Below are 104,428 nucleotides of genomic sequence, written 5' to 3' on the forward strand. Positions count from 1 at the left end.
GGGCTGTTGAAGCGCATCAATACCGGATTAAATGCCCGATACCCCTGGCCCAGTAAATAATGCCCGGTCACGGTGTCTGGCCGCTCACCATTAAATCCCAGTGTACTGAGTAAGCTGTGTTGAACAGGGTGGTAGCCATAGGGTGAATAGGCTTGAGCCTGGCGGCCCTGAGGGCTCACGCTATGCAGCACGCATTTTTGCAGATCGGTGGCGAGTAAAACACTGCTGGATGAAGGGCCTTGGTGCTGGGCCAGGGGTTGAGCGTTGTATTCAAAAAAATACCGCGTGTTAACACCTTCGATTTCGTTGGCGATACGCTTGGCGCAGTAAAAGCGCCGTAGTGAACCGACGTCAGTCAGACGGTCTAGCGGGTCGTAACGGTAGTGGTTCATTGATATGGGCCTATCAAGCTTTTGCCAACTCAGATGCCCAGTATCGAAGTGATAGCACGCTTTTCCTAGCTAGCAGAACAACTAGGTAGCGACCTGGTGCGCGGCGCATTTGCCTATGCCGAGGTCGTACAGGGGGCGATGACGGTTGTGGCACGTTCTAAGCTGCAGGCTGCATGTAAAAGCAGATCGGCTTGTCACTTGCCGCTGCTTCTCTCTAACAATAAGAAGGGTGAACACGATGGCTGACAATCGCGGTGTGGTGTACCTGGGCAATGGCCAGGTTGAAGTGCAAAGCATTCCTTTCCCCAAGATGCAAAACCCGCAGGGCAAGCCGATCCACCACGGCGTGATTCTGCGTGTGGTGTCGACCAATATTTGCGGCTCTGACCAGCACATGGTACGTGGCCGTACCACCGCGCAAACCGGGCTGGTGCTGGGCCATGAGATCACCGGCGAGGTGATCGAAGCCGGGCGCGATGTGGAGCATTTAAAAGTCGGCGACCTGGTATCGGTGCCTTTCAACGTGGCATGCGGGCGTTGCCGCAGTTGCAAAGAGCAAAACACCGGCGTGTGTCTGACTGTCAACCCGGCCCGTCCCGGCGGTGCGTATGGCTATGTGGACATGGGCGATTGGATCGGCGGTCAGGCTGAATATGTATTGGTCCCGTATGCCGATTTCAACCTGCTCAGACTGCCAAACCGCGACGCGGCGATGGAGAAAATTCGCGACCTGACCTGTCTTTCCGACATTCTGCCAACTGGCTATCACGGCGCTGTGACCGCAGGCGTAGGCCCAGGTAGCACCGTGTACATCGCCGGTGCAGGCCCGGTAGGCTTGGCCGCTGCCGCTTCGGCACGCTTGTTGGGCGCGGCAGTGGTGATTGTCGGTGACGTGAACCCAATTCGTTTGGCCCATGCCAAGGCGCAGGGCTTTGAAATTGCCGATTTGTCCAAAGACACCCCGCTGCACGAACAAATTGCAGACTTGCTGGGCGAGCCCGAAGTGGACTGCGCAGTGGATGCAGTGGGCTTCGAAGCGCGTGGTCACGGGCATGACGGTGTCAAACACGAAGCGCCGGCCACCGTGCTCAACTCATTGATGGGTGTGGTTCGGGTAGCGGGCAAAATCGGTATTCCGGGCCTGTACGTCACCGAAGACCCGGGTGCTGTTGATGCGGCGGCCAAAAAGGGCAGCCTGAGCATTCGCTTTGGCTTGGGCTGGGCCAAGTCCCATACCTTCCACACCGGGCAAACGCCTGTGATGAAATACAACCGCCAACTGATGCAGGCGATCATGTGGGACCGCATTAAAATTGCCGACATCGTGGGCGTTGAGGTGATTAGTCTGGATGACGCACCACGCGGGTATGGCGAGTTTGATGCCGGTGTGCCGAAGAAGTTTGTGATTGATCCGCATAAGTTGTTTAGTGCCTAAAGAGAAGGGGCTATTAATAAAGGCAGACTTTTTAGTTTGCCTTTATTGGCTTGGCGAGCACGCGGTTTCGGGGGATATATCTTTATTGATTTCGAATTCCAGCCAGTGTTCGTTGCATGTCTTGAGGGCGGTTTGTCATTTGTGGAGGTGGATTGGTGAAGAAATCATTGACTCTTATGGTGTCACTCCCATAGGCAGGGGGGGCAATCGGTAAGGGGGTCCATTTAGGGTACAAAATTCTCGGAGGTTCAGCTTCTAGGGCGACTTTGTAGGTTGGAGTAACTTGTGAATATAACGGTGGATAATCCCAAAAACGCATTGAGCCTCTCGGCGGTACAAATGCTGGCTTGGGCCCGCGAGAATAGGGCGGAGGCGTTTGGCTCATAGAAGATGAGGGCTTTGAAAACACAAAGTCATCGGTTGATTTGACGAGCGCCTTGGAATTGAAATCCATAATTGCCAGTGTTTTAGCCATATTCCAGCGCGGCCTGTTGTTAGCCTCTGGGACGACGGGCGGTTGAGGCCGTGAACGGCGTGGCACCCGCCCCATAAATGCATTCATAAACGATTTGCGCAGGTTAAAGTGCCCGGTCGGATCAATTTTATTCAACGGATTATTATCACAATACGCATACGCATTAATCCCCCCTTCCCCAAACGGACTCCAACTGTCCGGGCTATTAAAGCGCATCAATACTGGATTAAACGCTCGATACCCCTGGCCCAATAAATAATGCCCGGTGATGGGTTCTGGCCGTTCGCCGTTAAAACCCACAGCGTTGAGTAACGCGTCGATGGGGTGAAAACCAAAGGGCGAGTAAGCCTGCGCGTTCTGATTTCCCAGTGGACTAATGCCATTGAGCACGGACGTTTGTTGATCGGTCGCTAACAAGGCAGTACCGGGTTCAGTGCCGTGTTGCTGAACTGCCAGCGGTTGTGAGTCGGCCTCAAAAAATCGGCTTTTACGTGCACCTTCAATTTCGGTAGCGATGCGGGTGGTGTTGTAAAAACGCTGAACAGTGTTGGCGTTGGAAAGGCGGTCCAGCGGGTCGTATTGATAGGTGCTGGCGAATGTTTTGCTCATGCTGAGTTCCCATAAAGAGGGCGGCGGAGGTTTAGCATCCGCCTGCACTCATGGGCTGTATAGCTAGCAGAACTGCTAGGTAATGGCCGTTTAAACCTGCAAGCGCTGGCCCAGTACGTCGAGCAGGTCACAGCCGTCGCGCAGCAAAATGGCGCAAGGCTGGGTGATGTGTTTGAGGTCTACGCCGTCGGCGGCGCTCAGGTCCAGGCGGTTGAGGCTTTCGAACAGTTGGGTCACGGCCAAAATACGCGCCGCCGCATTGGCATGCAGCACGTCGGGCGGGCTTTGGCGGTCAATCAGCAAGCTGGGAATCAGGCAATCAATGGCAGTAAGCGGGATGTATTGGTTCATGGTGTGCGCTCTGGTGTGTTGGATAGAGCTACCACGCATTCGTCGCCAAACGAATAGGTGGCAGCTGCACGCAGGTTGGCGAACCGGAAACACACCACCCGGCAGACCCAAAGGTCTCCCGCGCACAGCTGCCATAACACAGCCTTGCGGGTGCAAAAATACCTGCAATAAACAGGAGTTTTCGCATGGTGGTTTACAGGTCGCCAAACCCGGTCGTCATATGAACGACCGGCGGACTATAAGCCGCTTACGCCAGCCCACGCAAACCGAAAACCCTGTAGGAGCGAGCTTGCCTCGCGATCTTTTGATCTTTAAAAGACCGCGAGGCACCTCAATTACAACGCCGCCAACGGCCCTTGATACAACACCGGCCCAGTCGGCTGCCCGCTCGGTGAGCCGCCCTCAGGCTCCAGGCTTACAGCCAGCACCACATTGCTTGCCAGCAATTGCTGCTGGCTCGCGTTGAGCTGGATCTTGCAGTCGCCTGTCGCAGGCAGCAGACCCAGCGACACGGGGTTGCCGCCTGCCGGGATCGCCCACAATTGCAGGCTGCGGCCACTGTCCACGGCCGCCAGTTGCAGCGGTTTCACGTTCAGGTAGTCGGCGTGCGCTTCAATGCGCAGGGTGGGTTGCGCGGTGCCGCTGAGCAAGGTGGCTGTGTAGGTGATGCTGTCTCGGGTCGTCAGCACGCCCACGGCCACGGCGATTACCACGGTGCACGCGGCTGCCGTGACGCGCAGCCAGTTCCAGAAGGGCGGCTTGACCGGGACGTGGAGTTTTTGCGGCTCAATGCGCGCCACGATGCCCCGCCACACATGATCAGGCACAGGGTCTTGGCCAAGCGTATCGGTCAGCCGCACGAGGGTGGTCTGCCAAGCGGCGAGTTCTTCGCGCAGGCCCGCGTCATCGAGTAGCAGTTGTTCAAAGCGTTTGCGTGCGCCAGATGGCATTAAACCGATGGCGTAATCGGCCGCCAGTGCCCGGCGCAGGCTAGGGGTTTGGTAGTTCATGATTCAAGGCACCTGCGCAGACGTTCCATGCCCCGGCGAATCCAGGACTTTACCGAACCCAGCGGTGCGGCCAATTGCTCGGCCAATTCGCTGGCGCTGTGGCCATGAAAATAGGCCGAGGTAATGGTTTGGCGCTGCTTGCCCTCCAGTTGTTCAAGGCACTGGTTGAGCGCTTTGGCCTTACGGGCAGTGTCCAGTTGTTCGTCAGCGCCAAGGCCTTCATCGGCCAGGGCTTCTTGCTGTAAATCGCTTAACGGCAACTCGCGCTGCTTGCGCAGTTGGTCGATGGCTTGATGGCGGGTGATGGTGACCATCCAGGTCAACGGTGCGGACAAGCGAGGTTCGTAGCGCGCGGCGTTGTGCCAGATACGCACGAAACTTTCTTGTACGACTTCTTCGGCCAGATCCCGGCGACCCATGCAGTGCAAGGCCACGCTGTACAGACGGGGAGCGACGCTACGGTACAACGTTTCAAAAGCTCGGCGGTTACCCAAGGAGCACTGGACCAACAGTTTTTTGAGGTACTCAGCGTCGGAGATTAAAATACCCGTTCTCCCATTTATCAAAGTGGTGGCACAGTGCCATCCGCTTAATGAGCTTAGTCCAAAATTTAGGGTTATTCCAATCATTACGAGGTTAATCCACTCATTTTGATGGCTTTTTTTCTGACCGGCCCGTTAGTTTTTTGCGGGTTACGCGAGCGATCCGTCAGGTCTGTTCGTGTTTGATATACGCGGGGGGTTATAAAGCGGATGCAGCGCAGATCAACTTTTTTCCATTAAGCTTGCGCACCGTTTGATCCACCGCTGGCTGTTGGGAACATCCGCCGAGGATTTGGGTCTTATTGACAGTTTTGCTGCTCCGTTGCGGACAGCTTTTTGGTTTAAGAGGTTGATGCGATGAAAACGTTGAACGTGGTAGCACTGGCAGCACTGATGAGCGTGGCAGCGAGCCCGGTTTTTGCAGGTTTTGACTTGGGCGCGGCCACGCAAATACTGAGTCAAGTACAAGGCGGCAACAGCGCCAGCTCTGACAAGACCCTGCAGGCAGTCGATTTGCTGACTAAAGCCAAGGCACTGGGTGTTACGCCGGAACAAGCCGCAGGGGGTGCAGGCGCAATGCTGAGCCTGGCTAAAAACCAACTGACCTCTACTGATTACACCGCCCTGACCCAGCAAGTGCCGGGTATTAACAAGGTGACGGGCGCTGGTGCATTGACTCAACTGAACCAATTGAGCGCAAAGAACCCACAGATTCAGGCCCTTGTGGGTCAGATCAACCCGGTTAGCCCAGACGCCAAAGTGGCGGTGAGCAATGTGACCAACGCCTCGCAACTGAATTCCGCGTTCGAAGCCCTGGGCATGAAGAGCAGCATGGTTCAGCAGTTTGCTCCGCTCATTACCCAGTACCTGGGCCAACAAGGCGTTGCCAGCCCAATGTTGACCACCCTAGGCAGCCTCTGGGGTATTTAAGAATTAACCGCGCTTAGCGCGTCATGTGCTGTAGCGCTGGTCTTTCTTGGTCCAGAGCGGGTTGATCCAGCTCTGGACATGCTCGCTCCAACAGGGGTGTGACCACTGGATTCTTTTAAGGAAATGACCTCTATGAAGTCTGTTCTAGCCCTGCTGTCCCTGTTGGCGCTGCCGGTGATGGCCGCCGAACCGACTTTGTACGGGCGTTATGAGTACATCAAGTTGCCGGAAATCGGCGAGACGCTCAAAGCCAAAATGGACACCGGTGCTTTGACCGCATCGCTGTCGGCCAAAAATATTCAGACCTTCACCCGTGACGGTGAAGAGTGGGTACGTTTCCAGCTCGCTACCCCAGACGCGAGCAGCAAAGTGTATGAACACAAAGTGTCGCGCATCAGCAAAATCAAAAACCGCGCCGATGAAGACGACGACAAAGATGGCGCCGACGTGGCCAAACGCCCGGTGGTGGATTTAGAGATGTGCCTGGGGGGTGTTAAACGCACCGTAGAGGTCAACCTCACCGACCGCAGCAGCTTTAACTACCCATTGTTGATCGGCGCCAAGGCGCTGCGTGAGTTTGGTGCGGCGGTGAACCCGGCGCGTCGGTATACGGCGGACAAAACGGGGTGTTGAGTGAGCGTGAACTAAACGTTAATCACGCGTGCGGATCCTTCCGAGTGTTGAGGCAGGCCGCTCGGGGACAGGTGGGGCAAGCATAGTGGCACCTGGCTGGTTAGAGGCCTGTAGTGCGAAATTGCCCAGCCGTAAGCTTTCCCCCGGCGGCAGTGGTGAGTGGAGGATGCGTGGTGAAGGGTTCAGTTTCCATAGGCCCTCGATTTCTATAACGGGACCTCCTAAGTGTCTGCTGGCTTGAGCCCTAGTTACAAATGAAATTCTATCGCTATTATTTGGGTTTACCAGAACGGCATGAAATTGATCTAGCTCGTTGGCTGGGGGGCTCGCCACTCTTGAGCTTGAACCGGCTCTAGCGCTAGCCGCAGGTAGTTGCGCAATGTCATCGCCAGTACTTAGTACTGAGGGTTGAACGTAAGTGTTGCTCGTTCCAGACCTTTGCAATGAAGAGATACTCCCCAGATCCAGTGCTTCAGGATTACGACGAAACAACTTTTTTAAGCTCCCGAATACATGCCCTGTTGGATCTAAACGATTCACCGGCTCTCCCCCGCAATACGCATACGCATTAATCCCACCCTCACCAAATGGGCTCCAACTGTCGGGGCTATTAAAACGCATCAATACTGGATTGAACGCCCTGTAGCCGTTGCCCAGCAAGTAATGCCCGGTGGTTTTATCATCACGTTCACCATTAAAACCTATCACGCGCTGTTCATCGCTTGGGCTGTAGCCGGCTGCGGTATAGGCGATGGCGTTGTGTTGTTCGCCATTGAGCGTGGCAAGTGTTGAACATTTGTCGTCGTGGGCAATCAGCATGGTGCCGACAGTGCCTGCGGTGTCCGTGTGTTGGGCTAGCACGACGCCTTCAGTTTCAAAGACGCGATAGACCGTATCGCCTTTAATCTCAGTCGCCACACGGTCGTTGTTGTAAAACAATTGTGTCTGCTGATCCCCTGAACGCCCACTGTTCACATGGCGGTTCAGTGGGTCATAGGTGTAGTGGTTCAGCAGTCGTTGCTTTTTCGAAGTCATGGCATTAACCCTTCAATTGCTTCATCTATGAAGGGTTAGAGATAACGGGATATAGCCCTGGGCGGTACTGTTAGAACTGCTAGTTTTTACTACCGTTGATCGGTGATTGTTGGCTGTTGTATTTAAAGATCAAAAGACCGCGAGGCGAGCTCGCTTCTACGGGGTTCAGGTGCGCCGCAGGCTGTCAGCGTTTAAGCAGCCCGCGCACGCTGATCAACGCCGGGATGCCTAGGCCGATCCAGCTCAGTGCGTCCCAGGCGCCGTCGCCCAGTAGCGCGCCGAACAAGCCCGCACCCGTGACGAGCGCAATCGCCAGCGGCACAGAGAAGACCTTCCAGAAACTCGATTGACGCGGTTTCATCGCACGCTCTCCTTCGCGGCCTTGCGCCGCACCCACCACAAGTACAGGCCGCTGCCGAGCACGATGATGGTCAGCAGGTCGAGTGCCGCCCAGAGTATTTTCATGGGCATGCCGCCGTAGTCACCAAAGTGCAGCGGCTGCGACATGCCCATGGCGTCCATGTACCAAGGGCGTGAGCCCACAGCGGTGACGAGCAGGGTGCTGGCGTCGATCAAGACCGGTGTTAGCAGGTGCGAGGTGAGGTGAGTGCTGCCATTCATGAACACGGCGTAGTGGTGTTCGCTGGAAAAACGCGTGCCGGGGAAGGCGATAAAGTCTGGGCGCATGCCGGGCGCCGCCGTGGCGGCGATGTCCAGTAGGCGGCTGGCGGGGGCGAGTTGGGTCAGTGGTGGCGCAGCGCGGTAGGGTTCGACCATGGCGCTGAGAGTGTCGTTGCGCCAGGCGTCGATGATCAGGTCGGCGCAAGCGCTGATAACCCCGGTGACGCCGACCACCAACGCCCAGGTGAGCGTGACCACGCCGAGCAAGTTGTGCAGGTCGAGCCAGCGCAGGCGTGTGGATTTATCGGTGCGTACGGTGGCGAAATCATGACGGCGCATGAAGGGCAGGTACAGCACGGTGCCGGAGACGATCGCTAGCACAAACAGGGTGCCCATAAAGGCCAGCAGCAGTTTGCCGGGCAGCCCGGCGAACATGTCCACGTGCAGGCGCAGCATGACCATCATGATGCCGCCGTTGGCCGAGGGCACTTCTAGGGCCTCGCCGGTGCGGGCGTCGAGCATAAAGGTGTGGGATGAGTTGGGTTCGGTGCCTGCGGTGGCGGCCATGATGGCGAGAACTGCGTGGGGCTCGTCTTCTTCCCAGCCGAAATACTGCATGACCTCGCCCGGCCGGTGTGCTTGGGCGGCGTGCACCAATTGCTGCAAATCGAGCGGCGGCGTGCCTTCGGGCAGTGCTTTGACCTGCGGCGCATTGCCGATCAAATGGTCGATTTCATGGCTAAAAATCAACGGCAAGCCGGTGAGCGCCAACATCAGCAAAAAGGCGCTGCAAATCAGGCTGGTCCACGTGTGGATAAAGGACCAGCGGCGAATGGTTTTGCTTTTCATGACGGTCCTGAATGTAAAAACACCCCGTAGGAGCGAGCTTGCTCGCGATCTTTTGATCTTAAAAAGATCGCGAGCAAGGGGGGCTTAGCGGGTTACCACTTGTAGTCGACGCTGGCCATGATGTTGCGGCGGTCGCCGTAGTAGCAGTAGAAACCGTCGCAGGTCGACAGGTACTGCTTGTCGAACACGTTGTTGGCATTAATCGAAACGGTGGTGCCTTTGAGGGTTTGGCTCACTTTGCCCAAGTCGTAATGCACGGCCGCGTCATAGACGGTGTAGGCGTCGGTATGGCCGTAAGCTGCGTCTGCCACGTAACGCATGCTGCCAATGGCGATGTTGTCGGTTTCGCCAATGTAGCGGGCGCCGAAACCAATGCCGAAGCCTTCCAATACGCCTGTGTGCCAGGTGTAGTCAGCCCAGATCGAGGCTTGGTGTTCAGGGGTCAACGGCAGCGGACGGTTTTTGTCCTGTGGGTCCGAGACTTTGGTCATTTTGGTGTTGGCGTAGGTGTAGGCGGCTGTCAGCTTGAGGTTGTCATTGACGTTGCCCACGGCTTCCAGTTCCAAGCCCCGCACGTTGGCTTCGCCCAGTGGGCGGCTCACACCCAGCGTGTCACTCAGTACGATGTTTTTGCGGGTCAGGTCATACACCGCCGCGGTGAACAGCATGCTGCTGCCCGGTGGCTGGTATTTAAGGCCCACTTCGTACTGCTTGCCGGTGCCCGGCTTGAACGCCTTGCCGCCAAAACCACCCGGTTCGGCTTGGAACGATTCGGCGTACGACACGTAAGGCGTGAAGCCCGAGTCGAAGACGTAACTTAACGCAGCATTGCCAGTGAAGGCGCTGTCGTCGCGCTTATCGCGGGCATCGTTTTGGTTGTAGAAGGTGGTGTCGGTGTGCAGCCAGTCTTGGCGCCCGCCTAGGGTCAAGCGCCAGTTATCCAGCGCCATCTGGTCTTGCAGGTACAGGCCGGTGTCGCGGGTTTTCTGGTTGTAGTCGTTGTAGGCGGTGTAGTTGATGTGGCTGAAGTCTTGCCCGTAGATCGGGGTGATGATGTTGCTCACAGGGGCAACACCGTATTGCCATTTGTAATGTGTGTCGACGCGCTGGTGATCGAGGCCAATCAACACCGTGTGCTTGACGGCGCCGGTGTTGAAGTCAGCTTGCAGGTTGTTGTCGACGGCAAACTGGCTGATGTCTTCGTCCACGATGTTGGCACCGCGCTCCACGGTGCCGTCATCGGCCACCGAACCGAAGTAGCCGCCTGCGGTAATGCTTTGAAAGGACAACTCACTTTTGGTGTATCGCAGGTTTTGGCGGAACTGCCAGACGTCGTTCAGCCGATGTTCAAAGGCATAGCCGAGTGCGTAGTAGGTTTTGTCGTAGAACTCCCAGCTCGGGTCACCCAGGTTCTTGTGGGGTTTCACTTTGCCTGCCGGGGTTGACACCAAGGTGCCCTGAATTGGCAAAAACTGGCTGGTGGTGCCGGTGTCATCGCGGTTGAACTGGCTGAGGAAGGTCAGCGTGGTGTCCGGGTCGATGTTCCACGTCAGGCTTGGGGCGATGTTGTAGCGCTTGTCATCGGTGTGGTCGATGGTGGTGTTGCTGTCACGCACCACGCCACTAATGCGATACAGAAACGTGCCTTCGTCATCTATCGGGCCGGTGCTGTCGAAGCTGATTTGTTTGCGTTGGTAGCTGCCGATTTGCAGTTGCACTTCGTGGCTGGCGGTGTCTTCTGGACGGCGGCTGACCATGTCCAACAAGCCGCCTGCCGGGGTTTGTCCGTACACCGATGAGGCCGGGCCGCGCAGTAAGGCGACACGTTCTAGGTCCCAGGTTTCCAGCTTGGGCATGGCGTAGGCGCCCTTAGGCAGCGGCAGGCCGTCGAGGAACTGGGTCGGTTCAAAGCCGCGCACTTTTAGCCATTCAGCACGGCTGTCGCTGCCATAGCTGCTGGCGGTGACGCCCGGCATGTAACGCACGGCATCGTCGAGGTTTTGCACGGCGCGGTCTTGCATCTGGCTGCGGGTGGCGACCGAGATCGATCGCGGGGCTTCGGCCAGCGCGGTGTCAGTTTTAGTGCCCGCGGCAGAGCGTTGGGCGAGGTAGCCATTGACCGGGCCCCAGGCACTTTCGTAAGTGTCCTGGCCGGAAATGGTGGTGGCTTCAAGGGCCACGACGCCCTGCGGGATGGCGATCAGGGTGTAACTAGCGCCGCTGCCGGGCACCAGTTGCAAACCTGTGCCGCGCAAGGCTTCGTGCAACGCCGCGCCGGGTTCGAACGAGCCTTTGACCGCGTTGGAGGTTTTGCCTGCGACCAGCGCCGGATCAATCGCCAGCGTCACTCCGGCCTGGCTGGCGATGTGGTTCAGTGTGGCCGCCAACGGTCCGGCGGGCAGATTGTAGCTGCGCGCGCTCGAACTGTGCTCGGCAGCCATCAGCGAGGTGCTGGCCAGCGGGGCACTGAGGGCGATGGCGACGGCTAACAGGCTAGGGCGCAAAAACGTGTGTAGGGTGCGGGACATTCGGCGGATTCCTGAATGGAAATGTTTCTCAATGCTTATGTGCCGAACGAACATTCAAAAGTGATAGGGCTAATTGAAAATAATTTAGATTTGCCGTTTACGGCTTGGCGCTGACGGTGATCCACCACGGGGTGAGTTGCTCAATTTTCACCGGCAGGGTCGGTTGCAGAGCATTAAGTGCCAACTGCACGTTATTGAGCGGGAAGCTGCCCGTGATGCGCAGGTCGGCCACTTGTGGGTCGACGCCCAGGTGGCCACGCTGGTAGCGATTAAGTTCGTGCACCATGTCGGCCAGTCGCACGTTGTCGAGCACCAGCATGCCGCGGGTCCAAGCATCGGCCCCCGCGTTGACGGCAACCGATTGCCCCAGCCGGTCGCGGTGCATGAGCACTTGCTGGCCTTCGCTGTAGAGGGTTTCGTCGTTGCTGTCTTCGGGGCGCGCAGCCACGCGTGATTGCAGCACGCTGAGGCGGGTGCCGTCGTCTTCGCGCTTGACCAGGAAGCGTGTGCCCAAGGCGCGCAGGCTGCCATCGCGGGTTTGCACGATAAACGGCCGAGGGTCGCCATGGCCGGTCTGCACCATGATCTCGCCTTCTTGCAGGATGATCCGCCGAGTGTCGGCGTCAAACTTCACGTCCACGGCGCTGTGGGTGTTGAGGTTGATCACGGTGCCATCGGCCAGTTGCAGTTCGCGCTGCTCGCCGGTGGCGGTGCGTTGGTCGGCCATCCAATAATCAATCGGCAAATAACTTTTGCCCGCGAACAAGGTCAGCCCGCAGACCAGCACGATGCTCGCTAACCCGCTGCCCAGCTTGCGTACCCGTTGATGCAAGCCGTTGCGGGCGTTCAGCAGGGCATTGCGAGCCGGGAGGCTGGCATTGCTGAAGCGGTGGTCAAGCATGCCCAATTGTCGCCAGGCGCGGGCGTGCTCTTCGTTAGCCTCGTACCACTTTGTGAACTCGGCTTGTTCGACCAGGCTGCCATGGCCGCAGTCCAAGCACAGTTGCCAGGCGATGGCGGCGTCGAGTACGCGGGCGGACACCGGTTTGGAACTGATCGCGTTCATGTTGGCTCGCCATACAGCGCGATGTAGCACTGGCGAATGCCTTGCGCCAGGTACTGACGCACGCGGGGCACCGACACGCCCAGGCGCTCGGCGATTTCGGCGTGGGTTAGGCCATCGAGGCGGCTATACAGAAAGGCCGCGCGCGATTTGCTCGACAGCTTGCCCAGCAGGCGGTCGATGGCTTTGAGGTCTTCGAGAATCAGGTGCTGCTCTTCGGGCGAAGGTTGCTCGGCTTCGGGAATCAGCATCAGTTCGTTGAGGTACGCCTGCTCCAGCGCGGCGCGGCGAAAGTAGTCAAAGAGCAGGCCTTTGGCGATGGCCGCGAGAAAGGCCCGGGGTTCACGCGGGGCGGTCAGTTCAGGGCGGCCCAGCAGGCGCACGAAGGTGTCTTGGCTCAAGTCTTCGGCGCGTTGCGGGCAGGCCACGTTGCGCCGCAACCACGCCAGCAGCCAACCGCGATGGTCGCGGTAGAGCGATCCAACCAGTTCACTGTTAGGGGTTTGGACTGACGACACGAGCAGCACCGAAGGCAAGTTTTAACTAACGATAATTATTCGCGATTGTGTCAGAGGGGGACGAGCGGCGCAATTGACGCTCATCGGATGGGTTTTGGTCGGTTGGACAGCCCTCACCCCAACCCTCTCCCTGTATGGAGAGGGTTAGGGTGAGGGCGCTCTTAAAAGCTGTGCACCTGTTTGCGCCGTTGCCACTGGTTAAGCCGCTGTTGCAGGGCGTGGGGGCTGTCGATGCCTTGTGCGCGCAGGCGGCTAAAGAGGATCAGCGCCAGCTCAGCGGTGGCCAACGCGTCGGCGCTGGCGTTGTGACGGTCTTCGACCTGCAGGTTGAAGTGCTTGATCCAGTAATCCAGTCCTGCTTCTCGCACATTGACCTGTGGGCACAACATCGGCGCTAACGCCGCCACGTCCATGAACGGATGCTGCAAGCGATAACCCAGGCTGTCTTTGAGTGCGCGGCCCAGCATGTGCTGGTCAAACGGGGCATGGAACGCCAGCAACGGGCTGTCGCCGACAAACGCCATAAAGTCGAGCAGGGCATCCACCGGGTCACAGCCGGCGGCGATCGCACTCGGCCCTAGGCCATGCAGCAATACGCTGGGGCTGAGCGGGTTGTCGGTGCGCAATAAGGTGCGTTCGAACGCTTGGCCCAGATCAATCGCGCCGTCTTCGATAACCATCGCGCCAATCGACAACACTTGGTCACGATTAAGGTCAAGACCGCTGGTTTCCAGGTCGACCACCACCCAGCGTTGGGCACGCAGGGTGTGTTCGTTCAATCCCGCAGGCGCGGTTAATTGCGCTAAACGTTGTTGTTGAGCGGGGTTCAAGCTTGGTTTTTTGCGTGGCAGTAGCCAGGAAAACAGGCTCATAGCTGATACCGCAGGGCCAGACTGCTTTGCAGGCGTTGGGCCTGGCGCAGGGCTTCACGCAGGATGCGTCGGTCCAACTGGTTCAAGTTGTCGGGGTCGACACGGTTGGAATACGGGCGGTTTTGCCGGGTCTGCAATTGGTGCTGTTGCATGCGGGTTTGCTGAATAAAGTGATACGCCTCTTCGTAGGCCGCGCCGTCCAGCGGCTCGATCACGCCGAGGGGGATGAGCTGGCGCAGGCGCTCCAGGGTGTTGATGGCTTCAACGCCATGGGCCAGCGCCAGCAGGCGGGCGCCGTCAACGAACGGGGTGAGGCCTTGCACCTTGAGGTCGAGGGTGGCTTTGTCACCGCCCTTGCGCTCCAGCACAAACTCGCGAAAGCGCCCCACGGGCGGGCGATGGCGCAAGGCGTTGTCGGCCATCATGCGCTGGAACAAGCGGTTGTCGGCCACTTGCTGAAGGATCCCGCGGCGCAGTTGCTGACAACCCTGCTCATCGCCCCACACCACCCGTAGGTCGAAGTAGATGCTCGAACCCAGCAGGTTTTCGGGAGTGGCCTCGCGGATAAACGCTGCAAAGCGTCTGGCCCATTCGGCGTGTGAAAGGCACAGGTCGGGGTTGCCCGCCATGATGTTGCCTTTGCACAGGGTGAAGCCGCAGGCCGCTAGGTGGGTGTTGATGTGCTGCGCAATGGGCAGCAGGCGCTGACGAATCTCGGCGGCCTGCGTGGCGTCTTTGGCTTCAAACAAAATGCCGTTGTCTTGATCGGTGTGCAGGGTTTGCTCGCGGCGCCCTTCGCTGCCAAAGCACAGCCAAGTGAAAGGCACGCCAGGGTCGCCTCGTTCGGCCAGCACCAATTCGATGACGCGGCACACGGTGTGGTCGTTGAGCAAGGTGATGATGTGCGTGATCTGCGTCGACGAGGCGCCGTGGGCCAGCATGCGCTCCACCAGTTGGCCGATCTCGCCGCGCAGGTTGATCAGGGTATCCAGGCGCGGCGCGTGGCGAATGGTGCGGGCTAGGTGAACCAGGTCGACCCGTTGCAGGGAAAACAGGTCACGCTCGGACACCACGCCGCACAGGCGCTGTTCTTTGACCAAGCACACGTGGGCGATGTGCCGCTCAGTCATGGCAATGGCGGCATCAAAGGCGCTGTGATCGGGGGACAGGTAAAACGGCTCCGAGGTCATGTGCGCGTCGATGGCTTGGTCAAAATCGTGTATGCCATCGGCTACCACGTGACGCAGGTCGCGCAGGGTGAAAATCCCCAGTGGCGCTTTGTCTTCGTTCACGATCACGATGCTGCCCACTTGTTGCTCGTGCATCAGGCGCACGGCCTCGCGCAGGGCGGTGTGCGGACTGCACGTAACTGGGTGGCGCATGGCCAGTTCGCCAAGGCGGGTGTTGAGCGAGTATTGCGTGCCCAGGGTTTCAACGGCTTTTTGCTGCACTTGCTGATTGACCTTGTCGAGCAGGCTGCTGACCCCGCGCAGGGCGAAGTCGCGGAACTCCTCGGATAGGGCGAACAGTTTGATAAACGCAGCTTTGTTCAGTTGCAGGCAGAAGGTGTCTTCTGCGGCCCGATGCTCGGTGCGGGTGGCGCGTTCACCGAGCAAGGCGGCCAGTGGGAAGCATTCGCCCGCAGTGATTTCAAATGTGGTTTCGGCAACGTCTCGTCCTAGGTGCGTGCGCTCGCCCACCACGCGGCCTTGCTTAACGATATAGAAGTGTTCGACCGGCCCGTCGGCAGGCCGAATGATGCTCTCACCAGGGCCATAGAAGCGCAGTTGGCACTGCTCCACCAGGAACGCTAGGTGAGCGTTTTCCATTTGGTTAAAGGGCGGAAATCGCTGCAAGAACTGCATGGTGCCGTGAATGTTCTGCAACACCGCAGTTTTTCCTGCCTGGAGAAACGCATCCGATTTACTCATTACCGTTACCGCATTGTTGGCCGTTGTTGTTATGACGGGACGAGGCCCCTGCTGACCCTCATGCTCGGTTGTCTGCACGCAGGTGCCCATTGGACGTAAGTCTATGGACGGTGGTTTGAGTAGATGTAATTGCGACGACGTGCAGGTTTTTTGCGTGTTTCATGTGGCGCTTACTTGGAAACCGTCTTATCTGAGTGCACATTGAGCACATCAGAAGATAACTGATTGGACCGCTGGGTTATTTAGCCCGTGGCAGTTTTCGAGAACCGTATGACTGATCACGATATTTTGAGCGCCGCCGAACGTGAGGCCCTGAACGAGGTGATGCAAGCACCCGCGCAGGCCGAGCAATGGGTATTGATCGTAGACGACGATCCGACGACGCGTGATTTGCTGGCGGAGTTTCTGACGCTGCATGAGATCGAGTGTCTGAAGGCGAGCAATGAAAAGCAGGCACTGGAGTTGCTGGATTCTGAGCGGCCGATTGGCCTGATGCTGACTGACCTGCGCATGGAGCCCCACGATGGCTTGCACCTGATTCGCAAGGTGCGCGAATCAGATCGCGCTGAGCTTCCAATCATCATCATGTCGGGGGATGCGGGGGTGCGGGACGCAATTGAAGCGATGCACTTGAACGTGCTGGACTTTTTGCTCAAGCCCATTGATCCGCCAAAGCTGCTGGACCTGATCAAGCGGACACTCAACGTGTAGGAGCCAACTGTCTCGCGATCTTTTAGAAGATCAAAAGATCGCGAGGCAAGCTCGCTCCTACAGGGGTTACGAGGTTTTACAAACCGTTTTTAGCCTTGAACTCACGACGACGACGGTGCAGCACCGGCTCGGTGTAGCCGTTTGGCTGTTGAGTGCCTTCGATCACCAGTTCGACTGCCGCCTGGAAGGCGATGTTGCTGTCGAAGTTCGGTGCCAGTGGGCTGTACAGCGCGTCGTTGGCGTTCTGGCGATCAACCACCGGGGCCATGCGCTTGAGGCTTTCAAGCACCTGGGCCTCGCTGACGATGCCGTGACGAAGCCAGTTGGCGATGTGCTGGCTTGAAATACGCAGCGTCGCACGGTCTTCCATCAGGCCTATGTCGTTAATGTCTGGCACCTTCGAGCAACCCACGCCCTGATCAATCCAGCGCACCACGTAACCCAGGATGCCTTGCGAGTTGTTGTCCAGTTCGTTCTGGATCTGCTCAGGCGTCCACTGCGGGTTCACGGCCAGCGGGATGGTCAGGATGTCGTCGACCAATGCCGGGGCGCGCTTGGCCAGTTCGGCCTGACGCGCGAACACGTCCACCTTGTGGTAATGCAGCGCGTGCAAGGCAGCGGCGGTCGGCGATGGCACCCAGGCGGTGTTAGCCCCGGCCATCGGGTGAGCGATTTTCTGTTCCAGCATCGCCGCCATTAGGTCAGGCATGGCCCACATGCCTTTACCGATTTGCGCTCGACCTTGCAGGCCCGTGCTCAAGCCGACATCGACGTTGTTGTTCTCATACGCCGAAATCCACTTCTCGGCTTTCATGTCGGCCTTGCGCACCATCGGCCCGGCTTCCATCGAGGTGTGGATCTCGTCGCCCGTGCGGTCCAAGAAGCCGGTGTTGATGAACACCACGCGCTCGCTGGCGGCTTTGATGCACGCCTTGAGGTTGATGGTGGTGCGGCGCTCTTCGTCCATGATCCCGACTTTAAGCGTATTGCGCGGCAGATTGAGCACGTCTTCGATGCGCCCGAACAGTTCGTTAGTGAACGCCGCTTCTTCTGGGCCGTGCATCTTCGGCTTAACGATATAGACCGAGCCGGTGCGGCTGTTTTTGCGTGAGGCCTGGCCATTAAGGCTGTGGATCGCTGCCAGGCTGGTCAACAGACCGTCGAGAATGCCTTCTGGCACTTCGTTGCCGTCTTTGTCGAGGATCGCGTCGATGGTCATCAGGTGACCCACGTTGCGCACGAACAACAGCGAACGGCCATGCAGACTGACCGTGCCGCCGTTGGGCGCGGTGTACTCGCGGTCCGGGTTCATGGTGCGGGTGAAGGTGGTGCCACCTTTGGAGACTTGCTCGCTCAGGTCGCCCTTCATCAGGCCGAGCCAGTTGCGGTAGATGACCACTTTGTCGTCTGCATCGACAGCGGCGACGGAGTCTTCGCAGTCCATGATGGTGGTCAGCGCGGCTTCCATCAGTACGTCTTTGACGCCCGCCGCATCGGTTTGGCCGACAGGGCTTGTAGCGTCGATCTGGATCTCGAAGTGCAGGCCATTGTGCTTGAGCAACACAGCGGTCGGCGCTGAGGCAGAGCCGTGATAGCCGATCAGTTGCGCGGCGTCGCGCAGGCCGGTGTTGGCGCCGCCCTTGAGCGTGACCTGCAAGGCGCCGTCAACGATCGCGTAGGCGGTGGAGTCAACGTGCGAGCCGCTGGCCAGCGGTGCGGCTTCGTCGAGGAAGGCGCGGGCGAAGGCGATGACTTTGTCGCCACGGACTTTGTTGTAGCCTTTGCCCTTTTCGGCGCCATCGGCTTCGCTGATGGCATCGGTGCCGTACAACGCGTCGTACAGCGAGCCCCAGCGGGCGTTCGACGCGTTGAGGGCAAAGCGCGCATTCATCACCGGCACCACCAACTGTGGGCCAGCCATGCGAGCGATTTCGTCATCGACGTTTTGCGTCGTTGCCTGGAAATCAGCCGCTTCTGGCAGCAGATACCCAATGTCTTGTAGGAAGGCTTTGTAAGCCACGGCGTCATGGGCCTTGCCGGCCTGAGCCTGGTGCCAGGCGTCGATCCGCGCCTGCAAATCATCGCGTTTGGCGAGCAGTGCTTTGTTCTTGGGTGCCAGGTCATTGATGACCTTGTCGGCACCGGCCCAGAACTGGTCGGCGTTGAGGCCGGTACCGGGTATGGCTTCGTTGTTGACGAAGTCGAACAGGACTTTGGCGACCTGCAGGCCACCGACGTGAACGTGTTCAGTCATTGCTTGCCTCACTCATTTTTATTTAAAGCCTGGAGCGCTTCTCAAAACACCGCCTGAGCGGGTTTGTACGGGGGTAAAGCAGACGCCTTGACCGACCTTGTTGCTAAATATGTAGTGGTCGCCGAGGCATACTACATGATCATTTGCCGATGTGAAAATTAGACTAACTACGTCGTTCTGCGACTTTTCTTAAGCTGTCGGTCACGTAGAAGAATCAGATGTTCTCAAGAAATGCACAGGTTGTTCCAGATAATTCTATAAACGGTACACAATTTGTTTTTTAAGGCACTGCCTATACTCAACCGACCTCCCCTAATCCAATAAGAAAAGAGAGCCTGCCATGAACCATCTCGTGATTACGGTGTTTGCCCCGGACAAGGCCGGGCAGGTAGAGCGCATTGCCCAGTGCATCGCCGAGCATGGCGGTAATTGGCTGGAAAGCCGGATGTCGCGCATGGCTGGGCAATTTGCCGGCATTTTGCGCGTTGGGGTGCCTGCCGAGGCCCATGATGGGCTGGTCGAGGCGCTGCACAGGTTGGCGCCAGAAGGGATTCGGGTATTAATTGCCGAAAGCGGCATTGAGCAGTCTTGCACCTGGAAGCCCATTTCCATGGACCTGGTGGGCAATGACCGCCCAGGCATTGTGCGCGACATCACTCGCGTGCTGACGGAGCAGGGCGTCAACTTGGAAAGGCTGGTGACCGAGGTGCGGCCCGCGCCCATGAGCAACGAGCCGCTGTTTCATGCCGAAGCGATTCTGGCGGTGCCGCTGACGTTGTCACTGCAGGTGTTGCAAGAACGTTTGGAGACGTTGGCCGATGAACTGCTGGTTGAGCTCAAATTACGCACAGACGAATAGGTCTGTGCGTTTTTTGATCAGGCGTTTCGGCGCAGGCTCAGCCACGCGTCGAGGCTGAACACCACCAGACCAGCCCAGATGAACATGAAGGCGAGCAGGGTGCTTTCGGACAAGTGCTCGCCAAACACATACACCGCCAGGATTAACACCAGCGTCGGCGCCAGGTACTGCATAAAGCCGATGGTGGTGTAAGGCAAATGCCGGGTAGCGGCGTTGAAGCACACGAGAGGAATCAACGTTGCCGGGCCTGCGGCGACCAACAGCCACGCTTCGGATGTTGTCCAGAATTGGGCGTGGGCGCTGTTGGCTTCTGGGTGCATCAGCAGCCAGCCGATGGCGATCGGCACCAAGATCCAGGTTTCGACCACCAGCCCCGGCAGCGCCTTGACCGGTGCTTGTTTGCGGATCAGCCCGTAAAAGCCGAAGGTCAACGCGAGCACCAGCGATACCCACGGCAGGCTGCCGACTTGCCACACTTGCTGGGCAACACCCACCACGGCCAGGCCTACGGCAATCCATTGCAAGCGACGCAAACGTTCGCCTAGCAGCAACATGCCGAGCAGTACGTTTACCAATGGGTTGATGTAATAACCTAGGCTGGCCTCGAGCATACGGTCGTTGTTGACCGCCCACACATACGTCAGCCAGTTAACCGCGATCAGCAGACCGCTGCCAGCGAGTACAGCGAGGCGTTTAGGGTTGTCACGCAGTTCCTGCCACCAGCCGGGGTGCTTCCAGACGAGCAACAAAAGAGAGCCAAACAGCGCCGACCAGAGCACCCGGCTGACGATGATTTCGGCGGCTGGCACGCTGGCCAGCAGTTTGAAGTAGAGCGGGAAGAGTCCCCAGATGACATAGGCGCTGAGGCCTAAGATGTACCCCCGGCGCGGGTTGGCGGCTTGCATGCAGGATCCTTGGTTAGTTCAATAACAGAGACAGCGACTACTAAAACAACTTAAGCGGTTCTTCATTGAGCGCCGAGAGTTGTTCGCGCAAGGCCAGTACCTGATCTCCCCAATAGCGTTCGCTGCCAAACCACGGAAAGCTGTGCGGGAAGGCCGGGTCGTCCCAACGGCGGGCCAACCAGGCGCTGTAGTGCATAAGGCGCAAGGCACGCAGCGGTTCGATAAGGGCCAGTTCACGCGGGTTGAAGTCGTGGAACTCGCTGTAGCCGTCCATTAATTCAGACAGTTGGCCTAGGCATTCCTGGCGATCACCGGCCAGCATCATCCACAGGTCTTGCACGGCTGGGCCCATGCGGCAGTCGTCGAGGTCGACGATATGGAACACGTCGTCGCGGCACATCATGTTGCCGGGGTGGCAGTCGCCGTGCATGCGGATGTTGGTGTGCGGGGTGGCGGCGTACACATCTTCGACCCGCTTGAGCAGATCCCGGGCCACAGACTCGTAGGCTGGCAACAGGCTGCGCGGAATGAAGTTGCCTTCGAGCAACGTGGTCAGCGAGTCATGGCCGAAGTTTTTCACGCCTAGGGCTTCGCGGTGTTCAAACGGCTTGGTGGCGCCAACCGCATGCAGACGGCCCAGCAGTTGGCCTAGGCGATACAGTTGGTCGAGGTTGCCCGGTTCGGGCGCACGGCCGCCACGGCGTGGAAACAGGGTAAAGCGAAAGCCTTGGTGTTCGAACAGGCTTTGGCCGTTGTGAATCATCGGCGCGACCACCGGCACTTCGCACTCGGCCAGTTCGAAGGTGAAGCGGTGTTCTTCGAGAATGGCTTCGTTGGTCCAGCGCTGCGGGCGATAGAACTTGGCGATCAGCGGTTCCGAGTCTTCGATGCCGACTTGGTACACGCGGTTTTCGTAACTGTTGAGCGCGAGCACGCGGGCGTCGCTGAGGAAACCAATGCTTTCGACGGCGTCGAGCACTAGATCAGGGGTAAGTGTTGCAAACGGATGAGACATGCTGACTCCTGCGCGCAGCAGGCTGCCGCGTCCGGCCATGCATCTTAGCGTAGACCGGTTACAAGCTGGCACAAAACCTGTAGCCGCTGCCGCATGCAGCGGATACAAGGGTCCGGGTTACGCGCCGACAATACCGCCGTCGTCGCGGCTGATGGCCATGACGGATGAGCGAGGCTTGCCGTTTGGGGTGTGCTCAGGGAAGGTCGAGCCGCCGTTTTCACCAGGGTGCTGAATACCGACAAACAGGGTTTTCTGGTCGGGTGAGAAGCTGATGCCCGTCACTTCGCAGCCAATCGGGCCGACCATAAAACGGCGGATTTCACCGCTGTCCGGGTCGGCGCAGAGCATTTGGTTGTTGCCCATGCCCGCGAAGTCACCACTGTTGCTGTAGTCACCGTCGGTCAGGATCCACAGACGCCCAGCGTCGTCAAAGCCCAAGCCGTCCGGGCTGTTGAACATGTTTTGCGGGGTGATGTTGGCCGAGCCGCCTTTGGGCTGCTTAGCGTGGACCACCGGGTTGCCGGCGACCACGAACAGGTCCCAGTCGAAGCTGTTCGCGCCGTGGTCGTCGTTGTGGGTTTTCCAGCGCAGGATCTGCCCGTACACGTTCTTCTCACGTGGGTTGGGGCCTCCCACAGGCTGCCCGTCTTCGCCGCGTTTGGCGTTGTTGGTGAGGGTGCAATACACCTGGCCGTCTTTAGGGCTGACGACGATCCATTCCGGGCGGTCCATGCGCGTGGCGTTGACCACGCTGGCGGCCAAGCGAGCGTGAATCAACACGTCGGCTTGGCTGGCAAAACCCTTGCTGGCGTCGATGCCGTTTTGCCCGTGGCTGAGTTCGATCCACTGACCCTGGCCTTTGGGGCGATCGGGGTGGTTGTCACCCGCGTCGAAACGCGCCACGTACAGCGTGCCGTGATCCAGAAGGTCGCGATTGGCCTTGGTGTTTTGATGATCGATGGTGTCGCGGCTGATGAACTTGTAGATGAACTCGCCGCGTTCGTCGTCGCCCATGTACACCACTGCGCGGCCATCACGGGTTTGCGCCAAGGCGGCGTTTTCGTGCTTAAAGCGGCCCAGCGCGGTGCGTTTGACCGGCACTGACTGCGGGTCGAAGGGGTCGATTTCGACCACCCAGCCGTGACGGTTGAGTTCGTTGGGGTTGAGCGCCAAATCGAAGCGCGGGTCGTGCAGGTGCCAGTTGATGTCTTTGCTGGTGGCGACGGCGCCATAGCGTTTTTGCGCGGGGTCGAAGGTTTGCTTGGGATCAGAGCTGCCAAAGCAATCAGTGAAGTTCTCTTCACAGGTCAGGTAAGTGCCCCACGGCGTTTTGCCATTGGCGCAGTTTTGGAACGTGCCCAGCACCCGGTTGCCATTAATGTCAGCTTGGGTGCGCAACAAGGCGTGGCCTTCAGCGGGGCCGCTGAGGCGGATCGGGGTGTTGCCATGGATGCGCCGGTTGAAGGGCGAGTCCTGAACAAACTGCCAGCCATTGCCTTTGCGTTGTACTTCAATCACCGACACACCTTCGCTGGCCTGGGCTTTGCGCACGTCTTCGGCAGACGTGGGCTGGCCGCCATGCGGGAAAAGGTAACGGTAGTTGGTGTATTCGTTGTTGATCGCCAGCAGGGCGCGGTTTGGGTCGCCGGGGAACGCGAACAGGCTCATGCCGTCGTTGTTGTCGCCGAACTGCACCTCCTGGGCTTCGGCGCTGCCATTGCCGCTCGGGTCGAAAGCCGGGCCGTTGACGTGCAAGGGTTGGCCCCAACTGATGAGGACCGAGGCGCGATAGCCGGGCGGTAGGCTGAGGGTGTCGCTGGTGGCGGCGTTGATGCTCTCAAAGCCGAGCAAGGTGCTTGAGGCGGTGCTGACACCGGCGGCCAATGCGCTGCGGCTGAGCAGGTTGCCACCCAAAAACATAGCCGCCCCGCATAGAGCGCCTGCGCCGATAAAACGCCGTCGACTGAGGCCGATCATCTGTTCAAGGTCGGTGAGTTGTTGTTCTTCTAACAGGTTCATATCGCGCAGGCTCTCGAAGGTTTTTGCAGCAACCTTAAGCCGCGGGTATGACAGCGATGTTTCACAAAGCTGGCCAATCACCTTGTGGGAGCGGGCTTGCTCGCGATGGCATCGGCGCGTTTCAACGGGTAGACCGGGGCGTCTGCATTGCGAGCAAGCCCGCTCCCACAGGGTGGAGGTCCACCGTTAAAGCGGTGTGCCTAGCAACACCAGGGTCGGCGAGAACTGCACATTGACCGCGCTGCCGACCTTCAATTGCAGTGTTTCGAGTTGTTGCGGTTCGGTCAGGGCGCACAAGGTTTGGCCACTGGGCAGGCTGACGCGCACTTCGCTGGGGCCATCTTCGGCGTGGAGGATCTGTTCGATTTGCCCGTGCAGTTGATTGTGTTCAGGCGCGGCGGGTTGGTGTGGGGCGGTCAGTTGCAGCCAGCCCGCTTTAATCAGCGCCACCACCGGGGTACCGAGGCTCAATTCCAGACGCTGGGTACTGTCGTGGGTGATTTGTGCGTTCAGTGTCAGCCCGCCGGGCAACTCCAACTGAATCAGATCATTGTGGCCATGGTGCTGGATGGCGATCACGCTGCCGTGCAACTGGTTGCGAGCGCTGGTCCTGAGCATCAAGCGGCCTAACAGATCGAGGTCGCTGCTGTCTTCGGCAGCGTCCAGCACTTGGCTCTGTAGCACCTGCAAGCGCTGATACAGGCGCAGTACCCGCTCGCCAGCAACAGACAAGCGCGCCCCGCCGCCGCCTTTGCCACCGACACTGCGTTCAACCAGCGGGGTTTGTGCCAGGTTGTTCAGCTCATCAATCGCGTCCCACGCAGCTTTGTAGCTGATGCCCGCGCTTTTGGCGGCGCGGGTGATCGAACCTTGCTCAGCGATGTGTTGCAACAGTGCAATACGCTGTGGGCGGCGGGCGATGTGTTGTGTGAGCAAAGTGGGTAGCGGCATGGCGGCGTGTTTCGCAAAGCGGGCAGAGCCTCGCAAAGTGCCTGCGCAGCGAGGTGCCGTCAAGGTGGCCCGTCGGGCTTGGGCGTCCGCGCCAGGCAATACACATCCACCCGGCGCGCCCCGGCCTTGAGCAGTAGGCGGGCCAGACTTTGCGCAGTGGCACCCGTGGTGAGCACATCGTCCACCAGCGCTAGGTGCAACCCCCGCACCTCAACCCCCGGCGCAAGGCTGAAGGCTTGCAGCAAGTTGCGTTTGCGGGTCTTGGCGTCGAGTGCCTGTTGCGCGGTGGTGTCTTGGGGGCGCAGCAGCCAGTGTTCACGGCAAGGGATGTTCAGGTGTGCGCTGAGCCAGTCTGCGAGCATGCTCGACTGGTTGTAGCCCCGTTGGCGCAGGCGCTTAACAGACAGAGGCACGGGCAGTAAAACGTCGGGCGGGTCGTTGCCTGCTTCGAAGTGATTGCGCAGCGATTGGCCGAGAAGTTCGGCTAACAGTCGGCCATAGGGCCACTTGCTGTTGTGCTTGAACCGAATGATCAAACTGTCGATTGGAAAGCCATACACCCACGGTGCATGCACCGACTCGAAGGCTGGGGGGTGCTTGAGGCAAAAGCCGCAGGTGAGCCCCGGCATTGGCAAGGGCAATGCGCAGCGCTGGCAACTGTCCCCCAACCAGGGCAGCTCAAGTTCACACGCGGTGCACAGCGCGAGGTGGGTATCGGTGCGTTCATCACACAATAAACAGGTCTGGTTATTAAATAACCAGTTGTCAACCAGTGATCTTAAGTGTGGTTGACAACTCATGTTGCATCCTTAAACATGCCGAGCATCCGTGCCGTGCCTGAGGCGATGACCTCAGGTTCTAGTCAAAGCATAAACAAGAGAAACGCCGATGAGCGCCAGCACCCTTGCCAACTTGCGACATGATTGGTCTTTAGCCGAAGTTCGGGCGTTGTTTGTCCAGCCGTTCAATGACCTGTTATTTCAAGCGCAGACCGTTCACCGCGCGCATTTCGACGCGAATCGGGTTCAGGTTTCGACGCTGCTTTCGATCAAAACCGGGGCGTGCCCGGAAGATTGCAAATATTGTCCGCAGTCGGGCCACTACAACACTGGCCTGAAAAAAGAAAAGTTGATGCAGGTACAGGCGGTGCTCGAAGAAGCCGCACGGGCCAAGTCCATCGGCGCGACGCGTTTCTGCATGGGCGCGGCCTGGAAGCACCCGTCTGCCAAAGACATGTCCTACGTGCTGGAGATGGTCAAAGGCGTAAAAGCCTTGGGCCTGGAAACCTGCATGACGCTGGGCAAGCTCGATCAGGAGCAAACGGCGGCGCTGGCGCACGCCGGGCTGGATTACTACAACCACAACCTCGACACCTCGCCGGAGTTTTACACCAGCATCATCACCACCCGTACCTACAGCGAGCGCCTGCAAACCCTGAGCTACGTGCGTGATGCAGGGATGAAGATCTGCTCCGGCGGGATTCTGGGCATGGGCGAGTCGCTGGACGACCGCGCCAATCTGTTGATTCAGTTGGCCAACCTGCCAGAACACCCGGAGTCGGTGCCGATCAACATGTTGGTGAAAGTGGCGGGTACGCCGATGGCCAATGCCGAAGACATCGACCCGTTCGACTTCATCCGCATGCTGGCGGTGGCGCGAATCTTGATGCCGCAGAGCCATGTACGGTTGTCGGCCGGTCGTGAGGCGATGAACGAGCAGATGCAGGCGCTGGCGTTCTTTGCCGGGGCCAACTCGATTTTCTACGGCGACAAATTGCTGACCACCGCCAATCCGCAGGCCGACAAAGACATGCAACTGTTTGCGCGCTTGGGCATCTTGCCTGAAGCCCGTGAAGAGCACGCCGACGAGGTGCACCAGGCGGCGATTGAACAAGCGCTGGTCGAGCAAAAGTCCAGCGAACAGTTCTATAACGCTGCGGTGTAACCCTCTTAACTGTAGGAGCGAGCTTGCCTCGCGATCTTTTAAACGATCAAAAGATCGCGAGACAAGCTCGCTCCAACAACGTCTTCTGCGTTTTCCGAGGCCAGCATGTCTTTTGATTTAAGCGCCCGTCTGGCCGCGCGTCGTGCCGACAATCTCTACCGTCAACGGCCATTGCTTGAGAGCCCGCAAGGGCCGCTGGTGGTAGTCGATGGCCAACCGTTATTGGCGTTTTGCAATAACGACTACCTCGGTTTGGCTAATCATCCGCAGGTCATTGAAGCCTGGCAGGCCGGTGCGTCTCGCTGGGGCGTGGGCGGTGGGGCGTCGCATTTGGTCATCGGCCACAGCGGTCCGCATCACGCGTTGGAAGAAGCCTTGGCAGCCTTCACCGGGCGCCCACGCGCGCTGTTGTTCAGCAATGGCTACATGGCCAATCTGGGCGCTGTCACCGCGCTGGTCGGGCAGGGCGATACGGTGCTCGAAGACCGTCTCAATCACGCGTCTTTGCTGGATGCCGGTTTGCTCAGCGGTGCGCGTTTTAATCGCTATCTGCATAACGACGCAGCAAGCCTGGCCAAGCGCTTGGAGAAAGCCTGCGGCAATACGCTGGTGGTCACCGATGGTGTGTTCAGCATGGACGGCGATGTGGCCGATTTGCCAGCCCTGGCCCGTGAAACCAAAGCTCGTGGCGCGTGGTTGATGGTCGATGATGCCCACGGCTTTGGCCCGCTGGGCGCCAATGGCGGCGGAATAGCCGAGCACTTTGGTTTAAGCGCGGACGATGTGCCGGTGCTGGTGGGCACCTTGGGCAAAGCGTTCGGCACCAGCGGCGCGTTTGTGGCAGGCAGTGAAGACTTGATTGAAAGCCTGATCCAATTCGCCCGGCCTTACATTTACACCACCAGCCAGCCGCCGGCGTTGGCGTGCGCCACGTTGAAGAGCCTTGAGCTGTTGCGCAGCGAGCAGTGGCGTCGCGAGCACCTCACGACCTTGATTCGCCAGTTCCGAAAAGGTGCCGAGCAGATCGGCTTGCAGTTGATGGACAGCTTTACGCCGATTCAGCCGATTCTGATTGGCGACAGCGGCCGGGCGGTGCGCCTGTCTGCGATGTTGCGCGAGCGTGGTGTCTTGGTGACTGCGATTCGCCCGCCGACCGTGCCTGCCGGGAGTGCGCGTTTACGCGTGACTTTGTCGGCAGCCCACACAGAGGCGCAGGTGCAGCTATTGTTAAGCGTACTCGATGACTGTTGGCGCAAGCTGGAGCCCGACCATGCGTGATCGTCTGATTTTGCTGCCCGGCTGGGGCTTGGGTATTTCTGCGCTGGAACCCTTGGCCGCTGCGCTACGCGGATTGGACGAGCATTTGCGGGTCGAAATAGAACCGCTGCCGGTGCTGGAGTCTGCCCTGTTGCAGGATTGGCTGGATGAGTTGGACTCCAACTTGCCGGACAACGTGTGGCTGGGCGGCTGGTCGCTCGGCGGTATGCTCGCCAGTGAGTTAGCGGCACGGCGCGGTGAGCGTTGTTGCGGGCTGGTCACGCTGGCCAGCAACCCGAGTTTTGTTAGCCGTGACGATTGGCCGACGGCCATGCCAAGCGCGACCTTCGATGCCTTTATCACCGGCTTTGCCGAAGCCCCGAACAGTACCTTCAAACGTTTTTGCCTGCTGTGCAGCCAAGGCGCGGTTGACCCGCGACCCATGGCGCAGTTGCTGCTGGGCGGGGCACCGCGCGCGCAGCCGTCCACCTTGCTGGCGGGTCTTGAGCTGCTTGGGCAAATGGACGTTCGCCCTGCGTTGCAAGCGTTTAATGGGCCGCAACTGCATCTGTTTGCGGGCACGGATGGCTTGGTGCCAGCGCAAGCGGCCAATGCATTGCTGGCACTGCTGCCCGATGTCGAAGTGGGTCTGATTGAACAGGCCTGTCATGCATTTCTACTGGAAGCGCCCCACGAATTGGCGGCCGCGATTCAGGCTTTTTTACACGAGCTGGGCGATGACTGATTTAAGTGTGGCAACCCTGACAGGCCATCTGCCAGACAAGCGTCAGGTGGCGGTTTCGTTTTCGCGGGCGGCGGCCAGTTACGACAGCGTGGCCGAGCTGCAACGTGCAGTGGGGCATGAGTTGATCACCCGCTTGCCAGTCGATAGGCCGCCGCAACGCTGGCTGGACCTGGGCTGCGGCACCGGGTATTTCAGCCGGGTGCTGCGCCAGCAATTTGCCCACAGTGAAGGGCTGGCACTGGACATTGCCCATGGCATGTTGACGTTTTCCCGGCCCCTCGGCGGTGCGTCGCATTTTATTGCCGGTGATGCCGAAAGCCTGCCCTTGCAGTCCAGCAGCTGTGATTTGATCTTTTCCAGCCTGGCGTTGCAGTGGTGCGCCGATTTCGACCGTGTGCTCAGTGAGGCCCATCGTGTGCTTAAACCCGGCGGTGTGCTGGCGTTTGCCAGTTTGTGCGTCGGTACATTGAGCGAGTTACGCGACAGTTGGCGGGCGGTGGATGGGCAAGTCCACGTGAACCGCTTTCGCGAATTCGATCAGTATCAGCACCTGTGCGCTGATAGCGATTTACGCGTGCTCGACTTGCAGACTCAGCCACATGTGCTGCACTACGCGCAGGTTCGCCAACTGACCCATGAACTTAAAGCCTTGGGCGCGCATAATTTAAACCCGGGTCGCCCTGAAGGGTTGACTGGCCGGGCGCGGCTTCATGGATTGGTTAGCGCCTACGAACAATTTCGTCAGCCTCAGGGCCTTCCGGCGACGTATCAGGTGGTCTACGGCATTTTGGAGAAAGCGCGATGAGCCCTGCGTACTTCATCACAGGAACCGACACCGATGTGGGTAAAACCACGATCGCAGCGGGTTTGTTATATGCCGCACGTGAAGCCGGATTAAGTACCGCGGCGGGCAAGCCCGTGGCGTCCGGCTGTGAAATGACGTCCAAAGGCCTGCGCAATGCTGACGCGCTGGCGCTGATGGCCGAGAGCTCTGTGGCGCTGACTTACGATGAGGTCAACCCATTTGCCTTCGAGCCGCCCATCGCTCCGCACATTGCGGCGCGTGAAGCCGGTACGGTGGTGAACGTGCTCTCTTTACTAGGGCCGATGCGTCACATTCTGGCCAAAAAAGCAGATTTCACTTTGATCGAAGGTGCCGGTGGTTGGCGCGTGCCGCTGTCGGGCCAGGACAGCTTGTCGGACTTGGCCCAGACGCTGGACTTGCCAGTGATTTTGGTGGTCGGCGTGCGTCTGGGCTGCATCAGCCATGCCTTGCTGACGGCCGAGGCGATTGCCCGCGACGGCCTGCAATTGGCCGGTTGGGTGGCCAACATTATTGGGCCGAAAAACTCGCGCCTTGAAGAGAACCTCGCCACCTTGGCTGAGCGTCTCCCAGCACCTTGTCTGGGGCGTGTGCCCAAGCTCAAATCGGCGTCGGCCCAAGCCGTGGCCGAGCATTTGCAGTTGGACTTGCTCGACTAAATGTAGGAGTGAGCACGCTCGCTCCTACACGTCTATTTCAAAATCCCAATGATGTGATCGATCCGTACCTAGACGAACGGAGGCTTCGCGCTGCTTGACAACAAATGGGCGTAAACGTATGTTTCAAACAACTGTTTGACCGCCTATAACAAATCCATGCGGTTGTTCATCCCCCGGATTCATCAGCAGAGGTTTATCGCTATGCCTGACTACAAGGCCCCCTTGCGTGATATTCGCTTCGTTCGTGACGAACTGCTCGGTTACGAAGCGCACTATCAGAGCCTGCCGGCTTGCCAGGACGCTACTCCAGATATGGTTGACGCCATTCTCGAGGAAGGCGCCAAGTTTTGTGAGCAGGTGCTGGCACCGCTGAACCGTGTGGGTGACATCGAAGGCTGCACATGGAGCGAGTCCGGGGTTAAAACCCCTACCGGTTTCAAAGAAGCCTACAAACAATTCGTTGAAGGCGGTTGGCCAAGCCTGGCCCATGACGTAGACCATGGCGGTCAAGGCCTGCCTGAGTCGCTGGGCCTGGCGGTGAGTGAAATGGTCGGCGCGGCTAACTGGTCGTGGGGTATGTACCCTGGCCTGTCGCACGGCGCGATGAACACCATCTCCGAGCATGGCACCCCCGAACAGCAAAACACTTACCTGTCCAAGTTGGTGACTGGCGAATGGACTGGCACCATGTGCTTGACCGAATCGCACTGCGGTACTGACCTGGGCCTGCTGCGCACCAAGGCTGAACCTCAGGCTGATGGCTCGTACAAAATCTCCGGTACAAAGATCTTCATCTCGGCCGGTGAACACGACATGGCCGATAACATCGTCCACATCGTTCTAGCCCGCCTGCCGGATGCACCAGCTGGCACCAAAGGCATTTCGCTGTTCATCGTCCCTAAGTTCAACGCGAACGCCGATGGCACACTCGGTGAGCGCAACGCGGTGTCGTGTGGCTCCCTTGAACACAAAATGGGCATCCACGGTAACGCTACCTGCGTAATGAACTTCGACGGCGCCACGGGTTACTTGATCGGCCCGCCGAACAAAGGCCTGAACTGCATGTTCACCTTTATGAACACCGCGCGTCTGGGTACCGCTTTGCAAGGTCTGTCGCACGCTGAAATTGCCTTCCAAGGTGGCTTGAAATATGCGCGTGACCGTTTGCAAATGCGTTCGTTGACCGGCCCTAAAGCCCCTGAAAAGGCGGCAGATCCGATCATCGTTCACCCAGACGTACGTCGCATGCTGTTGACCACCAAGGCGTTCGCTGAAGGCAACCGCGCCATGGTTTATTTCACTGCCAAGCAAGTCGACATCGTGAAATACGGCGTTGACGAAGAAGAGAAAAAGAAAGCTGACGCACTGCTGGCGTTCATGACGCCGATTGCTAAAGCCTTCATGACCGAAGTGGGTTTTGAAGCCGCCAACCACGGCGTTCAAATCTACGGCGGCCACGGTTTTATCGCTGAATGGGGCATGGAGCAGAACGTTCGCGACAGCCGCATTTCGATGCTGTACGAAGGCACCACCGGCATTCAGGCTCTCGACCTGCTGGGCCGTAAAGTGTTGATGACCCAAGGCGAGGCCCTCAAAGGCTTCACCAAAATCGTCCACAAGTTCTGCCAGAACAACGAAGGCAACGAAGCGGTTCAAGAGTTCGTCGCGCCGTTGGCTGCACTGAACAAAGAATGGGGCGAGCTGACCATGAAGGTCGGTATGGCTGCCATGAAAGACCGTGAAGAAGTGGGTGCGGCCTCGGTCGACTACCTGATGTATTCCGGTTATGCGTGTCTGGCGTACTTCTGGGCTGACATGGCGCGTTTGGCGGCTGAAAAACTGGCCGAGGGCACCTCTGAAGAAGCCTTCTACAAAGCCAAGCTGCAAACAGCGCGGTTCTACTTCCAGCGCATCTTGCCGCGTACTCGCACGCACGTTGCGACCATGTTGTCGGGCGCTGCTAACCTGATGGACATGAAAGAAGAAGACTTCGACCTGGGCTACTAAGCCTTGGTGAGTCACCCTTAAAAAGCCGCTTTTCCTTCGGGAGAGCGGCTTTTTGGGTTTATCCCTTTCAATTGAAGGTTGTGACCGTATTTTGTTTTATGGTCACTGCTTGACCCTATGTATCGCTATCGTCGTTCAGCTAGACTGGGTCCCACATTAATCGTCGTTTACAGATTACGAGGTTTGCCATGGCTGATTACAAAGCGCCCCTGCGTGATATGCGCTTCGTCCTCAATGAAGTGTTCGAGGTTGCTTCTCTTTGGGCGCAACTGCCTGCATTGGCAGAGTCTGTTGATGCTGAAACGGTTGAAGCGATTCTCGAAGAAGCTGGCAAAGTGACTGCCAAAAGCATCGCGCCATTGAGCCGCAGCGCTGACGAAGAAGGCTGCCACTGGCAGGACACCGTGGTCACGACGCCAGCCGGTTTTGTCGATGCTTATAGAACCTACGCTGAAGGCGGTTGGGTCGGCGTGGGCGGCAACCCTGAGTTCGGCGGCATGGGCATGCCTAAGGCAGTGTCGGCCCAAGTCGAAGAAATGATCAACTCCTCAAGCTTGGCATTCGGTCTGTACCCGATGCTGACCTCGGGTGCCTGCGTATCGATCAATGCCCACGCCAGCGAATCGTTGAAAGCGACTTACCTGCCCAATATGTACTCGGGCGAGTGGGCCGGTTCTATGTGCCTGACCGAGCCACATGCGGGTACTGATTTGGGGATTATCCGCACCAAGGCTGAGCCGCAAGCTGACGGCTCTTATAAAGTCAGCGGGACCAAGATTTTCATCACCGGCGGTGAACACGACCTGACCGAAAACATCATCCATCTGGTGCTCGCCAAGCTGCCGGATGCACCGGCCGGACCCAAAGGCATTTCGCTGTTCCTGGTGCCCAAGTTCATGGTCAATGCCGATGGCAGCCTGGGCGCCCGCAACCCGGTGACCTGCGGTTCGATCGAACACAAAATGGGCATTCAGGCTTCGGCCACCTGCGTGATGAACTTCGACGAGGCCGTTGGTTATCTGGTGGGCGAGCCGAACCGTGGCCTCGCCGCCATGTTCACCATGATGAATTACGAGCGTCTGGGGGTCGGTATTCAGGGGCTGGCATCGGGCGAACGTTCGTACCAGAACGCAGTGGAATATGCGCGTGACCGCTTGCAAGGGCGTTCGGCAACGGGCGCACAGGCCACAGAAAAAGTCGCTGACCCGATCATCGTGCACGCGGACGTGCGCCGCATGCTGCTCACCATGAAAGCCTCCAACGAAGGCGGCCGGGCCTTTTCGACTTACGTGGCCAATCAGTTGGACATCGCCAAGTTCAGTGAAGACCCGACCGCACGTGCACGGGCCGATGGCTTGGTGGCATTACTGACGCCGGTGGCCAAGGCCTTTTTGACCGACTTGGGTCTGGAAACCACTGTTCATGGCCAGCAAGTATTGGGTGGTCACGGCTACATTCGCGAGTGGGGCCAGGAGCAATTGGTGCGTGATGTTCGCATCACGCAGATCTACGAAGGCACCAACGGCATTCAGGCGCTGGACCTGATGGGGCGCAAGATCGTAGGTAATCGCGGGGCGGATTACCGAGTGTTCGCTGACGAAATTCGCCAATTCATCGCCTCTGCCTCTGACGACCTTAATGAGTTCACGCAACCATTGGCAGCGGCGCTGGACAATCTTGACCAGTTGACAGCTTGGGTCTTGGAGCGTGCGCAGCAGAACCCCAACGAAATCGGGGCGGCGTCGGTCGAGTACCTGCACGTGTTTGGTTACACGACGTATGCCTACATGTGGGCACTGATGGCCCGCACGGCGTTGGGCAAAGTGGCTGATGATGCGTTCTATGTCAGCAAATTGGGCACTGCACGCTTCTACTTCGCGCGTTTATTGCCGCGTATTCATTCGTTGAGTGCGTCGGTAAAGGCGGGTAGCGAGTCGTTGTATTTGCTGGATGAAGCACACTTTTAAAGTGTTTAGTGCGATGTAAGCATTTGCTTACATCGCGTGCTGGCAATCGCCCATATCGCCAGATTGGATCCAGCGGTAATCTACTTTCAATGGACGTTGAGCAGGAAGCTCAAAGCAACAACACGGACACGTAGGATTCTGCCAGGACGGCGGAGTGAAAAGGATGTCAGGGAAACAGTCTGCAAAACCCCGCTTAGGCGGGGTTTTCTTTTTTCTGCGTCTGAAATTCCTGTAGCCGCTGATCCTTGCCCCGCAAACTCCGTAGCAACTGCCGAGCCTGCGAGGCTGCGTCCGATTGCGAAGCGATCGTAAATGCTATGAGCAAGGTTTAACTGCCCCATCGCAGTGTATGACTCTACGACGGCTAGGCCGCCGGACGTAGCCTCGCTGGCTCGTCAACTGCTACTCAATTGGCTGCCTACAACGGCGCCTCTGCCTGATTCATCACATCCTCCAGCAACGTTCGCAACAGCCCCATTGTGGCTTGCTGGCGTTGCACGTCGCGGCACACCAACCCCACCTTCAACGGCACCCGAGGCTCAGTCAGCGGTTTCCAGAGCAATGCCTGATGGTCATGCGCGTGACGTGAGCGCCCCGGTAGCACAGTCGCCAGCCGGGTATGCAGCAGGCTGTCGAGTATGGCTGCCATGGTGTTCAACTCGGCCTGTACCTGTGGGCGGCGGCCTAAGTTGGCGAGTTGTGCTTGCCAGATCTGACGGACCTGAAACTCTTCCCCCAGCAGCAACATCGGCAATTCGGCGGCCTGGGTCAGCGAGACTTTCTTGAATTCGCGCAAAGGATGATCCGCCGGGATCACCAGTTGCAGTTCATCTTCGTACAGCGGCGTGCCGTGCAGCCCCGGCTGACGCGGCGGCAGGTAGCTGATGCCGATGTCGAGCGATCCATTGAGCAGGCGGCGTTCGATTTCCAGCCCTGTGAGTTCATAAATCTGTACCACAAGGTGCGGTTGCGCCTGACGCACGCGTTCAAGCATTTGCGGCACCAAGCTGGTGTGTACGGTTTGCAGCACGCCAATGGCAATGGTGCGCAGCGCGTGGCCCTGGAAGTTGCGCAATGCCTCTTTGGCGCGCTGCAACCCGTCGAGCAACGGCAAGGCATGGTTGTACAAAGTGTGGGCGGCCAAGGTTGGCAGCAAGCGTCGGCTGCTGCGTTCAAACAGGGTCACATCCAGGTTGTGTTCGAGCTGGCGGATCTGTTGTGACAGCGCGGGTTGCGAGATCGACAGCCGCTCGGCAGCACGGCCGACATGGCCCTCTTCGTAGACCGCGACGAAATAACGCAGTTGTTTAAAATCCATAAGTATTACTTATCGAAAATGCTTAAAAAACGAAATGGCTCAATGGGCCGTGGGCGCCTAGTCTACGCCCGTTCTACTGGGGGTGATCGAGTAATAGCTCGAGCTAAAGCGCCTGAGTGGAGCACTAATTTGCATAGGCAAGGCTAAAAACCCGACAGAGGTTTTAGCGCCCCGATAACTGCGGGGGAGGTTGCAAATCGAATCTGCTTATGAACACAAGGTCTGCGTGCATGAACCTGTTTAACCTGCGTCGCTCACACTCAAGTCGCGATCAACTGGCGGCTGAGTCGGTGCCATCGCACACCAGCGACTCCTCGGCTCGCCATTGCCTGATGCCCAGCGTTGAACGCCCGGCGCAAGAATTTGTGCGTGGCCAGGGTTCGTGGATGTGGGACAGCAACAGCCGCGCTTACCTCGACTTCACCCAAGGTGGCGCCGTTAACAGCTTGGGCCATAGTCCGGCGGTGCTGGTTAAGGCGATGGCCGATCAAGCCCAGTCGTTGATGAACCCGGGCTCAGGTTTTTTTAATCGGCCCATGCTCAACTTGGCCGAGCGCCTGTGCCACAGCACTGGCAGCGATCAGGTGCATTTTTTGAACACCGGGGCCGAGGCCAACGAAGGCGCGATCAAGCTGGCGCGTAAGTGGGGGCAACTGCACCGTGGCGGCGCTCACCGCATTATTACCGCGAGCCGTAGCTGTCACGGCCGCAGCTTGGGTGCGATGTCAGCCTCCGGCAGCAGCACTTTTGATAATCGCTTTGAGCCGCAGCTGCCTGGCTTTATCAATGTGCCGTTCAATGACCTGCCCGCCCTTCACGCAGCGGTAGACGCACAGACCGTGGCCATCATGCTGGAGCCGGTGCAAAGCGATGCCGGTGTGATTCCTGCCACCGAGCATTACCTCAAGGGCGTCGAGCGCCTGTGCCGTGAGTTGGGCATTTTGCTGATCCTGGATGAAGTCCAGACCGGTATGGGCCGTTGCGGCACCTTGCTTGCTGAACAGAATTACGGCGTTCGTGCCGACATCATCACGTTGGGCAAAGGCTTGGGTGGCGGCGTGCCATTGGCGGCGCTGCTGGCGCGGGGCAAGGCGTGCTGCATGACGCCGGGTGAGTTGGGCGGAACCCATCACGGCAATGCGCTGATGACCGCGGCGGGTGTTGTTGTGCTCGATACGCTGCTGGAAAAAGATTTTTTGCCGCAGGTGCGCGACACGGGTCAGTACCTGCGCGAAGGCTTGGTGCGGCTGGCCAATAGTTATGCACAGGGTGAATTGCGCGGCCAAGGCTTGTTTTGGGGCCTGACGTTGTCGGATGACTCAGCTGCTGAGGTGGTTAAAGCGGCGTTGTACGAAGGGTTGCTAATCAGCGCCCCGCAACCCAACTGCTTGCGGTTTACCCCAGCGTTGTGCGTGAGCAAAGGCAGTATTGATGAGATGTTGTTGCGTCTGGCCCGGGCCTTTGCCCGCGTACGGACGGCACAATTGCACTGTCGTCGCGGGGTTGCCATCTAATCGGCCCCACAGATTTTAAAGAACCGTCTTGCGGTATAACGCATCGCCCTGTGCCATTTAGTTCGGCACGGGGCGTTTTTTTGTCTGTGGATAAAGGTCGGCTGAACCTTTTGTTGGCTCCCGGAGTCGATAAGCCGTTGGGCTCGATTGAGCCCGTAACTATTTGGGAGCTGAGCCTGTGGAACTTATTAAAATCATCTTTGCCATCCTGCTTCCTCCGCTGGGCGTATTTATGCAAGTGGGTTTAGGCGGCGCATTCTGGCTGAATATTCTGCTGACCCTGTGCGGCTACATTCCGGGGATCGTGCACGCGGTTTACATCATCGCCAAGCGTTCGAATTAACCCGCCATCTGTAGGAGCGGGCTTGTCTCGCGAGCTTTTAAAGATCAAAAGATCGCGAGGCGAGCTCGCTCCTACACGGGGTTCAGAGGTTTAGCAGCTCGCTGTAGAACAACCATTCATGCTCCAGCGCATGGGCTTGGTTGCTGGCTTTACGAAAACCGTGGCGCTCATCAGGGTAGTAATAGGCCTTGGCCGCAATGCCGTTGTCTTCAAGTGCCTTTAGCATGTCGCGGGTTTGCTGGGGCACCACCACCGCATCTTGTTCACCTTGAAAGAAGATGACCGGCACGCGGATCTGATTCGCGTGCAGTAACGGCGTGCGCGCGGCATAACGTTCGGCATCGCGCACGGGGTCACCGATCAGCCAGTCGAGGTAGTCGCCTTCGAACTTGTGCGTCGTGCGCGCCAACGCAATAGGGTCGCTCACGCCATACAGGCTGGCGCCTGCGCGGAATACATTGTGGAAGGCCAGCGCGCACAAGGTGGTGTAACCGCCCGCACTGCCGCCGCGAATGAAGGCGTTGTCGCCATCAATCAAACCTTGTGCTGCGAGGTAGCTGACGACTGCGCAGGCGTCTTCGACATCGACGTTGCCCCAGTTCAAGTGCAAGGCCTGGCGGTATTCGCGGCCATAGCCGGTGCTGCCACGGTAGTTGAGGTCGGCCACGGCAAAGCCGCGCTGCGTCCAGTACTGGATGCGCGGGTCGAGCATTGGGTAGCAGGCCGACGTCGGGCCGCCGTGTACAAACACCACCAGCGGCGGTTTGTTTGCGCCGTTCATGGCGGGGTAGAAAAAGCCATGCGCCTCGCCGTTGCCAGAGGGGTAACGCAAGGTCTGCGGGCGGCTGATGTGTTCGGCAGGCAACGGTGCCACGCCACCGGCCAGCACGCTGACCTGTTTGTCACTGCGACGGATACTGATAATCGCCGACGGGCTGATGGGTGAGGCGGCGATGCAATAGAGGTAAGCATCATCCAGTGCCAGGCAGCGAAACCGGCTGTAGTCGCCGGTGAAGTCTTCAACGCTGCCGTCAGCCGCGTGAATACCCAAGCGCCCGAAACCGGCTTCGGTCCAAGTCGCCAAGTAGCTTTGTTCGCCCAGCGGCAGCCAGGTCCGACCGCCCAGTTGCCAGGGCGCCGGGGCGTGATCGGCAGCGGCGCTTTGCGCAGGCACCAGACCTTCACCCGACTCAGCCCACGGCTGCCAGTAACCCGCTCGGTCGGTGAGGCAATACAGGCGGTTGTGTTCGTCAAAGCGTGGCTGTTGCAGCGACTCTTCACTGAGGTCTCCGGCAAGACACTGCGCGGGGTTCCACTGGCCCTCTGTTTGGCCTTCGGCAAGCATCAGGCGGGTTGACGTCCAGGGTTGATGCGGCTTGCTCCACTCGATCCAAGCTAGGCGCTGGCCATTTGGGCTGAGGGTCGGGGCGGCGTAGAAGTCGGCGCCTTCGGCCACTATCTGGCGCTGCTGTGTGGCCAGGTCAATGCTGACCAGTCGATGTTGATCGGCGTCTTGTTCGACCGCCAATATCTGGCCATCCGCACACTGCACATCGCCGTATCGGCAGGTGCCGTGGGTCAGCGCGTGCGGGGCGCTGCCATCCAGGGCATGTCGATACAGCTGTTGATCTTTCTCGTTGACGAACACCACGCCGTCATCGCTCAGGCAGAACGAGCCGCCGCCATACTCATACACCCGGCTACTGACGCTGAACTCGGCGGGCGTCAGGCAATGTGCCTGGCCATCACGCCAATGCCAGATGCGGCTGGCTCCGTCTTGCGGGCGGTATTCGTTCCAGAACAGACCTCGTGGGCCGACTCGCAATTCTGCGAAATCGATCCCGGCGGCGACGGCGAGGGCGGCGCTGAAAGGTTCAGCCTTTGGCGATGAGGCGTGAGTTTCGTTCATTTCGGAAGGCCAATTGTTCGATGGTCTGGGTGGCGTGCTCGGCTTCTTCGCGCGCCTTGAGAATCAGGTCGTGTTGCGGCGACTTACTGCACACCGGGTCCGTGTTGCTGGCGTCTCCAGTGAGCATAAAGGCCTGGCATCGACAGCCGCCGAAGTCCTTTTCTTTCTCGTCGCACGAGCGGCAAGGCTCGGGCATCCAGTCATAGCCTCGAAAACGATTGAAGCCGAACGAGTCGTACCAGATGTGCTGCATGCTGTGGTCGCGTACGTTAGGGAACTCGACCGGCATTTGTCTAGCGCCATGGCACGGCAGGGCGGTGCCGTCTGGGGTCACCGTCAGGAAGATGCTGCCCCAGCCGTTCATGCAGGCTTTCGGCCGTTCTTCGTAGTAGTCCGGGGTCACGAAAATCAGTTTGCAGGGGTGACCTTCGGCTTCAAGTTTGGCCCGGTATTCATTGGTGATGCGTTCGGCGCGCACCAGTTGCTCTTTGGTTGGCAACAGGCCGACCCGGTTGAGCTGCGCCCAGCCATAAAACTGGCAGGTCGCCAGCTCGACGAAGTCGGCCTCAAGCGCGATGCACAGTTCGATGATGCGGTCGATCTTGTCGATGTTGTGCCGATGGGTCACGAAATTCAGCACCATCGGGTAGCCGTGGGCTTTGACGGCGCGGGCCATTTCGAGCTTTTGCGCGAAGGCCTTTTTCGAGCCCGCGAGCAGGTTGTTCACTTGCTCGTCGCTGGCCTGAAAGCTGATCTGGATATGGTCCAGCCCGGCCTTTTTGAAGTCGCTGATTTTTTGCTCAGTGAGGCCGATGCCCGAGGTGATCAGGTTGGTGTAGAAACCCAGTGTGCGTGCCTCGCTAATCAGCTCGGCCAAGTCCTGGCGTACCAGCGGCTCGCCGCCTGAAAAGCCCAGTTGCGCCGCGCCCATTTCCCGCGCTTCGCGAAACACCTTGATCCACTGCTCGGTGCTTAGCTCTTTACCTTGCTGGGCAAAGTCCAGCGGGTTAGAGCAATACGGGCATTGCAGCGGGCAGCGGTAAGTCAGCTCGGCCAGCAGCCACAGCGGCAGGCCGATGTCGGGTTTTGGCGGCAGCGCCAGTGAGCGCTCAGACAAGTTCGATCCAGTGCTGTGCACGCGCGACCTCCATAAATTGCTCGATGTCTTCGCCGAGCTCGGGTACGCCAGGGAACTGCTTATCCAGTTCGCCAATGATGGCCGCGACGTCACGCTGGCTGTCGATCAGGCCGCCGATCAATGCCGCGCTGTCATTGAGTTTGATCATGCCTTCGGGGTACAGCAGCACGTGGCCTTTTTGCGCGGGCTCGTACTGGAAACGATAGCCTGGGCGCCAGGTCGGGATTTTGCTGCGATCAAAGCTCATAGGGTGATTCCTTTGTGCCAGACACGTTGGTCGGTCACGCTGTGATAAGGCGGGCGGTCCAGTTCGTAAGCCATGGTCATGGCATCGAGCATGCTCCAAAGAATGTCCAGTTTGAACTGGAGGATTTCGAGCATGCGTTGCTGGCCTGCGTAGGTGGTGTAGTGCTGCAAGGTGATCGCCAACCCGTGCTCCACATCACGGCGGGCCTGGCCCAGACGGGTGCGGAAGTATTCATAACCGGCCGGGTCGATCCACGGGTAATGCTGTGGCCAGCTGTCGAGGCGCGACTGGTGGATTTGCGGCGCGAACATCTCGGTCAATGAGCTGCTGGCGGCTTCTTCCCAACTGGCGCGACGGGCGAAGTTGACGTAGGCGTCGACCGCAAAGCGCACGCCAGGCAGGACCAGTTCTTGGGAGCGCAGTTGGTCCGGGTCCAGGCCGACTGCTTGGCCCAGACGCAGCCAGGCTTCGATACCACCGTCTTCACCGGGGGCGCCGTCGTGGTCGAGCAAGCGCTGGATCCACTCGCGTCGAACTTCACGGTCTGGGCAATTGGCCAGAATGGCGGCGTCTTTGAGTGGGATGTTCACCTGATAATAGAAGCGGTTCGCGACCCAGCCCTGAATCTGCTCGCGGGTCGCACGGCCTTCATACATCGCCACCTGATACGGGTGATAGATGTGGTAATACGCGCCTTTGGCCCGCAGCGTGGCTTCGAACTCGGCGGTGGAGAGAGGGGCTTGGGTCATGGTGCCTCCAGAAGAGTACGTTTTTGTAGTCGCTGCCGCAGGCTGCGATAAGGGGCGTAGCCCCTTCGTAACAGCAGGGCCGCTGCGCAGCCCTTCGCAGCCTGCGGCAGCGACTACAGAGTCTTGTGGGTTACAACTCGATGCTCATGCCATCAAAGGCCACTTCAACACCCCGGCGAGCCAGTTCGGCGCGCTCGGCGGAGTCTTCATCGAGGATCGGGTTGGTGTTGTTTATGTGGATCAGCACTTTGCGCTGTTCGGGCAATTGCTCTAGCACTTCGAGCATGCCGCCGGGGCCGTTTTGCGCCAGATGGCCCATTTCACGCCCAGTGCGGGTGCCAACGCCACGGCGCTGCATTTCGTCGTCGTCCCACATCGTGCCGTCCACCAGCAGGCAATCGCTGCCTGCCATGATCTCGAGTAACGGCGCGTCGACCTTGCCCAGGCCTGGGGCGTAGAACAGTTTGCCGCCGGTGCGCAGGTCTTCGACGATCAGGCCAATGTTGTCGCCTGGGTGCGGGTCGAAGCGATGCGGGGAGTAGGGCGGGGCAGCGCTGCGCAAGGGCAGCGGGCTGAAGCGCAGGTTAGGGCAGGCCGCAATCGTGAACGAGCCTTCAAGTTCGATGCGGTGCCAGTTCAGGCCGCCGTTCCAGTGCTTGAGCATGTTGAACAGCGGGAAGCCGGTGCTCAGGTCTTCGTGGACCATGTCGGTGCACCACACATCGTGCGGGCAGCCTTCGCGCAGGCTCAGCAGGCCAGTGGTGTGGTCGATCTGGCTGTCCATCAAGATGATGGCGCTGATCCCGGTGTCACGCAGGGCGCGGCCTGGTTGCATCGGGGCAAAGCTTTGGAGCTGTGCACGAATGTCGGGCGAGGTGTTGCACAGCACCCAGTTCACGCCATCGTCAGAGATCGCAATCGAGGATTGGGTGCGTGCCTTGGCGTTCAGACTGCCATCACGAAAACCCGCGCAGTTGACGCAGTTACAGTTCCACTGTGGGAAACCACCGCCAGCGGCGGAACCTAAAATCTGGACAAACATGGCGTGTTCTCTTGTAAATCTTCAAATAAAAACGCCCCGGCGAGCCGAGGCGTTGGGTTGCGCTGCTCAACTCTTGTTCACCAAGAGCCGGGGCAGATCAACGGCTTGCGAAGTACATGGTCACTTCAAAGCCAATACGCAGGTCGGTGTAAGCAGGTTTAGTCCACGACATAGGGTGTCTCCTTCAGCGGGTGGGTGGGGGTATCTCTTGATTAGTCCAACTCCCGAAAGAGTTGTTCCGATGCTTAGGGCGCTATGTTACTAAAATTGTCTGCTGATGAACGCTCAATGTAGGAGAAAGCTCATTACGAGGCTGGTAAAAATCAGCTTTCCCTGAGAAAAAACGTTTCAGTTTCTGGCTGGGTGGCGACACATAGCCAAGCGCAGTTTGGCTGAGCAATGTGCTGGGCCGCTTTGAGTGTAGTCCGTTGATCCAGCCTCATAAGCGCGCCGTAGAGGCCTTTCAAGTAGTCCGACGGGTGGCCACCTAATTTAGCGTGCCACAACAGTTCGCTGGCCTGTGACCCGCTTAGGGTCTCGGGTGAGAATTGCTGTGCCAAGGCGGCACGGGCCTGAATGAAGGATGTTTCATCCAGCGCGTTAATTTGAGTAGGCAAATCGGCGAGGAAGGTTCGGATGTGCTCGAAGATTTCGGCACATGAGGCGTGAGGCGATTGCACGCCTAACAGCAGGCCGACTTGCCCGTTGAGTTGGCGCAGACCACTGAACACCGCGTAACCCAGTTGCTGTTCAACACGCAGTTGTTGGTAGAAAGGTGTGTGCGTGAGGTGGGCGAGCAGGCGCCAGGCTGCATCGGCCTCCAGATCGCCTATGGGGGCCGGACAAAACACCAACAAAGCGTGTTCGCTGGAGTCGCACGCTTCGGTGATCCAGCGTCGTTGGGCTGGGTGTTCGAGCGTCGGCAAGCTCGCATCCGGGGTGCCGGGGGCTTTGCTCAATGCAGCGCTAATCAAAGGCTGTGTAGCCGCGGGCAGACCGACGGCCAAGCCGTCCCAACGTGCCGAGGCCCAACATTGCGCCACGTCGCTGATGACCGAGTCGGTGGCCTGCAGGCTGGCATCGGGTAGCCGTTTAAGCAATTGGCGGATTGGCATTAACGGCGTTGCAGGCGGCGGGCTGAGCGTGTCAACCGTGGGCGCACTCAGCGCTCGCAGCGCGTGTTCCAGAATGGCGGGCAGCGGCATATGAAAGCCGTGGAGTTTCAACAGCCAGTCATTGCCCCCAGCACTGAACGACAGTTCAACCCCGGCTTGGCGGGCATCGTGTTGCAGAGGGCGTAAACGCGCCTCCAACGCTGACAATAGAGTGTTCGTCGGGGTGGCCGCTAAACGCCAGCGCAGGTAAACCGTGGCCTCGCCGTCGAGCGTGGGCAGTTCTGCGCTAAAACTCATGGCCGACGATCCGTCGCGACGGCTGCGCAGGCGGTCTTGCGCAAAGGTTCGTAGGCCGCGGTGAGCGCTGGTCTGGCCGCGAATCAGTCCGGCATTGGCGGGCTCTTTTGGCGTAGCCAGAAACGGGTTGGGTGCAGGCAGTTGCCACGCGTGGCGGGCTGACGGCTGCGTGGCAGGCAGCATACGTTGCAATAGCACCTTGAGCGCGTCTACGGCTTTCTCTGACAAGTCGGGTGCGCGTTGCTCAGCGTCACGGCGGGCCAGTTGCAGTGCGCTGCCGACCTCTTGCTGACGCTGTTGCAGTAACTGGTATTCACGGCGCTGGGCAGGCCAGTCTTGTTGAGCGCTGAAAAACGCCAGCCAGTCGTAAACAGTGTCGAAGATCTGCGCCGCGTGGTGGGCGATGTTATGCGGTGCGCTGAATTCGAAGTGCAGCAGGGCCTGGTCGTTGAACTGATACAGCACCTCAGCCTTAAGCCTGCTGCACAGTTGTTGCTCGCGCAGTTGTGCGATGAGTCCGCCGGGCTTGTCGGCATTGATCCAATGACACAGGAAGTCCAGGGCCGCGTCTGACGCCTCTGGCAATTGCTCGAAGGGGAACACCAGGTTCAGGCATTGCCCGGTGAGCAGTTGGTACGCCTTTTCATTGCTTGGCATCAGCGCGGGTGGGCGAGCTTGGGCGCACGTCAGGTTTGTCGTCCATTGATCGGTGTGACGCTCGGCGAGTGCGCGAAGCGTGTCTTCGGGCATGGGCCCGACGAGGCTCAGGCTCATGTTCGACGCGTGATAGAACTGCTGGTAGAAGTCCCGTAGCGCTTGCTGAAAGGCTGGGCGCGGGATCGGCAAGCTGTAGCGATTGCCCGCATGGAAAGCCCTGAGCGGGTGTGTCGGGTTCAGTGGCTGGAGCAGACTCAGTTGGCGCTGTGCCGAAGGCTCGCGGGCCCACGCAATAAACTCTGCGTGCAGCACTTCGCGTTCGCGCAATTGGTCGTCTAGATTCATACGCGGGTGGGCGAGCATGTCGCACAGCCGCTCCACGCCACCTTCAAAGGCGGCGGGCGGCAGTTCAAAAAAGAAGTCGGTGTGGCGTTCACTGGTACGGGCGTTTATTTGGCCGCCGTGACGTTGCACGTAGGCCATCACGTTATCGTCAGCCGCAAAGCGTTCAGTGCCGAGAAACAGCAGGTGTTCCACAAAATGTGCCAGGCCGGGCCAGGCCGCCGGAACATCATGGCTGCCCGCGTGAACCCGTAAAAAAGCCGCGCAGCGCTTGAGGCGCGGCTCATGGCGCAGTGAAAGGGTAAGACCGCTATCGAGGGTCAAACGTTGGGCGAGAGGGTGATTCAGCGCAGGCATGGGCATTTCCGGAACAGAGATGCCCACATGCTAGCGGATTACGGGCAATTAGCGCTTGGTCAGTGCGTTGTAAAGCTCCGGACGGCGGTCTGCGAGGTAGACGTTTCCGGCTTTGGCATCCTGCAACTGTTGGCGGTCGAGGGTGGCGCTGATTAGGGCTTCTTCCTGTTTGGCCAATGCGACTTGCAGGCCGTTGGGCGCGGCGATGCTGCTTTGGCCACAGTACTGGATGCTGCCTTCATGCCCACAATAGTTGGCGTAGGCCACATAGCACTGGTTTTCGAAAGCCCGGCAACGCACGGTGACATCGGCGATAAAGTCGTAGGGCGTCATATTGGCGGTCGGTACGACGATCAGCTCAGCCCCGGCCAACGCTAAGCGGCGGGTGTTTTCTGGGAACTCAAGGTCGTAGCAAATCAATATCCCGAGTTTCCAGCCATTGAGTTCGAACACCGGGAACGCGTCAGGTCCGGCGCTGAACATGCCGCGATCCAATTCGCCAAACAGATGGGTTTTGCGGTAGTTGCACAGGCTTTTTCCGTGGCTGTCGATGACCTGCACGCTGTTGTAAATATGCCCGCCAGCATCGCGTTCGGGGTAGCCATAGGCAATCGCCATGCCGGTGGCTTTCGCCAGCTCGGCGATTTGCTGTGCGGCAGCGCCATCGCGGGTCTGGGCCAGCTCGGCCACGGCCTGGGCACCAATGTTGTAGCCAGTCAGAAACATCTCGGGCAGCACCAGCAAATCAACGTTTTGGGACTGCGAGGCGATGGTTTTTAAGCGTTGCAGATTGCCTGCTACGTCCAGCGGCAAAGGGTGGCATTGGTAAAGGGCGACGCGCATGGAGCTCTCCTGTTGTGCACCATCCTCGTAGGAGCGAGCGTGCTCGCGATCTTTTGATCGTTTTAAAGGTCGCGAGCAAGCGCTTATACGGGTCTATGACGTGGGGTCAATCTGGCAACGCGATCGGCCCGATCTCGTTGAATACATCGCCGGGGCCGGGGTTTTCGGCGTGGGTGCTGCCGCCGAAGTGGGTCATGATGCCCCACACCGCATTCAATGACGTTTGCACCGCGCCTTCGACCCAAGCTGGGGTCCACGATACATCATCGCCGGCAATGAAAATGCCGCGCTGCTCGCCGGGTATGTCTTGCTGCATGAAATGCGCGTACATGCGCTGGTTATAGCGATAGTGGCCCGGCAAAGCGCCTTTGAAGGCACCCAAGAAGTGCGGGTCAGCTTCCCACGACACGGTGATCGGATCGCCGATGATACGGCTGGCGATATCGACCTTTGGGTAGATCTTTTTCAGCGAGTCCAGCGCCAGTTTCACGCGCTTTTCCACCGGGTGCGGGAGCATTTTCAGCGCATCGCTCATCCACGAGTACGACAGGCAAATCACCCCCGGTTTGTCGTCGCCGTTATCGAACAGGTACGTGCCACGGGTCAGGCGGTCGGTGAGGGTCATGCTCATCAGGTCGCGGCCGGTTTCGGGGTCTTTGTCTTTCCAAAACGGGCGATCGACCATGACGAAGGTTTTCGAGGACTGCATGTACCGCGTGCGGTCCAGCGCCATCCACAGTTTTTGTGAGAAGAGTGACTCTTCGCATTCGATTTGCGTGGTCAGCAGCCAGCTTTGGCAGGTGACCAAAACCGCCTCGTGAATGCGGGTCACGCCGAGGTTATCGGTGACCGAAAAGAGCCCGTCTGCTGAGCGCGAAATGGCTTTGACCCCGGTGCGCGGTGCGCCACGGTGCAGCGAGCGCAGGCTGGTGCCCTCGGGCCAATGGGCGCAGCGCTCAGGTGCGTGACGCCAGATGCCCAGCGGCACTTGCTCAACGCCGCCGACCACCAGGTGCTGGTGGTCGTCGCAGTTGGTCATCACCACACGGAAAATTTCGAGCATGGAGTTCGGGAAGTCCGAGTCCCAGCCGCCCGTACCAAACCCGACCTGACCAAACACTTCGCGGTGCTGAAAAGACAGTTTGGCAAAGGCTTTAGACGTGGCGACAAAGTCGTAGAAGGTGCGGTCATCCCACAGCGGAATCAGTGTATTCCATAGCTCTTTAAGGCGCGGGACGTCACGGTCCCGGATAGCTTGCTGAATATCGCCAAAGCGCGAACCTTCTTCCAGCGCGTCGGCCCAAGCGTCGGCAACTTCCTGGAACAGTTCAGGCAAATCTGCCAGCTTTTGTGCGTAGAAGGTCTGGCCTTCAAGGTCGATCACTGTGCTGCCAGACGCGGGGGTCAGCGGGTTGGGAAACGGTTTGGTTTCGAGTCCCAGCTTATCGACGTAATGGTAAAACGCCGTTGAAGACACCGGAAAACGCATGCCGCCCAACTCGGCAATCACCCCTTCGCTGCCCTCAAACGCTTGCGAGCGCAGGCGTCCGCCCATCTTTGACGCTTCATACACCACCGGCTTGAGGCCCAGCTTCATCAACTCGTAGGCGGCCACCATGCCCGCCATCCCGGCGCCAACAATCGCCACTTCTGCCCCCAGCTTGTCTGCCGGAATACTGCCCAGGCCTGCGGGGTGTTCGATCCAGTCATCAAACGCAAACGGAAAATCGGGGCCGAAAATAGTGATCGGTTTTTTGCCGTCGACAGGGTGGCGATTATTCTTGTTCATGGCTGACCTTACTGGGCGACTCGCGTTACACGTGAGTATAGGAAAAGACAGCCGCCAGTTTAGAGCGCGTGGAACACGTAATTAAGACGCAAAATGTCGTCGTTATGACCTTGTTTTAGTCGATGTGACGAAGTGGATAGTCAATTTGACGTGGTGGAGTGGCGTTATGGCTTAACCACGATCCACTTTGCTGCTGAGGATGATCGACGTGGTGGTCTTCTCAACCCCCTCGACACTGCCGATCTGATCGAGTAATTGATCCAGTTGCTCAGGCGATTCACTGCGCAGCCAGGCCACGTAATCGAACTCACCGCTGACCGCGCACAACTGCTGTACTTGCGCCATATTGCTCAAGCGTCGAACCACCTCCTTACCGGAGCGTGGCTGCACGGTAATCCCGACATACGCCTGCAAACCGCCATCAATCAGGCGCTGACTCAGACGCACGCCATAACCGGTAATGACCTGGGTTTTTTCCAGCCGCGCCAGGCGCGACGTCACCGTGGTCCGGGCAATGCCCAATTCACGTGCCAGCATGGCCACACTTGCGCGGGCATTAAGCTGCAAGGCCGCGATTAATTGGCGGTCGATTTCATCCAGTGCAGGCGTGCGGGTATCGGGCAAGAGAGGCTCCCAAGGTGTGAGCGTGACGGGCGGTTATCGTACAGGGCTGAGCGGGCATTAACAGAGACATAGCATCAGGCGCTCCCTTTTAAAATCCGCGGTCATGGGGTAGGTATGGATAACTGTTCGATATTTTTAAACGATCAAAAGATCGCGAGGCACGTTCGTTTGTATAGGAGCAGAGTTGGTTTCAAACGCCAGAAACACAAAAGCCGCGCAATGCGCGGCTTTGAGTTTGGTGGGCCCAGTAGGACTCGAACCTACGACCAAGGGATTATGAGTCCCCTGCTCTAACCAACTGAGCTATAGGCCCTCAGTAGGCCGCGGATTATAACGATGGTTTCGCGCGAGTGCTATCCGAAAAATCCTAAATAGAGGTACGAAGAAATGTCTCTGCGAATTCTGTCGCACTTAATGGCACGCTGATGAGGTAGCCCTGGATTTGCTCGCAGCCCTCTGCTGCCAGAAATGTTTGTTGCGCCTGGGTTTCGACGCCCTCGGCGATGATGCTGAATTGCATGCTGCGCCCCAGTGCGATGATGGCGCGCACGATAGCGGCGTCGTGGGGGTCGTCGGGTAGGCCGCGGATGAATGACTTGTCGATTTTTAGCGTGTCCAGCGGTAGGCGCTTGAGGTAGCTGAGGGAGGAGTAGCCGGTGCCGAAGTCGTCGATGGCCAGTTGCACTCCCAGGTGTTTGAGCTGATGCAGGGCTTCGAGCGCTTCTTCGGTCTGGCTCATGATGGAGTTTTCAGTGATCTCCAGTTGTAAGCAGCCGGGTTTGAGGTCGTATGTTCTAAGCAGTTGCTGGATACGACCAAGCAATTTTGGCTGATGCAGTTGTGCCCCGGCGAGGTTGACTGAGACGGGACCAAAGGGCTCGTAGGTTTGGTTCCAGAGGTGCATCTGTTGGCACGCGTGCTCAAGTACCCAGTCACCAATGGGGATGATCATGCCGTTTTCTTCGGCCAATACAATGAAGCGGTCGGGCGAGATTTCTCCCAATGTGGGGTGGTGCCAGCGAATGAGCGCTTCGGCACCGATCAGTTGCAGGTCGTGCAGGCTGATTTTGGGTTGGTAGAACAATGACAGTTGGCCGCGCTCCAGTGCTCTGCGCAGTTCTTGTTCCAGGACCACGCGAACGCTGGCCTGGGCGCTCAGGTCGTGGGTGTAGCGTTCAACGCGGTTGCGGCCTTTGAGTTTGGAGCGGTACATCGCCGCGTCGGCATTTTTGACCAGTGTGGCTACGTCTGCGCCATCTTCCGGGTAGACGCTGATGCCGATGCTGGCGCTGATGAACAGTTCGTACTCTCCGGCGCTGAATGGGGCGTTGAAGCAGGCCAGCAGTTTGTCTGCGATCAGTTCTGCGTCGTCAGGCTGTTTGAGGCCTGGCAGCAGGATGATGAATTCATCGCCGCCAAGGCGGGCAACAGTGTCGATGTCACGCAGGTGTTTTTTAAGGCGTGCGGCAATGCCTTTGAGTAGCAGGTCGCCGACGGGGTGGCCGAGGCTGTCATTGATGTTTTTGAAGCGGTCGAGGTCCAGAAACAGGACGGCGCCCCTTTTGCCGTCGCGCTCTTGGTCAATGAGGACTTGCTGCAAACGGTTGTCGAACAGAAGCCGGTTGGGCAGGTTGGTCAGCGGGTCATGGTGGGCCTGGTGGTCTAGGCGGGCCTGGGCGCGTTTGATGCTGGAGATGTCGGCAAACACGGCGACATAGTGGGTCACGTGTTTATCGCTATTGTGTACGGCGCTGATGGTCATCCAGCAGGGGTAGTTTTCGCCTTTTTTGCGTTTGTTGCAGATTTCGCCTTGCCAGTGGCCATCTTGTGAAAGCTGGTGCCACATGGCGGTATAGAAGGCGCTGTCGTGTTGGCCGGAAGCCAGAATACGCGGCGTTTTGCCCAGTGCTTCGCTTTCGCAGTAGCCGGTGATCTCAGTGAAGGCACGATTAACTGCGGTGATTTTTTGCTCTGGGTCGGTGAAGAGGATGCCTTCGGCTGTGCTTTCAAACACGGTGGCTGTTTGCAGCAGTTTTTCCTGCATTTGATGGCGTTCGGTGATGTCGCGGGCGATGGTCAGCATGCAGTGTTCGCTGCCAATCATCAGTGGGCTGCTGGATATTTCACACAGCCGGATATGCCCGTCCTTGCGCCGTATATGGCAAGTGTAATCGCGCACAAAGCCATCTTTTTCCAGTAGCCCCACCAGCCCTTTGCGTTGCTCTGGATCGACCCACAGTTGCAGGTCCAGGGTTGAGCGATACAGGGATTCGGCGCTGTTAAAGCCGCTGAGGCGGGTGAAACCTTCGTTCACTTCGATCAGTAGGCCGTCGCTTTGTCTGGTCAGTAACAAGCCATCGGGCGAGGCGTGGAAGGCTTTGGCGAACTTTTCTTCGGAGAGTCGCAAGGCTTCTTCGGTTTTTTTGGTTTCGCTGATGTTGATCATCAGGCCGCGCAGCACGGTGTGTTGGTGCTGGCTGGTAAGGCTGACAATGTCTCGTATCCACAGGGTCTTGCCGCCATTGGCGAGGACTCGGTAGTCAACGCTGTAGTTGTGCTCGGCGCTGATTTGCGTATCGCAGTAAGCCTTGATTCTGGCCAGTTCGTCCGGGTGCACAATGCTGTCCCAAAAGCCCGGTCTTAACCAGTCGCTCATGGGGTAGCCGAGCAGGGCTTCGGCTTGTGGCGACACGTAGGTATAGGTGTAGGTGTTGTCGTTGAGCCGGGCTTCCCAAGCAATGGCTGATAGATTTTCGATCAAGCCTCTGTAGTGATATTCGCTGCTGCGCAGTGCTTGTTCGAGATCCACCCGCCGGGAGATTTCGGAGCTCAGGCGTCTATTGATGCGTATGAGCACGGCCATAATGGCGATCAGCAGCACGATGGCTGGGAGCACATAGAGCAGTAGAGTGCGCAAAAGGGGGCGGTAGTCGCTGGTGCTGCCAATCCAGCGCTCTTGTATGGCCTGGGTTTCACTGGGGGTCATGTCGGCCAGCACTTTGTCGAGCAGTGCAAGCAGCGTGGTTTCGCTTTTAGGCACCGCCATTGCCATTTGGTAGCGGTAAGGCGTTTCGCCGCTGACGTAGAGACCGTCGAGCTTGAGTTGGCGCAGGCTCCACACGCTGGAGGCCAGGTCGCCGACCATCGCATCCACCTCATCGGTGGCCAGTGCTTGAAGCGCGGAGCTGACGTTGGGTAACGCGACGATGTTCAGGTCGGGATGCTGAGCACGCAGCAGTTCATGGGGGGCGTAGTTTTCCACGACGGCAATTTTGAGGCCGTAGAGGTCATTAAGATTTTTGGGGCTAGCGCCACCCTTGTGGGCCAAGATGACAATCGGGAAATCGAGATATGGGCGTGTAAAGCCTAAGGTCTTTTGCCGCTCGGGGGTCGACATAACGCTGGGCAGCCAGTCGATTTGGCTGTCATTGGTTAATTTTAGTACGGCGCTCCAGGTATACGGTTCCTCCAATTTTACGGTGACCCCAAGACGCTCTTTGATTAGCTTTACATAATCTGCGGTCAGCCCGGTGTAGACGCCTTGCTCGTCACGGAACTCAAAAGGCGGCCACGTGGTGTCCACTCCAAGGCGCAGTTCCGGGTGGTTTTTAAGCCATTGCTGTTCTTCGTCGGTAAACGTCAGGGCTGCGACCGCTGAGTTCCAGGCAAGAAGCGATAGAGACAGAAGTACCAGCAGACGTGACATGCGCTTCTCGTTTTACGCTTGAGTAAGACGAGTGTAGCCGGGCTCTGGGGTGGAAGAGACAGTGGGGAGGTAGATTGTGATGGCTGTAAAGCAAAACCCCCGGCAGGGCCGGGGGTTTTGGGATCACTCGTCGAGGAAGGAGCGTAAATGCTCGCTTCTCGTCGGGTGGCGCAGCTTGCGCAACGCTTTGGCTTCGATCTGACGAATCCGCTCACGGGTAACGTCGAACTGCTTACCAACCTCCTCAAGGGTGTGGTCGGTATTCATGTCGATACCGAAGCGCATGCGCAGTACTTTGGCTTCGCGTGCCGTGAGGCCGCCCAGTACGTCGCGTGTCGCTTCTTTAAGGCTCTCAACGGTGGCGACATCGATTGGCGACTGCATAGTCGAGTCTTCGATGAAGTCGCCCAGGTGGGAGTCTTCGTCATCACCGATCGGGGTTTCCATGGAGATCGGCTCTTTAGCGATCTTCAATACCTTACGGATTTTGTCCTCAGGCATTTCCATGCGTTCGCCCAGCTCTTCCGGGGTCGGTTCACGGCCCATTTCCTGCAACATCTGGCGGGAAATACGGTTGAGCTTGTTAATCGTCTCGATCATGTGCACCGGAATACGGATGGTGCGGGCCTGGTCGGCGATCGAGCGAGTGATCGCCTGACGGATCCACCAGGTGGCATAAGTCGAGAATTTGTAGCCGCGGCGGTATTCAAACTTGTCTACCGCTTTCATCAAGCCGATGTTGCCTTCCTGGATCAGGTCGAGGAACTGCAAGCCACGGTTGGTGTACTTCTTGGCGATGGAGATCACCAGACGCAAGTTGGCTTCAACCATTTCTTTCTTCGCGCGGCGGGCCTTGGCCTCACCGATCGACATACGACGGTTGATGTCCTTGATCTCGGCAATCTTCAAGCCGGTTTCTGCTTCTAGAGCAGACAGCTTTTGCTGGCAACGGATGATGTCCGGTTGCAGGCGACCAATGGCTTCAGCGTATTTGCTTTTGCCTTTGGCCAGCGCGTCGCTCCAGCTTTCGTCGACTTCGTTGCCCGGGAACAGGCGCAGGAAGTCGGTACGCGGCATGCGTGCATCACGTACACACAGCTGCATGATGGCGCGCTCTTGTGCACGCAAACGCTCTAGGGCGCTGCGAACACGCTCAACCAAGCCTTCGAATTGCTTCGGGACCAGTTTGATTGGCATGAACAGTTCGGCCAGTGCAACCAGTTCGGCAATTGCTTGCTTGCTGTCACGACCGTGCTTTTTCAGTGCCTTGCGAGCGACTTCCATCTGATCGGAGACGGCACCGAAGCGCTGTGCTGCGATGATCGGATCCGGGCCACTTTCGACTTCTTCCTCGTCTTCAGTAGCGGTTTCGGCTTCGTCATCATCGCTGTCGTCGTCAGCTTTGACAGCTTTCGGGTCGACAGGCGGCGGCACTTCGGCGGCAGGTGGCGCAATGCCGTCGTCTGGGTCGATATAACCGCTCAGAACGTCGGACAGGCGACCACCTTCGGTGGTGACGCGAGTGTACTCGGAGAGAATATGGTCAACCGTGCCAGGGAAGTGCGCGATTGCGCCCATCACTTCACGGATGCCCTCTTCGATACGTTTGGCGATTTCGATTTCGCCTTCACGTGTCAGCAGTTCTACCGTACCCATTTCACGCATATACATGCGCACAGGGTCAGTAGTACGACCAATATCGGTTTCTACTGCCGCCAACGCTGCGGCTGCTTCTTCAGCAGCTGCTTCGTCGGTGTCAGCATCGGCCAACATAAGGGCGTCCGCATCCGGAGCACTCTCGTGTACGGGGATCCCCATGTCATTAATCATGCGGATGATGTCTTCCACTTGCTCCGGATCTGAAATATCTTCGGGCAGGTGGTCGTTGACCTCTGCGTAAGTCAGATATTTCTGCTCACGACCGAGGGTGATCAACTCTTTGATACGAGACTGTTGTTGCGCTTTTCCGGACATAACACCCTATCCACTGAAGGTCTTGGCGGGCAAAAAACAAGCCGAGGATTATACCTTAGCTATGACCTCACGCGCCAGTTGAGGTCGGGTTTGATGCTGGATTATTGCGACTCAAGAGGTCGCGTAACTCATTTTTCTCCTCGGTACTAAGCTCGCCTTGACGTGCTTTTCGAAGAAGTTGTTCTAGATTTCGTTCACGTTGACGCGCTGATAGGCTAGTTATGGTGTCGAAAAATTGTTGTTCAAGGTTGTCGGCATCAATTAGCCACTCCTTTTCCAGCAGTCTTTGCAACAGGCGGCCCTGTTCTGTGCCATGCCAGCGTGACAGCAGCTGTATAGAGCTTAGCTTAGGATTTTTCTGTACGGCCTCGACCAGAGCAATCAGTAGCTGATTGTTGGTCTGATCTTCTGCCGCAAAGTGCCCGGCGTCTTCCACTTTTTTTGCCAGTTGCGGGTGATGCAGCAACGTGCGCAAGGCTGTCAGCGTGGGGGGCTCAACGCCGACCGGAATCCAAGCCTGCTCCCGCTCGCCGCCTCGTTTACCTTTTTTGTCCCACGGTTTGTTTTCCCATTTTTTGCCGCCAGCGCCGGGCTTTTTCGGTGTCCATTCCTGTTGGGGGATGTACATCTCCGGTTGCTGAAAATCGCTATAGTCAGGCATTGCATCGTAATCAATGCCGGGGTCGTAAGTGGGTTGTGCTTGGGGCTTGGCAGGCGCATTTTGCGCCAGTTGGCTAACGGTTTCGCTGCTTAGGCCGGTAATTTCGGTCAGTCTCTGGCGCATCAGAATGCGCAGATTGGCACCCGGGACTTTGTCGATTAGCGGTGCCGCCAGCGTGGCCATGTGGGCCTTGCCTTCCAATGAGCGCGGGTCGGCTTCTTCGATCAGTTGCTGGAAGAAGTAATCGGCCAGCGGCTGTGCGTGCTGGTTGATGCGAGCCTTGAAAGCGTCTGTGCCTTCGGATCGCACCAATGTGTCCGGGTCTTCGCCTTCGGGCAAAAACAGGAAGCGTGCGCGACGTCCGTCCTGTAGGCAGGGAAGCGTTGCCTCAAGGGCGCGCCATGCGGCATTACGGCCAGCCTGGTCACCGTCAAAACAGAATAAAACGCTAGGCACCACGCGAAACAAGCGTTTCATGTGCTCTTCGCTGGTCGCGGTGCCCAGTGTGGCGACGGCGTTGCGCAGGCCTTGCTGGGCCAGCGCGATCACGTCCATATAACCTTCCACCACGATGATTTCGTCGAGGCTGCGGTTGAACTTGCGCGCCTCGAACAGCCCGTACAGTTCCTGGCCCTTGTGGAACACCGGCGTTTCCGGGGAGTTCAGGTACTTGGGTTTGTCGTCGCCCAGCACCCGGCCACCGAAAGCAATGATGCGGCCCCTGCTGTCGCGGATCGGGAACATGACGCGGTCGCGGAAGCGGTCGTAACGTTTGCCGGTCTCGGCGTTTTCGACCAGCAGTCCGGCGTCAATCATGGCTTTTTGCTGCAGGGTGTCGCTGCTCAGGTGTTTGTACAGGTTGTCCCAGCCTGGTGGGGCGAAGCCCAAGCCAAAGTCGCGGGCGATTTCACCGGTCAGGCCGCGGCCTTTGAGGTATTCGACGGCGGCTTTTCGCGAGGGATGGCTCTTGAGTGCTTGCCGGTAAAAGTCGGCTGCAGCTGTGAGCAGTGGGTAGAGCGGTGAGTCGGTCGGTTGCCGGGGTTTGTGCTGACGGCCGCTTTCTTCTCGGGGAATTTCCATGCCGGCGGCTTTCGCCAGCTCTTCGACGGCCTGGGGGAAATCCAGGTTGTCATGGTCCATGATGAAGCCGAGGGCGTTGCCGCCAGCGCCGCAGCCAAAGCAGTAATAAAACTGTTTGTCGGGGCTGACACTAAAAGACGGCGTTTTTTCTTTGTGGAACGGGCAGCAGGCCGTGTAGTTCTTGCCCGCTTTTTTCATTTGCACGCGCGAACTGACGACATCGACGATATCGGTACGGTTCAGAAGGTCGTCAATAAAGCTCTGGGGGATTAACCCGGCCATGGCGTTCTCGTCATCACGGTGCAGAAATTATCCCAGTTGAGGGGCTTGGTCATGATGGCGTGCACGGGCGTGCGCTGCTCGATCGTGTGACGTCTGCTCAATCATTTCTGGAGAAGTGTATCTGTCGAATCTGATCTGACTAGCGTTCTAATCAGTACGAATGTGTTCGATAGGTGTTGCGCTCTGAGTCCGGATTGACCTGAGGTGGGTCTCGGATAGCTCATAAGCCGGTACAGGAGAAGTACCTTGGGCTGATCGTCTTTGGGAGAATCAGAAATGTGTGCTCGTCGGTAGCCTTGTTAGGCTCGTCAGTAAAGACGTGCACCGCTGGCTGAAAGCCAGGTCTGACGTGGTATTGCGCTTGTCGCGGTCGCATCTGCGGCCTTGACGGTAAAGCGTGTAACTTGCTGCAACTGCCTACGGCCCGGCTTTAGGCCGGGCTTGGCAGAAGCTTGCAACGAACGTCTGTGTATTAGTACAGACGAACGGCGCGGCGCTGCTCGCGCTGAACTTTCTTCGCGTGACGCTTAACAGCTGCTGCTGCTTTGCGCTTACGCTCAGAAGTCGGCTTCTCGTAAAATTCGCGGCTGCGAACTTCAGCCAGTACACCGGCTTTTTCGCAGGAGCGCTTGAAACGACGCAGAGCTACGTCGAAGGGTTCGTTCTCTTTTACTTTGACGGCTGGCATCCAGAGCTACCTTCATTCATTACCGGGGTCAACGTCTCAAGGCAAAATCGCGTTGGAAGACGTCGGTTTTTAAGGGTTGCGGATGTTAACCCCTCATCGCTCGGAATGCAAAGCCTCTGATCGAAAACCGCTGGCCGGGGGCGGGAGTGGCGACTATTATGCGCGCCTTCGAATTTAGCCTCTACAAGGCGTAAACCCATGCTAGTACTGGGATTAGAAACCTCCTGCGACGAAACCGGCGTCGCGCTATACGACAGTGAACGCGGGCTCTTGGCCGATGCGCTGTTCAGTCAGATCGACCTGCATCGTGCCTATGGTGGTGTGGTTCCGGAGCTGGCTTCCAGGGATCACGTCAAGCGCATGCTGCCCTTGATTCGTCAGGTGTTGGCTGAAGCCGACTGCGTGCCCACAGAAATTGACGCGATTGCCTACACGGCGGGTCCTGGACTGGTTGGAGCCCTTCTGGTTGGGGCTTCTTGCGCCCAAGCGCTGGCATTTGCGTGGGGCATTCCAGCCCTTGGCGTGCACCACATGGAAGGCCATTTGTTGGCGCCGATGCTGGAAGAGCAGCCACCTGAGTTTCCGTTCGTCGCTTTGTTGGTGTCGGGTGGTCATACGCAACTGGTTCGTGTGGATGGCATCGGTGAGTACGAGTTGTTGGGCGAGTCGCTCGATGATGCGGCCGGCGAAGCCTTCGACAAGACCGCGAAGATGATGGGGCTCAATTATCCGGGCGGTCCTGAGATCGCACGATTGGCGGCTCAGGGCGTTGCAGGGCGCTTTGTGTTCCCGCGGCCAATGACTGACCGCCCAGGGCTGGAATTCAGCTTCAGCGGTCTTAAGACCTCGGCTCTGAACACCTGGCAGCGCTGTGTGGCGGCAGGTGACGATAGCGAGCAAGCACGCTGCGACATTTCGCTGGCGTTTCAACAAGCGGTCGTTGAGACGCTGACCATCAAATGCAAGCGCGCGCTCAAGCATACGGGCATGAACCGCCTGGTGATCGCAGGCGGGGTGAGTGCCAATAAGGCGCTGCGTGAGTCTCTTGAGAAAATGCTTGGCGATATGAAGGGGCAGGTGTACTACGCTCGGCCGGAATTCTGCACTGACAATGGCGCGATGATTGCGTTTGCCGGTTGCCAGCGTTTATTGGCGGGTCAGCATGAAAGCCTGGCAATCAGCGTGCAGGCGCGTTGGCCGATGGAGCAGTTGAAGCCGTTGTAAGTGGTGGGCGGACAAAACGTGGGCCTTTTTCATTCGAGCAATTCAGAAATGCCGTTCGCGCCCGGCCATCAGGTCGCGTAAATTGCTGCGGTGTCGCCAGACGATGAGCATCGTCAAGGCGCTCATGGGCAGCAGTGCGGCGGGTTCTTGCCAGGCCAACAATGGCAGGGTGAGGGGGGCGGCAACTAGCGCTGCCAGTGAGCTGGTGCGGCTGACCTGAAAGGTCAGCAGCCATGCGGCAACGGCTAGCAGTGCGGCGGGTGGGTAAAGCCCCAGTAACATGCCGGCAGCAGTGGCAACACCCTTGCCACCGCGAAAGCGAAAGTACAGCGGATACATATGCCCGACAACGGCGCAGGCGCCAATCCAAGCTTGTTCCTGGAGCGAGCAGCCAAGTTGATAGGCCAGTAATACGGGTAAAAGCCCTTTGCACAGATCGCCGAGCAAGGTCAGGATGGCGAGCTTTTTACCGGCTAGGCGCAACATGTTGGTTGCGCCAGCATTGCCTGAGCCACTCATTCGCGGGTCGGGATTTCCCGTCAGGCGGCTGAGCAAAATAGCGAAGGACATAGAACCAAGCAGGTAGGCGAGGATCGCCAGTAACCAAAACATGCTAACTATTCCGGGCAAGGACGCCCTGATTCTAACGGCGCATTGCGCCCTTGTCGTGCTGCGGAGAAGAGTGCTTGGACAGAGTGTTTATCGAAGGCTTGGAAGTCGACACCGTTATTGGTGCTTATGACTGGGAGCGCGGCATCCGTCAGTGTCTGCGACTTGATCTGAGTTTTGCGTGGGACAACCGCCCGGCTGCTGCCGGAGACGACCTGACACTGGCTTTGGACTATGCGAGCGTGTCATCACGCATTCAGGCATTTGCCGATGAAGCTCAATTCCAGCTGGTCGAAACGTTTGCTGAGCGTTTGGCGCACGTGCTGATGAGTGAATTCAATATTCCGTGGTTGCACCTCAAATTGACCAAGCCCGGCGCCGTTGCGGCGGCCACAGGGGTGGGCGTGGAGATTGAGCGCGGATGCCGCTAACAGAGGTTTATCTCGGGCTTGGCAGCAATGTCGAGCGTGAGCGGCATTTGTGTGCCGGGCTGGATGCGCTTGCGGGCTTTTTAGAGGGCATGACGTGTTCGGCCGTGTTTGAAAGTCAGCCGGTGGGCATAAAAAGCGGGCCTTTCTTCAATCTAGTGGTTGCGGCCCAAATCGATTTGCCACTGATGGAATTAAGCCGACGTTTGAAGCTGATTGAAGCGGATAGCGGGCGTTATGCACCGGATCGCAAAGGGCTGCCGTTGGATATCGACGTGTTGTTTTACGGCGATCTGGTAGGCGACTTTGAGTTCCTGACCTTGCCGCGAGCAGAAATTCTCAAGAATGCTTTTGTGCTATGGCCGTTGTCTTTGATGGCGCCAGACAAGGTGCATCCGGGCGTGGGTAAAACCCTTGCCCAGATGTGGGCTGATGCGCAAATAGACCAAGTGTTGGCGCCGGTTGCGTTTGAGTGGCGAGGCGTTCAGTTGACGCCCCCCGAGATGCTTGAGCGCTCGGTCTAAGGGCGCGTGCAGAACCCTGTAGCAGTTGACGAGCCTGCGAGGCTACGTCCGATTGCGCGGCGATCGTAAACGCCAAATGCAAGGTTTTACTGTCGCCCCGCAGTGTTAGATTTTACGACTGCTGCGTAGCCGGACGTAGCCTCGTAGGCTCGGCAACTGCTACGAAATCGGCTTGTATAGATCCTCAAGTCAGCGCCTGGCCGCGTCTTTGTAGGCTTGCAGTGCCTTGAGCCGTTCGCGCTTAAGGGCTTCGCCTAGCTCCGGGCCTTTGAAGCCTTGCGCAAGCAGTGGTTGAACCGCCACCGCTTGCGCTGCCAATGCTGCGCCTCGCAAGTAGTCGGCCTGTGGATAGGGCCGATTTTCCAGCCCCAAGCGTCCTTTGGCGTCCATCTCGCACGCGGCTACAAATTCTTCAAAACGCTGCGGTCGACGGTACACGTCAAAACGTTGCAGCAGCTCCAGTAATGTCGACGCCTTGAGTTCCAGGGCGCGATGACCGTGGGTGTGATACTCGCCCACCAGCAGCGCCAGCTCTTGGCAGTCTCTCGGTACCTTGTAACGCTCATTGACCGCTTTGATCAGGCGTAGCCCTTTGTGTTCGTGGGCAATGTGCCTTGGCCACTCGCTCTCGGGTGTCAGCCCTTTGCCCAGATCGTGTAGCAGGCAGGCCCAGCGCACGGTCAGGGGTTGGCCATGCAAAGCCGCTTGCTCAAGCACACTCAGTGTATGCAGGCCGCTGTCGATTTCAGGGTGGTGAGCGGGAGGCTGAGGCACGCCAAACAGTGCGTTCACTTCGGGCATCAGCACTTCGAGTGCATCACAACTGCGCAGCACTTCAATGAAGACCTGTGGGTTGTCTTCCATCAGTGCGCGGGAGATTTCTTTCCAGCAGCGCTCCGGGGTCAGAGCCTGCAACTCGCCAGAGGTGGACAGTTGGCGCATGAGTTCCAGGGTCTCAGGTGCGATGCTGAAACTCAGCCCGGCATAGCGTGCAGCGAATCGGGCAACACGCAGAACGCGTAAAGGATCTTCGGCGAATGCGGGCGAAACGTGGCGCAAAATGCGTGCGTCAAGGTCTTGTTTCCCGTGGTACGGGTCGGTCAAGTTACCTGAGTCGTCTTCGGCCATTGCATTGATGGTCAGGTCGCGACGAATCAGGTCTTCTTCAAGGGTGACGTCGGGGCTTGCATGGAAGATGAAGCCGCCGTATCCGTGGCCACTTTTTCGCTCGGTGCGGGCGAGTGCATATTCTTCACCCGTTTTTGGGTGAAGAAAAACCGGGAAATCCGAACCCACCGGGCGATACCCCAGGGCGAGCATCTGCTCGGCGGTAGCGCCCACCACGACCCGGTCGATGTCGGTGACGGGTATGCCCAGCAAGCGGTCGCGTACTGCGCCGCCTACTTGATAGATCTTCATAAAAAAGCCTCCGTTAGCGCGACAGAATAACCTGTGTGCCGCGCCAACGCAGGCGGGTGTTGTTACAGATGGACAACAGACAGGTCCAGGCGTCCGTAATCGTTGTCGCTATGTTCGCCTTTGGGGGGCACGTGGTGGACTTTCATCACCTGGTCGCCTTGCAGGGTTTCGAGATGAATATCAAAGCCCCAGAGCCGATGCAGGTGTTTGAGCACTTCGTCTGTCGATTCGCCCAGCGGTTTGCGGTCATGTTGTTGATGGCGCAAGGTCAGTGAGCGGTCGCCGCGTCGATCAATGCTCCAGATCTGAACGTTAGGCTCACGATTGCCTAGGTTGTATTGCGCTGCCAGTGTTTCGCGAATGGTTTGGTAGCCGTTTTCGTCATGAATGGCCGGCACCAGCAAATCATCCTTTTGATCGTCATCCATGATGCTGAACAGTTTCAGGTCGCGGATCACCTTGGGTGACAGGTATTGCAGGATAAAACTCTCATCCTTGAAGCTGCTCATGGCAAATTTGATACTGGACAACCAGTCGGTGCCCGCCAGATCCGGGAACCAGTGACGGTCTTCTTCGGTAGGGCTTTCACAGATGCGCCGGATGTCGCGGTACATCGCAAAACCCAGTGCGTAAGGGTTGATCCCGCTGTAATACGGGCTGTCAAAGCCCGGCTGGAAGACCACGCTGGTGTGCGAGGTCAGGAACTCCATCATGAAGCCTTCGGTCACTAGGCCTTCGTCGTACAGATCGTTCATCAGGGTGTAGTGCCAGAACGTGGCCCAGCCCTCGTTCATGACCTGTGTTTGGCGCTGTGGGTAAAAATATTGGGCGATCTTGCGCACAATTCGCACCACTTCGCGCTGCCACGGCTCCAGTAATGGCGCGTGTTTTTCGATGAAGTACAGGATGTTTTCCTGCGGTTCTTCAGGAAAGCGGGCGTTGTCTTTTTCGCTGTATTTGTCAGCCCCTTTGGGGATGGTGCGCCAGAGGTCGTTGATCTGTTTTTGCAGATGCTCTTCGCGGTCTTTCTGGCGCCGCCGTTCTTCTTCGGCGGAGATCGGATAAGGCCGTTTATAGCGGTCTACGCCGTAGTTCATCAGGGCATGGCAGGAGTCGAGTAGGTCTTCCACGGCGTCGATGCCGTGGCGTTCCTCGCACTGCATGATGTACTGCTTGGCGAACACTAAGTAGTCGATGATCGAGCTGGCATCGGTCCAGGTGCGAAACAGGTAGTTGCCCTTGAAGAAGCTGTTATGCCCATAGCACGCGTGTGCCACCACCAGCGCCTGCATGCAGATGGTGTTTTCTTCCATCAGATAGGCGATGCACGGGTCTGAGTTGATGACGATTTCGTAGGCCAAGCCCATCTGCCCGCGGCTGTACGATTTTTCGGTACTCAAGAAGTGTTTGCCGTAGGACCAATGGTGATAGCCCAATGGCATGCCAACGGAGGCGTAGGCGTCCATCATTTGCTCGGCGGTGATGACCTCAATCTGGTTCGGGTAGGTATCCAGCGCATAGCGTTCTGCTAGGCGACCGATTTCTCGGTCGTAGGCCTGGATCAGCTCAAAGGTCCATTCTGAGCCGGTGGAGATAGGTTGGCGTTTATGCTCTTTGGCGGTCATGTGGCTAACCTGCGCTGGAAGAGTTCACGGAAGACCGGGTAAATATCACCGGCCGAGACCAGTTGCTGTTGCGCGAAGGTGTCGGAAAAAGCCTCTCTGATCCGCTCATATTCGAACCAGAGCGCCTGATGTTCGCGTGGTGTGATCTCCACGTACGTGTAGTACTGCACAAACGGCATGATCTGGTTGATCAGAATGTCGCGGCAAATGGGAGAGTCGTCGTTCCAGTTGTCACCGTCCGAGGCCTGGGCCGCGTAGATGTTCCATTCATTGGTCGGATAACGCTCGGCCATGATTTCCTGCATCAATTTGAGCGCGCTGGAGACGATGGTGCCGCCTGTTTCCCGGGAATAGAAAAATTCCTCCTCATCCACTTCGCGAGCGCTGGTGTGATGGCGAATAAATACGACGTCAATCTTGTCGTAGTTTCGCTTGAGGAACAGGTACAGCAGGATGAAGAAGCGTTTGGCGATGTCTTTGGTGGCCTGGGTCATTGAGCCGGAAACGTCCATGAGGCAGAACATGACGGCTTTCGAGCTGGGGTTGGGCTGCTTGACCAGCAGGTTGTACTTGAGGTCGAAGGTGTCGAGAAACGGAACGCGGTGAATCCGTGCGCTGAGTTTCTCTATTTCAGCTTCGATTTCTTTGATATCGCCGAAGTTGTCGGGTTCTTCACGTTTTAGCCGTTCCAGTTCGGCTTTGGCTTCTTTGAGTTTTGCCCGGCTGCTGCCAGAGAGCGCGATACGCCGCGCATGCGCTGAACGCAGGGTGCGGATGATGTTGATGCGCGACGGGTTGCCCTCGCTGCTGATGCCAGCGCGTACGGATTTATAGGTGTCGGTGCCGGTTAGGTTGCGTTTGACCAGATTCGGCAGTTCGAGGTCTTCGAACATGAATTCGAGAAACTCTTCCTGGGTAATCTGAAACACGAACTCGTCCATGCCTTCGCCGGAGTTGCCTGCTTTGCCGGGGCCGCCACCGCCACCCGCGCCGCCTTGCGGGCGCTGGATATGTTCGCCCGTGGTGAATTCCTTGTTGCCAGGGTGAACCACGGTTTGCTTACCGCCACGGCCGTGGTGAAGCACGGGCTCGTCGATATCTCGGCCCGGAATGCTGATTTGCTCGCCATGTTCCATATCGGTAATGGAACGGTGGCCTACGGCCTCTTCGACCGCCTTTTTAATGTGGTCACGATAGCGCCGTAGGAAACGTTGGCGGTTTACCGTGCTCTTGTTCTTGCCATTGAGGCGTCGGTCGATCACATAGCTCATAAGGCCCTCCGGGCAGCTTCAAGTTGTCAGCTGCAAGCTGCAAGTCGAAGCACAGCGCGTGTGTTTTCTTCTTGCAGCTTGAGGCTTGAGGCTTACAACTGCCTCACTGCGATTTTCTGACCCGCAGATACCACTCGGAGAGCAGCCGTACTTGTTTGTCGGTGTAGCCGCGTTCGACCATGCGTGTGACGAAGTCGTTGTGCTTCTGTTGGTCCTCTTTGCTCGCTTTGGCGTTGAAGCTGATAACTGGCAGTAGGTCTTCGGTATTCGAGAACATTTTTTTCTCGATGACCACGCGCAGCTTCTCGTAGCTGAGCCAGGTCGGATTTTTACCGTTGTTGTTGGCGCGGGCGCGCAGCACAAAATTGACGATTTCGTTGCGGAAATCTTTCGGGTTGCTGATGCCAGCCGGTTTCTCGATTTTCTCCAGTTCTTCGTTGAGCGCTACGCGGTTAAGGATTTCGCCGGTTTCCGGGTCGCGGTATTCCTGATCCTGAATCCAGAAGTCTGCGTAGAGCACGTAACGGTCGAAGATGTTTTGTCCGTACTCGCTGTAAGACTCGAGGTAAGCGGTCTGGATTTCCTTGCCGATGAATTCGATGTAGCGCGGCGCCAGGTACTCCTTGAGAAAACGCAGGTAGCGTTCGCGGGTTTCGGCCTGGAACTGTTCTTGCTCGATTTGCTGCTCCAGCACGTACAGCAGGTGCACTGGGTTGGCGGCGATTTCGTGCGGGTCGAAGTTGAAGACCTTGGACAAGATTTTGAACGCGAAGCGGGTCGATAGACCGTTCATGCCTTCGTCCACGCCCGCGCTGTCGCGGTATTCCTGAATCGACTTGGCTTTAGGGTCAGTGTCTTTGAGGTTTTCGCCGTCATAGACCCGCATCTTGGAGTAGATGTTCGAGTTTTCCGGCTCTTTAAGGCGCGACAGTACAGTGAACTGAGCGAGCATTTTAAGGGTGTCTGGCGCGCAGTGCGCTTTGGCCAGAGAACTGTTGAACAACAGCTTGTCGTAGATTTTTACTTCGTCGCTGACGCGCAGGCAGTACGGGACTTTGACGATGTAGATCCGGTCGATAAACGCTTCGTTGTTCTTGTTGTTGCGGAAGGTGTGCCACTCCGATTCGTTGGAGTGCGCCAGCAGGATGCCAGTAAACGGAATGGCGCCGAGGCCTTCGGTACTGTTGTAGTTGCCCTCTTGGGTGGCAGTCAGCAGTGGATGCAGCACCTTGATCGGTGCCTTGAACATTTCGACGAATTCCATCAGGCCTTGGTTGGCCCGGCACAGTGCGCCTGAGTAGCTGTAGGCATCGGCGTCGTTCTGCGGGAATTCTTCAAGTTTTCGAATATCGACCTTGCCGACGAGGGCCGAAATGTCTTGGTTGTTTTCGTCACCGGGCTCGGTCTTGGCTACACCGATCTGATTGAGAATCGAAGGGTAGAGCTTGACCACGCGGAACTGGCTGATATCGCCACCAAATTCGGCCAGGCGCTTGGTGGCCCAAGGCGACATGATGGTGCTCAGGTAGCGTTTTGGAATACCGAAGTCTTCTTCGAGAATCGCGCCGTCTTCGGTCGCGTTAAACAGCCCCAGCGGTGATTCAAAGACCGGTGAGCCTTTGATCGCATAGAACGGCACTTTCTCGATCAACTGTTTCAGCTTTTCAGCCAGCGATGATTTACCACCCCCCACTGGGCCGAGGAGGTACAGGATTTGTTTCTTCTCTTCCAAGCCTTGGGCCGCATGACGGAAGTACGACACGATCTGGTCGATGCATTCTTCCATTCCATGGAAGTCTTCAAAGGCCGGATAGCGGCGAATCACTTTGTTGGAAAATATTCGCGACAGGCGAGAGTTGGTCGAGGTGTCCAGTAGTTCTGGTTCACCAATGGCCAACAGCAGGCGCTCTGCCGCTGAGGCATAGGCGCTTTTGTCTTGTTTGCACAGCTCAAGGTATTCCTGGAGCGTGAGTTCTTCTTGGCGTGTGGATTCAAAGCGTTGTTGGAAGTGGCTAAAAATACTCATGACGTCACCTCGCTCGATACGTGGAGCCGGCGATAGAGTGGTCAGTTCGAGTGCTGGCATGCAGCAACATTGCAGTTGCCGTGTACCCCCCAGGACACCATCAAGGTGGCTAACCCCTTGAAGTTACTACTGATGATCCATACACCGGTGTACCGGCTCTCCCCAGATTCGGATGGCCTGCGCTTAAGGATAGTTGGTAATCGGGGAGGTCAAGGCGAGATGCGTGAATTGTTATGTTTGACCGTTGGTCAGGAGGGGCGCCAGCCCAATGTTCACGCGGGCTGGCGTTGATAAAAAAATTATTCGGCGGCGTTTTTGGAGGTTTCCTGTGGGTACGTTGCACGCCACAGTTCGAAACCGCCATCGAGGCTGTAGACGTCAGAAAAACCTTGGCTCACGAGGTAGGCCGCTGCGCTTTGGCTGGAGTTGCCGTGGTAGCAAGCGACGATCAAGGGTGCGTCGAGGTCTGCGGCCCTGATGAAGTCGGAGATGGAGTGGTTGTCTAGGTGCTTTGCACCACTGATGTGCAGTTCTGCGTAGACCTGTGGGTCGCGAATGTCGACGACCACGGCACCTTTTTCGCGCAGGGCTTGGGCGTCTTGTGGGGAGATGCGTTTGAATTCGGTCATGGGTTTTCCTTTGGCCTGACAGCGGGTGCGTATTACGGCGCGCCCAAAGGCTGAGAAGAATGGGGTTGAGGGGTGAGGGCTGTGTGGCCCGAATCATCACAATCGCAGTTCAGGCGCTGGCCGGTGTCGACATTGAGCAAGGTCATGGACCCGCCCCAGACACAACCAGTGTCGAGTGCGAATACGCCAGGCTCTTGGCAGTTGCCTTCCAGTGCGGCCCAGTGTCCAAAGATGATCTTTATATCCTGGGTTTTTCGTTCTTTATAAGTGAACCACGGGGCGTAGCCGGCTGGGGCGCTGTCTACGCCCTCTTTGCTCTTGAGGTCGAGCTTGCCGTCGCGGTTGCAAAAACGCATGCGGGTGAAGTAGTTGGTGATGACCCGTAGGCGCGTGATGCCTGTGAGGTCGTTGTCCCACTTGGCAGGTTCGTTTCCGTACATGCCGTCAAGGAAGGGTTTGATCAGGTTGTCATCACGCAAGGCCTGCTCGACTTCGCTGGCGCACTTGAGTGCTTTTTTCAGTGACCATTGTGGCGGTATTCCAGCATGCACCAGTGCTGTGTTGCGTTCTATGTCGTAGTGCAGCAACGGCAGTTGGCGCAGCCAGGTGAGTAAGTCATCGCAATCGGGTGCCTGCAGAATCTCGCGCAACGTATCGCCTTTTTTCAGGCGTTCGATGTTGTAGGCGACGGCCAGCAGGTGCAGATCATGGTTGCCCAGCACGCAAATTATGGATTCGCGCATGCGGTACAGAAAACGCAGAGTTTCCAGTGATTCCGGCCCGCGATTGACCAGATCCCCCACCAACCACAGTTTGTCTTTGGCAGGGTCGAAGGCGACGCGTTCCAACAGACACTTAAGTGGCTGCAAGCAACCTTGCAGGTCGCCGACGGCATACACCGCCATCAGTGCAGGGCTCCAGGAACGGCAAGGCGGAAGGGCGCAATGATGGCTTTAAATTGATGATCATCTTGCGCGTGCATCAGGTAGCTGCCCTGCATGGTGCCGACTTTGGTGGTGATGACTGAGCCACTGCTGTAGATGTGCTGTTCGCCGGGCTCAATCAACGGCTGCTGCCCGACCACGCCAGCGCCGCGGACTTCTTCTACATGACCGTCGCCATCGGTAATCACCCAATGCCGCGACAACAGTTTGGCCGCCAGCGACCCTTTGTTGTGCACCGTAATGGTGTACGCAAAGGCGAAGCGCTGTTGGTCGGGTTGTGATTGTTCTGGCAGGTAACGCGTGACGACGCTGACGTCGACCACATAGCGAGGATCTTGCATGCGAGAGGCCTTACTTGAAAGCAGAGACACAGTTCCGGATAAAACTGATGCTTGAGTCTAGGCCAAGTAGCGGGTGACAGGCCAGACGTTGCGTCTGACCTGTCACCTGTTTTTTCTTGATGATCAGTCGGCAGATGGCGTTACGGCCGGTTGCTCGCTGAGTTTGTCGGCCAAGCGCACGAAGGCGGCGAGGTCGAGTTGTTCTGGGCGCAAGCTGCCATCGACGCCTGCGGCTTCGATTTCGGCGTTGCTGAGCAAGGCTTTGAGGGTATTGCGCAGGGTTTTGCGGCGTTGGTTGAACGCTTCGCGAACCACGCGTTCTAGCAGGCGATGGTCTTTGGCCGGATGCGGCAGTACGTCGTGCGGCACCAGGCGGACAATCGCAGAATCAACTTTTGGCGGCGGGTTGAAGGCACCAGGACCCACGTTAAACAGGTGTTCGACGCGGCAGTGGTACTGAACCATGATCGATAGGCGGCCCCAGTCACCACCGCCTGGCCCTGCGGCCATGCGCTCAACCACTTCTTTTTGCAGCATGAAGTGCATGTCGCGGATCAGGTCGGCGTTTTTCAACAGGTGAAAAATCAGCGGCGTGGAGATGTTGTACGGCAGGTTGCCGACCACCCGTAGCGTGCGCGGTGCGGCGTTGAGGCTCTTGAAGTCGAACTTCAGTGCATCACCCTGGTGCAGGGAGAAGTTGCTCATACCGGCGAACTGTTGATTCAGGATCGGGATCAGGTCTTTGTCGAGCTCCACGACATCCAGTTGGCCGCCGCTGCTCAGAATGCCTTGCGTCAGAGCGCCCTGGCCTGGGCCAATTTCCAGGAGGCGGTCGCTCGACTTGGCATTGATCGCACGCAGGATGCGGTCGATGACGCCTGCATCGTGCAGGAAGTTTTGGCCAAAACGCTTGCGCGCCTTGTGTTGGTATTGCTCGGTCATAGTCGGGTCTCGGCCATCTGATAGGCGGTTTCCAGGGCGACCTGCAGACTGCCGGTATCGATCTTGCCGCTGCCTGCCAGATCCAGGGCGGTGCCATGGTCGACAGAGGTGCGGATAATCGGCAAGCCCAGGGTGATGTTGACTGCGGCACCAAACCCTTTGTATTTCAGTACGGGCAGGCCTTGGTCGTGGTACATCGCCAGCACTGCGTCGCAGTGCTCCAGATATTTGGGGGTAAACAGAGTGTCGGCAGGCAGTGGGCCACGCAGGTCCATGCCTTCGTTACGCAGACGCTCCAGGGTTGGTTCGATGATGTCTATTTCTTCATGGCCCAAATGCCCGCCTTCGCCAGCATGGGGGTTGAGCCCGCACACTAGGATACGCGGTTGGGCGATGCCGAATTTTTGTTGCAGGTCGGCGTGCAGAATGCGCGTCACCCTGATGAGACGCTCAGGGGTGATTGCATCGGCTACCTGACGCAACGGCAAGTGCGTGGTGACCAGCGCCACGCGCAGTCCGCGGGTGGCCAGCATCATGACGACTTGTTCTGTGCGTGTCAGGTCGGCGAGAAATTCGGTATGGCCTGAAAACGGGATGCCCGCTTCGTTGATGACGCCTTTGTGCACAGGCGCGGTGATCATGCCCGCGAAGTCGCCTTCGACACAGCCAAGGGCTGCGCGCGTTAAGGTTTGCAGCACGAATGCAGCGTTGGCCTTGTTTAGCGTGCCGGCGGTGACACTCGCGTTCAGCGGGGTGTCCCACACATACAGGCTGCCTGCCGGTGCCGGTTGCTCGGGCCAGTTGCCCGGGCTCACCGATAGCAGGCTGACAGCCACGCCCAGTTGCGCGGCCCGCTCATTGAGCAGGTCGAGGCTGGTAATGGCAATCAGGGGATGTGGCTGGCGTTGCGAGGCGAGAAGCAGGCACAGGTCTGGACCTATGCCTGCCGGTTCGCCGGGTGTCAGTGCAAAACGCTGTGTTTTCACTGTGCTCCCTGATCTGCGCGCTCTGCCTGGTTGGTTGCACCAGGTAGTTTGATTTCTACATAGGCTTCATCACGGATCTGCCGCAGCCAGCTTTGCAGCTCTTCGTCGTACTTGCGGTTACGCAAGGCGTTCATAGCCTGTTGCTCGCGAGCTTGAGTGGTGCTGTCAGTGGAACGACGGCCCAGAACTTCCAGAACATGCCAGCCGTACTGAGTTTTGAACGGCTTGGACAGAACACCTTGCGCGGTATTCGCCATGGCTTCACGGAACTCAGGAACCAGCGAGTTCGGGTCAACCCAGTTCAGGTCGCCGCCGTTGAGGGCAGAGCCCGGATCTTCGGAGTAGGTTTTAGCCAGGGTGGCAAAGTCTTCGCCCGATTGGATGCGGTCGTAGATCTTGGCTGCCAGTTCCTTGGTTTGCGCCTCGGTACGGATTTCGCTTGGCTTGATCAGGATGTGACGAACATGAACTTCGTCGACCATAACCGTTTCGCCGCCGCGCTTGGCGTTCAGCTTGAGGATGATAAAGCCGCCCGGCGTGCGAACTGGAGGCGTAATGTCACCGACTGGCATTTCGCTCAGCATGCGATCGAACGGAGGAGGCAATTGAGCAGCTTTACGCCAGCCCATGTCGCCGCCCTCGAGCGCTGTGTCGCTGCCGGAACGAGCAATGGCCATCTGGCCGAAGTCCGCCCCTTGCTTGAGTTGCTTGTAAACGTCGTCAGCCTGCTTGTATGCCGCCTGAATAGCGTCAGAGTTTGCGCTTTCAGGCGTCGGGATCAGGATGTTGGCCAGGTGATACTCTTCGGACAATTGAGCTTTGCCCAAGTCTGAGGCGAGGAAGTTTTTCACTTCCTGCTCGGTGACCTGAATTCGCTCGCCTACACGACGTTGGCGTACACGGCTGATGATCATCTCGCGGCGAACCTGCTCACGCGCGTCGTCATAGGACAGGCCATCATGGGCCAGCGCCTGACGGAACTGATCAAGGGTCATGTTATTGCGCTGGGCAATAGTACCGATGGCCTGGTTCAGTTCTTCGTCAGTGATACGAATGCCCGAACGCTCGCCGATCTGCAATTGCAGGTTTTCGACGATCAAACGCTCAAGCACTTGCTGATCCAGGACGCTGGCAGGCGGAACGCCCTGACCACGCTTGGCAATGGTTTGCTGAACTTCATGGACACGCTGGTCCAGTTGGCTCTGCATGATCACGTCGTTATCGACGATGGCCACAACCTTATCAAGGGGCTGTACTGCAGCGTGCGCCGCTGCAGTACCCAGGAACAATGCGCCCAATACTAGGGGGCGCAGACACTCAGAAAGCTTTATCTTCACGTTCACGATAACCTTGGATGCCTTTGTCGAGGAAGCTCTCTACTTTGGTGCCAGTAACACCGCCGAGACCTTTCAGCACAATTTGAAGGAAGAGCCCGTGGTCGCCCTTTTCGTTTTCCGGGGCGGCTTGGGTGTATTCGTCGTTGGAAACCCAGTAACGGCTAATCAGGCGCAGCTTCCAGCAGCAGTTGTCGTACTCAAAGCCACCGAAGGCTTCCAGGGTACGGTTGCGGTTGTAGTCGTACTGCCAGCGTGAAATGGCGCTCCATTGCGGCACGATTGGCCAGATAACCGAGAAATCGTGCTGCTGGATTTTGTAGTAATCCTTGATGTAGCCCGGTTGACCTGGGGACAGGTAGTCACCGCCGCCCACCGTCCACTTACCGGTGTACTGGTCGTAGCGAACCTGGTCGTTGCGATAGCGATAGCCGAGGTTGACGACCTTGTTCGGGTTGTCTTCAGGCTGGTAATGCATCATCGCGCTGCCAGAACGGGGGCTGCGGGTTTCCGGGTCCCAGTTGTAGTCAGCGGTTGCACGCCAGTCGCGGTTGAAGCGGTAGGCGTATTCCAGTGCGTAAGGCGAAACGCTTGAAGTGGCGTCATCACGGTCGGCGTCGATGCCCGGCAGTTGAACCTTGCGGTCCTTGAAGTAGTAGGCCTGGCCAACACTGACGCGTTGACGCTCGAAGCCGTTCTCTTCGATCCAGCGGCTGGTTAAGCCCAGCGACAGTTTATTCTCATCACCTACACGGTCAGTGCCGGTGAAGCGGTTATCGCGCCACAGCGAGGAATAGCTGAAGGTACTTTCGCTGGTGTCGAAAATCGGGATGTTGTCCTGGTTGCGCTCAGGGACATACAGATAGAACGCGCGCGGCTCCAGGGTCTGGCGATAGTTGGTGCCGAACCAGTTGGTGTTACGGTCGAAGTACAGGCCGCTGTCAACGCTGGCGATAGGCACGCTACGGCTTTGCGAGTTTTTGTATTCCTCACCGGCGAGCAAGGTCTGCTTGCCGGTGCCATCCAGATCAAGGTCGTACTGGGTGTACATGTACTTGAGGGACGGCGTTAGGAAGCCATAGCTCCAGTTCATCGGCAGGTTCATGGTCGGCGCGAGGTTCAGGCGGGTGCCGTTGGCGCGCGCAATGCCTTTAACGTTGTTGTCGAGACGGGGATCGATCGAGCCATCTTCGTTGGTGTAGTTGCCGTTTTCGAGGCTGCGCTCAAACCGTACCAGTTCGGTGTTGTAGCTGAAGTTCAGACCTTCCGGGTGATACGGCAGCATGCCATTTACGGTGAGCTGCGGCAGTTGGTTGTACGGGGTGATCTGAGTAACGGTTGCCAACTGGTAGGCTTGCACGTTCAGCTTGGCGGTGTAGTCATCGCCACGGTAGCTGACAGCCGCTTGCTGGTTCAGGTAATCGCGACTTTCAACGCCAACTTGATCGCTTTGCAGATCCTGGAAATAGTACGGATCGCTGATCTTGGTGTAGTCGACTTCGGTCAGAACACGCGAATCAAGCCCACCCTTGTGTTGCCAGTTGAGCATGTAGCGAGTTTTTTCGTAGTCGGTTTGGCGCTTGCGGTCGTCGTTGTCGTCGTTGAGGTACGCCGCGCCGAATTGTCCTTCGCTGGACTCGGTCAAATAGCGGAACTCACCTTCCATCAACAAACCGCGCTTGGTCATGTAGCGCGGGTACAACGTGGCATCGTAGTTCGGTGCCAGGTTGAAGTAGTACGGGGTCACGAGCGTAAAGCCGGTGTCGGAGCTGCTGCTGAAAGACGGCGGCAGGAAACCGGACTGACGGCGATCGTCGATCGGGAAGTAGATATACGGGGTGTAAAGAATAGGGATGTCTTTAACCCGCAGCGTCACGTTGGTGGCCGTACCGAAACCGGTGGCCGGGTTCAACGTGATGTTGTTGCCTTTGAGCTGCCAAGCGTTGCTGTTCGGTTCGCACGTGGTGTACGTACCATCCTTGAGGCGGATGATCGCGTCTTCGGCACGTTTGGCGTACAGCGCACTGCCGCGAATGCGCGACTTGTGCAGTACGTATTCTGCGTTATCGACCTTGGCGGCACCGGTGTCGAGTTGAACATCGGCGTGGTCGCCGACGATCAGGGCGCCATTGTCGCGCAGGCGTACGTTGCCATTCAGTTCGCCACGGCTCTCGGCCTGGTACAGGCTGGCTTCGTCGGCTTCAACCTGCATGCTGCCTTGGCGCATGACGACGTCACCGGCCAAGGTTGCGACCTGCTCATCCTGCTGGTAGCGGGAAGCCTTGGCCCCCACAAACGTAGGCGCGTCGCTTTTGCTGGTCGTGTCGTGCATGCCCGGACGAGTGGGCTCGACGTACGAGCCTGAGCAGTACGGGCCGGTTTCGGCCAGTTGCGCAGGCGTGAGTTTGTCTCGCGGAACCCAGTCCAGATGGCTGTAGTCAGCACTGCGCGCCTTGAGGCCACGGCCTTTGGCTGCGGTTACCAGTGGCACCTGGCCAGCCTGCTCGCCTGACTCACCACCGGCCTCTGCTGTAGCGACGGTATGTGACGGACGAGGTGGCAATTGCGCATTATTGGTTTTCGGTGCGCAATCCCAGCCACCCGTAGCCGACACGGAACAGTCATACTGCTCCTCGGCAACAGCGAACGGCACGGCTAGAGGTTGCATGGCCAGCAAACTGCCGGTTACCAGCAACGGAAATTTTTTACGAAACGCGGGGGATTTCAATGCCATCTTATTAGTCCGGGCTTCCTGCGTGCCATCAGCCCGCGGTGGGGGACCGCACGCCTATCGATGGTCTGGAAAAGATTCTGGATAATAAAGCATGACCCGCTTGACGGCTAGCGCCGTCGGAGACCCTTGTAATGCCTGACCAAGATGTACGCTTGCAACACCTGAAAGTTTGGCTTGATGAGCAGTTGATTGCCTTGTTTGAGAGAGAGGGGTGGGGCTCTGTACCCCCGGCCACGTTGACTGCGGCCAGCAGTGACGCGAGTTTTCGACGCTATTTTCGTTGGGAAGGCGAGGGCCGTAGTTTTATCGTGATGGACGCTCCGCCGCCTCAGGAAAACTGCAAACCTTTCGTCGATATTGCGCAATTACTGCGTACCAGCCTGATAAATGTGCCGAAAATTTACGCTCAAGACTTGGAGCGCGGGTTTCTTTTGCTCAACGATCTGGGCAATAAAACCTTTCTGGACGTTATAAACAGCAGCAACGCCGATGAGCTGTTCAAAGACGCCATTGAAGCCTTGCTGGCCTTTCAGCAGTTGCCGATGACCGAGCCTTTGCCCAGCTATGACGTGGCATTGCTGCGCCGCGAGCTTGAGTTGTTCCCGCAGTGGTACGTGCGCCAGCACTTGGGTGTTGAGTTTGATGAGCCGCAGTTGGCGGCCTGGCAACGGGTCAGCGACCTGTTGATCGACAGTGCGCTGGCGCAGCCTCAGGTGTTGGTACACCGCGACTTTATGCCGCGCAACCTGATGCTCAGTATTCCGAACCCCGGCGTGCTGGACTTTCAAGACGCGGTGTATGGCCCAGTGACCTATGACATCACCTGCCTGTTCAAGGACGCCTTTCTTAGTTGGCCTGAAGAACGTGTCCGTACCTGGCTGCACGATTACTGGAAGCTGGCTTTGCCGTTGGGCATCCCGGTGGGCGCCAATTTTGAAGAGTTCCTGCGGGCCAGTGATTTGATGGGCGTGCAGCGTCACTTGAAAGTCATCGGCATTTTTGCCCGCATCTGCCACCGCGACGGCAAGCCTCGTTACCTGGCCGATGTGCCGCGCTTCTTCTCTTATATAGAAGCGGTATTGGCACGACGTCCTGAACTGGCGGAGTTGGGTGAGTTGTTCGCCAGCCTGCGTCTGTCTGCCGAGGCCAAGGCATGAAAGCGATGATTCTGGCGGCGGGCAAAGGCGAACGCTTGCGTCCGTTAACCCTGCACACGCCAAAACCGTTGATTCGCGCGGGGGGTGTGCCGTTGATCGAGTACCACCTGCGCGCGTTGGCTGCGGCAGGTTTTACCGAGATCGTAATCAATCACGCTTGGCTTGGTCAGCAGATCGAAGACCATCTGGGCGACGGCTCACGTTTCGGCGTGAGCATTCAGTACTCGGCTGAAGGCGAGCCCTTGGAAACCGGTGGCGGAATCTTTAAAGCATTGCCGCTGCTGGGCGATAACCCGTTTGTCGTGGTTAATGGTGACATCTGGACCGACTACGACTTTGCTGGTTTGCGCCAACCGTTGGCGGGCCTCGCGCATCTGGTGCTGGTGGACAACCCGGCGCACCACACGGGCGGTGACTTTTACCTGAGCGGCGTTCAGGTACTGGATGCTGTGCCGGGTGTCGATACGTTGACCTACAGCGGAATTGCCGTCTTGAGTCCCGCGCTGTTCAACGGCGCGCAAGCCGAGGCGTTCAAGTTGGCGCCACTGTTGCGCAACGCCATGGCCGCAGGCGCCGTGACGGGTGAGCGGTTGCAGGGGCTGTGGGTTGATGTCGGAACCCATGAACGCTTGGCTGAGGTTGAATTGTTGATTAAGGGTAAACACTAAGATGCTGTGGCCAGGGACTCTGATTGGAGCCGGGGCTGGCTATTTTATCGCCAGCATTCCGGGGGCCATGCTGGGTGCCCTATTGGGGCAAACCCTTGATCGGCGCCTGCAACTGCACAGTTGGGCGCACCTGCGAGAGCGTTTGGGGGGTCGCGCGACGCTGCGTAACGATGAGTTGTTGTTTGTGCTGCTCGGTCGGTTGGCCAAGAGTGGCGGGCGGGTCGTTGAGAAACATATCGAGCAGGCGCGTCAGGAAATGCGTCATCTCGACATGAGCGCCGCAGCACAGCAACGGGCGATTGCGGCGTTCAATCGCGGCAAGTCAGGGCGTGATTCGCTGCGGGGGTATCTGGGTCGCCTCAAAACGCAACCGCATGCGGCAGAAGGTGTGTTGCGTGCCTGTTGGCGAATGATGGTGGCGGATGGTCGAGTCGACCCAAAAGAACGCGAGTTGATCGTGTTGTGGGGGCGATGGTTGGGCTGGACGCCGCAACAGGTGCAGGCGCTCGGTGCCGATTATGAGCCGCAGAAGAAACCACTGGCGACGCGCGGGGGGACGTATCAGCAGTCTTTGACTTTGCTGGGTGTGACGGCCAGTTCAGACCCGGAGCAGATCAAACGGGCGTATCGGCGTTTGCTCAGTCGCCATCACCCGGATAAGGTTGCCGGGACCGGAGCCAGCCCGGCTCAGGTGCGTGAAGCCACGGAAAAAACCCGTGAGTTGCACCATGCGTATGCGCTAATTCGTGAGCAGCGCGGCTTCCGTTAATGGCTGGGCTTATCCACAGGCTGCGGGCTGAGCCAGCCGCGCACCCTGCGAAATAATTGTTCCTGTTCGCCTTCACGGTTCCCCGGTATGGCGAACAATCCCAATTGATTAAAGTTTGAGCGGTTCATTCGTTTGCTGGCTTGCAGCCGTTGCAAGGCAGCCTTGCGCATCAATGGTTTGTCTTTATAGAACACATCTAGCAATTCAACCGAGAGCGTGGGCGTTAGTTGGTTCAAATCAGGTTGCACTTGGGCGGGTGTCTGCGCGGACACCAAGATAAGTTTTTGCACCGGCGTCGGGTGTTTTTCGTTTAAGTAGCGTGTCGCCCAATACCCCCCCGTGCCGTGGCCGAGTAACACAATGCTGCGCATGTGCTGCTGTTGGGCGAAGGCGAGCGCGGCGTCGATTCGGGCGAAAATGCGTTCAGCATCGGCTTTGCTCATCGCTTCAAATCCTTCGTTCGATTGCACTTCTGCGTCAGGATTTTCGGTCCCGATGCTGGCCGCCTGTTCGATGGGTTTGGCTGTGGTGCTGGCGTCTTTGCTGCTACTGTTCGGCGCGGGTGCTGTGGTAGTTTTTTCTGGTTCGGCCACGCGGGCTTGGCTGGCTTCGCTGCGGATGTCCGGCAAGCTTAGGCTCAGACTGGCCCAGTGCGTGTCCGGCAGTTTGTGACGCAATGGACCGACCGCCAGTGGCCAGTCTGCGGTTTCGCCCGCGCCTGGGACGATTATTACAACGCCGCTGGGGTCGCTGCTATTGGCGGGTTTCCAGAGGGCCAGAAAGGTGTCATCCCCCGCCTGAAGTTGTTGTTGCTCATCGGTCGGGAGTTGACGCTCAAGCGCCGCTGCGTCTTCCTGACTGCGCTCAGGCAGTGGTTGGCGGGCCTCTGATTGCTGTACATCTGGCGCAGATTCGGCGGGTTTGCTCGCTGGTGCCGGGTCGGCCGCCAGCACCGGCAAAGCCGATGACAGGCACAGTGCTGCAAGCGCCAGGCGCAAAGAAGACATAAGTGGTTCCAGGCCAGAAGTAATCCCGGCAGCCTAATGGGTGTGAGTGTTCAGATGAAGCGTTTTTACTCTCTGTTGGTTATCGGCTGGTTGTGGCTGCCCTTGATGGCCCATGCAGCCTCCATCCCGGCGGCACAGCTCAGTGCCGAGCAACAGCAGTGGCTGGCGCAGCACAAAGAGCTGCGGGTTGGGCTGGTTCTACAGGCGCCCTATGCCAAATTTGATCAGCGCTTGCAGCGGTTGTCTGGGGCCAATGTGGAGCTTATGAAGTGGCTGGCTCAAAGCCTGGACATTGAGCTGACTTGGCGTAACTACCCTGACCTTGAGCAACTGGAGCGGGCGGCCCGTAATGGGGAGATCGACCTGGCGCCGGGTCTGACGCAAACCCCGGCCGGGCTGCGGTTGTGGCAATTCTCTGATCCGTACATGCGGGTACCGCAATTGGTCGTGGGGGAGCGTAATGGTGCGGGCTCGGTGGACCTTGAGCGTATCGACAGTAATACCCGGGTTGCCGTGCGTATGCCCAGCGCCACGGCCGACTTTCTTCACTCCAGTTATCCGGGGCTCAATTTGCAGGGTGTGCCCCTGGAGCGCCAGGCCCTGCAACTGTTGCTGAGCCAGCAAGCGACCTACGCGGTCATTGATGAGGCGCAACTGGCACGTCTTTCCGTAGAGCCCGAATTCGTCGGTTTGAGCGTTGTCGGGGATATTGGTTTTCCGCAACTGCTGCGGGTGGCCACTCGCCGTGACTGGCCGCAGTTGGCCGGCATTGTTGAACGCGGGCTGCATGCCATTCCGGCGCGTGACATGGAGCAGTTGCACACCCGCTGGTTGCAACCCAAATACCCCCGCGCCGGGCAGTCGCCCGGGTTTTGGCAGAACCTGTGTCTGCTGATCGGCGCCCTGTTGCTGGCGAGCATGGCCATTGTGGTGTGGCAACGTCGCCATCAGAGCGCTCTGGAGCAGGCTCTGCTCAAGGCGCGAGAAGACCTCGCGGTCGGTGCTGCCGGTGCCGAAGCCTTGCGCTTGACCCAATTTTCGATTGATCAAAGCCCAGTGGGCATTTTATGGGTCAACTGGGACAGCCACGTGCGCTATGCCAATCAGGCTGCTGAGGCCATGTTGGGATACCCAGCAGGCGCAGTGCTGGATCGGCCGTTGAGCGATTTCGAGCCGGGCCTGAGCATGGATCGATGGTTAAACGTGTGGCGCCGCGCGCGAGGCGACGAGGAGGGCGCGCAACGGATCGAAACCCACTGTGTTCGGGCTGATGGCAGCGAGTTCCCGGCAGACGTGACCTTGAGTTTTTTGCGCTTTAAACAGGCTGAATACCTGGTGGTGTACCTCAATGACATCACCGAGCGGCGCCGCGTGCAGGCCGCTCTACAAGAGAGCGACGCGCGCTTGCAAGGCATTGCGGCCAACGTTCCGGGGCTGGTTTTCCGACTAGAGCGGTCCTTGCTGACCGGCGATCTGGATTTTCCTTACATCAGTGAAGGCAGCGAGACGCTGGTGGGTTTCTCCTCGGCCACCCTGCGCCAACGTGAAGTTGGATTACGCAGTCTCGTGCACCCCGATGACAGAGCGGACTACCATCGCGTGCAAGACATTGCCTTGGAAAGTGACAGCGATTGGTCGTGGCAGGGGCGGATCTTGACCCGTGAAGGCCAGCAGCGTTGGGCCGAGATCAAGGCCATCACCCGGCGTCTTGATGATGGCACGGTGGTCTGGGACGGCATTGTCTGGGACATCAGTGAGAGCAAACGTATTGAGTTGGAACTGGACAGCTCTCGCGGGCAGTTGCGCGAATTGTCGGCGCACCTGGAAAGCGTGCGTGAAGAAGAAAAGGCGCGAATAGCGCGTGAGGTACACGACGAGTTAGGGCAGATGCTGACCGTGCTCAAACTCGAAACCTCGATGTGCGAGCTGGCGTATGCCGATCTGGATCCGGGGTTGCGCGAGCGGCTCAACAGCATGAAAAAGCTCATCGCGCAGTTGTTCCAGCTAGTGCGCGACGTGGCCACGGCCCTGCGGCCACCGATTCTGGATGCCGGTATCAGTTCGGCAATCGAATGGCAGGCCCACCGTTTTGAAGCGCGCTCCAACATCCCGTGCCTGGTGCGAGTGCCGGAAAGTTTGCCGCCGTTGAGTGCGGCCAAGGAAGTCGGGCTGTTCAGGATTTTGCAGGAAGCCCTGACCAATGTGATACGCCATGCCCACGCGCAAACCGTCGAGGTGACCTTGAGCGTGGAGGGCCGGGAACTGTGCCTGAGCATCAGCGATGATGGCCGTGGATTTGTGCCGACGACCGGGCGCGCAACCTCCTTTGGCCTGGTCGGCATGCGCGAGCGAGTCTTGATGCTCGGCGGCACGTTGGCTTTACACAGCGTACCGGGTGAGGGCACCACGTTGACGGTGCGCGTCCCATTGATCCAACGTCTTTAGTGATCTTTGAAAAAGGAAATAGCCGTGATTCGTGTACTGGTAGCTGAAGATCACACCATCGTGCGTGAGGGCATCAAGCAGTTGATTGGTCTGGCTAAAGACCTGCTGGTTGTGGGCGAGGCGAGTAATGGCGAACAACTGCTGGAAACCTTGCGCCATGTGCCGTGCGAAGTGGTGCTGCTGGATATTTCCATGCCGGGGGTTAACGGGTTGGAGGCTATTCCAAGGATTCGCGCGTTGAACAACCCGCCGGCTATTTTGGTGCTGTCAATGCACGACGAAGCGCAAATGGCGGCTCGTGCCTTGAAGTTCGGGGCGGCGGGGTATGCGACCAAAGACAGCGATCCGGCGTTGCTGCTGACCGCGATTCGTAAGGTGGCGGCGGGTGGTCGATACATCGACCCTGAGTTGGCTGACCGCATGGTGTTTGAGGTTGGATTGACCGATGAGCGGCCGCTGCACGCGTTGTTGTCCGAACGTGAGTTTTCGGTGTTTGAGCGTTTGGCTCAAGGGGCTAACGTGAACGACATTGCTCAGCAACTGGCGTTGAGCAGTAAAACCATCAGCACCCATAAAGCGCGGCTGATGCAAAAGCTCAACATCACCTCGCTGGCGGAGCTGGTGAAGTACGCGATGGAGCATAAATTACTGTAGGGCGAATCCGTAGCAGTTGCCGAAGGCTACGTCCGGCGACGCAGTCGTCGTAAAACCCGCCAACTCGGTCTTTTTGAAACCCCCGTGTTGCAGCTTTACGATCGCTTCGCAATCGGACGTAGCCTCGCAGAACTCGGCAACTGCTACGGGATTTGAGCGGGCCTCAGTTAGCAACATGTGTCTGTTTGCGACAGTTTTATGATGCGTCTTTGCGTGGATACGGGCCGTGCTTAAAGGCAGCGTTCTAATCGCGACATCGCTGTAGGGCGTCCCCTACAAAAAGCTGTCCAATCTGCTGATGTAAATCTCTCCTGCGCCCCGATTTCTGCGGGCTGGCGGCACCTTTAGTCTTGGACCACAGCAGTCCAAAACAAAAGGTGCGGTTATGAGTGAGGTCGGTGCAAGCGCTGGGGCGAGTGAGGTATTGGTTAGCTTCCGTGGCGTGCAAAAGAGCTATGACGGCGAAAACCTGATCGTCAAAGATCTCAATCTGGATATTCGCAAAGGCGAGTTCCTGACCTTGCTCGGGCCGTCCGGTTCGGGCAAAACCACCAGCCTGATGATGCTGGCCGGCTTTGAAACGCCGACTGCTGGCGAGATCTTGCTTGCCGGGCGTGCGATCAACAATGTGCCGCCGCACAAGCGCGACATCGGCATGGTGTTCCAGAATTACGCGTTGTTCCCGCACATGACGGTGGCTGAAAACCTGGGTTTTCCGTTGTCGGTGCGCGGTCTAAATCGGACCGACATCAGCCAGCGGGTCAAAAAAGTACTCGGCATGGTGCAACTCGATGCATTCGCTCAGCGTTATCCGGCGCAACTCTCGGGGGGGCAGCAGCAACGAGTGGCCTTGGCCCGCGCATTGGTGTTCGAGCCTCAACTGGTGCTGATGGACGAACCGCTGGGTGCGCTGGATAAACAACTGCGCGAGCACATGCAGATGGAGATCAAACACATACACCAGCGGCTAGGTGTGACCGTGGTGTACGTGACTCACGACCAAGGCGAAGCGCTGACGATGTCGGATCGGGTGGCGGTGTTTCATCAGGGTGAAATCCAGCAAATCGCCCCGCCGCGGACCCTCTACGAAGAACCTCGAAATACCTTTGTGGCTAACTTCATTGGCGAGAACAACCGCCTTAATGGCCGCCTGCACAGTCAGGACGGTGAGCGCTGCGTGGTTGAGCTAAGCCGTGGCGAAAAAGTTCAGGCGTTGGCAGTGAATGTCGGGCGCACGGGTGACCCGGTGACGCTGTCGATTCGGCCTGAACGTATCAGCCTCAAGGGTTCCAGCGAGTCGTGCGAGAACCGTTTCTCGGGGCGGGTCGAGGAATTTATCTACCTGGGCGACCACGTCCGGGTACGTATGGAAGTGTGCGGCAAGAGCGACTTTTTTGTGAAGCAGCCGATTGCCGAGCTGGACCCCGCCCTGGCCGTCGGAGACGTCGTGCCGCTGGGCTGGCAAGTCGAACATGTACGCGCACTTGACCCTCTCTTAGAGGCGAATTAATCGCCCTGGCTTCACCAACCCTGCACAGTGGAGAACAACAATGCATAAGACTTTCAAGTTTACGGCGCTGAGCCTTGGCCTGATGTTTGCGGGCAGTGCGCTGGCGGCACCCGAGCCGACCGCCCTGACCGTGGTGTCGTTTGGCGGTGCGAACAAGGCGGCTCAGGTCAAAGCGTTTTACGCACCTTGGGAGGCCAAGGGTGACGGCAAAATCATCGCCGGCGAATACAACGGTGAAATGGCCAAAATCAAGGCCATGGTCGACACCAAAAGTATCTCTTGGGATCTGGTAGAGGTTGAGTCGCCCGAGTTGTCGCGCGGCTGCGATGAAGACATGTTTGAACCAATCGACCCGGCGCTGTTTGGCAACGCGGAGCAGTACGTCAAAGGCGCTATTCAAAGCTGTGGCGCGGGCTTCTTTGTGTGGTCAACGGTGCTGGCTTACAACGCCGACAAACTGAAAACCGCACCGACCAGTTGGGCTGATTTCTGGGACACCAAAACCTTCCCGGGCAAGCGTGGCCTGCGTAAAGGCGCCAAGTACACCTTGGAATTTGCCTTGATGGCTGACGGCGTGGCACCGAAGGACGTGTACACCGTGCTCGCGAGCAAGGACGGTCAGAACCGCGCTTTCAAAAAGCTGGATGAGCTCAAGCCGAACATTCAGTGGTGGGAAGCAGGCGCTCAGCCGCCACAGTACCTGGCCTCTGGCGATGTGGTCATGAGCTCGGCCTACAACGGTCGGATCGCCGCGGTACAGAAAGAAAGCAACCTGAAGATTGTGTGGAACGGCGGGATTTATGACTTCGACGCGTGGGCCATCCCTAAAGGCCTGAGCAAAGAAAAAGCCGAGGTAGCCAAGAAGTTCATGGCTTTCACCTTGCAGCCGCAGCAGCAGAGTGTCTATTCGCAAAACATCGCGTACGGCCCGGCTAACAAAGAGGCGATGCCTTTACTGCCTAAAGCCGTGCAGGAGCAAATGCCAACCGCCCCGGAAAACATTGTGAACCAGGTGCAAATCGACGTCAGTTTCTGGGCTGACAACGGCGAGCAACTGGAACAACGCTTCAATGCCTGGGCTGCTAAGTAAGCAGCGTTGAAATGCGGCGCGGCTGATTCAGTCGCGCCGCCATCGTTTAAAGATTTTCGGAGTTCGCCATGGCCATCGCCGTTCCCCTGAACGAGGTCTCCAGCCCAACGTTGAAGAAGCGTCTTGCGCACGCCGAGCGGGTTAACCGCTGGAAGGCACAGGCCTTGATCGCGCCGTTGGTTATTTTCTTGTTGCTGGTGTTTCTGGTTCCGATCGCGGCCCTGCTGTACAAAAGTGTCGGCAACCCCGAGGTGGTGGATGGCTTGCCACGCACGGTGGTTGCAGTGGCGGGTTGGGACGGTAAAGGTTTGCCTGCGGAGCCGGTATATCAGGCACTCAGTGAAGACTTAGCTGAGGCTCGCAAGAATCAAGTATTGGGCGATTTGTCCAAGCGCCTGAACATGGAATTGGCTGGCTATCGCAGCCTGCTGATGAAAACCGCCAAGGGTCTGCCCTTCAAGGCGGCACCTGATTCTTACAAAGATGCGATGGAGTCGCTTGATGAACGTTGGGGCGATCCTGCGTATTGGCAGGCGATCAAGCGCAACGTTTCAAGCGTGACCCCGTTTTACCTGTTGGCGGCAGTTGATCATCGCATCGACGACTTGGGTGAAATTGCCCCCGCTACACCTGATCAATCGATTTACCTGGATATTTTTGCGCGTACGTTCTGGATGGGTTTTGTCATCACTTGCATCTGCCTAGTGCTGGCGTACCCGTTGGCGTACTTGCTGGCTAACTTGCCTGCGCGGCAGAGCAACCTGCTGATGATACTGGTGCTGCTGCCGTTCTGGACGTCAGTGCTGGTGCGGGTGGCGGCCTGGATTGTGTTGTTGCAATCGGGTGGCCTGATCAATAGCGGGCTGATGAGCCTGGGCATTATCGATAAGCCGTTGGAGTTGGTGTTCAACCGTACCGGCGTCTACATCGCGATGGTGCACATTCTGTTGCCGTTCATGATTTTGCCGATCTATAGCGTGATGAAAGGCATTTCTCCGACTTACATGCGTGCAGCGATCTCACTGGGCTGTCATCCATTTGCCAGCTTTTGGCGGGTGTACTTCCCACAGACCTATGCAGGGGTAGGGGCGGGTTGCTTGCTGGTGTTCATCATCGCCATTGGTTACTACATCACCCCGGCCTTGCTGGGCAGTCCGAACGACCAAATGGTCAGCTACTTCGTGGCGTTCTACACCAACACCAGCATCAACTGGGGCATGGCGACAGCGTTGGGCGGGTTGTTGTTGCTGGCAACCGTGGTGCTTTATCTGATCTACAACTGGCTGGTAGGCGCGACCCGCCTGCGCTTGAGCTAAGGAGCCTGCCATGCTGAGTCCTTATATGTCGCCCGTTGAGCGGGTGTGGTTTTACAGCTTGCGCATTCTGTGTGGGCTGATCCTGTTGTTTCTGATTCTGCCGGTGCTGGTGATCATCCCGTTGTCGTTCAACTCGGGCAGCTTTCTGGTGTACCCGTTACAGGGCTTTTCGCTGCATTGGTATCAGGACTTTTTCGCGTCCGCAGAATGGATGCGGGCCTTGCGAAACAGCGTGATCGTGGCACCTGCGGCAACGGTGCTGGCGATGGTGTTTGGCACGTTGGCAGCGATTGGCCTGACCCGGGGGCATTTCCCCGGCAAAGCGCTGGTGATGGCCTTGGTGATTTCGCCGATGGTCGTGCCTGTGGTCATCATCGGCGTGGCCAGCTACCTGTTCTTTGCCCCGCTGGGGTTGGGCAACAGCTTCATCTCATTGATCGTGGTGCATGCGGTGTTGGGTGTGCCGTTTGTGATCATCACCGTGTCGGCCACCTTGCAGGGGTTCAACCACAACTTGGTGCGTGCAGCAGCAAGTTTGGGTGCCTCGCCGCTGACAGCATTCCGCCGCGTGACCTTGCCACTGATTGCGCCCGGTGTGATCTCGGGGGCGCTGTTTGCCTTTGCGACGTCGTTTGACGAAGTGGTCGTGACCCTGTTTTTGGCGGGGCCAGAGCAAGCGACGTTGCCACGGCAAATGTTCAGCGGTATCCGCGAAAACCTCAGCCCGACCATTGCGGCGGCAGCGACCCTGCTAATTGCCTTCTCGGTGTTGTTGTTACTGACGCTGGAGTGGTTGCGCGGGCGCAGCGAGAAAATGCGCACAGCCCAGGCATAAGGGTTACATCCAGCAAGCGTCCCAGAGGGGGTAGTCTCCGATTCGTGTAGCCAAGCCCGCACGGATCGGGTTTTGTACGATGTAACGGGCGGTTGCCTTGAGGTCATCTTCACGGCGCAATGCCCTGTCGTGGTAGCCCTTTTGCCATAGCCGGCCGCTGAACTGACTGGCGTTGTTAACGGTCACGCTGCTGCGTGACTTGATGCGGCACATTAATTCGCCCAGTGTTTTGTTATTAAGTTCGACTAACCAATGGAAGTGGTCCGGCATCACGACCCATGCCTTTGATGTCACGATGCCTTCGTTATGGGCTTGTTTTAATTGATCGACTAAAAGCCTGCCTAACTGAAAGTCTTCAAAAACAGGACGTCGTTGATCAGTTACCGTGGTGAGCAGATACAGTCGTCCGGTTTCAGAGTAGCGGCCTTTTAATAGGCGATTGCTGGTATAGCAACGCGGCATTCCTTTGCCCTCGTTTAGGTCCGTGTTTTTTAAAACTAGCCCTTGGGCGTAGAAGTAGCCGATGACTTTGTTCGCAAGATATTGCTGGAAGGTCCTTCGGCCCTTATCGCAGCCTTCGGCAGCGACTACAGGACGCAAATCCATGTAGTCGCTGCCGAAGGCTGCGATCGGGCGCGAAGCGGCTGTAGGGTGGTTGAATATCGCCAATCATCACGGCCCGGTGTGCGCTTCTCGGCAGGCGGTATACAATGCGCGCCACCGTGTTTAGCTCATTAAAAGGTGCGTTATGCAGCCCTTCGCTATTGCCCCATCGATTCTTTCTGCCGATTTCGCCCGTCTTGGCGAGGAAGTCGACAATGTGCTCGCCGCTGGCGCTGATATCGTGCACTTCGATGTCATGGACAATCACTACGTGCCAAACCTGACCATTGGTCCGATGGTGTGCGCCGCGTTGCGCAAATACGGCATTACCGCACCCATCGATGCACATTTGATGGTCAGCCCGGTTGACCGGATTATTGGCGACTTTATTGAAGCGGGCGCGACCTACATCACATTCCACCCCGAAGCCACCCAGCACATTGACCGCTCGTTGCAGTTGATCCGCGAAGGCGGCTGCAAGGCGGGTCTGGTGTTCAACCCCGCCACGCCGCTGGATGTGCTCAAGTACGTGATGGACAAGGTCGACATGATCTTGCTGATGAGCGTCAACCCAGGCTTCGGCGGGCAGAAGTTTATCCCCGGCACGTTGAATAAACTGCGAGAAGCCCGCGCATTGATCGATGCCTCGGGTCGCGATATTCGCTTGGAAATCGATGGCGGTGTAAACGTCGGCAATATCCGTGAAATCGCCGAAGCCGGTGCCGACACGTTCGTGGCGGGCTCGGCGATTTTTAACACGCCGAACTACGAAGAAGTGATTCAGAAAATGCGCGCCGAGCTTGCGTTGGCACGTCCATGAGTGGATTTGAGCAGTTGCTTGGCGGGCGACTGCCCAAACTGGTGATGTTCGATCTGGACGGCACCTTGATCGATTCTGTTCCGGATCTAGCTGCCGCCGTGAACACCATGCTGCTCAAACTGGGTCGACCGCCCGCGGGCATTGAAAACGTAAAGATGTGGATCGGCAACGGCGCGCCCATGTTGGTGCGCCGTGCACTCGCCGGCAATATGCAGGCCACTGGTGTCGATGACGCGGAGGCTGAAGAAGCGCTGGCGATTTTCATGGAAGCCTATGATGGCGGCCATGAACACACCGCGATTTACCCCGGCGTGCGCGAAAGCCTTAAGTGGCTGCAAAAGCAGGGTGTTGAAATGGCGCTGATTACCAACAAGCCCGAGCGGTTTGTTGCGCCATTGTTGGATGAGTTGAAGATGGGGCGGTTTTTTCGCTGGATTGTGGGCGGTGACACCATGCCTCAGAAAAAGCCTGACCCGGCTGCACTTTTTTTTGTGATGAAAATGTCCGGTGTGACACCGCAACAAGCGTTATTTGTCGGCGATTCACGCAACGACGTGCTGGCGGCAAAAGCGGCTGGCGTGCGGTGTGTGGCCATGAGCTATGGCTACAATCATGGTCGGCCGATTGCTGAAGAAGCCCCGGATATGGTGATCGACAATCTGCATGAGCTGATAGCCGGTTGCTTAGATTCTGCGCCTGAGATAACGTTGGGCGCTTCAGCTCACCCCTCTCGAAGAGATTCCATCGTGGTGGTCACTCGCAAACTCTGGATGAAAGTTATCAAGGCCCTGGCCCGTTGGCGTTGGCGCGCCTGACTTGAATCTGGCCGGAGATCCGGCACGTTTGCACACCTGACCGTTTTACCCTCATGCCACGAGGCACCTCATGATCCGCGAAGAATTCCTGCGTTTGGCCGCTGCCGGCTACAACCGTATCCCGCTTGCACGTGAAACCCTTGCTGACTTCGACACGCCGTTGTCGATCTACCTGAAACTGGCCGATCAGCCCAACTCCTATTTGCTGGAGTCGGTGCAGGGGGGCGAGAAATGGGGCCGTTACTCGATCATTGGTTTGCCATGCCGCACGGTAATGCGCGTGCATGAGCATCAAGTTCGGGTGACGTGCGACGGCGTCGAAATCGAGTCTCACGAAGCTGAAGATCCGCTGGCCTTCGTCGAGGCATTCAAAGCCCGTTACAACGTACCGACCATCGCTGGCTTGCCGCGCTTCAATGGCGGGCTGGTGGGTTATTTTGGTTATGACTGCGTGCGCTACGTGGAGAAACGTTTGGGCAAGTGCCCGAACCCGGATCCGCTGGGCGTGCCGGACATCTTGCTGATGGTGTCGGACGCCGTCGTGGTGTTCGATAACTTGGCGGGCAAGATGCACGCGATTGTGCTGGTCGACCCTGCGCAGGCGGATGCATACGACGAAGGTCAGGCGCGTCTTGAGGCGTTGCTTGAGCAATTACGTCAGCCGATAGCACCCCGCCGTGGCTTGGACTTCACCCAACAGCAAGCCGCTGATCCGGTGTTCCGATCCAGCTTCACCCAGGATGACTACGAAAAAGCGGTCGACACAATCAAGGACTACATCTTGGCGGGTGACTGCATGCAGGTGGTGCCGTCGCAGCGCATGTCGATCGACTTCAAGGCTGCGCCGATTGACCTATACCGCGCCCTGCGCTGCTTCAACCCGACGCCGTATATGTACTTCTTCAACTTTGGAGACTTCCACGTGGTCGGCAGTTCGCCGGAAGTGTTGGTCCGGGTTGAGGACAACCTGATTACCGTGCGCCCGATTGCCGGTACGCGCCCTCGTGGTGCGACCGAAGAAGCTGATGTGGCGTTGGAAAAAGACCTGCTCAGTGACGACAAGGAAATCGCCGAGCACTTGATGCTGATTGACCTTGGGCGCAACGACACGGGCCGTGTATCGGAAACCGGCTCGGTCAAGCTCACGGAGAAGATGGTGATCGAGCGTTACTCCAACGTGATGCACATTGTGTCCAACGTCACTGGCCAGCTTAAAAACGGGCTGACGGCCATGGACGCGTTGCGGGCGATTTTGCCAGCGGGCACCTTGTCTGGCGCTCCGAAGATCCGCGCGATGGAAATTATCGACGAGCTGGAGCCGGTTAAACGTGGCGTATATGGCGGCGCAGTTGGGTACTTCGCTTGGAACGGCAACATGGACACGGCTATCGCGATTCGCACCGCGGTGATCAAGGACGGTGAGCTGCACGTGCAAGCGGGCGGCGGCATTGTTGCCGACTCGGTACCGGCCCTGGAATGGGAAGAGACGCTGAATAAACGCCGCGCGATGTTTCGTGCTGTAGCGCTCGCTGAACAAACCCCCGCGTCCGACGCCTGAGGAGCTTTGCCATGTTGCTGATGATCGATAATTACGACTCTTTTACTTACAACGTTGTGCAGTACCTCGGTGAATTGGGTGCTGAGGTCAAAGTGGTGCGCAACGATGAATTGACCGTCGCCCAGATCGAGGCACTCAACCCTGAGCGCATCGTGGTGTCGCCCGGCCCATGCACGCCTAACGAGGCGGGCATCTCGCTTGAAGCGATCAAGCATTTTGCGGGCAAATTGCCGATTCTTGGCGTGTGCCTCGGGCATCAATCCATCGGTCAGGCTTTTGGCGGCGATGTTGTTCGTGCCCGGCAAGTCATGCACGGTAAAACCAGCCCGGTGTATCACCTGGACACCGGTGTTTTTCAGGGGCTGAACAACCCATTGACCGTGACCCGCTACCACTCGCTGGTGGTCAAGCGTGAAACCTTGCCTGAGTGTCTGGAGCTGACGGCCTGGACGCAAAATGCTGACGGCTCGGTCGACGAGATCATGGGGCTGCGCCACAAAACGCTGAACATCGAAGGGGTGCAATTTCACCCGGAGTCGATTCTGACCGAGCAGGGCCACGAACTGTTCGCTAACTTCCTCAAACAAACTGGCGGCACGCGCTAAGGACTTCTTATGGATATCAAAACAGCCCTGAGCCGTATCGTCGGTCACCTTGATTTGAGCGAAGCCGAGATGCGCGATGTGATGCGCGACATCATGACTGGCCAATGCACTGAGGCGCAGATTGGCGCGTTCATGATGGGCATGCGCATGAAGAGTGAGAGCATTGACGAAATCGTCGGTGCCGTCACGGCCATGCGTGAGTTGGCGGACAAGGTTGAACTCAATACCTTGGACGGCGTGGTCGACATCGTTGGGACTGGCGGTGATGGTGCGAATATTTTCAACGTGTCTACTGCTTCTGCGCTGGTAATTGCGGCAGCAGGCTGCACCGTAGCCAAACACGGTAATCGTGCCGTGTCGGGCAAAAGCGGCAGCGCTGATTTGCTTGAAGCCGCCGGTGTGTACTTAAACCTGACGCCGGTTCAAGTGGCGCGTTGCATCGACAGCGTTGGCATTGGCTTTATGTTTGCTCAAACTCACCACGGCGCCATGAAGCACGCGGCCATCCCGCGTCGCGATCTGGGGCTGCGTACTCTGTTCAATATGCTTGGCCCGCTTACGAATCCGGCTGGCGTATTGCATCAAGTGGTCGGCGTGTTTAATCAGGCGCTGTGCCGACCTTTAGCAGAAGTGCTGCAACGTCTGGGCAGCAAGCACGTGTTGGTGGTCCATTCGCAAGACGGTTTGGACGAGTTCAGTCTGGCGGCACCGACCTTTGTGGCGGAGCTTAAAAATGGCGCCATCACGGAGTACTGGGTTCAACCAGAAGACTTGGGTATAAAGAGCCAGAGTCTGTTTGGTCTGGTGGTAGATAGCCCGGAACAATCGCTGGAGCTGATTCGCGATGCCTTGGGGCGTCGTAAAACGGAGTCAGGCCAGAAGGCTGCTGAAATGATCGTGCTCAATGCCGGCGCTGCGCTGTATGCCGCCGACCTTGCCTACACGCTCAAAGAGGGTGTGGCGTTGGCTCACGATGCCTTGCACACAGGGCTCGCTCGGGAAAAACTCGAAGAACTGGGCGCCTTTACCGCGATTTTCAAGCAGGAGAATGAAGCATGACGGTGCCTACCGTTCTAGAAAAAATTCTGGCGCGCAAAGTTCAGGAAGTGGCCGAGCGCAGTGCACGCATCAGCATGAATGAGCTTGAGCGTTTGGCGGCTCAGGCTGACCCGGTACGTGGTTTTGCCAAAGCCATGCTGGAGCAAGCGAAGAAGAAGCACCCTGCAGTCATTGCCGAAATCAAAAAGGCATCGCCAAGCAAGGGCGTGATTCGTGAACACTTTGTACCGAATGAAATAGCTCAGAGTTATGAAAAGGGCGGCGCTACGTGCTTGTCCGTATTGACCGACGTCGATTTCTTCCTGGGCGCCGATGCTTATCTGCAACAAGCCCGTGCGGCCTGCAACCTGCCCGTGATTCGCAAGGATTTCATGATCGATCCTTATCAGATCGTTGAAGCCCGCGCGTTGGGTGCGGACTGTGTGCTGTTGATTGTGTCGGCACTGGATGACGTGCAAATGGCCGAGCTGGCTGCCGTTGCCAAAAGCGTCAATCTGGATGTGCTGGTTGAAGTGCATGATGGCGCTGAGCTCGAGCGCGCACTCAAGACACTTGATACCCCGTTGGTGGGGATCAACAACCGCAATCTACACACGTTTGAAGTCAGCCTTGAAACCACGCTGGATCTGTTGCCGCGTGTTCCGCGTGATCGATTGGTCATCACTGAGAGCGGCATCCTCAACCGTGCGGATGTTGAGTTGATGGAAATCAGCGAGGTGTATTCGTTCTTGGTGGGTGAGGCGTTTATGCGTGCTGAAAACCCGGGTACTGAGTTACAGCGTTTGTTCTTCCCGGAGCGCGGTTTACCTGTGACGGGTTCCTCGCTGGATTGATCCTCGATTAACTGTGTGTGGGAGCTGGTTTGCTGGCGATGGCATCGACTTCTGAGTCGTTAATATCGTGAGCAGGCCCGCTCCCACAGTTGTTTTGTGTCGGAGCAGGTACTTAATGGCGCTCATCCAGCCGCTCACCGTCGAAGCAGGTCTTAAAGCCGAGCAGGATTTATTGGCCTCGGTGTGTGCTGGGGAGCGCGAAGCGGGCGTGCTGTTCTGGCAACCCTCGGACAGTGCGTTGGTGATGCCACGGCGCTTGAGTCGCTTAGCCGGGTTCGAGCAAGCCAGTGTTGAATTGGCTACCAGCGGTTGGCCTATCCTGTTGCGCGAAACTGGTGGAGAGCCTGTTCCTCAGTCGCCTGCTACGGTCAATATCGCGCTGGTTTATGCCCCGCCGCGCAGCGAAGGTGATCATGGGCGTATCGAAACGGCCTATCGCCGCCTGTGCGAGCCCATCTGTGACTTACTGACTGCATTAGGGGGCTCGGCGTCGTTAGGCGAAGTTGACGGCGCGTTTTGCGATGGGCGATTCAACGTTAACCTCAATGCGCGAAAACTGGTAGGCACGGCTCAGCGCTGGCGCCAAAGCCCAGGTGGGCAGCGGCCGGTGGGCTTGGTTCACGGCGCGTTACTGGTTGAAGATGAGCGTGAGTCGATGGTCGCTGCGGTCAATCGTTTCAATCAGCGCTGTGAGCAGGAACAACGCTGCCGTGCTGAGAGCCATATCGCGTTACATGAAGTGTTTACCGCGCCCGACTTTTTTGAGCGACTGAGCGCCAGTTATCAACAGATTCTGGCACCCTTGCTAAAGCCTTAGCGCGTACCGAACACCACCATAGTCTTGCCTTTGACGCTGACCAAGTTTTGCTCTTCCAAGCCTTTAAGCACACGGCCTACCATCTCTCGCGAACAACCGACAATTCGACCGATTTCCTGACGGGTGATTTTGATCTGCATGCCGTCCGGATGGGTCATTGCATCAGGCTGTTTGCACAGTTCAAGCAGGCAGCGCGCAACGCGCCCGGTAACATCAAAGAACGCTAGGTCCCCGACCTTACGAGTTGTGTTACGAAGGCGCTGAGCAATTTGGCCGCTAAGCGCGTAAAGAATTTCAGGTTCTTGTTGCGCGTACTCTCTGAATTTTATGTAGCTGATTTCTGCAACTTCACACTCGGTCTTGGCCCGGACCCATGCGCTGCGTGGTTGCTCTTGCCCTGCCTGTTCAAACAGGCCCAGCTCACCAATGAAGTCTCCTGGGTTGAGATAGGCAATGATCATCTCGCGACCATCGTCGTCTTCAATCAGAATCGTGACAGAACCTTTCAGAATGTAGAACAAAGTGTGTGAGTGTTCGCCCGCGCAGATGATGTTGCTCTTGGTTTGATAGCGTCTGCGTTGGCAATGAGTCAAAAATTTGTCGAGATTTTTGATCTTGGGTATGGGGGTAATAGCAACCATGGTTGTATCCCGAAAGCGAGCACAGTAAAGGTCAGATCTATTTTTATATAGAGCGCTGGCTGGCTGGCGCCAGTGATTTGGCGCCAGCTTAACAGACAGATTCTGTGTGGTTGGTAGAATTTTCCCTTCGTCTTGTCTAAGAAAGGCTGCGGCGCGGTGAGTCATCAGTTTCGGGCCCTGTGCTAAGCTGGCGCCCCTTTTAAAACAGTGGAGTCTGGGCGATGAAGGCACGCATTCAATGGGCGGGTGAAGCCATGTTTCTGGGCGAATCAGGTAGCGGCCACGTCGTTGTGATGGACGGCCCGCCTGAGAGTGGCGGACGCAACCTGGGCGTACGCCCTATGGAGATGCTTCTGTTGGGGCTCGGTGGTTGCAGCAACTTTGATGTTGTCAGCATTCTCAAGAAATCACGTCAGGCAGTCGAAAGCTGCGAAGCGTTTTTGGAAGCCGAACGCGCGACCGAAGACCCAAAGGTTTTTACTAAAATTCATCTGCACTTTGTGGTTAAAGGCCGAGGTTTGAAAGACGCTCAGGTCAAGCGTGCCATTGAATTGTCAGCGGAAAAGTATTGCTCGGCGTCGATCATGCTGGGTGCGGCGGGTGTTGCTATCAGCCATGACTACGAAATCATTGAACTGGGCTGAGTGGACATTCAATTTTCATAAAAGCAATGCAGACTCTGGCGATCAGTCGCTGACGTCTGCATAATGCGCCACTTTTTTCAGGGTAGTGGCGGGGGAATTCCCGGCCGCATGTCCGAACAGATAACCAAAATCGCCATCGCGAAGAGGTGTTAACCGTCCTACGCAGGTGCGTCCACGCACTTGACGGGCATGCTGGATCACGCGGCCGAGCCGCATCGACATAGAGAGTTTTATAACGGTGAAAAGCAAACTCAAGCTCCACGGGTTCAATAACCTGACAAAGACCTTGAGCTTCAACATCTATGACATCTGCTACGCGGAAACCCCGCAAGACCAGCAGGCATACGTTGAGTACATCAATCAAGAGTACGACGCAGAACGCCTGACGCAGATCCTTACAGATGTGGTTGATATCATTGGTGCCAACATCCTGAACATCGCCCGTCAGGATTACGATCCCCAAGGCGCCAGCGTGACTATTCTGATTTCCGAGCAGCCGGTGATTCCTACTGAAAGCCAGATTGAAGAATCCCCAGGCCCGCTGCCCGAGACCATTTTGGCTCACCTCGACAAAAGTCATATCACGGTACATACCTATCCAGAGATTCATCCTGTGGACGGTATTGCGACTTTCCGTGTTGATATTGACGTGTCGACGTGTGGCGTTATTTCACCGCTTAAAGCTCTCAACTATCTGATCCATCAATTTGATTCGGATATCGTGACGGTCGACTATCGTGTGCGTGGTTTTACCCGTGACGTGGAAGGCAAAAAGCACTTTATCGATCATGAGATCAATTCGATCCAGAATTACCTTTCCGAAGACACGCGCGACGGTTATCAGATGACCGACGTGAACGTGTATCAAGAAAACCTGTTCCACACCAAGATGCTGCTTAAGGACTTCGAACTGGATAACTACCTGTTCGGCGACGCCACCAGCAATCTGTCTGTTGAACAGCGCGCGCAGGTGACTGAGCGTGTGAAGCACGAAATGCTCGAAATCTTCTACGCCCGCAACATGGGGTAAGGTTTCAGCCACAAAAGAGGCGGCTCCCGAAAGGTTGCCGCCTTTTTTATGACGATCAAGTAGACACCGCTAATGTGGCGTCAGATGCGATAGGTGCTTTTGGTCATGACTTTTGCCATCAGGCTCATGCCAAATTTTACCGGGGCAGGGAAGCGGTAGCCGCCCGCATTGAGCGCGGACTCTGCGTGTCGTTCTTCGTCGAGGCGCATTTGCTCAAGAATCGCACGGGACTTTTCATCTTCGGCAGGCAGTTGCTCAAGGTGCTCGTTGAGGTGCTTGCAGACTTGGTCTTCGGTCGCGGCGACAAAACCGAGGCTGACTTTGTCGCTGATCAGGCCGGCCACGGCGCCAATACCAAAAGACATGCCGTAGAACAGTGGGTTCAGCACGCTGGTATGGCTGCCCAATTGGTGAATACGCTGTTCGCACCAGGCCAGATGGTCGATTTCTTCTTCTGCGGCATGCTCCATCGCTTCACGTACTTGCGGCAGCTTGGCGGTCAGGGCTTGGCCCTGGTACAGCGCCTGGGCACAAACTTCACCCGTATGGTTGATACGCATCAGCCCGGCAACGTGGCGAGCGGTTTTCTCATCCAGCGGTTTGTCGGTTTTAACGATGGCCGGAGACGGACGATGCGGCTGGCCACTGAAGGGCAGCAAGGTGCGCATGGCGGTATCGGCTTGTAACAGTAGACGGTCAATCGGCGAGTAGTGACGTTGGGTAGTCATGCTTACCTCCGGAAAAAATCACGGGGGCCAGTTTACCCCAATCGGGTGGGCAGGGTTTGCGTTGGATCATCCATAGGCGTAGGGGGCGGTGCAGCCCCCCACGATGGTTTTGCAGTCTAATCAGCCCGGTGGCCAGTTCATTTGGCGCTGACCTAGTACGTGCATATGAATGTGGTAAACCGTTTGGCCGCCCTTTTCATTGCAGTTCATCACCACACGGAAACCCTCTTCGCAGCCCAGTTCTTTGGCCAGGCGCTGTGCCGTGAACAGAATGTGGCCAGCTAGCGGCTTGTCTTCTTCGGTCAGGTCGTTGAGTGTGCGGATCGGTTTTTTCGGAATGACCAAAAAATGGATCGGCGCTTGCGGGGCAATGTCATGAAAAGCGAGCACAAGATCATCTTCATAGATGATCTTGGCCGGTATTTCACGGTTGATGATCTTGGTGAACAGAGTATCCAAAGCTATGTCTCCGTGAGTGAAGTCCGGTCTGAGTGTACTCAGGCTCACGGATTACGCCCAGCCTCGTTAACGCGGGCAGTAGGATTTGTTCACTGAGGCTGCGATTTTTCGTGTCATCCAGCGAGAGAGCATGCGTGGCATACGGGTTAGCCAGCGGTTACGCCATCCGGGCATGATGATAGCCTTGTTTTTTTCGAGCGCCCGCACGGTGTAAAGGGCGACTTCCTCGGGGCTCATGGCGCTTTTGTTACGTTTGACCGCTTGCGGGTTCATTTTGGCGGCATCAAAAAAACCGGTTCGAGTGACACCGGGGCAGAGCACCGAGACCTTGATACCGGTCTTTTTCACTTCTTCGCGCAGGCCTTCGGAAAAGTGCAGCACGTAGGCTTTACTTGCGAAATAGGTGCTGAGCCACGGGCCAGGCTGATAGGCAGCGATCGATGAGACGTTGAGAATCTGCCCGCCGCCCTGCACGGCCATCATGTTACCGATGGCATGGCACATCCGCGTCAGAGCCAGAATGTTGAGTTCGATCAGGTCTTGTTCTGCGCTCCAGTCATGGGCGAGGAAAGGTCCGCACGTGCCAATACCTGCGCAATTGACCAGTAAGTCGATTTGTCGTTCGCCTTCCTCTAACTCCAGTAGAAAGCCGGAAAGACGCAGAGGTTCGCCTAGGTCGCAGGCGCGAAACAAGACCTCGACACCGAAACGTTGAGTCAGCTCGAGCGCGATGCTTTCTAGCGCATCGCGCTGTCGGGCTACAAGGATCAGACTGCGCCCACGACGGGCAAGTGCTTCAGCCAGGGCCAGGCCAATGCCACTGGAAGCGCCAGTGATCAAAGCGTAACGGGTCATGCTGTTCTCCATCGCAACGGTACAGTCCGGTGACAATGATGTCCCTGGCGTTAACGCGTTCATTTAAGTGCGCAGTCTACAGGGTGTTGTTGCTGGCTGCGTTGAGGAAAGTGTCCAGATAACCCAAGGACACGACTGCGATCATTGCGGCAATGTATAAGGCAAGAATGAAGGCCAAAATCGTAGCCACGACCTTCACCGTCGGGCTATTAGGCGGTGGTGGTAGGCCGAAGCGGTTCGGACCTGTGTCGCCGGGCTTGGCCAAGACCATAATGATTACCACAAGATTAGCCACAGGAACTAACTGCAATATCAGCGTCCATGCGGACCAATTGAAGTCATGCAGGCGTTGAGCGGCGATTCTTATGCCAATGATGCTAGCGACGATAAGGCTGAGAATGAAAACTACAATGCCTGCTGGTGGAGAAATAATGAAAACAAAAAAACTCACTACCCCGAGGGCATGGACAATGAGCCATAGGGTAAATTGCCATGTTATGTAACGCAGGCGTCCAATGCGTCCTTTAAAGCCAAGCGGTTCTAGCTCTGCAAAATTGCCACCCGTGTGCTTGTCTTGATGGTGTTCAGGCATATCAGTTTCCTTGTTGCAGAGGAATATCGTCACTAAAAACCCGCCAATAATGGCGGGCTTAGCGTCTCCCTAACGCAGCTAAGGATGTGGCATACGATTTACCAAGCTTAGTGCCGTGCGGTATTCCGTTTCCAGCCGTGCTATCAGATGGTCGGTGGTTGGCACATCATTGATGTCGCCGACCCCTTGGCCTGCTGACCATACGGTCTTCCATGCTTTCGCTTCGTCATTGAGCGGCTTTAGTTGTATGCCAGTGTTGTTTTCGCATTTGCCTTGTATAGCAGCGAGATCAAAACCGGAGTTTTCGAGGCTTTGGCGCATGAAACTTGCCGGTACCCCCGAAACCGCAGCAGTGTGGACGATGTCGGCCGCTCGGGATGTAAGAACCATCTGCTTGTATTCGTCAGAAGCGTTGCTTTCTTGCGTCGCAATAAATCGTGTCCCCAAGTAGGCAAGATCAGCACCTATGACCTGAGCCGCCAGGATTTCGTGTCCATGGTTCAAACAGCCTGCTAGCAAGATGGTTTTATCGAAGAACTGACGAATTTCGGCGACCAGTGCAAATGGGCTCCAAGTGCCCGCGTGGCCTCCGGCACCTGCTGCGACTGCAATCAGTCCATCGACACCCGCTTCTGCGGCTTTTTCGGCATGACGCCGCGTGGTGACATCGTGGAATACCAGTCCGCCATAGCTATGGACGGCATCAACGATTTCTTTAACGGCGCCTAGGCTTGTGATCACGATGGGCACTTTGTGCTCGATGCAGATCGCTAGGTCAGCCTGTAGCCGTGGGTTGCTGTTGTGCACAATCAGGTTCACAGCGTAGGGAGCGGGGTCATCCAATGTGGCCAGACCCGCTTCGATTTCTTCAAGCCAGGCCTTGAAACCGCTGCTCTCGCGCTGGTTGAGTGCAGGAAAACTACCTACAACCCCATTGCGGCAACACGCCAGTACCAGTTGAGGATTGGAAATCAAAAACATCGGCGCGGCGACTACCGGCAAGCGCAGGCGTTTATCAAGCAGAGCGGGCAGTGGCATTGGATAACCTCGGGGCAATTTGAATTTAGAACGGTTTGACCACCACCAGAATGACGATGGCCAGTAAGAACAAGACAGGTACTTCATTGAACCAGCGATAGAACACGTGGCTGCGGGTGTTCTCGCCACGGGCGAAGCGTTTTACTTGTGCGCCGCACATGTGGTGGTAACCGATGAGCAGAAATACCAGCGTTAGTTTGGCGTGCATCCACCCTTGGCTAAGGAAGCCCGGAGCCAGATAGAGCAGCCAGCCGCCGAAGATCAGTGTGGCGATCATTGCGGGGCCCATGATGCCGCGATAGAGCTTGCGTTCCATGAGGCTAAATCGTTCTTTGCTGACGGAATCTTCGCTTTGTGCGTGGTAAACAAAGAGGCGAGGCAGGTAAAACAGGCCGGCAAACCAACAGACGATGCTGATGATGTGGAAGGCTTTGATCCATAGATAAAGCATTTTTAGTTATTCCCAGGTTCACGGTAGATCAAATAGTAGTAGTAGAGCGTTCTTGAGTCACCTTGATGGTTGTCGCAGGGGCGCGCTGTCCCTATTATCGAGGGCTTTCCAGTGGGTTCGTTGAGGGCAGGTTATGGTCAAGGTCGGTATTGTCGGCGGCACGGGTTACACCGGTGTCGAATTACTGCGTTTGCTGGCACAGCATCCGCAAGCTGAAGTGGTGGTGATCACTTCTCGATCCGAAGCGGGCCTGCCTGTTGCCGATATGTATCCCAACCTACGAGGCCACTATGATGGCCTGGCTTTCAGCGTTCCGGATACTCAAACACTGGCTGCGTGCGATGTTGTGTTTTTTGCCACGCCTCACGGTGTAGCCCATGCGTTGGCTGGCGATTTGCTGGCGGCCGGTACCAAGGTCATCGACCTGTCCGCTGACTTCCGCTTGCAGGACGCGGATGAGTGGGCCAAGTGGTATGGCCAGCCGCACGGGGCGCCAGAATTGCTGAAAGAAGCTGTATACGGTCTGCCTGAGGTTAACCGTGAGCAAATCAAGCAGGCTCGACTGATTGCTGTGCCGGGATGCTACCCAACGGCAGCTCAGTTGGGCTTTTTACCGTTGCTGGAAGCGGGTCTGGCTGACACCTCGTTGTTGATTGCTGACTGTAAGTCAGGTGTCAGCGGTGCCGGACGTGGTGCAAGTGTGGGCTCTTTGTATGCTGAGACGTCTGAAAGCATGAAAGCTTATGCTGTTAAAGGGCATCGTCATTTGCCAGAAATTCGCCAAGGGCTGCGTCGTGCAGCGGGCAAAGACGTAGGTTTGACCTTTGTCCCACATTTGACCCCGATGATTCGTGGTATCCACTCCACGCTTTACGCAACGGTTGTTGATCGCTCGGTCGATCTTCAGGCGTTGTTTGAGAAGCGTTATGCCAATGAGCCTTTTGTGGATGTAATGCCGGCCGGCAGCCACCCAGAAACCCGCAGTGTTCGCGGGGCTAACGTGTGCCGTATTGCGGTGCATCGTCCACAGGATGGAGATTTGGTGGTGGTGCTGTCGGTTATCGACAACCTGGTCAAGGGCGCTTCCGGCCAAGCGGTTCAGAACATGAATATTCTGTTTGGGCTGGATGAGCGTCTGGGTTTGTCCCATGCGGGGATGTTGCCTTAAAGGCAGTCGCAAGGATCAAGCTGCAGCGGTAAGTGAATAGCCTGCCGCTGGTGGCCGATTATTTGTAGCTACCCTCAAATAGTTGACCGCCTTTCTAGGAGAAGCGGATAATGCGCGTCATCACGCATTATGGCGGCATAGCGCCGGGAGATAGTCAGCATGAGCGTCGAATCCTTCACCCCCACGGCTTTGCAATTCACCGAAGGTGCTGCGCACAAGGTGAAGAGCCTGGTCGATGAAGAGGGTAATGATCGTTTGAAGTTGCGCGTGTTTGTTACGGGCGGCGGTTGTTCCGGTTTTCAGTACGGCTTTACCTTCGATGAAGAAGTGGCCGATGACGACACCCTTGTTGAGCGCGAAGGCGTTAGCTTGGTGGTGGATCCGATGAGTTTCCAGTACTTGGCAGGTGCCGAGGTGGATTATCAGGAAGGTCTGGAAGGCTCGCGCTTTGTCATCAAGAACCCGAATGCGACCACGACGTGTGGTTGCGGATCATCGTTCTCGATTTAATCGCGTAGTACAGGTTACACACTCAACGCCGCGTCGATTCGCGGCGTTTTGCTGTCCGCTGTTTAGGCGGGGTAGATTGCGCCAAGAACGCGCAGCCCACGTGCGCCTGTGACGCTCGGGCGATTGGCAGGGATGTTTTCAAGGCAGCAATGTGCAAGCCATGCGAAGGCCATGGCTTCGACCCAGTCAGGATCAACGCCTTTGGTTTGTGTGCTGCTGACCTGTGTTGGTGCAAGCAGTTGAGCCAAGCGACGCATCAATGCGCCATTATGGGCGCCGCCCCCGCACACGAGTAATTCGCGGGTGTTGGGTTGAGCGGCTTGCAGTGATTGCACGATGGTCTGTGCGGTAAGTTCCAGCAGGGTGGCTTGAACGTCTTCGGCAGCGAAAGGTGGAAGAGCGTCAAGATGATTCATTAGCCAAGGAAGGTTGAATACCTCGCGCCCTGTGCTCTTTGGCCCCTTTGTTTGAAAGAAAGGATCGCTGAGCAATGTGTTGAGTAAGAGGGGTTCAACCTGGCCACTTGCAGCCCACTGGCCATTGCGGTCATATAATTCGCTGCGCTGTGCTTGTATCCAGGCATCAAGCAGAACATTTCCTGGGCCGCAGTCGAAACCCGATACTGGGTTAGACGGCGTTATTAGGCTTAGATTGCTGAAGCCTCCTACGTTCAAAACAGCCCTATTCCCGGCCTCTTTGGTAAACAACGCTTCATGGAAGGCTGGTACCAAGGGGGCGCCTTGGCCTCCGGCGGCTACATCGCGGCGGCGGAAATCACTGATGACGCAGATGCTCGTTAGCTCGGCCAGTAATGCCGGATTGCCGATCTGAACAGTAAAGCCTTGTGCGGGCTCGTGCCGTATCGTCTGACCATGGCTGCCAATGGCGCGTATGGCATCTGGCGCCAAGTTCTGTTGGGCGAGTAGGGTATTGATGCCTTGTGCCGCGAGCTCGACCCAATGGTTCTCAGCGATTGCACAACGGGCCACTTCGTCAGGGCCGCTGCTGCACAAACCCAGCAGTTCAGTGCGCAGTGCTTGCGGCATAGGTGTGTAATGGGTGGCGAGCAGGTTAATACTCTCTCCCAGTTCTATAAGGGCAATGTCCAGGCCGTCAAGGCTGGTTCCAGACATCACACCTATATAGAGGGCCATGGCTTAGCGCTTGCTCGAGGCCAGAAGCGTGGCCTTTTCCTGATTCATACGGGCCATTAATGGCTGGCTTTGCTGCATGAAGCGTGTGCGTTCGGCTTTCGCGATGGGGTCAGCCATTGGAAGCTTTTGGCCTAGCGGATCAACGTGTACGCCGTTGACCTGGAACTCGTAGTGCAAGTGTGGCCCCGTGGAAAGACCGGTGGTGCCGATGTAGCCGATTACCTGGCCCTGCTTCACTGCTCCGCCGGTTTTGACGCCTTTGGCGAAGCCTTGCATGTGGCCATACAGGGTGCGGTAAGTATTGCCGTGCTGAATGATCACAGTGTTCCCGTAGCCCCCTCGACGACCAGCAAGCAGCACTTTGCCATCGCCGGTGGCCTTGATTGGGGTGCCACGTGGTGCTGCGTAATCGACGCCTTTGTGAGCGCGAATCTTGTTCAAAATTGGGTGTTTGCGGCCGGAGGAGAAGCGCGAGCTTATGCGGGCAAAATCAACGGGAGTACGAATGAAGGCTTTGCGCATGCTGTTGCCTTCAGCTGTGTAGTAATTGCTGTTGCCTTGTTTGTTGGTGTAACGCACCGCGGTGTAGGTCTTACCGCGGTTGGTAAAACGTGCGGAGAGAATGTTGCCAGTACCGACGGTTTTGCCGTTGATAACTTTCTGTTCGTAGATGACTTCGAATTGGTCGCCGGGGTGAATGTCTTGAGCGAAGTCGATGTCGTAACCAAAGACCTTGGCCATGTCCATGGTCATGCTGTGTGGCAGGCCTGCGCGCTGACCGGAAGCGGACAGCGAACTGGTGATGACGCCATGTACATAGGCTGAGCGCACAACAGGCTGAGCTGTTACGCGTCGAAAGGTGTATCCCTTGGCGGTTTTGCTAAGGCTGATGGTTTCAAGATCACTCACTTGGCTGTGCAAGTTGTTCAATTGGCCATCGGGGTTCATCTCAAACTCTAGCTTCTGCCCGTGTTTGAGTTGGCTGAATTGCTTGGCTTGTTTGTCGCTGGCCAAAATTTCGTGAACGGACGCGGCAGGCAGGCCTACTTTTTCAAATAATGTAGACAGTGTATCGCCTTTGGCTACTACGACTTCGCGATGATTCGGAGCTTTTGGCTCTTCGGTTTTTACCGTCGCGACAGGGGTTTCGTCTTGCTGTTCTATTTGGGCAAAAGGGGAGGGATTGGCTTCATTTGCCGCTTGAACGAGCTCGGCGGTGTCTTGGTCTTGTGTGAGTTGCTCTGCCGGGGACTCGGGTTCGAGTATTAGGGTTGTTCTTTTTGCTTCTACTTCGCTCGAAGGGAAAACCAGCAGGGCCAAGCTTAAAAGGGCGGCGATACCACTTGCTGCGAGCAGGTGGGTCTTCGGATAAAGCGGTGGCGCTTTAGGCGGTTGACTGGTCATAGATAATTGGACTTTGAATAAAGGATGAATTGGAAAAGATGACTGACACGGTAAAGATGAAATAACTGTATAAAATATAACCAAATCACCCTTGAAGCAAGCCTGCAAGTCTTTCCCGGACGGTTAGTCGCCATATGCCGGGCAGAACTTGTAATTAGTCTCTGATCTTGTATGGTTGGTTCCCTTTGAATTTGAGCCTTACGGGTCTGATATGAAGTCGGTTGAAGAGCAGCTAGCGCTAATCAAGCGTGGTGCCGAAGAGGTACTGGTCGAGTCTGAATTGGTCGAGAAACTCAAGCGCGGTCAGCCGTTGCGTATTAAAGCGGGATTCGACCCGACGGCTCCCGATCTGCACTTGGGGCACACCGTACTTATTAATAAGCTTCGCCAATTTCAAGAGCTGGGTCATCAGGTGATCTTCCTTATTGGTGATTTCACCGGAATGATTGGTGACCCAAGTGGCAAGAGTGCGACGCGTCCTCCGTTGACGCGTAAACAGGTTCTCGACAATGCCGAGACCTATAAAACTCAAGTTTTTAAGATTCTTGATCCGGCAAAGACCGAGGTGGCGTTCAATTCCACCTGGATGGATCAAATGGGGCCGGCTGACTTTATTCGCCTGACGTCTCAGTACACCGTTGCTCGTATGCTTGAACGCGATGACTTCGATAAGCGCTACACCACGAACCAGCCAATTGCCATTCATGAGTTTCTTTACCCGTTGGTGCAGGGGTATGACTCGGTTGCATTGAAAGCTGACGTTGAGTTGGGTGGCACTGATCAGAAGTTTAATCTGCTGATGGGTCGTGAGTTGCAGCGCGGTTACGGTCAGGAAGCTCAGTGCATCGTAACGATGCCGCTGCTTGAGGGTTTGGACGGTGTTAAGAAGATGTCCAAGTCTTTGGGCAACTATGTAGGCATTCAAGAAGCGCCTGGCGTGATGTATAGCAAGCTGGTGTCCATTCCTGATGCATTGATGTGGCGTTATTTTGAGTTGCTGAGTTTTCGTTCGATGGACGAGATCAATGCGTTCAAAGCTGAGGTTGAGGCGGGTGCTAATCCGCGCGATATCAAAATCAAGCTGGCGGAAGAGATTGTTGCGCGTTTCCATGGTGAAGAGGCGGCTGCTAATGCTCACCGTGGTGCTGGGAATCGGATGAAGGATGGTGAGTTGCCAGATGATTTGCCGGAGATCGAGTTGACCGCTGCTGAGGACATGCCGATTGCTGCTGTCCTTAATAAAGCAGGTCTGGTCAAGAACTCTGCGGTTGCTCGGGATTTGCTGGGCTCTGGTGGTGTGCGTATAGATGGCGAAGTGGTTGATCGCACCTATATATATGCACTGGGTTCGACTCATGTCTGCCAGGCCGGTAAGAAGGCTTTTGCACGTATTTCGCTGAAAGCTGAATAAACCTGAAATAAAGACTGGACGGCGCATTTTATTCGCCTATAATGCGCCCAATTCCGGCGCAGTCGAAACGGAAAACTCTTTGAATATCAATGAGTTGGATTGGTTTTCGGCAGTGCCAGCTTCAAGTCATCGAAGCAGGAAATGAGGTGTTGACAGCAGCG

General features: G+C 57.4%; 94 protein-coding genes, 1 tRNA gene and 1 pseudogene. 38 read left to right on the forward strand and 58 right to left on the reverse strand.

Annotated features, from left to right (window positions below; genetic code table 11):
• A pseudogene (locus B347_RS0111105) lies at positions 1–392 on the reverse strand (RHS repeat-associated core domain-containing protein); the annotation flags it as partial.
• A 238-nt stretch (positions 393–630) separates the two neighbouring features.
• Here B347_RS0111105 and fdhA point away from each other — a divergent pair.
• On the forward strand, positions 631–1,827 hold the full coding sequence (gene fdhA / locus B347_RS0111110; RefSeq protein WP_019409794.1) for a formaldehyde dehydrogenase, glutathione-independent: 1,197 nt from the start codon (positions 631–633) through the stop codon (positions 1,825–1,827).
• Positions 1,828–1,909: 82 nt separating this feature from the next.
• Here fdhA and B347_RS25570 read toward each other — a convergent pair whose 3' ends face one another.
• From B347_RS25570 to B347_RS24895, 4 genes are all read right to left on the reverse strand, one after another.
• Positions 1,910–2,911 (reverse strand): RHS repeat-associated core domain-containing protein, encoded by a 1,002-nt coding sequence (locus tag B347_RS25570; protein WP_019409795.1) that lies wholly within the window; start codon positions 2,909–2,911, stop codon positions 1,910–1,912.
• Positions 2,912–3,001: 90 nt separating this feature from the next.
• Complete coding sequence (locus tag B347_RS0111120) at positions 3,002–3,262, reverse strand: hypothetical protein (protein ID WP_019409796.1); 261 nt, start codon at positions 3,260–3,262, stop codon at positions 3,002–3,004.
• Between the two features lie 335 nt (positions 3,263–3,597).
• Complete coding sequence (locus B347_RS0111125) at positions 3,598–4,272, reverse strand: anti-sigma factor (RefSeq protein ID WP_019409797.1); 675 nt, start codon at positions 4,270–4,272, stop codon at positions 3,598–3,600.
• Positions 4,269–4,901: an RNA polymerase sigma factor gene (locus B347_RS24895; protein WP_026014118.1), complete on the reverse strand. Its 633-nt coding sequence runs from the start codon at positions 4,899–4,901 to the stop codon at positions 4,269–4,271. Before B347_RS24895 ends, B347_RS0111125 begins: the two co-directional genes overlap by 4 nt.
• Before the next feature lie 270 nt (positions 4,902–5,171).
• Between B347_RS24895 and B347_RS0111135 the strand changes: the two genes are divergently transcribed.
• Together B347_RS0111135 and B347_RS0111140 are read left to right on the forward strand one after the other, a co-directional pair.
• On the forward strand, positions 5,172–5,744 hold the full coding sequence (locus tag B347_RS0111135; protein WP_019409799.1) for a DUF2780 domain-containing protein: 573 nt from the start codon (positions 5,172–5,174) through the stop codon (positions 5,742–5,744).
• A gap of 132 nt (positions 5,745–5,876) precedes the next feature.
• The gene (locus B347_RS0111140) at positions 5,877–6,377 is read left to right on the forward strand and encodes an ATP-dependent zinc protease (protein WP_019409800.1); all 501 of its coding nucleotides are present in this window, start codon (positions 5,877–5,879) and stop codon (positions 6,375–6,377) included.
• 18 nt (positions 6,378–6,395) lie between these two features.
• Here the strand turns inward: B347_RS0111140 and B347_RS25895 are convergent, their stop codons facing one another.
• The 8 genes from B347_RS25895 to B347_RS0111180 all read right to left on the reverse strand — a co-directional run bounded on the left by B347_RS25895 (position 6,396) and on the right by B347_RS0111180 (position 15,794).
• Positions 6,396–7,412 carry an RHS repeat-associated core domain-containing protein gene (locus B347_RS25895; RefSeq protein WP_237719120.1) on the reverse strand — a complete coding sequence of 339 codons (1,017 nt, stop codon included), beginning with the start codon at positions 7,410–7,412 and terminating at the stop codon, positions 6,396–6,398.
• A gap of 184 nt (positions 7,413–7,596) precedes the next feature.
• Positions 7,597–7,773 carry a hypothetical protein gene (locus tag B347_RS26690; protein ID WP_019409802.1) on the reverse strand — a complete coding sequence of 59 codons (177 nt, stop codon included), beginning with the start codon at positions 7,771–7,773 and terminating at the stop codon, positions 7,597–7,599.
• Positions 7,770–8,882 (reverse strand): PepSY-associated TM helix domain-containing protein, encoded by a 1,113-nt coding sequence (locus B347_RS0111155; protein WP_019409803.1) that lies wholly within the window; start codon positions 8,880–8,882, stop codon positions 7,770–7,772. The genes B347_RS26690 and B347_RS0111155 overlap by 4 nt, the downstream gene beginning before the upstream one ends.
• A gap of 92 nt (positions 8,883–8,974) precedes the next feature.
• Entirely contained in the window at positions 8,975–11,410 is a 2,436-nt protein-coding gene (locus B347_RS0111160; RefSeq protein WP_019409804.1) for a TonB-dependent siderophore receptor, read from the reverse strand.
• Positions 11,411–11,507: 97 nt separating this feature from the next.
• Positions 11,508–12,476, reverse strand: coding sequence for a FecR family protein (locus tag B347_RS0111165; RefSeq protein WP_019409805.1), 969 nt, complete (start codon positions 12,474–12,476; stop codon positions 11,508–11,510).
• The gene (locus B347_RS0111170; protein WP_019409806.1) at positions 12,473–12,991 is read right to left on the reverse strand and encodes an RNA polymerase sigma factor; all 519 of its coding nucleotides are present in this window, start codon (positions 12,989–12,991) and stop codon (positions 12,473–12,475) included. Before B347_RS0111170 ends, B347_RS0111165 begins: the two co-directional genes overlap by 4 nt.
• Before the next feature lie 161 nt (positions 12,992–13,152).
• Positions 13,153–13,863: a 3'-5' exonuclease gene (locus tag B347_RS0111175; protein ID WP_019409807.1), complete on the reverse strand. Its 711-nt coding sequence runs from the start codon at positions 13,861–13,863 to the stop codon at positions 13,153–13,155.
• Positions 13,860–15,794, reverse strand: coding sequence for a putative nucleotidyltransferase substrate binding domain-containing protein (locus tag B347_RS0111180; RefSeq protein ID WP_019409808.1), 1,935 nt, complete (start codon positions 15,792–15,794; stop codon positions 13,860–13,862). Before B347_RS0111180 ends, B347_RS0111175 begins: the two co-directional genes overlap by 4 nt.
• 270 nt (positions 15,795–16,064) lie before the next feature.
• On the opposite strand from B347_RS0111180, the gene B347_RS0111185 reads away from it, so the two are divergent.
• Entirely contained in the window at positions 16,065–16,505 is a 441-nt protein-coding gene (locus B347_RS0111185; RefSeq protein ID WP_019409809.1) for a response regulator, read from the forward strand.
• Positions 16,506–16,581: 76 nt separating this feature from the next.
• On the opposite strand, the gene B347_RS0111190 is transcribed toward B347_RS0111185, so the two are convergent.
• Positions 16,582–18,759: a malate synthase G gene (locus B347_RS0111190; protein ID WP_019409810.1), complete on the reverse strand. Its 2,178-nt coding sequence runs from the start codon at positions 18,757–18,759 to the stop codon at positions 16,582–16,584.
• A gap of 340 nt (positions 18,760–19,099) precedes the next feature.
• Between B347_RS0111190 and B347_RS0111195 the strand changes: the two genes are divergently transcribed.
• A complete protein-coding gene (locus B347_RS0111195) occupies positions 19,100–19,618 on the forward strand; it encodes a glycine cleavage system protein R (RefSeq protein ID WP_019409811.1) in 519 nt (172 codons plus the stop codon).
• A gap of 17 nt (positions 19,619–19,635) precedes the next feature.
• Here B347_RS0111195 and rarD read toward each other — a convergent pair whose 3' ends face one another.
• The 5 genes from rarD to B347_RS0111220 all read right to left on the reverse strand — a co-directional run bounded on the left by rarD (position 19,636) and on the right by B347_RS0111220 (position 25,308).
• Positions 19,636–20,523: an EamA family transporter RarD gene (rarD, locus tag B347_RS0111200; protein ID WP_019409812.1), complete on the reverse strand. Its 888-nt coding sequence runs from the start codon at positions 20,521–20,523 to the stop codon at positions 19,636–19,638.
• 40 nt (positions 20,524–20,563) lie between these two features.
• Positions 20,564–21,538, reverse strand: a complete 975-nt coding sequence (locus B347_RS0111205; RefSeq protein WP_019409813.1) for a serine/threonine protein kinase — start codon at positions 21,536–21,538, stop codon at positions 20,564–20,566.
• Between the two features lie 117 nt (positions 21,539–21,655).
• Entirely contained in the window at positions 21,656–23,557 is a 1,902-nt protein-coding gene (locus tag B347_RS0111210) for a PhoX family protein (protein WP_019409814.1), read from the reverse strand.
• A gap of 186 nt (positions 23,558–23,743) precedes the next feature.
• Positions 23,744–24,508: a TOBE domain-containing protein gene (locus tag B347_RS0111215; protein WP_019409815.1), complete on the reverse strand. Its 765-nt coding sequence runs from the start codon at positions 24,506–24,508 to the stop codon at positions 23,744–23,746.
• 59 nt (positions 24,509–24,567) lie between these two features.
• Positions 24,568–25,308 carry a ComF family protein gene (locus B347_RS0111220; protein ID WP_019409816.1) on the reverse strand — a complete coding sequence of 247 codons (741 nt, stop codon included), beginning with the start codon at positions 25,306–25,308 and terminating at the stop codon, positions 24,568–24,570.
• A gap of 88 nt (positions 25,309–25,396) precedes the next feature.
• Between B347_RS0111220 and bioB the strand changes: the two genes are divergently transcribed.
• The 7 genes from bioB to B347_RS0111255 all read left to right on the forward strand — a co-directional run bounded on the left by bioB (position 25,397) and on the right by B347_RS0111255 (position 33,910).
• Entirely contained in the window at positions 25,397–26,452 is a 1,056-nt protein-coding gene (bioB, locus tag B347_RS0111225) for a biotin synthase BioB (protein ID WP_019409817.1), read from the forward strand.
• A 105-nt stretch (positions 26,453–26,557) separates the two neighbouring features.
• Complete coding sequence (gene bioF / locus B347_RS0111230) at positions 26,558–27,730, forward strand: 8-amino-7-oxononanoate synthase (protein WP_019409818.1); 1,173 nt, start codon at positions 26,558–26,560, stop codon at positions 27,728–27,730.
• A complete protein-coding gene (locus B347_RS0111235) occupies positions 27,723–28,454 on the forward strand; it encodes an alpha/beta fold hydrolase (RefSeq protein WP_019409819.1) in 732 nt (243 codons plus the stop codon). The genes bioF and B347_RS0111235 overlap by 8 nt, the downstream gene beginning before the upstream one ends.
• Positions 28,447–29,259, forward strand: a complete 813-nt coding sequence (gene bioC, locus B347_RS0111240) for a malonyl-ACP O-methyltransferase BioC (protein WP_019409820.1) — start codon at positions 28,447–28,449, stop codon at positions 29,257–29,259. The genes B347_RS0111235 and bioC overlap by 8 nt, the downstream gene beginning before the upstream one ends.
• Complete coding sequence (gene bioD / locus B347_RS0111245) at positions 29,256–29,936, forward strand: dethiobiotin synthase (RefSeq protein ID WP_019409821.1); 681 nt, start codon at positions 29,256–29,258, stop codon at positions 29,934–29,936. Before bioC ends, bioD begins: the two co-directional genes overlap by 4 nt.
• 201 nt (positions 29,937–30,137) lie before the next feature.
• Positions 30,138–31,943 carry a phenylacyl-CoA dehydrogenase gene (locus tag B347_RS0111250; protein WP_019409822.1) on the forward strand — a complete coding sequence of 602 codons (1,806 nt, stop codon included), beginning with the start codon at positions 30,138–30,140 and terminating at the stop codon, positions 31,941–31,943.
• 188 nt (positions 31,944–32,131) lie between these two features.
• A complete protein-coding gene (locus B347_RS0111255) occupies positions 32,132–33,910 on the forward strand; it encodes an acyl-CoA dehydrogenase C-terminal domain-containing protein (protein ID WP_019409823.1) in 1,779 nt (592 codons plus the stop codon).
• A 418-nt stretch (positions 33,911–34,328) separates the two neighbouring features.
• On the opposite strand, the gene B347_RS0111260 is transcribed toward B347_RS0111255, so the two are convergent.
• Positions 34,329–35,228 (reverse strand): LysR family transcriptional regulator, encoded by a 900-nt coding sequence (locus B347_RS0111260; protein WP_019409824.1) that lies wholly within the window; start codon positions 35,226–35,228, stop codon positions 34,329–34,331.
• A 230-nt stretch (positions 35,229–35,458) separates the two neighbouring features.
• Here B347_RS0111260 and B347_RS0111265 point away from each other — a divergent pair, with 230 nt between their 5' ends.
• Both B347_RS0111265 and B347_RS25900 read left to right on the forward strand, forming a co-directional pair.
• Entirely contained in the window at positions 35,459–36,742 is a 1,284-nt protein-coding gene (locus tag B347_RS0111265) for an aspartate aminotransferase family protein (RefSeq protein ID WP_019409825.1), read from the forward strand.
• 178 nt (positions 36,743–36,920) lie between these two features.
• Entirely contained in the window at positions 36,921–37,085 is a 165-nt protein-coding gene (locus B347_RS25900) for a YqaE/Pmp3 family membrane protein (protein WP_019409826.1), read from the forward strand.
• 82 nt (positions 37,086–37,167) lie between these two features.
• Here B347_RS25900 and B347_RS0111275 read toward each other — a convergent pair whose 3' ends face one another.
• The 15 genes from B347_RS0111275 to rpsU all read right to left on the reverse strand — a co-directional run bounded on the left by B347_RS0111275 (position 37,168) and on the right by rpsU (position 56,585).
• A complete protein-coding gene (locus tag B347_RS0111275) occupies positions 37,168–38,994 on the reverse strand; it encodes a S9 family peptidase (RefSeq protein ID WP_019409827.1) in 1,827 nt (608 codons plus the stop codon).
• Positions 38,960–40,132, reverse strand: coding sequence for a pyrroloquinoline quinone biosynthesis protein PqqE (gene pqqE / locus B347_RS0111280; RefSeq protein ID WP_026014119.1), 1,173 nt, complete (start codon positions 40,130–40,132; stop codon positions 38,960–38,962). Before pqqE ends, B347_RS0111275 begins: the two co-directional genes overlap by 35 nt.
• The gene (pqqD, locus tag B347_RS0111285) at positions 40,104–40,379 is read right to left on the reverse strand and encodes a pyrroloquinoline quinone biosynthesis peptide chaperone PqqD (RefSeq protein ID WP_019409829.1); all 276 of its coding nucleotides are present in this window, start codon (positions 40,377–40,379) and stop codon (positions 40,104–40,106) included. Before pqqD ends, pqqE begins: the two co-directional genes overlap by 29 nt.
• On the reverse strand, positions 40,376–41,128 hold the full coding sequence (gene pqqC / locus B347_RS0111290; protein WP_019409830.1) for a pyrroloquinoline-quinone synthase PqqC: 753 nt from the start codon (positions 41,126–41,128) through the stop codon (positions 40,376–40,378). The genes pqqD and pqqC overlap by 4 nt, the downstream gene beginning before the upstream one ends.
• A 130-nt stretch (positions 41,129–41,258) precedes the next feature.
• Positions 41,259–42,170, reverse strand: coding sequence for a pyrroloquinoline quinone biosynthesis protein PqqB (pqqB, locus tag B347_RS0111295; protein WP_019409831.1), 912 nt, complete (start codon positions 42,168–42,170; stop codon positions 41,259–41,261).
• A gap of 97 nt (positions 42,171–42,267) precedes the next feature.
• Positions 42,268–42,342, reverse strand: coding sequence for a pyrroloquinoline quinone precursor peptide PqqA (pqqA, locus tag B347_RS25905; protein WP_003422658.1), 75 nt, complete (start codon positions 42,340–42,342; stop codon positions 42,268–42,270).
• A 151-nt stretch (positions 42,343–42,493) separates the two neighbouring features.
• Complete coding sequence (gene pqqF / locus B347_RS0111300; RefSeq protein ID WP_019409832.1) at positions 42,494–44,938, reverse strand: pyrroloquinoline quinone biosynthesis protein PqqF; 2,445 nt, start codon at positions 44,936–44,938, stop codon at positions 42,494–42,496.
• A 48-nt stretch (positions 44,939–44,986) separates the two neighbouring features.
• Complete coding sequence (locus tag B347_RS0111305; protein WP_019409833.1) at positions 44,987–45,781, reverse strand: carbon-nitrogen hydrolase family protein; 795 nt, start codon at positions 45,779–45,781, stop codon at positions 44,987–44,989.
• 106 nt (positions 45,782–45,887) lie between these two features.
• Positions 45,888–47,570, reverse strand: a complete 1,683-nt coding sequence (locus B347_RS0111310; protein WP_019409834.1) for a flavin monoamine oxidase family protein — start codon at positions 47,568–47,570, stop codon at positions 45,888–45,890.
• A 171-nt stretch (positions 47,571–47,741) separates the two neighbouring features.
• Complete coding sequence (locus tag B347_RS0111315; protein ID WP_019409835.1) at positions 47,742–48,194, reverse strand: Lrp/AsnC family transcriptional regulator; 453 nt, start codon at positions 48,192–48,194, stop codon at positions 47,742–47,744.
• Positions 48,195–48,430: 236 nt separating this feature from the next.
• Positions 48,431–48,507: transfer RNA gene (locus B347_RS0111320), tRNA-Ile, on the reverse strand.
• Positions 48,508–48,561: 54 nt separating this feature from the next.
• Positions 48,562–51,900 (reverse strand): bifunctional diguanylate cyclase/phosphodiesterase, encoded by a 3,339-nt coding sequence (locus tag B347_RS0111325; protein ID WP_019409836.1) that lies wholly within the window; start codon positions 51,898–51,900, stop codon positions 48,562–48,564.
• Positions 51,901–52,023: 123 nt separating this feature from the next.
• Positions 52,024–53,874, reverse strand: coding sequence for an RNA polymerase sigma factor RpoD (gene rpoD / locus B347_RS0111330; protein ID WP_019409837.1), 1,851 nt, complete (start codon positions 53,872–53,874; stop codon positions 52,024–52,026).
• A gap of 67 nt (positions 53,875–53,941) precedes the next feature.
• Positions 53,942–55,897 (reverse strand): DNA primase, encoded by a 1,956-nt coding sequence (gene dnaG, locus B347_RS0111335; protein WP_019409838.1) that lies wholly within the window; start codon positions 55,895–55,897, stop codon positions 53,942–53,944.
• Between the two features lie 472 nt (positions 55,898–56,369).
• Entirely contained in the window at positions 56,370–56,585 is a 216-nt protein-coding gene (gene rpsU / locus B347_RS0111340) for a 30S ribosomal protein S21 (RefSeq protein ID WP_002551877.1), read from the reverse strand.
• 198 nt (positions 56,586–56,783) lie between these two features.
• On the opposite strand from rpsU, the gene tsaD reads away from it, so the two are divergent.
• Entirely contained in the window at positions 56,784–57,809 is a 1,026-nt protein-coding gene (tsaD, locus tag B347_RS0111345) for a tRNA (adenosine(37)-N6)-threonylcarbamoyltransferase complex transferase subunit TsaD (protein ID WP_019409839.1), read from the forward strand.
• 42 nt (positions 57,810–57,851) lie between these two features.
• Here tsaD and plsY read toward each other — a convergent pair whose 3' ends face one another.
• Positions 57,852–58,421: a glycerol-3-phosphate 1-O-acyltransferase PlsY gene (gene plsY, locus B347_RS0111350; RefSeq protein ID WP_019409840.1), complete on the reverse strand. Its 570-nt coding sequence runs from the start codon at positions 58,419–58,421 to the stop codon at positions 57,852–57,854.
• 74 nt (positions 58,422–58,495) lie between these two features.
• On the opposite strand from plsY, the gene folB reads away from it, so the two are divergent.
• Together folB and folK are read left to right on the forward strand one after the other, a co-directional pair.
• The gene (folB, locus tag B347_RS0111355; RefSeq protein WP_026014120.1) at positions 58,496–58,849 is read left to right on the forward strand and encodes a dihydroneopterin aldolase; all 354 of its coding nucleotides are present in this window, start codon (positions 58,496–58,498) and stop codon (positions 58,847–58,849) included.
• Positions 58,840–59,370, forward strand: coding sequence for a 2-amino-4-hydroxy-6-hydroxymethyldihydropteridine diphosphokinase (folK, locus tag B347_RS0111360; RefSeq protein WP_019409842.1), 531 nt, complete (start codon positions 58,840–58,842; stop codon positions 59,368–59,370). The genes folB and folK overlap by 10 nt, the downstream gene beginning before the upstream one ends.
• Before the next feature lie 189 nt (positions 59,371–59,559).
• On the opposite strand, the gene B347_RS0111365 is transcribed toward folK, so the two are convergent.
• From B347_RS0111365 to B347_RS0111415, 11 genes are all read right to left on the reverse strand, one after another.
• Positions 59,560–60,789 (reverse strand): multifunctional CCA addition/repair protein, encoded by a 1,230-nt coding sequence (locus B347_RS0111365; RefSeq protein ID WP_019409843.1) that lies wholly within the window; start codon positions 60,787–60,789, stop codon positions 59,560–59,562.
• A gap of 62 nt (positions 60,790–60,851) precedes the next feature.
• Positions 60,852–62,414 (reverse strand): SpoVR family protein, encoded by a 1,563-nt coding sequence (locus tag B347_RS0111370; protein ID WP_019409844.1) that lies wholly within the window; start codon positions 62,412–62,414, stop codon positions 60,852–60,854.
• A complete protein-coding gene (locus B347_RS0111375; RefSeq protein WP_019409845.1) occupies positions 62,411–63,685 on the reverse strand; it encodes a YeaH/YhbH family protein in 1,275 nt (424 codons plus the stop codon). Before B347_RS0111375 ends, B347_RS0111370 begins: the two co-directional genes overlap by 4 nt.
• 103 nt (positions 63,686–63,788) lie before the next feature.
• A complete protein-coding gene (locus B347_RS0111380; protein ID WP_019409846.1) occupies positions 63,789–65,711 on the reverse strand; it encodes a PrkA family serine protein kinase in 1,923 nt (640 codons plus the stop codon).
• Between the two features lie 299 nt (positions 65,712–66,010).
• A complete protein-coding gene (glpE, locus tag B347_RS0111385) occupies positions 66,011–66,340 on the reverse strand; it encodes a thiosulfate sulfurtransferase GlpE (protein ID WP_019409847.1) in 330 nt (109 codons plus the stop codon).
• 32 nt (positions 66,341–66,372) lie between these two features.
• Positions 66,373–67,245: a symmetrical bis(5'-nucleosyl)-tetraphosphatase gene (locus B347_RS0111390; protein WP_019409848.1), complete on the reverse strand. Its 873-nt coding sequence runs from the start codon at positions 67,243–67,245 to the stop codon at positions 66,373–66,375.
• Positions 67,245–67,625, reverse strand: a complete 381-nt coding sequence (gene apaG / locus B347_RS0111395; RefSeq protein ID WP_019409849.1) for a Co2+/Mg2+ efflux protein ApaG — start codon at positions 67,623–67,625, stop codon at positions 67,245–67,247. Before apaG ends, B347_RS0111390 begins: the two co-directional genes overlap by 1 nt.
• Before the next feature lie 123 nt (positions 67,626–67,748).
• On the reverse strand, positions 67,749–68,567 hold the full coding sequence (gene rsmA, locus B347_RS0111400) for a 16S rRNA (adenine(1518)-N(6)/adenine(1519)-N(6))-dimethyltransferase RsmA (RefSeq protein ID WP_019409850.1): 819 nt from the start codon (positions 68,565–68,567) through the stop codon (positions 67,749–67,751).
• Positions 68,564–69,553, reverse strand: coding sequence for a 4-hydroxythreonine-4-phosphate dehydrogenase PdxA (gene pdxA, locus B347_RS0111405; protein WP_019409851.1), 990 nt, complete (start codon positions 69,551–69,553; stop codon positions 68,564–68,566). The genes rsmA and pdxA overlap by 4 nt, the downstream gene beginning before the upstream one ends.
• Positions 69,550–70,896: a peptidylprolyl isomerase SurA gene (gene surA / locus B347_RS0111410; RefSeq protein ID WP_026014121.1), complete on the reverse strand. Its 1,347-nt coding sequence runs from the start codon at positions 70,894–70,896 to the stop codon at positions 69,550–69,552. Before surA ends, pdxA begins: the two co-directional genes overlap by 4 nt.
• Entirely contained in the window at positions 70,871–73,621 is a 2,751-nt protein-coding gene (locus B347_RS0111415; protein ID WP_019409853.1) for an LPS-assembly protein LptD, read from the reverse strand. The genes surA and B347_RS0111415 overlap by 26 nt, the downstream gene beginning before the upstream one ends.
• 131 nt (positions 73,622–73,752) lie before the next feature.
• Here B347_RS0111415 and B347_RS0111420 point away from each other — a divergent pair, with 131 nt between their 5' ends.
• Genes B347_RS0111420 through B347_RS0111430 form a run of 3 tightly spaced genes read left to right on the forward strand, consistent with a single transcriptional unit; the run spans position 73,753 to position 76,215 of the window.
• A complete protein-coding gene (locus B347_RS0111420) occupies positions 73,753–74,778 on the forward strand; it encodes an aminoglycoside phosphotransferase family protein (protein ID WP_019409854.1) in 1,026 nt (341 codons plus the stop codon).
• Positions 74,775–75,446: an N-acetylmuramate alpha-1-phosphate uridylyltransferase MurU gene (murU, locus tag B347_RS0111425; protein WP_026014122.1), complete on the forward strand. Its 672-nt coding sequence runs from the start codon at positions 74,775–74,777 to the stop codon at positions 75,444–75,446. The genes B347_RS0111420 and murU overlap by 4 nt, the downstream gene beginning before the upstream one ends.
• Before the next feature lies 1 nt (position 75,447).
• Positions 75,448–76,215, forward strand: coding sequence for a TerB family tellurite resistance protein (locus B347_RS0111430; RefSeq protein WP_019409856.1), 768 nt, complete (start codon positions 75,448–75,450; stop codon positions 76,213–76,215).
• On the opposite strand, the gene B347_RS0111435 is transcribed toward B347_RS0111430, so the two are convergent.
• Positions 76,212–77,222, reverse strand: a complete 1,011-nt coding sequence (locus B347_RS0111435; RefSeq protein WP_019409857.1) for an alpha/beta hydrolase family protein — start codon at positions 77,220–77,222, stop codon at positions 76,212–76,214. The genes B347_RS0111430 and B347_RS0111435 overlap by 4 nt on opposite strands.
• A gap of 54 nt (positions 77,223–77,276) precedes the next feature.
• Between B347_RS0111435 and B347_RS0111440 the strand changes: the two genes are divergently transcribed.
• From B347_RS0111440 to B347_RS0111470, 6 genes are all read left to right on the forward strand, one after another.
• Positions 77,277–79,667, forward strand: coding sequence for a PAS domain-containing sensor histidine kinase (locus B347_RS0111440; protein ID WP_019409858.1), 2,391 nt, complete (start codon positions 77,277–77,279; stop codon positions 79,665–79,667).
• A gap of 24 nt (positions 79,668–79,691) precedes the next feature.
• Positions 79,692–80,321, forward strand: a complete 630-nt coding sequence (locus tag B347_RS0111445; RefSeq protein WP_019409859.1) for a response regulator — start codon at positions 79,692–79,694, stop codon at positions 80,319–80,321.
• Between the two features lie 385 nt (positions 80,322–80,706).
• A complete protein-coding gene (locus B347_RS0111455; RefSeq protein WP_019409861.1) occupies positions 80,707–81,831 on the forward strand; it encodes an ABC transporter ATP-binding protein in 1,125 nt (374 codons plus the stop codon).
• 40 nt (positions 81,832–81,871) lie between these two features.
• A complete protein-coding gene (locus B347_RS0111460) occupies positions 81,872–82,921 on the forward strand; it encodes an extracellular solute-binding protein (protein ID WP_019409862.1) in 1,050 nt (349 codons plus the stop codon).
• A 68-nt stretch (positions 82,922–82,989) separates the two neighbouring features.
• Complete coding sequence (locus B347_RS0111465) at positions 82,990–84,237, forward strand: ABC transporter permease (RefSeq protein WP_019409863.1); 1,248 nt, start codon at positions 82,990–82,992, stop codon at positions 84,235–84,237.
• A gap of 10 nt (positions 84,238–84,247) precedes the next feature.
• A complete protein-coding gene (locus B347_RS0111470) occupies positions 84,248–85,072 on the forward strand; it encodes an ABC transporter permease (RefSeq protein WP_019409864.1) in 825 nt (274 codons plus the stop codon).
• Positions 85,073–85,075: 3 nt separating this feature from the next.
• Here the strand turns inward: B347_RS0111470 and B347_RS0111475 are convergent, their stop codons facing one another.
• Positions 85,076–85,534, reverse strand: coding sequence for an REP-associated tyrosine transposase (locus B347_RS0111475; protein ID WP_026014123.1), 459 nt, complete (start codon positions 85,532–85,534; stop codon positions 85,076–85,078).
• Between the two features lie 286 nt (positions 85,535–85,820).
• Here B347_RS0111475 and rpe point away from each other — a divergent pair, with 286 nt between their 5' ends.
• The 7 genes from rpe to B347_RS0111510 all read left to right on the forward strand — a co-directional run bounded on the left by rpe (position 85,821) and on the right by B347_RS0111510 (position 92,182).
• Positions 85,821–86,495, forward strand: a complete 675-nt coding sequence (rpe, locus tag B347_RS0111480; RefSeq protein ID WP_019409866.1) for a ribulose-phosphate 3-epimerase — start codon at positions 85,821–85,823, stop codon at positions 86,493–86,495.
• Positions 86,492–87,310, forward strand: coding sequence for a phosphoglycolate phosphatase (locus tag B347_RS0111485; protein ID WP_019409867.1), 819 nt, complete (start codon positions 86,492–86,494; stop codon positions 87,308–87,310). The genes rpe and B347_RS0111485 overlap by 4 nt, the downstream gene beginning before the upstream one ends.
• A gap of 70 nt (positions 87,311–87,380) precedes the next feature.
• Positions 87,381–88,868: an anthranilate synthase component I gene (gene trpE, locus B347_RS0111490; RefSeq protein WP_019409868.1), complete on the forward strand. Its 1,488-nt coding sequence runs from the start codon at positions 87,381–87,383 to the stop codon at positions 88,866–88,868.
• 11 nt (positions 88,869–88,879) lie between these two features.
• The gene (locus tag B347_RS0111495) at positions 88,880–89,473 is read left to right on the forward strand and encodes an aminodeoxychorismate/anthranilate synthase component II (protein WP_019409869.1); all 594 of its coding nucleotides are present in this window, start codon (positions 88,880–88,882) and stop codon (positions 89,471–89,473) included.
• A gap of 9 nt (positions 89,474–89,482) precedes the next feature.
• The gene (gene trpD / locus B347_RS0111500; protein WP_019409870.1) at positions 89,483–90,532 is read left to right on the forward strand and encodes an anthranilate phosphoribosyltransferase; all 1,050 of its coding nucleotides are present in this window, start codon (positions 89,483–89,485) and stop codon (positions 90,530–90,532) included.
• On the forward strand, positions 90,529–91,365 hold the full coding sequence (gene trpC, locus B347_RS0111505; protein WP_019409871.1) for an indole-3-glycerol phosphate synthase TrpC: 837 nt from the start codon (positions 90,529–90,531) through the stop codon (positions 91,363–91,365). Before trpD ends, trpC begins: the two co-directional genes overlap by 4 nt.
• 115 nt (positions 91,366–91,480) lie before the next feature.
• On the forward strand, positions 91,481–92,182 hold the full coding sequence (locus B347_RS0111510) for a lipoate--protein ligase family protein (protein ID WP_019409872.1): 702 nt from the start codon (positions 91,481–91,483) through the stop codon (positions 92,180–92,182).
• Here the strand turns inward: B347_RS0111510 and crp are convergent.
• The gene (gene crp, locus B347_RS0111515; protein ID WP_019409873.1) at positions 92,179–92,823 is read right to left on the reverse strand and encodes a cAMP-activated global transcriptional regulator CRP; all 645 of its coding nucleotides are present in this window, start codon (positions 92,821–92,823) and stop codon (positions 92,179–92,181) included. The two genes, B347_RS0111510 and crp, sit on opposite strands and share 4 nt — an antisense overlap.
• 221 nt (positions 92,824–93,044) lie before the next feature.
• Between crp and B347_RS0111520 the strand changes: the two genes are divergently transcribed.
• A complete protein-coding gene (locus tag B347_RS0111520; protein WP_019409874.1) occupies positions 93,045–93,467 on the forward strand; it encodes an OsmC family protein in 423 nt (140 codons plus the stop codon).
• A 238-nt stretch (positions 93,468–93,705) separates the two neighbouring features.
• Positions 93,706–94,497 (forward strand): adenosylmethionine decarboxylase, encoded by a 792-nt coding sequence (gene speD / locus B347_RS0111525; RefSeq protein WP_019409875.1) that lies wholly within the window; start codon positions 93,706–93,708, stop codon positions 94,495–94,497.
• An 80-nt stretch (positions 94,498–94,577) separates the two neighbouring features.
• Here the strand turns inward: speD and coq7 are convergent, their stop codons facing one another.
• From coq7 to hemJ, 6 genes are all read right to left on the reverse strand, one after another.
• Positions 94,578–95,225 carry a 2-polyprenyl-3-methyl-6-methoxy-1,4-benzoquinone monooxygenase gene (gene coq7, locus B347_RS0111530; RefSeq protein WP_019409876.1) on the reverse strand — a complete coding sequence of 216 codons (648 nt, stop codon included), beginning with the start codon at positions 95,223–95,225 and terminating at the stop codon, positions 94,578–94,580.
• A 120-nt stretch (positions 95,226–95,345) separates the two neighbouring features.
• Positions 95,346–95,684 carry a histidine triad nucleotide-binding protein gene (locus B347_RS0111535; protein ID WP_019409877.1) on the reverse strand — a complete coding sequence of 113 codons (339 nt, stop codon included), beginning with the start codon at positions 95,682–95,684 and terminating at the stop codon, positions 95,346–95,348.
• Positions 95,685–95,750: 66 nt separating this feature from the next.
• Positions 95,751–96,539 carry an SDR family NAD(P)-dependent oxidoreductase gene (locus tag B347_RS0111540; protein ID WP_019409878.1) on the reverse strand — a complete coding sequence of 263 codons (789 nt, stop codon included), beginning with the start codon at positions 96,537–96,539 and terminating at the stop codon, positions 95,751–95,753.
• A 76-nt stretch (positions 96,540–96,615) separates the two neighbouring features.
• Positions 96,616–97,131: a DUF805 domain-containing protein gene (locus B347_RS0111545; RefSeq protein ID WP_019409879.1), complete on the reverse strand. Its 516-nt coding sequence runs from the start codon at positions 97,129–97,131 to the stop codon at positions 96,616–96,618.
• A gap of 78 nt (positions 97,132–97,209) precedes the next feature.
• On the reverse strand, positions 97,210–98,169 hold the full coding sequence (locus B347_RS0111550) for an NAD(P)H-dependent flavin oxidoreductase (RefSeq protein ID WP_019409880.1): 960 nt from the start codon (positions 98,167–98,169) through the stop codon (positions 97,210–97,212).
• A gap of 25 nt (positions 98,170–98,194) precedes the next feature.
• Positions 98,195–98,620 (reverse strand): protoporphyrinogen oxidase HemJ, encoded by a 426-nt coding sequence (gene hemJ, locus B347_RS0111555; protein ID WP_019409881.1) that lies wholly within the window; start codon positions 98,618–98,620, stop codon positions 98,195–98,197.
• Between the two features lie 133 nt (positions 98,621–98,753).
• On the opposite strand from hemJ, the gene argC reads away from it, so the two are divergent.
• Positions 98,754–99,788, forward strand: a complete 1,035-nt coding sequence (gene argC / locus B347_RS0111560; protein WP_019409882.1) for an N-acetyl-gamma-glutamyl-phosphate reductase — start codon at positions 98,754–98,756, stop codon at positions 99,786–99,788.
• A gap of 159 nt (positions 99,789–99,947) precedes the next feature.
• Positions 99,948–100,298 (forward strand): iron-sulfur cluster insertion protein ErpA, encoded by a 351-nt coding sequence (gene erpA, locus B347_RS0111565; RefSeq protein WP_019409883.1) that lies wholly within the window; start codon positions 99,948–99,950, stop codon positions 100,296–100,298.
• Positions 100,299–100,360: 62 nt separating this feature from the next.
• On the opposite strand, the gene B347_RS0111570 is transcribed toward erpA, so the two are convergent.
• The gene (locus B347_RS0111570; protein ID WP_019409884.1) at positions 100,361–101,452 is read right to left on the reverse strand and encodes an anhydro-N-acetylmuramic acid kinase; all 1,092 of its coding nucleotides are present in this window, start codon (positions 101,450–101,452) and stop codon (positions 100,361–100,363) included.
• Between the two features lie 3 nt (positions 101,453–101,455).
• A complete protein-coding gene (locus B347_RS0111575; RefSeq protein ID WP_019409885.1) occupies positions 101,456–102,856 on the reverse strand; it encodes a peptidoglycan DD-metalloendopeptidase family protein in 1,401 nt (466 codons plus the stop codon).
• 211 nt (positions 102,857–103,067) lie between these two features.
• Between B347_RS0111575 and tyrS the strand changes: the two genes are divergently transcribed.
• Positions 103,068–104,267: a tyrosine--tRNA ligase gene (gene tyrS / locus B347_RS0111580; RefSeq protein WP_019409886.1), complete on the forward strand. Its 1,200-nt coding sequence runs from the start codon at positions 103,068–103,070 to the stop codon at positions 104,265–104,267.
• The last annotated feature ends 161 nt before the right edge of the window (positions 104,268–104,428 follow it).

Source organism: Pseudomonas psychrophila HA-4 (assembly GCF_000282975.1).
In the GTDB taxonomy this organism is placed as follows: domain Bacteria; phylum Pseudomonadota; class Gammaproteobacteria; order Pseudomonadales; family Pseudomonadaceae; genus Aquipseudomonas; species Aquipseudomonas psychrophila_A.

Excerpts from the sequence above, each read along its gene's own strand:
- bioC (WP_019409820.1), top strand. The coding sequence starts at position 28,447 with ATGACTGATTTAAGTGTGGCAACCCTGACAGGCCATCTGCCAGACAAG.
- B347_RS0111390 (WP_019409848.1), bottom strand. The coding sequence starts at position 67,245 with ATGGCGGTGTATGCCGTCGGCGACCTGCAAGGTTGCTTGCAGCCACTT.
- B347_RS0111220 (WP_019409816.1), bottom strand. The coding sequence starts at position 25,308 with ATGAGTTGTCAACCACACTTAAGATCACTGGTTGACAACTGGTTATTT.
- plsY (WP_019409840.1), bottom strand. The coding sequence starts at position 58,421 with ATGTTTTGGTTACTGGCGATCCTCGCCTACCTGCTTGGTTCTATGTCC.
- B347_RS0111305 (WP_019409833.1), bottom strand. The coding sequence starts at position 45,781 with ATGCGCGTCGCCCTTTACCAATGCCACCCTTTGCCGCTGGACGTAGCA.
- B347_RS0111250 (WP_019409822.1), top strand. The coding sequence starts at position 30,138 with ATGCCTGACTACAAGGCCCCCTTGCGTGATATTCGCTTCGTTCGTGAC.
- B347_RS0111475 (WP_026014123.1), bottom strand. The coding sequence starts at position 85,534 with ATGCCGCGTTGCTATACCAGCAATCGCCTATTAAAAGGCCGCTACTCT.
- B347_RS0111545 (WP_019409879.1), bottom strand. The coding sequence starts at position 97,131 with ATGCCTGAACACCATCAAGACAAGCACACGGGTGGCAATTTTGCAGAG.
- pqqF (WP_019409832.1), bottom strand. The coding sequence starts at position 44,938 with ATGCCTGCGCTGAATCACCCTCTCGCCCAACGTTTGACCCTCGATAGC.
- B347_RS0111125 (WP_019409797.1), bottom strand. The coding sequence starts at position 4,272 with ATGAACTACCAAACCCCTAGCCTGCGCCGGGCACTGGCGGCCGATTAC.
- B347_RS0111205 (WP_019409813.1), bottom strand. The coding sequence starts at position 21,538 with ATGTCTCATCCGTTTGCAACACTTACCCCTGATCTAGTGCTCGACGCC.
- B347_RS0111185 (WP_019409809.1), top strand. The coding sequence starts at position 16,065 with ATGACTGATCACGATATTTTGAGCGCCGCCGAACGTGAGGCCCTGAAC.
- bioB (WP_019409817.1), top strand. The coding sequence starts at position 25,397 with ATGAGCGCCAGCACCCTTGCCAACTTGCGACATGATTGGTCTTTAGCC.
- B347_RS0111155 (WP_019409803.1), bottom strand. The coding sequence starts at position 8,882 with ATGAAAAGCAAAACCATTCGCCGCTGGTCCTTTATCCACACGTGGACC.
- rsmA (WP_019409850.1), bottom strand. The coding sequence starts at position 68,567 with ATGACCGAGCAATACCAACACAAGGCGCGCAAGCGTTTTGGCCAAAAC.
- tyrS (WP_019409886.1), top strand. The coding sequence starts at position 103,068 with ATGAAGTCGGTTGAAGAGCAGCTAGCGCTAATCAAGCGTGGTGCCGAA.
- B347_RS0111460 (WP_019409862.1), top strand. The coding sequence starts at position 81,872 with ATGCATAAGACTTTCAAGTTTACGGCGCTGAGCCTTGGCCTGATGTTT.
- B347_RS0111140 (WP_019409800.1), top strand. The coding sequence starts at position 5,877 with ATGAAGTCTGTTCTAGCCCTGCTGTCCCTGTTGGCGCTGCCGGTGATG.
- pqqB (WP_019409831.1), bottom strand. The coding sequence starts at position 42,170 with ATGTTTGTCCAGATTTTAGGTTCCGCCGCTGGCGGTGGTTTCCCACAG.
- B347_RS0111415 (WP_019409853.1), bottom strand. The coding sequence starts at position 73,621 with ATGGCATTGAAATCCCCCGCGTTTCGTAAAAAATTTCCGTTGCTGGTA.
- B347_RS0111420 (WP_019409854.1), top strand. The coding sequence starts at position 73,753 with ATGCCTGACCAAGATGTACGCTTGCAACACCTGAAAGTTTGGCTTGAT.
- B347_RS0111465 (WP_019409863.1), top strand. The coding sequence starts at position 82,990 with ATGGCCATCGCCGTTCCCCTGAACGAGGTCTCCAGCCCAACGTTGAAG.
- B347_RS0111550 (WP_019409880.1), bottom strand. The coding sequence starts at position 98,169 with ATGCCACTGCCCGCTCTGCTTGATAAACGCCTGCGCTTGCCGGTAGTC.
- crp (WP_019409873.1), bottom strand. The coding sequence starts at position 92,823 with ATGGTTGCTATTACCCCCATACCCAAGATCAAAAATCTCGACAAATTT.
- tsaD (WP_019409839.1), top strand. The coding sequence starts at position 56,784 with ATGCTAGTACTGGGATTAGAAACCTCCTGCGACGAAACCGGCGTCGCG.
- B347_RS0111375 (WP_019409845.1), bottom strand. The coding sequence starts at position 63,685 with ATGAGCTATGTGATCGACCGACGCCTCAATGGCAAGAACAAGAGCACG.
- B347_RS0111485 (WP_019409867.1), top strand. The coding sequence starts at position 86,492 with ATGAGTGGATTTGAGCAGTTGCTTGGCGGGCGACTGCCCAAACTGGTG.
- B347_RS0111165 (WP_019409805.1), bottom strand. The coding sequence starts at position 12,476 with ATGAACGCGATCAGTTCCAAACCGGTGTCCGCCCGCGTACTCGACGCC.
- B347_RS0111175 (WP_019409807.1), bottom strand. The coding sequence starts at position 13,863 with ATGAGCCTGTTTTCCTGGCTACTGCCACGCAAAAAACCAAGCTTGAAC.
- B347_RS0111370 (WP_019409844.1), bottom strand. The coding sequence starts at position 62,414 with ATGACCGCCAAAGAGCATAAACGCCAACCTATCTCCACCGGCTCAGAA.
- B347_RS24895 (WP_026014118.1), bottom strand. The coding sequence starts at position 4,901 with ATGATTGGAATAACCCTAAATTTTGGACTAAGCTCATTAAGCGGATGG.
- B347_RS0111540 (WP_019409878.1), bottom strand. The coding sequence starts at position 96,539 with ATGACCCGTTACGCTTTGATCACTGGCGCTTCCAGTGGCATTGGCCTG.
- folK (WP_019409842.1), top strand. The coding sequence starts at position 58,840 with ATGCCGCTAACAGAGGTTTATCTCGGGCTTGGCAGCAATGTCGAGCGT.
- B347_RS0111135 (WP_019409799.1), top strand. The coding sequence starts at position 5,172 with ATGAAAACGTTGAACGTGGTAGCACTGGCAGCACTGATGAGCGTGGCA.
- rpoD (WP_019409837.1), bottom strand. The coding sequence starts at position 53,874 with ATGTCCGGAAAAGCGCAACAACAGTCTCGTATCAAAGAGTTGATCACC.
- pqqC (WP_019409830.1), bottom strand. The coding sequence starts at position 41,128 with ATGACCCAAGCCCCTCTCTCCACCGCCGAGTTCGAAGCCACGCTGCGG.
- B347_RS0111575 (WP_019409885.1), bottom strand. The coding sequence starts at position 102,856 with ATGACCAGTCAACCGCCTAAAGCGCCACCGCTTTATCCGAAGACCCAC.
- rpe (WP_019409866.1), top strand. The coding sequence starts at position 85,821 with ATGCAGCCCTTCGCTATTGCCCCATCGATTCTTTCTGCCGATTTCGCC.
- fdhA (WP_019409794.1), top strand. The coding sequence starts at position 631 with ATGGCTGACAATCGCGGTGTGGTGTACCTGGGCAATGGCCAGGTTGAA.
- trpE (WP_019409868.1), top strand. The coding sequence starts at position 87,381 with ATGATCCGCGAAGAATTCCTGCGTTTGGCCGCTGCCGGCTACAACCGT.
- B347_RS0111365 (WP_019409843.1), bottom strand. The coding sequence starts at position 60,789 with ATGAAGATCTATCAAGTAGGCGGCGCAGTACGCGACCGCTTGCTGGGC.
- B347_RS0111520 (WP_019409874.1), top strand. The coding sequence starts at position 93,045 with ATGAAGGCACGCATTCAATGGGCGGGTGAAGCCATGTTTCTGGGCGAA.
- B347_RS0111435 (WP_019409857.1), bottom strand. The coding sequence starts at position 77,222 with ATGTCTTCTTTGCGCCTGGCGCTTGCAGCACTGTGCCTGTCATCGGCT.
- B347_RS0111190 (WP_019409810.1), bottom strand. The coding sequence starts at position 18,759 with ATGACTGAACACGTTCACGTCGGTGGCCTGCAGGTCGCCAAAGTCCTG.
- B347_RS0111455 (WP_019409861.1), top strand. The coding sequence starts at position 80,707 with ATGAGTGAGGTCGGTGCAAGCGCTGGGGCGAGTGAGGTATTGGTTAGC.
- B347_RS0111470 (WP_019409864.1), top strand. The coding sequence starts at position 84,248 with ATGCTGAGTCCTTATATGTCGCCCGTTGAGCGGGTGTGGTTTTACAGC.
- B347_RS0111180 (WP_019409808.1), bottom strand. The coding sequence starts at position 15,794 with ATGAGTAAATCGGATGCGTTTCTCCAGGCAGGAAAAACTGCGGTGTTG.
- B347_RS0111275 (WP_019409827.1), bottom strand. The coding sequence starts at position 38,994 with ATGAACGAAACTCACGCCTCATCGCCAAAGGCTGAACCTTTCAGCGCC.
- rarD (WP_019409812.1), bottom strand. The coding sequence starts at position 20,523 with ATGCAAGCCGCCAACCCGCGCCGGGGGTACATCTTAGGCCTCAGCGCC.
- glpE (WP_019409847.1), bottom strand. The coding sequence starts at position 66,340 with ATGACCGAATTCAAACGCATCTCCCCACAAGACGCCCAAGCCCTGCGC.
- murU (WP_026014122.1), top strand. The coding sequence starts at position 74,775 with ATGAAAGCGATGATTCTGGCGGCGGGCAAAGGCGAACGCTTGCGTCCG.
- B347_RS0111235 (WP_019409819.1), top strand. The coding sequence starts at position 27,723 with ATGCGTGATCGTCTGATTTTGCTGCCCGGCTGGGGCTTGGGTATTTCT.
- trpC (WP_019409871.1), top strand. The coding sequence starts at position 90,529 with ATGACGGTGCCTACCGTTCTAGAAAAAATTCTGGCGCGCAAAGTTCAG.
- B347_RS0111160 (WP_019409804.1), bottom strand. The coding sequence starts at position 11,410 with ATGTCCCGCACCCTACACACGTTTTTGCGCCCTAGCCTGTTAGCCGTC.
- B347_RS0111260 (WP_019409824.1), bottom strand. The coding sequence starts at position 35,228 with ATGGATTTTAAACAACTGCGTTATTTCGTCGCGGTCTACGAAGAGGGC.
- B347_RS0111310 (WP_019409834.1), bottom strand. The coding sequence starts at position 47,570 with ATGAACAAGAATAATCGCCACCCTGTCGACGGCAAAAAACCGATCACT.
- erpA (WP_019409883.1), top strand. The coding sequence starts at position 99,948 with ATGAGCGTCGAATCCTTCACCCCCACGGCTTTGCAATTCACCGAAGGT.
- B347_RS0111325 (WP_019409836.1), bottom strand. The coding sequence starts at position 51,900 with ATGTCACGTCTGCTGGTACTTCTGTCTCTATCGCTTCTTGCCTGGAAC.
- B347_RS0111495 (WP_019409869.1), top strand. The coding sequence starts at position 88,880 with ATGTTGCTGATGATCGATAATTACGACTCTTTTACTTACAACGTTGTG.
- hemJ (WP_019409881.1), bottom strand. The coding sequence starts at position 98,620 with ATGCTTTATCTATGGATCAAAGCCTTCCACATCATCAGCATCGTCTGT.
- B347_RS0111210 (WP_019409814.1), bottom strand. The coding sequence starts at position 23,557 with ATGAACCTGTTAGAAGAACAACAACTCACCGACCTTGAACAGATGATC.
- B347_RS0111195 (WP_019409811.1), top strand. The coding sequence starts at position 19,100 with ATGAACCATCTCGTGATTACGGTGTTTGCCCCGGACAAGGCCGGGCAG.
- B347_RS0111215 (WP_019409815.1), bottom strand. The coding sequence starts at position 24,508 with ATGCCGCTACCCACTTTGCTCACACAACACATCGCCCGCCGCCCACAG.
- argC (WP_019409882.1), top strand. The coding sequence starts at position 98,754 with ATGGTCAAGGTCGGTATTGTCGGCGGCACGGGTTACACCGGTGTCGAA.
- B347_RS0111570 (WP_019409884.1), bottom strand. The coding sequence starts at position 101,452 with ATGGCCCTCTATATAGGTGTGATGTCTGGAACCAGCCTTGACGGCCTG.
- B347_RS26690 (WP_019409802.1), bottom strand. The coding sequence starts at position 7,773 with ATGAAACCGCGTCAATCGAGTTTCTGGAAGGTCTTCTCTGTGCCGCTG.
- B347_RS25570 (WP_019409795.1), bottom strand. The coding sequence starts at position 2,911 with ATGAGCAAAACATTCGCCAGCACCTATCAATACGACCCGCTGGACCGC.
- bioD (WP_019409821.1), top strand. The coding sequence starts at position 29,256 with ATGAGCCCTGCGTACTTCATCACAGGAACCGACACCGATGTGGGTAAA.
- apaG (WP_019409849.1), bottom strand. The coding sequence starts at position 67,625 with ATGCAAGATCCTCGCTATGTGGTCGACGTCAGCGTCGTCACGCGTTAC.
- B347_RS25895 (WP_237719120.1), bottom strand. The coding sequence starts at position 7,412 with ATGACTTCGAAAAAGCAACGACTGCTGAACCACTACACCTATGACCCA.
- B347_RS0111380 (WP_019409846.1), bottom strand. The coding sequence starts at position 65,711 with ATGAGTATTTTTAGCCACTTCCAACAACGCTTTGAATCCACACGCCAA.
- B347_RS0111255 (WP_019409823.1), top strand. The coding sequence starts at position 32,132 with ATGGCTGATTACAAAGCGCCCCTGCGTGATATGCGCTTCGTCCTCAAT.
- B347_RS0111430 (WP_019409856.1), top strand. The coding sequence starts at position 75,448 with ATGCTGTGGCCAGGGACTCTGATTGGAGCCGGGGCTGGCTATTTTATC.
- B347_RS0111440 (WP_019409858.1), top strand. The coding sequence starts at position 77,277 with ATGAAGCGTTTTTACTCTCTGTTGGTTATCGGCTGGTTGTGGCTGCCC.
- dnaG (WP_019409838.1), bottom strand. The coding sequence starts at position 55,897 with ATGGCCGGGTTAATCCCCCAGAGCTTTATTGACGACCTTCTGAACCGT.
- rpsU (WP_002551877.1), bottom strand. The coding sequence starts at position 56,585 with ATGCCAGCCGTCAAAGTAAAAGAGAACGAACCCTTCGACGTAGCTCTG.
- B347_RS0111510 (WP_019409872.1), top strand. The coding sequence starts at position 91,481 with ATGGCGCTCATCCAGCCGCTCACCGTCGAAGCAGGTCTTAAAGCCGAG.
- B347_RS0111265 (WP_019409825.1), top strand. The coding sequence starts at position 35,459 with ATGAACCTGTTTAACCTGCGTCGCTCACACTCAAGTCGCGATCAACTG.
- pqqD (WP_019409829.1), bottom strand. The coding sequence starts at position 40,379 with ATGAGCTTTGATCGCAGCAAAATCCCGACCTGGCGCCCAGGCTATCGT.
- B347_RS0111120 (WP_019409796.1), bottom strand. The coding sequence starts at position 3,262 with ATGAACCAATACATCCCGCTTACTGCCATTGATTGCCTGATTCCCAGC.
- coq7 (WP_019409876.1), bottom strand. The coding sequence starts at position 95,225 with ATGACTACCCAACGTCACTACTCGCCGATTGACCGTCTACTGTTACAA.
- trpD (WP_019409870.1), top strand. The coding sequence starts at position 89,483 with ATGGATATCAAAACAGCCCTGAGCCGTATCGTCGGTCACCTTGATTTG.
- bioF (WP_019409818.1), top strand. The coding sequence starts at position 26,558 with ATGTCTTTTGATTTAAGCGCCCGTCTGGCCGCGCGTCGTGCCGACAAT.